Consider the following 112,122-nt stretch of genomic DNA (forward strand, 5'->3'; position numbering starts at 1 on the left):
ATAGGGCGAGCGAAAGGTGGAAATCCGTTCTGCGAACAGCCTGCCACGGCTTTGCAGGCGGTCGGCGGCATAGGGTTTGCGGTCGGTCATGGCGTTTGAGATCACGATACCCAAGGGACCACGCTTGTCGCGCGGCGTTCCCTTGCTTATATCTGTCTCAGCCGCCAAGGAAACCATTGAACCGCCATGAATTTACCCCCCCGTGTCACAAATCGCGCCTTTGAGCGCCTTGCCGAAATCGCCGAAAGCGCCGGTGAGCCGCAGATTCTGCGCGTCGCGGTGAATGGCGGCGGTTGTTCCGGGTTCCAATACGAGATCGCGCTCGATAAACGCGCCGAGGATGATCTGGTGCTTGAGGCCCAAGGTCAACAAGTGGTGATTGATCCGGTGTCCCTGCCGTTTCTGGCGAATGCGGTGATTGATTTCACCGAGGAATTGATCGGCGCGCGATTCACCATCGACAATCCGAACGCCTCGTCCAGTTGCGGCTGCGGTGTCAGCTTCTCGATGTAAGCCGGATCAATACCCACACTCATCGGCAATCTTTTCGACGGCGCGTTCGGCGGCATCTTCAAACGGCGCCAGAACAATCGTCGCCCCCAGCGCCAGAAACCGGTCGCCCTCATCGCGGCTATTGACGGTGACGGCAATTTCCCCCGTGAACCCCATCGCCCGCAACCCATGCAGGAATGCGGGATGCAGCTCGGCATCGCTCAACGCCCCTCGCCCCGGCGGCAGCGTCGAGATCACGGCGCGCACCCCGCGCAGCGGCAAATGCGCCACGAATTCCGGGTCTGACTTGTCGCCAAAATGCGCATCCATCCCCAGCGCCCGCCATCTGCGCAGAGCCTCCGGGTCAAAGTCGACGCCCAGCAGCGTAAAGCCGCGCGCCTTGAGCCCCTGCCCGATCCGCACGCCGTAGCGCCCCAGCCCCAGAATGACGAAATCATACCCCGCGCCGGGTTGATCCGGGCTGTCCTCCTGCCCCTCGCGCACCGGCTCGCTGCGTTCAAACCAGCCCAGCACCGGTTCAACCAGCACCAGCAAGCGATTCGAAAAGGCAATCGCATAGACCGACACCGCAATCGTGATCAGCGCCACCAAGGTCACCAACGCGGCCTCGTCTTCGCCGACATGGCCGAGGTTGACCCCCATCGCCATGAAAATCAGCGAAAACTCCGAGATTTGGCCCAGCGTGATCCCGGCCAGAAACCCGGTCCGCGCGCGGTAGCCCAAGAGCCCCATGATCGCCGTGACGATGATCGGCTTGCCCAGCAAAACAAAGGCCGACAACGCCAGCGCGGGGAACAATTGCGCGCTCAAACCGCCAAGATCCAGCCCGGCCCCCAAGCTGAGAAAGAAGAACAACAGCAGGAAATCCCGCAACGGTGCCAGACGCGCGCCAATCGCATCGCGAAACGGCGTCGATGCCAGCGAAACTCCCGCCGCCAACCCGCCCAGCTCCTGGCCCAGTCCGGCGGCATCGGCCAGCGCCGCAAAACCGGCGGCCCAACCCACCGCGAAAATGACCACGAGTTCCGGCGAACGCGCGATCACGCTCAGCAAGGGTTCGGCCAGCCAGCGCACGAAAACCCAGACCACCGCCACCAGCGACACAGCGCCCACCACAAGCGGCAAAAGCCCGTCGGCCCGCTCCGCCTCGGCGACCGCCTGCATACCTGTCTCGGCGACGGAACTTGCGCCAATCGCCGACACCACAACCATCGCCAGAACCACGGCGATATCCTGCACGATCAGAATGCCCAGCGTGATCTGGCCGTGTAGCGCGTCGATCTCATGTTTGTCGGACAGCAGTTTCACGATGATGATGGTCGATGAAATCGACAGCCCCAGCGCCACATAAAACGCGGCTTGCGGTGCCAGGCCCAACGCCAAGCCCAGCGCAACGCCCAGGGCCGTCGTGAAAACCATTTGCCCGACGCCCGCCATGACCGCCACCCCGCCAAGGTTGCGCATCAGCGAAACATCCAGCTTCAGCCCGACCAGGAACAACAATACCGCAATGGAAATCTGGCTGAGCAGCGCGATATAGGCCTCGGATTGGCCCAAGCCCAGGACATCCGGCCCGGCCAAGATCCCCGCGGCGATAAAGGCAACGACCAACGGCTGCCGCAACGTCAGCCCCGCCAAACCGAGCCCCGCCGCCATCAAGACGAGCACCGCTATTTCGAAAAAGACAGGCGCGAGGGAGACATCATGCATGAAGAATTCTTCTCGATATTCGAGCAACCAACAGTCGGGATTGCGGTATGCGCGATCTTTCTATTAATTTTTCTATGGGCTTAGCATGGCAGATGCGGGCACCAAACTGACGCCGCGCCGCCCGAAACCATCGGCAAACTGCGTCAACGCGGCAATCGTGTCGGGATTTGCGGCAGATCCGGCCACCAGAATGCCGCTGGATCGCTCTGCCTCGAATGCCGCACGATCCAGCAAGCGGCTGATGGTCACCGCGCCCTGCCCTCTGTCGTCGAGCATCCGAAAGATCGAGGCCGAGGCCACGCCCGATTGCCGCGCCGCCTGCACAAACCCATCGAGCCCATCGCGCAACGCAATCATCCCGTAGCCGTCAGCCGCAAGCATGGTCGCCAACTCGTCGGCCAAGGCCCGCTGACGCCCAATCGCGCCCTGCGGCACATCCATCAAGGCAACGATCCCGGGATAGGCCTGAAACCACACTTGCAAAATGGTTTCCAGGTCTTGCGACGTCGCGCGCGCCGGAACGCCCATCGCCAGCAGCGCGATATCATGCCCCGCCGCGCGATAGGCGACAGCGCGCCGGGGACCGTCCGGATCATAGGGATCCATCGCAATCGTCACTTGAAACGGCAGAGCCAGCAACGCTGCTTCGGCCGCGGGTGATTCGGTCAAGACGACCCCCATGGGCCAGGTTTCGGGCGCATGCTCAGGAAACGCCGCGTTTCTCCGATAGGCGGGTTGATCATCTTCCGGCGCTTGTGCGGCCTCGGGCGTTGCCTGCGGGTCCGCGCCGATGCTGGGCAGACGCCCCACGGTCACGCCCTCGACCGCGCGCGTGATCCCGGTGCTTTGCGGCGCGTCGGTCGACGCTCCACCCCGCCGGACGCTCACTCCGGGCGCGCCGGATGGCATGGCCTCGACTCGCGGCAAATCCTGCGGCGCGACCGCGTCTGGCGTCAGGTCCAGCAACGGCAGTTCCGGCGGATTGGTCGCGGGCACCGGTTGAATGGGTGCAGCGGGTGCGGCCTCGGCGGTGGTGGCCGCAAGGTCTGGACTGACCGCTTCGGGCGCCGGGGATTCCGGCACCTCAGCCAAAGTTTCGGGGATCAATGCCTCCAAGGCCGCATCCTGCGCCACAGCAGACGCCGCGCCATCCGCGGGCGCGCCGCTTGCCACGGCGCCAACAGGGTCTTCTGACGCCTCGGTCAGGTCATCCTGCACTGGCAAAGCAGGCGCTGTGGATGCGATTGCGGAATTGTCGACGACAGCGTCGGGCGCAGATTCTGTCGCAAGCGCCACTGGGTCAACGTCGCGCGGGTCCGCGTCGTGGCCGGATGTTGAAAAAGCGTCCTGCTCCTCGGATTGCGGCGCGTTTTCCTCAGCGATTTGCGTGTCTTGAGGTGCCACTTGATCGACACCGCTACCCTCTTGGCGCGCGACGCGATCCGGCATTGCGCGGGGCAGCAAGGTGGTTTCGGTCGGCTCCGAAGGGTCAGTTTGCGGGTTTTCCATCACCGCAGGTTCCGCGATCGCCAGAGGTTCGGTCGGCGGGGTATCCACGTCTGATGCGGCCTCGGTCGCCGCCGCGGGCCCGTTGGCGGGCACCACGCGCTGATCACGGATCACCGCGGATTCAGCCTCACTTTGGACTGACTCACCATGCTCCGCGTCGCGCGCCGAGGTCGTTTCCGGCACGACCGGGATCACCACGGACAGGACGGCAAACCCCAGCGCGAAGCTGACCAAACCCACGACAATACCTTTGATGAAACCGCCCATCTCGCCCCTCATGTCCCGATCCGGACTCTTCTGACCACTATAGCGCTTCGCAAAACCGGATGCACCCCTGCAGCATGTCACACGGGCTTGACCCTGCCCCTTGCGCGGTTGCATGAAGGGGCACCCGCCGCCAGCCCGGAAAACGCCATGCTGCTCCTGATCGATAACTACGACAGTTTCACCTATAACCTCGTTCATTATCTGGGCGAGCTGGGGGCCGAGGTCATCGTGAAGCGAAACGATGCGCTGGATGTGCACGCGGCGATGGCGATGACTCCCGCGGCCATCGTGCTGTCTCCCGGGCCGTGCACCCCCGATCAGGCGGGCATTTGCCTCGACCTCGTGGCCGCCGCTGCCGATACGCGCACGCCGCTGTTGGGGGTCTGCCTTGGGCATCAAACCATCGGCCAGGCGTTTGGCGGCAAGGTCGTGCGCGCGGGCGAGATCGTGCATGGCAAACTGGGCGATATTCAGCATTCAGGCGCCGGGGTTTTCTCGGGTCTGCCCTCGCCCCTGAAGGCCACGCGGTATCATTCGCTGATTGTCGAGCGCGACAGCCTGCCCGCAAGTCTGGAGGTTACGGCGTGGCTTGAGGGCGGCATGATCATGGGCCTGCGCCACAAGGAACTGCCGATCGAGGGCGTGCAATTCCACCCCGAAAGCATTGCCTCGCAACATGGCCACGCGATGCTCAAGAATTTCCTCGAGACCGTGGGGGTCGCGGCATGAAATCCATCAAATCCCTGATCGCCATTGCCGTGGATCGCCCGTTGACCCGCGCCGAGGCCGAGGTCGCGTTTGGCATCCTGTTCGCCGGTGACGCAACGCCAGCGCAGGTAGGTGGGTTCCTGATGACGCTCCGTACGCGCGGCGAGGTGGTCGATGAATACGCGGCGGCGGCGGCGGTGATGCGTGCGCGCTGCGTTGCGGTCAACGCCCCGGCGGGCGCGATGGATATCGTCGGCACCGGCGGCGACGGCAAAGGCACGCTGAACATCTCGACCGCCACTGCTTTTGTCGTGGCCGGGGCGGGTGTGCCGGTGGCCAAACACGGCAACCGCAACCTGTCGTCGAAATCGGGTGCGGCGGATGCACTGGGCGCGTTGGGCATCAATGTGATGGTCGGCGCATCCGAGGTGGAGCGCGCGATCCAGGAGGTCGGTATCGGCTTCATGATGGCACCCATGCACCACCCGGCGATGCGACATGTCGGCCCGGTTCGCGCGGAATTGGGCACCCGTACGATCTTCAATATCCTGGGGCCTCTGACCAATCCGGCGGGGGTAAAGCGGCAATTGACCGGGGCATTCTCGGCGGATCTGTTGCGCCCGATGGCCGAGGTCTTGATGACCTTGGGATCCGAGAAAGCCTGGCTGGTGCATGGCGGGGACGGAACGGATGAATTGTCCATTGCCGCCCCCTCGCAGGTGGTGGCGCTGGCCGAGGGACGCTTGTCCGAATTCACCATCCACCCGGAAGATGCCGGTTTGCCGGTCTATCCGTTCGAGGATTTGCTGGGCGGCGACCCGGCCGAGAACGCCAAGGCGCTTGAAGCTGTTCTGGCGGGGTCCGGCGGGGCGGCCTATCGTGATGCCGTGCTGCTGAATTCCGCCGCGGCTCTGCTGGTGGCAGGCCGCGTGAGCGGCCTCAAAACAGGTGTCGAGGTCGCACGAGACGCGATTGGCTCAGGGGCCGCCGCAGACAAACTCAGGGCACTCGTGCGCATGTTGCCAGCGGCCACATCGTGAAGATCACCAAACCACACTGTTTTTGAAATGTCACTTTCTCAACAATGCAGCCGTGATTTTCGGGGTAATTGGGCGCGTATTGTTCTTTTTCCATCATTCAAGTCAAAGAGCGGTGCCTGACTTCATGGCAGAAACCCGGACCTGACAGGAAATGTCAGACGTTAACAAACAAGACGCGCCTTTGCGTTTGGACAGCCCTTAGCCGATCATCTTGCCGGATTCTCCCAGATCGTCGTAATGCCGCTGTAGCCGCAGCAAGGCAATCCGCAGGACGATCTTGCCCGAGCGCGCCGACCAACCCAACCGACGCTCTGCGGTCTCCAACCCCTCAAGATGACAACAGCAGCGCAACGCCATGTCCGCCAGCCCCGGCCCCAATTCGCGCAGCGCGGCGCTGACCCGGTCGCGCGCCGCCCGAGACCCCTGCCCCGCGACGCCGCGCGCGGCGGGTGCACCCTGCACCGGCCCCGTCAGAAACCTGTCCCAATCTTGAGAGACGCGCGGCCCCATCTGCGCGATCTCGAAATCCTCGCGCAAACGTTCCGCCGCAACCACAAGATCGGCGGTCAGGAATGGGTTGCCATCCCGGTCGCGTCGCCGCGCCAGAGCCGTCACCGGAGACTCGATGGTCACCGGACGTGTGCCCCGCAGGTCATCGGGATCCTGCATGGCCCCCGCGACTGGGGCACCGGATTTGGCACCGCCAAACTGGCGCAACGCCGCACGGCCAGCCGGCGCGATCTCGTAGCGTGAGACACGGCCCGGCTGGATGCAGACGATCCAGTCCCGCAGCGCGAACGCCTCGGCCATCGGGCGATCCAGAACCGCCAATCGCACGGCCCCTTCGGGGCCGTCGCGCATGACCACGGCGCGCTCCATGTCCTGCGCCACCGCCATCACCGCGCCCGGTTCGGCGAGGCGCGGCAAGATGCGTTGGGCTTCTGCGTTCAGCGTCGCCTCGTCTACGGGCAGGCGTTTGGGGACGGGCGGCGGCGTATGGTGCATGTCGCGACTTTCTGTTTGGCCCTGCGCCTCGGGCGCAGGCTCCAACAGCCGGCCCAAAGCGCAATCAACGAGTGGATCATCGCGACGGTTTTCGAAACGGCGAACCTGGCGCAAGACCGTTGACGCATGCACCCCTTCGGCACGCGCGATTTCACGCAACGAGCAACCGTTCTCGGTATGGCTCAGATACAAACGCACCGCCGATGGCACCCAATCCGGGAGCTTGCCGATCGTCGTGAGATTGGCTGTCATATAGTCCTCGCTCGCCTTGCCACACCGTGTTTCCAACCTGCGGCACCGGCGTGGCAGCACCGGAATCACAGAAGAGACACTGGTTTCCAAATCGTTAACCATACAACCTAGACGTGCATTTGTTACGAGTTTGTTAACCACCGTCGCGTTCTCCAATTTCGTTACCAATTCGCAAACATTCGTTGAAGGGGGCGAACGGTGCCGCAAATGCAAAACGCAACACCCGCTTAGGTTGTGTCATGGTGCTCGGATATTGGACCCCTAGCCCGAGGAAAACCTGCATGAGCTGCCAAGACCGCGAATCGATTGTGACCGTTTTGCAAACCCTCGCCCGCATCAAGCGCCCGCAGTTGTTGTTGCGCACCGCCCGTCACGGCACGAGGGACTACAACCGCAACACCGATCTGCGCCGCATTTTGCGTGTGCCCGCAACCCCGCCCCCCGGCGTGGCGACGGTGCGCGCCTTGATTGAACTGGAAGCCTGGCAAAACGAGATGCGCACCCGCCCCCCACACGAAATCGGCACCCCCTGGCGCGCGGCGCGTCATGTGGAGGTGCTGATCGCCCTCATCGCCGAGGCGGGGATCATGGCCGAGGTTGTGCAACCCGTCGCCTGATCCCCCGTTCTCGGTCGCTTTCGGGCAGGGCCGCGTCGCAGGCCCCCCTTTCCCTTCCCGGCACGCACGGTATGGTGCGGCGCAGACTTAGGAATGGAACCAAAGCATGACCGCCGAGACACCAGACACCGCGTTGGTAATCTTCACGCCATCGGGCAAGCGCGGGCGCTTTGCCATGGGCACCCCCGTGCTGACGGCCGCGCGCCAGTTGGGTGTTGATCTCGACTCGGTCTGTGGCGGCCGTGGCATTTGCTCCAAATGTCAGGTCTCGCCCGGAATTGGCGAATTTCCCAAGCATGGCGTCACGGTCTCGGCGACGGCGCTGAGCGAGTGGAATTCCGTCGAACAGCGTTACAAGGACAAGCGCGGCATGCTCGACGGGCGGCGGTTGGGCTGTCAGGCCAAGGTCATGGGCGATGTGGTGATCGACGTGCCCCCCGAAAGCCAGTTGCATCGGCAGGTGGTGCGCAAGGCTGCGTCGGCGCGGGTCGTGGAAATGGACCCGGCGACGCGGCTGTATTACGTCGAGGTTGCGGAACCCGACATGCACGAACCTTCCGGCGATCTGGAGCGACTGTCGGACGCGCTCCGCGAGCAATGGCAGATCGAGGGCATCGTTGCCGGGTTGTCCGTGCTGCGCAAGCTGCAACCCGTTCTGCGCAAAGGGAAATGGGCGGTGACGGTCGCCTTGTTCAAGGACCATCAGAACGGCCCGGCGCGGGTTCTCGACATCTGGCCGGGGCTCTATGAGGGCGACCTGTGCGGGCTGGCGATCGACCTTGGATCGACCACCATCGCCGCCCATCTGTGCGATCTGCGCGATGGGCGCGTGCTGGCCTCGGGCGGGGTGATGAACCCGCAGATCCGGTTTGGCGAGGACCTGATGAGCCGCGTTTCGTACGCCATGATGAACCCCGGCGGCGACGTGGAAATGACCGAGGCCGTGCGTCTGGCGCTCAATGCCTTGGCGCAATCGGTTGCGGGCGAGGCCGGGATAGAGCCGGGCGCCATCATGGAAACCGTTTTGGTGTGCAATCCGGTCATGCATCACCTGTTCCTGGGGATTGACCCGGTTGAACTGGGTCAGGCGCCCTTTGCCCTGGCAACCTCGTCGTCGCTGTCGCTGGCGGCGTCCGAGGTGGGCCTCACCGCGCTGAACCCCGCGGCACGGTTCTATACCCTGCCCTGTATCGCCGGCCATGTTGGCGCGGATGCTGCGGCGGTGGCGCTGTCCGAGGCACCGCAAACTTCGGAGGATCTGGTGCTGATCGTCGATGTCGGCACCAATGCCGAGCTGCTGCTGGGCAACAAGACCCGCGTTCTGGCCTGCTCATCACCCACCGGCCCGGCCTTTGAGGGGGCGCAGATTTCCAGCGGACAGCGCGCCGCCCCCGGGGCCATCGAACATCTCGAAATCGACCCGATCACCAAAGAACCCCGGTTCCGGGTGATCGGCTCTGACCTGTGGTCGGATGACCCGGGCTTTGCCGCCGCCACCGAATCAACCGGCATCACCGGCATTTGCGGGTCGGGCATCATCGAGGCCATCGCCGAGATGCGGCTCAACGGCATTGTCGATGGGGCGGGGTTGATTGGCGGGCCGGACCAGACCGGCACCACGCGCTGCGAGCCCGAGGGGCGCACGCATGTTTACCTGATCCATGACGGCACCGCGCAAAACGGCCCCCGGATCACCGTCACACAGGGCGATATCCGCGCGATCCAACTGGCCAAGGCGGCGCTTTATGCCGGGGCGCGGCTGTTGATGGACGAATTCGGCACCGAAACCGTGGACCGCGTTGTTCTGGCCGGGGCGTTTGGCGCGCATATCAGCGCGAAACACGCGATGATTCTGGGAATGATCCCGGATTGCCCGTTGGACAAGGTCACCAGCGCGGGCAACGCGGCGGGAACGGGGGCGCGGTTGGCGCTGTGCAACATCGCCTCACGGGCCGGGATCGAGGCGCAGGTCAAACAGATACACAAGGTCGAGACGGCGATCGAGCCACGTTTTCAGGAGCATTTTGTCAATGCTTCCGCGATTCCGCACGCGACCGACGCCTTCCCCAACCTGTCGAAACTGGTCACAATTCCGGTTTTGGCGCACAATACCCAAGGCAGCGAGGGTGGTGGTCGTCGACGCGGGCGCGGCCGGTGACCTGAGCGCAAAACGCACACTTTGCGATCCCGGCAATCGGGATCGCGACGCGCGTTTACTTGCCCATCTTCGTCAGCTTGGCTTCCAGCGCAGCAAGCTGACGGCGGATTTCCGAAAGATCCTCGGCGTCGGGGTCGGCGGGTTGCTCTGCTGCGCTGTCGTCCTCTTTGCCCGCCCCGGGGATCTTGGGCCAGCCCGACATCATCGATTCCATGAACGCTTGTTGCTGACGGCGCATGGCGTCAAACCCCGGCATCGCCGACATTTGCTTCATCAGCGGGTTGATCGTGGTGATCTGCTCGGCAATTTTCGTCGGCCCCTGTCGCAGCATGTCAAAGGACATCGACAGAAACTCGGGCACGACGCTTTGCGCTTGGGCGGTATAGCTGCGCACCAGATCGGTCAGAACATCCAGTGGCAAAACGTTTTCGCCACGGCTTTCATGGTCCGCAACAATCTGAAGCAGATATTGACGCGTCAGATCATCCCCGCTTTTCAGGTCAATGATCTGCACTTCACGGCCCGCGCGGATAAACCCGGCGATATCCTCGAGCGTCACATAATCGCTGCTCTCGGTGTTATAGAGCCTGCGACTGGCGTAGCGTTTGATCAGGAGCGGTTTTGAGCTTTCCGACATTGCCGAGCCCCTTTTTTGGTTTTCCGTTGCATTGCGGCAAGAGTAGCCCTCTATCCGTCGCCGCGAAACAGATTTCTTCGCCGCACTGCACCCATATGCCACGCAAAAAGACAAATCTTGCGGTATTTTTACAATTCAATCCGCCGAATCCCGCGAAATCCGGCATAAAGTGAAATTTCAATGCTGCGTTTGCACGTCGTTCTGGCCTCGGAAACAGAAAACGGCGGACCGCCATGCGATCCGCCGTCAATCTGTCAGATCGGTTCAGAGCCAGGCTCTGATCCCGTCGCAAATCACTTCGTCGACGTTGCTTTTTTCGCAGCAGCGGTCACGTCGGCGGTTGCCTTTTGAACTGCCGCTTGTGCTTCGGCCGACATGTCCTTGCCAGCCGCCAGCATCAACTCGACGGTGTCCATCTGAACGCGCTTGGCGATCTCGGCGAAAGCCGCCATGTGCTCGGAGGCCATTTCAGCCGAGTTCGACGCGAAGTCGCTGATCGACTTCGAGTACGCTGCCGGGTCTTCCTTGACCGAAGCAACGTCACCGACCTTGCCCAGAGCCGCTTTGGTCCATTTGGTCGAAATGTCAGCCGACTTTTCAGCAGCTTCCAGAACAACCTTGCTCATTTTCTCGCCCAGAGCAGCCTGGTTCTTGAATGCGTCCTGCATTGCTTTGGTGTCGACCGGGAACGCGCCCATGAAGTCTTGCATCTGCTTTGCGAAATCGTTGGTAGCCATGATAATTCTCCTTGCTCGCCGCCCGATGATCCGGGTCATTGCGTATGAGAGATACCTACATGCTGCACCGCAGAAAATCAAGGGTTTTTTCTGCGGTGCAGCATAAAAGTTGCAAAGCCTTGATCACCCTTGTGGTTTTGCCACCACATAAGTGCCCGGCGCCGGTGCAAGCACCTCGTCTGGCAGGTCGCGCGCCGGAATCATCTTGCCAGACCGCTCACGCAGCCATGATTCCCACCGTGGCCACCACGAGCCTTCGGTGTAATCGGCATCGGCAAGCCAAGTCTCAGGGTCCGCGATGGGCGCGTCCGACGTATAGTGCCCGTACTTTTTCTTGGACGGCGGGTTCACGATCCCGGCGATATGGCCCGATTCCGACAAGATGAATGTCTTGTTGGTAGACCCCATTTGCGCCACGCCGCGGAAACAGGATGGCCAGGCGGCAATGTGATCGGTCTCGCAGGCAACCGAGCAAACCGGCACCTTGACGTCGCTGATCTTGACGGTCTCGCCAAGCAGCACATAGCCGTCTTCGCAAAACTTGTTGCTCTGACACAGATCGCGCAGGTACTCGACCACCATGCGGCCCGGCAGATTGGCACCGTCGCCGTTCCAGTACAAAAGATCGAACGCGGGTGGTGCTTCACCCAGCATATAACTGCGGATCGCGGGGCCATAGATCAAGTCGTTCGAGCGCAGGTAGCTGAAAGTCTTGGTCATATAATAGGCGCGCAGATACCCATGCTCGCGCGCTTCGGCCTCGATGCCGTCAACGAAGTCATTGTCAAGGAACACCCCGGTTTCCCCTTGGTCCGAGAAATCCGTTAGCGCCGTAAAGAAGGTCGCGGATTTGATCGACTTGTCCTTGCGCTTGTTCATCAAGGCCAGCGTCAGGCTCAAGGTGGTGCCGGCAATGCAATAGCCAATGGTGTTGATGGTCTTGACGTTGCAGATTTCCTTGACCTTGGCGATCGCCTCCAGGAACCCTTCTTCGACATAGGTGTCCATGCCGACATCGGCATAGCTGGCGTCCGGGTTGATCCAGCTGACGATGAACACGGTATAGCCTTGCTCCGTCGTCCATTTGATCAGGCTGTTCTGCGCCTTGAGGTCAAGAATGTAGAATTTGTTGATCCAGGGCGGGAAAATCAGCAACGGAGTCTCGTGAACCTGCTCGGTTTGTGCCTTGTACTGGATGAGTTCAAACATCCGGTTGCGATACACGACCGCCCCTTCCGAGGTGCCGATATTGCCGCCAACCTTGAAGGCTTCCCGGTCCGCCAGCGTCACCAGCAATTCGCCGTTGTTGGCTTCAATATCGCGCACGAGGTTTTCCAGACCCAGAACGAGGCTCTCGCCTTCGGTCTCAACCGCTTTCATCAGCGCATCGGGGTTGGTGCTCAGAAAGTTGGTTGGCGCCATCATGTCGAGGATCTGCTTGCCGAAGAACTCCAACCGGGTCTTTTCGCGCGGGTTCAGCGTCTCGATATCGGCAATCGCCTTTTCGATTGCCTGGCTCGACAAGGTGTATTGTTGCTTGATGTAGTTGAAATACGGGTGCGTTTTCCACAGCGGGTTCGCGAATCGCTTGTCATCGGGGGTGTGGTCTTCCGGCGCGGCCAGTGTGCCGCCCCGCAGCGCTTCTTGTGCTTCAACGAAATGTTTGAGGGTTTTGCCCCAATATTCGACCTGACTCTCCAAAACCTTGGAGGGATTCTTAATCATTTCGGTCCAATATGCAGTGGCCGCCGACATATAGAGCGCGGGATCCGGGCCTTGCAGGTCTTGACGCTGGGGTTGCTTCTTTGCAAACGCAGCAACCAATCGTTGCGTCAAAGCCTCAATCCTCGCCAGATTGGCACCCATCTTATCCAGATTTTCGGAATTCTCATATTCAGAAGTTGCCATACCCACTCTCTCCCCTTACTATCCTGCAGTGCAGCATAAACCGGCAGCCCCATTGGGGGAAGCACGGAGTTCATACGCTTCTAGCGTATTTGGAGACCAAAATGAAACAAATGGCCACCTATGACTTGATGGAAACGATGCGAAATACCAACGAATGGTTGGGCGCATCGGCACGAGCAATGGCCTCGTATCCGATTTTCGGCATGGTGCCGCATCCTATGTTCAAGGTTATGTCGGCCTGGGGTCGCGTCACCGAGCGCAGCTTTGCGCGCATGACCATCAAGCCGGCCTGGGGCATCCGCACCGTTGTCGGCGACGAAGGCCGCGATCATCTGGTGCAAACCAAGGTCGAGATCGAGCGTCCATTCGGCAATCTGGTGCGGTTCCATGTCCAGAACCGCCGCGAGAAAAAGCGCCGCATCCTGCTATGCGCGCCAATGTCTGGCCACTATGCGACACTGCTGCGCTCGACTGTCGCCAGCCTGTTGCCCGACGCAGAGCTTTGGGTCACCGATTGGCACAACGCCCGCGACATCCCGGTCTCCGAGGGCAAGTTCGATATCGAAGACTACACGCAGTATGTCGTTGATTTCATGAAACATCTTGGCCCCGACACCCATGTCATCGCGGTCTGTCAGCCGGTGCCTCTGGCGCTCGCCGCAACCGCCATGCTGGCCGAGCAAGAGCCCGAAGCACAGCCCTTGACCCTGACACTGATCGGCGGCCCGGTCGACCCAGACGCCAACGCGACCGAAGTCACCGACTTTGGCCGTCGTGTGACGATGGGCCAGCTGGAGCACCTTGCCATCCAGCGCGTCGGCTTCAAATTTGCCGGTGTCGGTCGTCAGGTCTATCCTGGACTGATGCAACTCTCGGGCTTTATTTCGATGAATGCCGAACGTCACGCCAAGGCCTTTTCGGACAAGATCATCGCCGCCGCACGCGGCCTCGACAGCGAGCGCGACGACCACAACCGCTTCTACGATGAGTATCTGTCCGTCATGGACATGACCGCTGAATTCTATCTGTCGACGGTCGAGCGCATCTTCAAAGGTCGTGAAATCGCGAAAAACGAGTTTGTCGTCAACGGCCACAAGATCGACATGGGCAAGATCACCAATGTCGCCGTGAAAATCGTGGAAGGGACCAACGATGACATCTCGGCTCCCGGGCAATGCCTGGCGGCCTTGGACCTTCTGACAGGTCTGGACGAGTCGAAAAAGGCGCAACATCTTGAGCCGGGCGCAGGCCATTACGGCATCTTTGCCGGGTCCAGCTGGCGCAACAATATCCGCCCCCTGGTCCTCAATTTCATGGATCGGCACAGCAAGCACGAGGCCAAAGCCAATGTCGACGCCACGCCAGTGGCGCAGCCCGAGGCAAAGCCTGTGGTCAAACTGGCCGCCTCCAAGGACTGATCTACAGGATCACACGACATCAAAGGGCCGGGGTTTCCCCGGCCCTTGTTGCATGTCTGACGCTGCCAAACGCACCGCCCACGCCGGATGCAGCGATACACCGCCAGCGCAAGGACCAGACCGTCCTCGATACGCCTCGCGGCAATCGGTCCGGCAAAAGCCTGTCATCGCTATCCGTAAATGCCAGCCGTAGGGTGTGTGCTTGCACGCACCATCGCGCAACGCTACCCGTTCAGATCTTTCAGCAACCGGCCATGTTTGCGCACCTCGGCAACGACCTGACCAAAGGTTTCCAGCCCCCGCGCCCGCAGCATCGGCACCAGTTTCAGAAAGGCATCGGCGGTGGCGATCGTATCACCGATCGCGGTGTGGCGGGCCTCTTCCGGAATGGTGATCCCCAATCGCGCGGTCAAGGCATCGAGCGAATGCTGTTCCAACTGGCCATAGACCACCGCCGACAACAGCACCGTGTCCAGAACCGGATGATCGAACGCTTTGCCGATCCCGGCCTCTTGTCGGCGCAAAAACTCCATATCAAACGGCGCGTTATGCGCAATCAACACCGAGCCCTCGGCGAATTTGTGAAACTTGCGACCGGCTTCGATGATATCGGGCGCGCCGACCACCATGCTGTCGTTGATCCCGTGGACATCCGTGGAGGACGCCGGAATGGGTCGCTTGGGGTCCACAAGCGTGTCGAACACTTCGTTGTCCAGCTTCTTGCCGTTCACCAACCGGACCGCGGCGATCTGCACGATGGAATCGGTTGACGGCGTCAGCCCGGTGGTCTCGGTGTCGAAAACCACAAAGGTCAGATCCTCAAGTCTCGTATCGGCGACCGCCGCGTTGCGGGCTTTCGACAACAGGTCAAAATCATAGGTCACTTTGCGCGCAATCGGCGGCGGACGGCGACCCGCGCGACGCGCCGCACGGATCGGCAAGGCCACGGCGTGACGGCCATCCGGCAAGCTCTCGGGCCAGGTTTCGGTGCCATGCGTTTGCAGGATCGTATGCGCCGTCAGCTCGCCGGTGTCACGCCCCATCGGGTCAAAGAGCCAGCGATCAAGACGCCCCACAGACAACGCCTCGCCCTGCCACGTCAGACGCATCATCGCGCCGGGGCCGTCCTCTTCCGCCAGGATCATCGCGAAAGAGCTCGCCAATCCGTCGGCAGCAATCCGGCCAGCCAACCACGACCAAAAGGCGATGATCTCGAACCCGTCGACCTGCAGGATCAGGTCCGGGCCTTCGCTGGATAGCGTCAGGGTCTGGGCCTGAAATCTGGCCTCCAGCCCGTCCAGAAGATCGGCCGAGCGGGTGTTGACCAGTGGCCGCCAATCCGCCTGAATGCTGTCATACCGCGCACCCAGATCGGTGACCGCGCGGGTCAGGACACTGATTTCATCGCGCATGGCAGCGGCCAGATCCGGCACGTCTTGCGCGCCGTCCAGCTCGGCCATCACGCCGATCACGGTTTGCAAATTCGCCGCCGGACGGCGCACCCGGTCAAAGATTTCGGTCAGCAGCGCATCGCGCCGCGTGTGGGCGGCAATGTCTGCGGTGACATCGCGCAGCGTCAGGACATAGCCCGGCGCGATGCCCTCCTCGCGCCGCCGCAGCACCCGCATCCGCCCGGCAAGCAAGCGCCCGCCACTGACCGTTGCACACAGAAGATCCGACGCCAAATCCGGATCACCGGCGACCGACAAGCGGTCATAGGCATGTTTGATCGGCCCTTCGCGCAGGTAGTCCAGCAGCCGTCGGTCAAGTCCAGGGGCGGAACCTTCTCCCAGGATATCAACGGCTTGCCCATTGTAAAAAACCAGTTGATGCTCGGCGGTGCACAACAAGACCGCCACGGGAACATCCGCCAGCAGCGTTTCCAGCCGCGTTTTCTCGGCGGCCAGCCGGGTTGTCTCGCGCGCGACGGATTCCGCCAAGGCGCTGCGGGTTTGCGCCAGCGAGCGTGTTACCGCCGCCGCCGCCGGGGCCAGGTCACCCAGATAGCGCGCGGCGCTCGCCTCGGCCGCCAGATCATGGTCGATCCCCGCATGAACCCGCGCCCGGATCGCCGAGGCCAGACTGTCGATGGCGCGCGCCACATTCGCGTCGAACAGGAACCAGACCCAGACCACCAAACCCGTGGTCAACAAGATCGCGATCAACCCCCCCTGGATGATTTCCGGCGTCGGCGCGTCCAGTCCGGCCCGCGCCATGCCAACCCACAGCCCTGCGATGATTGCGCCGATTGCCCCCGCCGCCAAGAGCGCGAAGAACAACAAGATGCGGATCCGCAGGCTGAGGCGATCAAGCATGGCGCGCCGCCCCGTCTGGCGTGGTCTGCTCGCCATCGGGCGACGGCTCGCCTGCCAGGATCCGCCGGACTTCGGCGCGCAGGGCCTTGAGCTCGAACGGCTTCGAAATGAAGCCATCCGCCCCCATCGCCAGCCCCTTTCGCCGCTCCATCGCCGAGCCGCGCGCCGTCATCATCAGGATTTTGACGTCGTTCAAACTGGCATCCATGCGCACATTCTGGCAGATTTCATAACCCGAGACCTCGGGCAGCATCACATCCAGCAGCACCAGATCGGGGCGCATCTCGCGGATCAGGTCAACAGCCCCCGCCCCGGTCGCGATACGCTTTTGCGAATATCCTTCGCGGGTCATCAAATAGTCGAGGGCGATGGCGATGTTGTCTTCGTCCTCGATGACCAGGATGGATTTAGGTGTTGTCGCCTCGCTCATGTCGTATCTCCTCACCCACCGCGCACGCCGTGTTCAAGACGGCATCGTCGGCCTCTAACGCGCGCCAGCTCGCCCCCTCCAGCGTTCCGTCCGCATTCAATTCAACGCCCTCCACCAGATCGACGCGCGCATTGTTGTCGCAATCAAACACCATGCCCGCGACGCGGATCGGCTCCCATCGCCCGATCAGCACCACCTGCGTCATGACCAACCCGGGCTGCGCCGGATGGATGTGGGTTTGCGATTGATCAATGGCAATCAAGCGCGTGATCTGGGGCCAGATATAGGTCCAGGGTCGATAAAGGACGCTTTGCTGATTGTGCGAGGCCAGGCGCATCTGTGGCGACCCCTCGACCGTCCGCGTGGGCCAAGTATATTCGGACCAAACGGTAAAGCCGACCATGCCCAGAGCGACTGTCGCCGGATAGACCCAGCGTCCCAGCCGTTGCCCGGTTAGCCGGTTCAACAGCATGACAACGCCCATCAATCCGAAGCCGGTTGCAAATGCGCCCACGAAATCAATGATCATTGTCTCTCCTTTTTGCACTCAGGCTGTGGGGCGTGGTCACCCCAACGCACCCGCGCGTTGCCCGAGGGCCGATTGCATGGTGCGCACGACAACGAAAGCGTCGCGCAAATGGCTACGCTCGAAATCGGACAAATCTGACGGCGCCAGGAAGTTGTCCGGTTTGCGACCCGATTTGACCAAGGCCGCCTGCCCTTCGAGGCGCAGCCGCGCGATCAGGTCATAGGCCTCGATCAAGTCTCGGGCACCCGACACCGACACCACACCCGCGTATTCAGCCGCAAGGATGCGGGCGCGGGTATTGACCTCGGTCAACCTGCCCTGCAACGCATAGATGCGGGCCAGATCCGCAATCGGCACCACACCGTTGAGCTTCATGTCGATGTGGTTCTTGTACTCGCCCGAGCGGATGGTGCTGAAGCCGCGCAACAAGCCCAGCGGTGGCTGATGCTTGAGCGAATTCGAGATCATATGCGCGACGAAAATCGAGTTTTTCGAGGCATTGGCCAGCGTTTCCGCCTGCAGGTCGCGAAACAGCCGGGTTTGTCCGCCGATCGGCCGCAGATCGAACATCACCGAGGCCAGCATTTGCGCCTCGTGACTGGGCGAGGCGACCCAGTTCTGAAAATAGCGCCGCCAAATGCTGACGGGCTGGCACCAGCGATCGGCCGTGGCCATCATGTCGCCGGGGCAATAGAAATAACCGGCCTTGTCCAACCCATCCGAGACGAATTTGGCGAGCGCCTTGAAATATGGCATGTCGTCGGGCGTGACGGAGTCGTCCAGGATCAGGCAATTGTCCTGATCCGAGACGCCGGTTTGCTCCTGGCGCCCCTGCGATCCACAGGCCAGCCACAGATAGGGCACCGGCGGTTCCCCCAATTTGGCCTCGGCCAGTTTCAGCAGGCGACGCGTCACCGTGTCGGCGACATCGGTGATCAGTCGTGTCACCACCTCATGCGCGTTGTTCGAGGTCACCAGTTGTTGCAGGAGTTTCGGAATGCGGGCGGTGACTTTGGCCATTTCCTCGGCCGAATTCGACACCGCCGCATCGCGTACCAATTGCGCCGAGCTGACGGCCTGAAACCGTGTGAGGTCAGTCTGGGTGACGATGCCTTTGAGCTTGCCGTCGAAAACCACCGGAATATGGCCGATCCGCCGCTCCAACATCGTGTGAAGAATGTCAGAGCCCAGAGAGTCCGGGCTTAGCGCAAGGGGATCAACCGTCATCACCGTGCTGACGGCGGTATCGCCGCTCAGACCCTCGGCCAGCACGCGGAACGCAAGGTCACGGGTGGTGAGGATCCCGAGCAAGGTGCCATCGACGGTCACCGCAAGGCTGGAAATGCGGTTGTCGCGCATCAGTTTCGCCGCATCGGTGATGCTGGCGTCGGGCGTCACCGTGATCGGCTTGCGTGCCATCAGGTCCGACACTTTCAGCGTGCTCAGGTCGTTGGTCCGCGTTTCAGACGGGCGGGATCGGTTGAACAGCCGCTCGAATGCCGCAAAGCGCGCCATCAGGCGGTGCAACTCATCCTCGGGCAGAAGCAACACGACAGAGGCCTCGGTGGTGCGCGCCGTGGTCACGGCCAGCCCGTCACGCAGCAAGCCCCGTTCGCCAAACGTGTTGCGCGGCCCGAGGATCGACACGACAACGCCGTTGATATCCGAAATCTCGACCGTGCCGCGCTCGATCAGATAGATGCCGTCCAACGGCTCGCCGGTGGCATAGATTTCCGTGTCGGCGGGATAGTCCCTGCGGCTGAAAAAACCGGCGACTTGCGCCAATTCATCCTGAGGCAGGCTGTCATACGGGTGTACCGTTTCCAGGAAAGCGATCAACGTTTCGATCTGCGGATCCATCATACACCTGCGTACTTGACTTGGGGTAGAGGGGCGCGGGCAGCGCCCCTCTTTGTGATAAAGCCGTGGCTCAGTGCGCCTGGGCGCCACCGGCACCGCGTGGCACGCGGATCGATTCCACCAGTTCCTGGATCTCTTTCGGAGCGGGCTTGGTCATCGCCAGAACGATGTAGGCCACCAGGAAGTTCAGGACCGCCGCAACCGAGCCAAACGAGGCCGGCGAGATGCCGAACAGCCAGTTTGCCGCGTTGTTCTCCAGCATGTTGGTGCCGGGGATGAAGAACCAGCCCACATAGGTGAAGATGTAGACCGCTTCGACGATCAAACCGACGAGCATACCCGCGACCGCACCGGTCGAGTTCATGGTCTTCGAGAAGATGCCCATCATGATGGTCGGGAACAGCGATGCTGCTGCCAGACCGAAGGCAATCGCCACGACCTGCGCCGCAAAGCCCGGAGGGTTGAGCCCGAGGATCGTCGCGACCAGGATCGCCACGGCCATCGACAGACGCGCCGCCAGCATTTCACCCTTTTCCGAGATGTTCGGATTGATCACCGACTTGATCAGGTCATGCGAGACCGCCGACGAGATGGCCAGCAACAGACCTGCCGCCGTCGACAGCGCCGCTGCCAGACCACCGGCCGCGATCAACGCGATCACCCAACCCGGCAGTTGCGCGATTTCAGGGTTCGCAAGAACCAGAATATCGCGGTTGAAGTTGACGACTTCGTTGCCGTTCCAGCCACGCTCTGCTGCCGTAGCGGCAAAAGCGTCGGAGGGGTTGTAGTACTGGATCAGGCCGTCGCCGTTCAGGTCCTCGAACCCAAGGAGACCGGTGTGCTCCCAGTTGTGCATCCAGTCAGGCCGCGCATCATAGGCAAGCGACGGCTGATCAATCCCGTTCGGGTAGATCGTGGTGATGATGTTCATGCGCGCCATCGCACCAACCGCCGGAGCAACCGTGTAGAGCAGTGCGATAAACACCAATGCCCAACCCGCCGACGCACGCGCATCCGACACTTTCGGCACGGTGAAGAAGCGGATGATGACGTGTGGCAGACCCGCCGTACCGATCATCAGCGACAGGGTAAACAGAACCATATCGAGGGTGTTCGAGTGATGCTCGGTGTAGGTGCGGAAGCCCAGATCGGTCAGCAGACCATCAAGATTTGCCAACAGCGGCATACCCGACGCGTCATTGCTGAACAGGCCGATTTGCGGCAGGAAGCTGCCGGTCAGGTTCAGCGAGATGAAGATCGCCGGGATGGTATAGGCCACGATCAGCACGCAATACTGCGCAACCTGCGTGTAGGTGATGCCCTTCATGCCGCCAAGAACCGCATAGACAAACACGATTCCCGAGGCGATCCACAGGCCGGTCGAGCTGCTGACTTCGAGGAAGCGCGAGAACGCAACGCCGGCACCCGCCATCTGGCCAATCACATAGGTGATCGAGATGGTCAGCAAGCAGACAACGGCCACAATGCGCGCGGTTTGGCTATAGAACCGGTCACCGATAAAGTCCGGAACCGTGAAACGGCCGAATTTGCGCAGGTATGGCGCCAACAGCAGTGCCAACAGCACATAGCCGCCGGTCCACCCCATCAGATAGGTCGAGTTGTCATAGCCAACGAAGGCGATGATACCGGCCATCGAGATGAACGACGCGGCCGACATCCAGTCCGCGGCGGTCGCCATCCCGTTCAGAACGGGGTGCACCCCACGGTTGGCGGCATAGAATTCTGATGTTGAGCCTGCACGGGCCCAAATCGCGATACCGATGTAGAGAGCGAACGACGCGCCCACCACGATCAGATTGAGTGTGAATTGATCCATCTGTCCCCTGATCCCTTATTGCTCGTCAACGCCGAATTCGCGGTCGATCTTGTTCATGCGCGCGGCATAAAAGAAGATCAGGACCAAGAACACCAGGATCGAGCCTTGCTGCGCGAACCAGAAGCCGAGGTCGGTGCCGCCGATTGCGATGCCCGAAAGCATCGGACGAAGAAGAATGCCGAAACCGAATGAAGCAAGGGCCCAGATCACCAGGCAAATGGTGATGAGCCGGATATTCGCGGACCAATAGGCGGTCGCTGATTTGTCAGACATGGTAGTCCTCCCGTTTTCCCCACTGCCGGCACCCCGCCCGGGATGCCCGCGTCTTGTTGTTCAATCACCTCGCCCCGCGGACAACGCAATTGATCAGGCTGATACCTGCGTCACAACCGCATCGAGATCGGCGGCGATGGTCTCAATGGCGGACATGCCATCGACCGTGCGCAGAACTCCGCGGGTCTCGTAATACGCAATCAGCGGTGCCGTTTGCGCGTGGTACGCCGTCAGTCTGGCCCCCACGGTTTCGGCGTTATCGTCAGCACGGCGCTTGAACTCCGTACTTCCGCATTTGTCGCAGGTTCCGGCGTTCACCGGCTGCTTGAAACTGTCGTGATACCCTTCGCCACAGGACCCGCAGGTGTAGCGCCCCGAGACCCGCTCGACCATGGCCGCATCATCCACCTCGATGGAGACCGCGGCGCTGATTTTCAGGTCTTGCTCGGCCAGCAAGGCATCCAGCGCCTCGGCCTGACCCGGCGTGCGCGGGAACCCGTCAAGGATCACGCCCTTGGCGGTGTCGGGCTCGGTCAAGCGATCCTTGAGGATCGCCAGAACGATCGCATCCGAGACCAGTTCACCCGCTTCCATAACCGCCTTTGCGGCTTTGCCCGCCTTGGTGCCAGCCGCCACGGCGGCGCGCAGCAGATCGCCGGTCGACAATTGCACCAGCCCGAACTTTTCTTCGAGCATCCGGGCCTGCGTGCCCTTGCCGGCCCCCGGAGGGCCCAGCAAGATCAGAACGGTCGGATGAGTCATGTGGTTGGTCATGCGGTCAGCCCTTGTTCATCCGGTTGGCAATCAGATCGTCAACCACCGACGGATCGGCCAAAGTCGAGGTATCGCCCAGCGCGCCAAAATCATTCTCGGCGATCTTGCGCAGGATCCGGCGCATGATCTTGCCCGAGCGGGTTTTCGGCAGGCCCGGCGCCCATTGCAGCAGATCGGGCGAGGCAATCGGGCCGATCTCGGTGCGGACCCAGTTCCGCAACTCCTTGCGCAATTCTTCCGAGGGTTCCTCGCCGTTCATCAGCGTGACATAGCAATAGATGCCCTGCCCCTTGATCGGATGCGGGTAGCCGACCACCGCGGCCTCAGCGACCTTGGAATGGGCGACCAACGCGCTTTCAACCTCGGCGGTGCCCATCCGGTGGCCCGAGACGTTGATCACGTCGTCCACGCGCCCGGTGATCCAGTAGTCGCCATCCGCGTCGCGGCGGCAACCGTCGCCGGTGAAGTAAAAGCCTTTGTAGTCGCCAAAATAGGTCTGCTGGAACCGCTCGTGGTCCTCCCAGATGGTGCGCATCTGGCCCGGCCAGCTGTCGGCGATGCACAGAACACCCTCGACACCATTGCCCTCGATGATCGTGCCCGCCGTCGGGTCCAGAACCACCGGCTTGATGCCAAAGAACGGCTTCATCGCCGCACCCGGCTTGGTCGCATGCGCGCCCGGCAGCGGCGTCATCAGATGCCCGCCGGTCTCGGTTTGCCACCAGGTGTCAACAATCGGGCATTTGCCCTTGCCGACCACGTCATTGTACCAGTTCCACGCCTCGGGGTTGATCGGCTCGCCGACCGTGCCCAGAACCTTGAGGCAGCTCAGGTCGTATTTCGTCACGAACTCAGGGCCTTGACCCATCAACGCGCGGATCGCGGTTGGCGCGGTATAGAACTGGTTGACCTTGTGCTTTTCGCAGACCGCCCAGAACCGGCCCGCATCGGGATAGGTCGGCACGCCCTCGAACATCAGCGTGGTCGCGCCATTCGCCAGCGGCCCATAGACGATATAGCTGTGACCGGTGACCCAGCCCACATCCGCGGTGCACCAGTAGACATCGCCGTCATGGTAATCAAAGGTCATCTCATGCGTCATCGACGCATAAACCAGATATCCGCCCGTCGTATGCACAACGCCCTTGGGCTGACCCGTCGAGCCGGAGGTATAAAGAATGAACAGCGGATCCTCGGCGTTGACCGCAACCGGCTCGCACACCGCATCCACGGTCTCGGCCTCTTCGTGCCACCAGAAATCAAGGCCCGAGCGCCACGCGATCTGATTGCCGGTGCGCTTGACCACCAGGCATTTCACATCGCGCGTCTCGTGCAGCAGCGCTTGGTTCACGTTGTCCTTCAGCTTGGTCGCCTTGCCACCGCGCGGGGCGTGGTCGGCCGTCACCACCAGTTTGGCGTCGCAGCCATTGACCCGCGCGCCCAGCGCATCGGGCGAGAACCCGGCAAACACGATCGAATGAATCGCGCCGATCCGCGCGCAGGCCAGCATCGCATAGGCCGCCTCGGGGATCATCGGCATGTACAGGACAACGCGGTCGCCTTTGCCCACACCCAGCTTCTTGTACACGTTGGCCATCTTGCTGACCTGAGTGTGCAGCTCCTTGTAGGTGATGTGCTGCGCGGGCTCATCGGGGCTGTCGGGCTCGAAGATGATCGCCGTCTGATCGCCGCGCGTCGCCAGATGACGGTCGATGCAATTGGCCGAGACGTTCAATTCGCCGTCTTCATACCATTTGATGTCAACCTTGCCGAACTCGAACGAGGTGTTCTTGACTTTGGTGAACGGCTTTATCCAGTCGATGCGCTGACCGTGCTTGGACCAGAACGACTCAGGGTTCGAAATCGAGTCTGCATACATCGTCTCATAGGTCGCAGCATCGACATGTGCCTGAGCGACGAAATCCGCAGATGCGGGATATGTCCGCGATTGAGCCTGATCTGACATGAAAGCTCCTCCAGCTTACCGCAGGCCGCGCGTTGGCACCTAAGCCACGCATCCGTCCTGCTCTCCTCCGTTGGAACCACTTTAGCGCATCGGTCAATTTTGTGGTAACTCTTTTTCAATCAACGAATTTCTTGTAAATTGCTTCACTGAATTCTTGATCTATCAGTCAATCGAGTAAACGTCAGACACAATTCCGCCATGTTTTTCAGCCAACTGCCGGTCACGGAAAAGTCAACGCTTCGGCAAAAGACCGCCAATCACCCGGAATTGTCAAGCCACGCCCTTGAAACCAACCACACCCCGCAGATCAAAGCCCGAGAGCGCGGGCGCCCCGCCGCGACGCGCGCAGCGCTGATTCGGGGCGAAAACCGAATCACTTTATGGGCCGCCACAAGAAAAAGGGCGGCGCGTTTCCGCACCGCCCCCAAGGGCACTGATTTCGGCAATCTGATTGGTTACAGCGGGTAATCCACCCGCACCGTGACCACCGCGCGGCCGCGCGTCGTGCTGGGCCATGTCAGGCGGATCTGGTCGTTGTTGTTGCCCTGCTGGACGTTCACATAGGGCATCGAGGTTCGAACCTCGTTGCTTGGCCCGTTCGCCTGACCTTCCATCACCAGACCGGTTACCGTGCGGGCCATGCCGTTGAACGGCAACCTGCCGCCCGTGCCGATGGTCCAATTGGTTGCCGCGGTCGTCTGGTTGTGGCGCAACACCAGCGGGCTTTCGCACTGCGTGTTGATCCCGTTGAACGTGTTGTGCTGCCACACCACATTTCGAAAGCTGCCATAGTTCAGATCGGCGTGGGTGGTATCGACGCCCTCGGCCCGGTTGACGCTGGCGTTCACCGTGCGGAATGTGTTGCCGGTCACCGTCATCCCCGACAGAAAGTGCCCTGGCCCATAGGGCTTGACCACAACGAAGCGGAAGCTGGAGATCACGTTCGACACCAGGAACACGTTGTTGGTGATGCTGATGCCGCCGAAACTGAATTCGTTGTTCCAGGCGGGCGTCGCGTCGTGTTCGTTGGTCAGTTCGATAAAACAGTTATCGACATAGTTGCCGCTGATCTGCGTCATCGCGTTTTGATACGTCAGCACGATGCCCGGCGTGCGGACCGCGTTTTGCTCGCTGTCGCCTTGGTAGAAGTGGTTGCCTTGAATCAGGTGATACCCCGACGCCATCACCGCGAAACTGGCAAAGCGCACCACCACGTTGTCACGCAGCTTCACGTCGTTGGCGTTCGAGTTGATCGCAATCGAGGTCCGGCTTTGCGATGACAAAGGCATCTCGGACGAGATGAACATGCAATTGTCGATCAACATCCCCTGACAGGCCCAGCCAATCGAGGTGATCGCCTTGTCCTTGGGTCGGTTGAACGTGCAGTCGCGCACCGTGAAAATCTGCCCGCCGGTCGCCATGTTCACCGCGCTGGCCCCGCCCTTGCACTGGAACTCGATCCCGTCCAGCTCGAAACGCTCGAAATAATCAAAGCCCGAGAAGTCCAGAACATACTGGAACCGCGAGAACGTGTAGACTTGCGCGCCCGCCGCCCCGTACAACGCCTGGCTCAAGGTCACGGTCTGCGCCGAGATATTGCGCGCCTTGACGTAGACTTCACGGCCAACGCCGGTGCCCGACACCCGCGCGCCAACCTGGATATTGGCCACGTTGCCGACACCGGTCAGCGTGGTCGCCTGAGCGCTGGAATAGGTCCCCCACGAGGTTACGGTGGTCGTATCCCACGGTGTACCCTCGTTGATCTCGATCAGACCATTGCGCAGGACGCGCCGAATGGCATACGAGGTCAACCCGGTCAGGCTGGCAACATCAATCGGTGCATCCAGAATGATACGGCGCCCGCACAGGTCGAACGTGTCGTGGTCGGTATAGTGGAACAGCGCCTGCAAACCTTTGCGCAGCGCCAAGCCCTCGCTTTTGAAGGCCGCATAATACGAGGTAAAGTCGTAATTCTGCGTCAGTTGCAGACGCGCGGCATCCGGCATCGCCAGACGCCCCTGAAACCGCACCGGGATCTCCAGGGTCAGGGTCTGTCCGATGTAAAACACCCCCTCGGGCACCAGCAACGCCCGGCCCGAAGACAAAGCCGCGCTGGCCGCATCGGCAAAGGCCGCATAGTCATCGGCAACCCCATTGCCGACCGCGCCATAGTCGCGCACATCGACCCAATCCATCATGTCGCGCAGCCAGAAACTGGTGACATCCTCGATGGCGATATCGTCAATCCGCACCACGCCGCCGTTCGGCCCGGTCAGGTCCAGCCCCAGGAATCCGTGATGGACCCCGGACCAGTTCAGATCGACGCCGCCCTTGTTGCTGGTGCCGATGATTGCACTGATCTCGACGGTCTCGCCGTATGTGGTCAGCGTAACCGCCGGGCCGGACACCGTTACGCCCGACACCGCCGCATTGCCGGCAGTGGCCGCGAAGCCCGCGATCTGAACAGTCGGCAACGCGCCGCTGACCGCCTTGACCTTGGCCGTGACCCGCAAATAGCAGCCCGGCAGAATCGGCGATTGCCCCATCCAGCGCAATTTTTGCGTGGTCGAGGTCTTGAGAAGCTCCAAACACCCCCCGAAATCGGGATCCGAGGGCACAAAGGCCGCGTTGGCCGCCCCGTCATAGGTGGCCGATCCTGGCGTTCCGTTGCCGCTTGACCAAACGTTCAAACCGTCGGCAAAGGGCGGCGGCATCAGGATTAGCCCTTCGGTCACTGCCTTGTTCATGTCAGACCCCTGTCTTGAAAACCCAAAAGAGACGCAAATCGCGCACTGCGACTGTCACGCCCTTGAGGTATCAAGCCGGGTTTAATTGCGGTTGAGGGCACCGTGCGTTGCGCCCGCCTCGGCAGGCGGCGTTTGGGTCCTGCAGGCACAAGACAGCGCTCTGCCGATGTGTCAGGATACCGCCATGTTCGCGCATTTCTCTTTGATGGTCGGCATGATTGCAGGCTTGGTGCTGATGCCCGCGTCGGCGCTGGCCTGCCGTCTGGCGCTGGCGATGGGCTTTGACGTGTCGCGCTCGGTCGATGCGGTGGATTACCGCTTTCAAAACGACGCCATCGTCGCGGCGCTCTTTGATCACGAGGTGCGCGCGCTGATCCTGAACAGCCCGGAACCCGTGGCCATAAGCCTGTTTGAATGGGCGGGGCAACACCAACAGACCCTGATTGTCGGTTGGACGATTCTTGACAGCGCGGCCGCCATTGACCGCGTCGCGCAGCAGGTCCTGACCCATCAACGACAACACTCGGGCCTGACGGCCGTCGGCAGCGCCCTGCTTTATGGCCGCAACTTGCTGGCCGACATGCCCGATTGCGACTGGCATACGCTGGACATGGCGGGCGACGGGCAGGTCAATGACGGCCCAGAGCCGCGCCGGGTGTACGATACCACCGATTTCGGCGACGTCGTGGTCAATGCGCTGGTGATTGGCGAGCACGAATCGCAGGTGCTGCACTGGTTCGAGGAGAATGTTCTGCATGGCTTCGGCGCCTTCGCCGAATTCACCCCGACGCATGACCGCTTTGCCGAAGCCTTTCGCCGCAAGCTGATCCGAGAACTGGCGCAGCCGTTGTTGGGCGCGCTGTCGCTGCCCGACGCGGGCTAGCGCAAGACCCAGCGAAACGCGCGGTTCAACTCGGCCATTGCGCCGGTTTCATACCAGCGGCCATGCGCCATGATCAGGCGCTCTGGCTCCCACGACAACATGGTTTCAATCGCCCCCCGCGCCGCCTCGCGCCCCTTGCGAAAGGTCTGGCGCATGTCGATCGGCGCTTTGCCGTCCGGGTCGAGGGTCCCCGCCGCCCACGCCAGCGGGATCAGCCAGACAGGCAGGTTCGCGGCCTCGAAATTCTCGATCAGGTCGGTCAGGATCAGGGTCTTGCTGGCCCGGTGAAAGAATACCGCCTCGCGGTGTACCGGGCTGCCGGGCACCACCAATTGATCCACCTGCCCGGCCCAGGCGTCTGGCGCATGGTCGGTGATCTGGTGATCAACGCGCAACGCCAAGCCACGCGATCCGGCGCGCTCTTGCACGCCCGGCGCGGCCCAGGTCTGCGCCTTTGGAAACGCGCGCTGCCAGTCGGGGACAAAGGCGTAATGAATCCAGTTCGGCGCCATCAGATGCTGCACCGGACCAAGAGCGGCCAACGCTTGCAGCAACCCATCATCCATCTGGATCGGGGAATGCAGCCACAGCCCCCCATCCGTCAGCCGCACCACCACCATGCGCGTCGGGAACGGGAGGCCGTAGAATTTGAGGATCGGCCCGTCGACGACCCAGATCTCGGGCGCGACGGGCTTGAGGGTGAACAGAGGCTCGTAACCGGTGGTTCGGGTCATCGCCGCCTCCGTTTTCGGCACTCAGGCGCCTTGAGTCACCAAGTCGCCGTTCAACCCTTTCTCGATCAGCGCCACCGATTCGGTCAAACCATAGAGCGCGATGAACCCGCCAAACCGGGGGCCCTCGGACGCACCCAACAAGACCTCGTAGAGCGCCTTGAACCAGTTGCGCAGGTTCTCGAAATCATGGTCCTTGCCGACCGAGAACACCATCGACTGCAACGCGTCACCGTCCAGCCCACCATCCCACGCCTTGAGACGCGCCACCAGATCCTCCATCGCCGCGCGCTCTTGCGCATCGGGCAGGCGGAACACCCGCTTGGGGGCCACAAAGTCGCGGAAATAGCGCACGGCGAATTCCGCCGCCTGATCCAGATCGGCATGGGTTTCGGGCGCGGCATCGGGCGCATAGCGTTTGATGAAGCCCCACAGGCCGGACTTGTCCTTGGCACCCGCCACCGACGCCAGGTTCAGCAACATCGCAAACGGCACCACCATTTTTGACTCGGGCGGATTGCCGCCGTGGATATGCCAGACCGGGTTCGCCAGTTGCTGCTCGGGCGTTTGATCCGGGAACGCGCGCAGCTGCTGGTGGTACTCATCCACCGCCTTGGGGATCACATCGAAATGCATCCGCTTGGCGGTTTTCGGCTTGAGATACATGAAATACGACAGGCTCTCGGTGCTGGCATAGGTCAGCCATTCGTCAATTGTCAGACCATTGCCCTTCGACTTCGAGATCTTCTCGCCGTTTTCATCGAGGAACAATTCGTAGGTGAAATGCTCGGGCTTGCGGCCCCCCAGAATTTCACAAATGCGATCATAGATCGGCGTATTCGTGCTGTGATCCTTGCCATACATCTCAAAATCAACATCCAGCGCAGCCCAGCGCGCGCCGAAGTCGGGCTTCCATTGCAGCTTCACCTGCCCGCCGGTGACCGGCAGCGTCCACTCCTTGCCGTCCTCATCGTCGAAGGTGATCGTGCCGTCCTTGGCGTTCACCTCCTTGATCGGCACATAGAGCACACGGCCCGTATCCGGGTGAATCGGCAGGAAGCACGAATAGCTTTGCTGGCGCTCCTCGCGCAGCGATTTCAACATCACCGCCATGATCTCGTCATAGCGTTCCGCCGCGCGCAGCAGCACGGTGTCGAATTGGCCGGACTTGTAATACTCGGTCGCGCTGATGAATTCATACTCAAAGCCGAACGTGTCCAGAAACCGCCGTAGCATCGCGTTGTTGTGGTCGCCGAAACTGTCGAATTCCCCGAACGGATCGGGCACCGAGGTCAGCGGGCGTTGCAGGTTCTCCAGCAGCATTTCGCGATTGGGCACGTTGTCGGGCACCTTGCGCATCCCGTCCATGTCATCCGAGAAACAGATCAGCCGCGTCGGGATGTCGCTGATTTCCTGAAACGCGCGGCGGATCATCGTGGTGCGCGCGACCTCGCCAAAGGTGCCGATATGCGGCAGACCCGAGGGGCCATAGCCGGTCTCGAACAAGACAAAGCCCTTCTCCGGCCCGCCCTTCTCGAAGCGTTTGAGCAAACGGCGGGCTTCTTCAAAGGGCCAGGCTTTGGAGGTCATCGCAGCGTCACGCAGAGAAGTCATGTCTCGTACTTTCTTAAAGGTGGGCAAACCGCGCCCACGCGGTATAACTCAGGCTTCCTATTGCCCGCTCCGCCCCTCGTCAATATTCTGCCCCTGCAACAAAGGACACAGACCCTCATGGATGACGCCACGCCCTCGCTTTCACCGCAAGATAGCCTCGTCGCACTGATGATCACAGTCTCGGTGGCGGATTCCGCGATCCGGACCGCGGAATTGGTGGCCATCGAGCAGATCGTCGATCATCTGCCGATATTCGCGGGTTTCGACCCGGACCGCATCAAGGTCATTTCGCAGACCGTGTTCGACCTGCTGGAAGACGAGGATGGCCTCGATGCGCTGTTCGGCCTGATCCGCGACGCACTGCCCGAACGGCTGGTCGAAACCGCCTATGTCCTGGCCTGCGATATCGCCGCGTCGGATGGCACGCTGACGCAAAGCGAGCTGCGCTTGCTGGAAGAGATACGGTTCGAGTTGAACATCGACCGTCTGCATGCCGCCGCGATCGAGCGCGGCGCGCGGGCGCGTTTCATGCACTGAAAACGGCAAAACGAGGCACCAGGACGCCCCGTTTGCGGTGCCGCCTTGAGTGCCGTCACTTGGCTTTTGCTGCCAGCACCTTGGCCTGTGCCACCCAGTCGTCACGCGTGACCCGCCCCTTGAACGACTCCAGATTGGCATCGACCCAGGCAATTTCCGCGTCGGTCCAAGCGGCGATCTGGTCAAAATGCCAAAACCCCAACCGATTGCACAGGGTTTCCAGCTTTGGCCCGATCCCCTTGATCCGCTTCAGATCATCCGGCTGACCGCCGCGCGCCGCGTCCAGCGTGCTCGGCTTGGTGCCGACCTCTGCCGGGTCAATTTCGGCAATCGGCGCGGCCTCTGGCGCGGGCGCAACCACCGGCTCGGGCACAACCACTGGCTCTGGCTCGACCGCCGCCACGGGTGCCGCCACGGGTGCCGCCACCGGTGCCGCCGCCACCGCCGCCAGCTCTGCCTCCAACCCCTTGACACGCTGTGCACAATCGCGCGCCTGGGTTCGACTGGCTTCCAACTCGCGGCGCAACCGGGCCGCCTCGCCAGTATCGCCGGATGCCGCCACCACGCCACCGCGCCGCCCCCAGAGCATCCAGCCGATGAACAGACCCAACAACGCTGCCAGCGCGATGAGCACCCAGATTTCGCCTAGAAGAAATCCCCAACCCCGGAACATACTGCGTCCTCCTACCTTTATGTTACTCGACCCAACGCACCGCCGTGCGTCGGTTGGCCGCGCGGCCGTCCTCTGTTTCATTGTCGGCAATCGGTTGCGTCGCACCATAACCCGCGGCACGCAACGCCGCCTCTGGCACGCCCCGCGCCACCAACGCCACCCGCACCGCCTCGGCACGCGCAAGGCTCAGCGCCAGATTGGCCTCGTCACTGCCGGTGCTGTCGGTGTGTCCGCCGATTTCCGCCTGCAAGTCTGCGTCGCGCAGACAGACGCCCAGCACCGACGCCAAGGCATTCACGGCGCTCCGGGCGCGCGCATCCAGCCGCGCCGAGCCGGTGACAAAGCCGATGTGGTTGCGGGCCAGAACGGCGTCCGTTTCCGCGACACAGGTCTCGGAACTCGGCGCAAACTCCGGCATGGGCAGCCAAAAGCCACCGCGCAAAACTTCGGTTTGCCCGGTTGCGGCATTCACCCGCTCTGCGCCGTCCCGCCGCTCCGAGGTCACGCTCAGAACCGTCAGCGTCGCCGCGCCCGCCAAATCCGCCTCGAGCGCAGACCGCAGCAGATCGAGATCAGCCCCCGCGCCGAACCCGGCTTGAATCTCCGTCCCGTCGGGCGAAACCGCGATATCAAGTGTCTCGAACTCGGCCATCCACGGTGCCAAGGCGCTCAACGCCGCCGGAACTTGCCCGGTGTCACCAAGAATCCCCTGCGTGGCGGTGTCTTCGATCTCGCGCAATCCCAGCGCCTCGGCGAGCGCGGCGGCCTCAAGCCCCGGAGGCAATTTGCCCTCGACCCAGCCGCCCTCGGCGGCGGAATAGCCCAGCGAATAGGACGCCGGCGTTCCGTCATCGAGATAGGACAACCCCAGATCGGCCTGATAGCCCGCCGGCAATCCATCCAGTGCGGCGCGGACGGCTTCACCCTCGTCCGGGGTGCGGGCGACGCCGCTCATCGACATGCGGCGGTTGGCGACGGCCAACTGGCCTTCTTGCAACTGGCGCAGCACGGTGATCGCCGTCGAGACCGCCGAAACCCATTGCCCATCCGGGGCACCCGCCGCCAGGGTCAGCCCCTCGGCGCCCAGTTCCGCCAGCGCGGCCTGCCCCGCACGGGTCGGGGCATACCCCTGCGTTTGCAACCGGCCATCCAACCAAATCGCTGTCATTTCAAAGGGATCAACCGAGGGAAGCACCTCGAGATCCTCGGTCACAACCCGTCGTCCGCGAATCTCGTTGAGCGCCGCGACAAGCGCATTGCGTTCCGCGGCACCGTTCGCCAGGCCCGTTATATGGATGTCGCGGCCCTCGACGCGGGCTTCGACACCATGCACCGATTCCGCCACGACCGCCTGCGCCGAAAGCTGAAGCGTCTCTTGCATATGCGTCGCGTATTCGACCCGCGCCCACCATCCCAGACCGATGACACCGACGCCCAGAACTGCCAAACCGACGCCAAAACGCATGGCGAACCCCCTTCTTGCAACATTGGGATATGATTAACAGAACAGGGTCGAAACGCAACGTTGCCCGCGGCTTCGGCCATCAGCCTTGCGCGTGGCCCCAGCGCTCGATCAGCTCTTGTTGCAGTCGCCGCGCACGCCCGTTCCAGGCCCGGGTTCCGGCAGGGCGTTCGCTGGTATCCTCGCGAATGGCCCGACGCCGAGGCAAGTCAGCGCTGATGATCGAGAACACGATCGTGCGCCCATCGCGCGGCGCGGCGTAGCCCGTCAGCGCCGAGACGAAATTCAGCGTGCCGGTTTTGGCCTGAACGGACATCGGATGGTTGCGGATTTGCTGCCCCTGCGCGTCGCGCATCGGGTGATCGCGCAACAGACCCGGCAGCGTGCCTTGCCGCCATGCGCTGCGCATATAGGTGGCCATCGCACGAGGCGACACGCGCGAACCGTCGCCCAGCCCGGAATGATCGACAAACCCCATGCCGCGCACCCCGTGTTCCGCCGCCGCCCAGTCATTCATCCGCGCGGCGGATGGCTCAAGCGCGCGCACCCGGTGGCCGTTGTGAACGGTCGCCGCAAGCCCAACGGTTTCGGCGGTCAGATTGGTCGAATACTGCAACATTTCCTGCAAGATGCGCGACAAAGAGGCCGAGTGATGCTCGGCCAGGATCGTGCCCCCCTGCGAGGGTTGCGCGACCACGGGCTCTGGCAACCGGCACCCGCGCGCCAACAGCAAGGCGCGCAGAACATCGCCGGCGTATTCCGCCGGGCGGCGCACCGGCAGCCAACGCGAGCCCGAGGACCGCAGCGCACTGCTGGCGACGGTCCAGCGTTCGGTCTGCGGGCGCAACTCATGCGTGTAGACCGGCATTTCCCGCGAGACCGCCCGGATTTCGATGGCCGACACGCTGGGGATTTCCTGATTGGACCGCGCATCCATCGAGACAGTCGCCCGTCCGCCCTCGACTTCCCATGCGAAATGCACGCGGTTGAAATTGAGGTTCAAGCCCGACACCGCCGGGTTATAGCCCGCCTGAACGGGTTGGGTCTGGTCAATCTGTTCGATGGTCGGCAGCGCCGAGGCATCAACCAGGAACCGCCCCTCGATGCGCCGCAACCCGGCTTCGATCAAGCGGTTGGCCAGCTGCGCCAGGTCAGAGGTTTGCAGCACCGGATCGCCCCCACCGCGCAAGATCAGATCGCCGCGCAAGGTGCCGCCCTCGATCGCGCCGCCCTGCGCCAGAACGCGGGTCACAAAACGATGCTCGGGCCCAAGCGTTTGCAGGGCATAGAGGGCCGTAACCGCTTTGGCCGTGCTGGCCGGGGGCAACATCAGATTGGCGCGGTGTTCTTCGATCACCTCGCCGGTTTCCGCGTCCATGGCGATCAGCGCCGTCTCGCCGCTCAGGCCGGATCGCGTCAGGACATCAGCCAGACCCACCAACGGGCGCTGAGGGGTCGCCGCTTGTACGGCCCGCCCGGTTGGCGTGGTCACGGGGCGCGGTGGGGGAACCAGCGATCGCGTCGGAGCGCGTGCAACCGTTGGGGTCGCCACTGTCGCGAGCAGACCCGCAAGCACACGTCGACGGCTCAAAACAGGACGGTCCGTCAGCATTCCAAAACCTTAATCTTACCAAAAGTGAGGGGCTGAATGAGTGCCCGCAGTCCATCTTACAACAAATATTAACCCTTAAAGGGGTAAAATGACGGCATCAATCGGGCAGTTGCGGGGCGGCGTGTTTGCCCTGTCGCCGGGCACGGATCGCGGTCGAGGACTCGGCGCGCATCGGTATGTCGATATAGGCCCATGCCGGCGCGTCGCGGGTGCCAAGACGGTGGGCTTGCTGCTGGCCAATCCGCGCCGCCGAAAACTGCCGTGCCGCGCGCGATGTCAGCGCCGGCAGACGTTGCCCCGGTCGCGCGAAAACCGCGACGGGAACCTGCGCCATGATGTCGGTCCACCGTTCCCACCGGTGAAATTCCGCCATATTGTCGGCGCCCATCACCCAGACAAACCGCACCAGCGGATAGGCCTTGCGCAAGGCGGTCAGCGTGTCAATCGTGGTGCGGGTGCCGAATTGCGCCTCAAGCCCGGTGATCCGCACGCGGGGGTGCTGCATCAGCGTGCGCGCCGCCGCCATGCGCTGCTCCAGCGGGGCCGGAGGGTTTGCTTTCAACGGGTTGCCCGGACTGACCAGCCACCAGAGTTGATCCAGCCCCAGCCGCTTCAGGGCCTCTTTGCTGACATGAACATGGCCGCGATGCGGGGGATCGAACGACCCTCCAAAGAGGCCGATCACCTGCCCCGGCACTGCCCATGGCTTGCCCATTCTGCCCCCCAAAATCATGGCGGGCAGACCATGCCCCGGAAATCGGCGCGGGCCAAGGGGCGATTATGCCCGCAGCAAAATCACCCGGATCGCACCGCCGCTCTCAATACCATTGATCGGCAACCGCCGCCTTGCGCTGTTCCATATATGCCAGCAACGCCTCATCAAGCCCCGGGTCCAGCGGCGGCGCTTGATACTCGGCAAGCCGTTTTTTCCACAGGCGATTCGCCCGCGACGCCGAATCCTCCTCCCCGGCCGCCTGCCATTTTTCATAAGGCTCGTTGTCCGACAGATCACTGTCCCAGAACGCAGTCTCGTAATTGGCCAAGGTGTGTTGGCAGCCAAAGAAATGATTGCCCGGCCCGACCTCGGCAAAGGCCTCGACGGCCAGCGCGTTGTCATCCACCTCGACGCCTTTCAAATAAGCGTGCATCGCGCCGCATAAATCCGTGTCCAGCACGAATTTTTCGTACGACATCGACAGCAAACCATCGAGAAACCCGGCCGAATGCAGGATATAATTAGCCCCGCATTGCACGGCCGCCAGCATCGACATGGTGCCTTCCATCATCGCCTGCGCGTCGGGCAGTTTCGAGTTGGTGAAATTGCCCGAGCACCGCAGCGGCAAGTTCAACCGCCGCGCCAACTGCCCGATCACCATCGACCCGATCGCCGGTTCCGGCGTGCCGAAGGTCGGCGACCCGGACCGCAGCGACATCGACGACAGGAAGTTCCCGAACACCACCGGCGCACCCGGCCGCTCCAGCTGGATCAGCGCACAGCCCGCCATGGTTTCCGCCAGCGATTGCGCAATGCCGCCCGCCGTGGTCACCGGCCCCATTGCGCCGCCCAGGATGAACGGCACCAACACCACGGCCTGCCCCGCCTTGGCATAGGCGCGCATCCCCTTGGTCATCGTGCCATCCCAGACCAGCGGCGAATTGACGTTGAAATTGCCCATGATCACGCAATTCTGGTCGGCAAACCCATGTCCGAACAAGATCCGCGCCATCTCGATGGATTCCTCGGCGCGTTCGGGGGATGTCACCGACCCCAGAAAACCGCGATCCGAGTATTTGATATGCGCGTAGACCATATCCAGATGTCGCTTGTTCACCGCGATATCCGTCGGCTCGCAAATCGTCCCGCCCGAGTGATGCAACCACGGGCTCGACTGCCCCAGCTTCACGAAATTGATGAAATCCGCAATCGTTCCGAACCGACGCCCCTTGTCCAGATCCATCACGAACGGCGAACCATAGGCCGGGGCAAAGATCACGTTCTTGCCGCCGACCCGCACCGAGTTGGCCGGGTTGCGGGCGTATTGCGTGAATTCAGCCGGTGCCGTTTTCAGGATCTCACGCAGCATCCCGGGCTCGAACCGCACGCGAATCCCGTCAACCTGCGCACCCGCCTTTTTCCACAGGGCAATCGCCTCGTCATCATCACGAAAATCAATGCCCGTCTCGGCGAGAATGCGGTCAGCGGCCTGTTCGATGCGCAACAGGCTTTCCTCGCCCAGCACATCATACGGCGGGATACCGCGCACAATATAGGGCGCCGCTCCAACACTGCGCGGTACGGCTCGCTCAGCCCGGCGCGCCGCACGGCCGGAGCGTGCGCGCGTGGTTTCAACTACGGTCATAAGGTCAGCCTTTGCAAAATTCGTGCACTCAAGGCCAACTCTAGGCGGCAATAGTCCCTTTGTAACGCACAGAAAATCAGCGCCTTTGAATGATCTGACCTTATGCTTGCTGTGCGGCGAACGCCTCCTCCAGCCACGCGGTCAGTTTGCGCGCACCGCGTCCTTGCGTGCGCGTCGTCGGCACCAAAAGGTTGTGCGATTCCTCGGGTGTGACCTGCTCGTTTCCCAGCCGCACCAACCGCCCGTCTTGCAAATGCGGCGCAATCAGCGAGCGCCAGCCCAGCGCCACACCTTCACCGCCGACCGCGGCATAAATCGCGTCGGTATATTGCGAGAATCGCAGGGAATTTGCCTTTTGCAGCGGCGGATGCCCGGCGAGCTGCGCCCAGCGCCGCCAACTCAGCCACGAGGGTTCAAGCCACTCGCAACCGATCAACGGCAACTGATCCAACGGACGATCCAACCCGGCCAGTCGGGGCGACGCGACCGGGAAAACCACGTCCGGCAAGCGCGCCAGACACCGTGTGCCATCAATGGGCACCTTGCCGTAATGGATCAACACATCAATGGGGTCGCGGCGCATATCAAAGCCCGAATCTTGCGACACCAGCCGCAATTGCACCTCGGGATGCGCGGCGCGGAACGCAGGCAGGCGCGGCAGCAGCCAAAAGTGCATGAACCCCAATGTCGCCCCGAAGGTAACGGTGTTCGCCGCGGCGGGGTGACGCAAAATATCGATCGCCTCGGCCACTTGATCGAACGCGCCGGTCAGCGCGCGTGCCAGCATCAGCCCGGCGGGCGTCAGTTCGACCTTGCGATGCCCGCGAATGAACAGGGGCGTGTTCAACTCTGTCTCCAACAGCTTGATCTGGCGCGACACCGCTGCCTGCGTGACCCCCAATTCTTCCGCGGCGCGCGTGAAGCCGACCAGCCGCGCGGCGGCCTCGAATGTCGCCAAGGCGCTCAATGACGATACCGCCCCCCGAAAGCCCGCCATGTTCGCTCCCCCCATAAACAGCACTCATGCCAATCTGGCCCAAAATTCGGCTTGTGAAAAGGCCCCTATCCGGTCCAGTCTGGCGGCAAAACAAACGGAAGTGCCATGTCGACTGATCCTCTGTTGCAACCTTTTCAACTCAAGCACCTGACGCTGAAAAATCGCATTTTCGTGTCGGCGCATGAACCGGCGTATCCAGAAGACGGGATGCCCAAGGGCCGGTATCGCGCCTATCATGTGGAGCGCGCCAAGGGCGGTGTGGCCCTGACCATGACCGCCGGGTCCGCCAGCGTCTCGCGCGACAGCCCGCCGGTGTTCAACAACATCCTTGCCTGGCAGGACGAGGTTGTGCCGTGGGTTCGCGAGATGACCGACGCCGTCCACGAGGCTGGCGCCGCGATCATGATCCAGATCACCCATCTGGGCCGCCGCACGCGCTGGGACAAAGGCGACTGGTTGCCCGTCTTGTCGCCAAGCCATGAACGCGAACCCGCGCACCGCGCCTTCACCAAGAAGATGGAGGAGTGGGACATCGAGCGCGTCATCAAGGACTTTGCCGATGCCGCCGAGCGGATGAAGGCGGGCGGCATGGATGGCGTGGAATTCGAGTGTTACGGCCATTTGATGGACCAATTCGTCTCGCCCCTCACCAACCATCTCGAGGCTCCCTGGGGCGGCACGCTTGACAACCGGATGGCCTTCCCGCTGGCGGTCCTCAAGGCCTGCCGCGAACGCGTCGGGGAGGAGTTCATCCTGGGAATGCGCTACGTCGCCGACGAACGTCTGCCCGGCGGTGTCGACGCCGCCGATGGGATCGAAATCGGGCGTCGCTTCAAGCAATCGGGCATGGTCGACTTCCTCAACATCATCCGCGGGCATATCGAAACCGATGCCGCCCTGACCGACGTCATTCCCATTCAAGGCATGCCCTCGGCCCCGCATCTGGATTGTGCGGGTGGCGTGCGCGACGCCGTCGACATTCCCATCTTTCACGCCGCACGGGTACCGGATGTGGCCACCGCGCGCCACGCGATTGCGGCTGGCAAAGTCGATATGATCGGCATGACCCGCGCGCATCTGACCGAGCCGCATCTGCTGCGCAAGATCATCAGCGGCACCGAGGATCGCATCCGGCCCTGTGTCGGCGCAAACTACTGCCTGGACCGGATTTATCAGGGCGGCTTGGCGTTTTGCATCCATAACGCGGCCTCGGGGCGCGAAGAAACCTTGCCGCACGACATCGAGCCCGCGGCGCAGAAAAAGCGCGTGGTGATCATCGGCACCGGCCCCGGCGGGCTCGAGGCCGCCCGCGTCGCCGCATCCCGTGGCCATGACGTGCTGGTGTTCGAGGCCGCCGACCAACCCGGCGGCCAGATCCGGCTGACGGCCCAGAGCCATCGCAAGAAGGAAATGATGGGTATCATTGACTGGCGCATGGCGGAATGTTCGCGCATGGGGGTTAATTTTCGGTTCAACACGCTCGCCGAGGCCCGTGATATCATCGCGGAAACGCCCGATATCGTCATCGTGGCCACTGGCGGCCTGCCCTATACCGACGTTCTCGATGCGGGCAACGATCTGGTCGTGTCGACCTGGGATATCCTGTCGGGCGACGTGAAACCCGGCACCCATGTGCTGGTCTATGATGACGCCGGGGACCACGCAGGGATGCAGGCCGCCGAACTGATCGCAAATACCGGGGCGACCGTCGAAATCATGACCCCCGATCGCAGCTTCGCGCCCGAGGTCATGGCCATGAACCTCACCCCCTACATGCGCGCGCTACAGGAGAAAGATGTCACCTTTACCGTGACTTGGCGTCTGAAATCCGCATACAGGGATGGCAACCTCCTGCGCGCGGTGATCGGCACGGATTACAGTGACCTGACCCGCGAACGACAGGTCGATCAGATCGTCGTCAACCACGGCACGCGGCCAATGGAGGATCTTTATTTCGACCTCAAGCCGATGTCGCGAAACCTCGGCGCGCTGGATCACGAGGCGCTCATCGCCCAGCGGCCGCAGACCCTGGCGACAAACCCGGACGGCGCATTCCAGCTCTGGCGGATCGGTGATGCGGTCGCGTCACGCAACACCCATGCGGCAATCCTCGACGCCTTGCGCCTCATGGCAATCCACTGATCACGCCGCCACAACGCGCGGTGTCGGGGTTTTCGAAGGGGTGGAAAACCCCTTCGACCGGGTGTGGGGCTGGCCCCACCGGCGCGTTGAGGGGTCACCCGACCCCGAAATGCGCCGCGCCCTTCAGGTTCCCTCGGTCGCCCGCGCCTGACCGATCAGCGCCTCGACCTGCGGACCAAGCCCCTCGACGACCAGACCAACACCCTGTGCATTGGGGTGGATCATATCGCTCTGAAACACCGTGCCCGGGGCCGCGCCCTCGGCAATCCGCGCCCCCAAAGGCGCCAGCATGTCAGGCACCAGCAACACGCCAAACCGCTGCGCCAAATCCGGATACAGCGCCGCAAATTCCGCCTGATACTCCGGTCCGTAATTCCCGGGTGCGGGCAGCCCCACCAACAAGGCCGGAATACCCTCCGCCGCCAATCGCTCCAGGATCCCCGCCAGATTGGCGCGGCTCAGCGCCGGATCGATGCCGCGCAGCAGATCATTCCCGCCCAGCGCCACGATCATCGCATCGGGGCTGTCGGCCAGCGTCCAGTCCAGCCGCGACAATCCGCCCGCCGTGGTGTCGCCGCTGACACCCGCGTTCAGGATCTCCACGTCATGCCCCCGCGCCGTCAACCACGCCTGCAATTGCGGCACCAATCCCTGTTCCGGCGACAGACCATAGCCTTGGGTCAGCGAATCGCCTAAGGCCGAGATGCGCAAAGTTTCGGCCTGCGCGACGGAAAACCCGGCCAACACCGTAAAAACCACTGCGGCAATCAGCCCCCTCAGCTTGCCGATCTGCCCAAAGACCCCATATCGGCTGGAACCATACCAAAGGATTGTTTGCATGAGTGAACCCGTTCTGTCGCTGCGTGACGCCCGCCTGACCTTGCAAGGCAACGCTGGCCCTGTCGATATCTTACGTGGCATCTCGCTGGATGTTGAACAAGGGCAGTCGGTCGGATTGGTCGGGCCGTCAGGGTCCGGCAAATCCTCGTTGCTGATGCTGATGGGCGGGTTGGAGCGTGCGACAGGCGGCGAGGTCAAGGCGCTTGGCCATGACCTGACAACGATGAACGAAGACGCCTTGGCCCGGTTCCGGCGCGGCAATATGGGGGTGGTGTTTCAGTCCTTTCACCTGATCCCGACGATGACGGCGCTTGAAAACGTGGCGACTCCGTTGGAACTGGCCGGGCGCGCCGATGCCTTTGAGCGCGCCGAGGCCGAGTTGACCGCGATGGGCCTTGGCCCGCGCCTCCACCACTACCCCGCGCAACTGTCGGGCGGCGAGCAACAGCGCGTCGCGCTGGCCCGCGCCGCCGCCCCCCGTCCGGCGATCCTGCTGGCCGATGAGCCCACCGGAAACCTCGACGGCGTCAACGGGCAGGCGATCATGGACCTGCTGTTTGATCTGCGCGACCGCCATGGGGCGACGCTGGTTCTGGTCACCCATGCGCCCGAGCTCGCGGCCCGCTGCGACCGCGTCGTGCAACTGCGCGACGGGCAGATCGAAGGCGAAACCCAGGCCACGCCTTCCAGAACGACCGAGGCCGCGCAATGAGCCTGAGCCTGGCCGCCCGTCTGGCCCGGCGCGAATTGCGCGGCGGCTTGGCGGGGTTTCGCATTTTCCTGCTGTGCCTGACCTTGGGCGTCGGGGCGATTGCCGCTGTCGGCACCGTGCGCGCCGCCATCGAGGGCGGGTTGGCCTCGGAGGGGCGCGTGCTGCTGGGCGGTGACGCCGAATTGCGCATGACCTATCGCTTTGCCGACGACGATGAACGCGAATGGATGGCCACCGAAGCCGCCGCCATCGCCGAAGTCGTCGTTTTCCGCTCGATGGCGGTCACCCTGGACGGCGACCGCGCCCTCACGCAGGTCAAAGCCATCGACACCCAGTGGCCGCTTGTTGGCGCGGCCGAGTTTGACCCACCCTTGTCGGTTCCCACCATTCTGGCAGGCGAGAGCGGCCTGCCCGGCGCCGCGATGGACCGCGTCCTGATCGACCGTCTTGGCCTTGAGATCGGCAGCACATTTCGCCTGGGCACGCAGGATTTCATCCTGATGGCCACGGTCATCCGCGAGCCTGATACCGTCGGCACCAGCTTCGGTTTCGGCCCGCGCACTCTGGTCGCGTCCGAGGCGCTTGAAGCGTCCGGCCTGATCGGGCCGGGAACCCTGTTTGACACCTCGTACCGGCTGACCCTGCGCGACGGCGATACCTTGGAACGCCTGCGGTCTGCACTCGATGACACGTTCCATGACGCGGGCATCCGCTGGCGCAATTCAACCCGCGCCGAACCCGGTCTCGCGCGCTTTGTCGACCGGATCGGCGCGTTCCTCGTGCTGGTCGGTTTGGCCGGTCTGGCGGTTGGCGGCATCGGTGTATCGGCGGCCGTGCGCGCGTTCCTTGATACCAAGACCCCGGTGATCGCGACCCTCAAGACGCTGGGCGCCGAGGGGCGGACGATCTTCACGATCTACTTTCTGCAAATCGGCGTCCTGACGCTGATCGGCGTCGCGGCGGGTCTTGCCTTGGGGGCTGGCGCGGTGATCCTTGTCGCCCCCCTTCTCGAGTCGCAAATCCCCGTGCCGCTGACCGTCGGCCTCTACCCGCGTCCGCTGATCGAGGCCGGGATTTACGGCGTCCTGACTGCCCTCGTGTTTACCCTCTGGCCGCTGGCCCGCGTCGAACAGGTCCGCGCCGCCGCCCTGTTTCGCGGCATCGGGGCCGAGGCGCGCGCCTGGCCGCGCCCGCTGCCGCTGGTGGCGCTGATGGCGTCGCTCGCCGGGCTGATCGGGGCCTCGGTCTGGTTCTCTGGCGTTTGGGTGCTGGCGCTGGGCACTGCCGGCGGCATCGCCGCCGCCCTCGGCCTGTTGATGCTGGCGGCCTTGGGTCTGCGCGCCCTCGCCCGCCGTCTGTCGCGCGCCCGGATGCTGCGCGGCCGCACTGCCCTGCGGCTGGCGCTCGGCGCGGTCGGCAACCCGCGCGAAGGGGCGGTCGCGGTCGTGCTGTCCCTGGGCCTCGGCCTGACCGTGCTTGCCACCGTCGGTCAGATCGACGCCAACCTGCGCAACGCGATCTCGGCGGAACTGCCCGACCGGGCGCCCAGTTTCTTCTTCCTCGACATCCAGCCCGACCAGATTGACCCCTTCACCGCGCAACTGCGCGCCACCGAGGGCGTGGGCGATATCGACGCCGCCCCCCAATTGCGCGGCGTGATCAGCCAGATCAACGGGCGACCGGCCAGCGAATACGGCAACCATTGGGTGCTGCGCGGCGACCGGGGCCTGACCTATGCCGCCGACCAGGGCGGCATGACCCTGACCCAAGGGAACTGGTGGCCCGAAAACTATGACGGACCGCCGCTGATTTCCTTTGGTGCCGAGGAGGGCGCGGAACTGGGCCTGAGCCTTGGCGATTCCGTCACCGTCAACGTGTTGGGCCGCGATATCACCGGCACCATCGCCAATTTCCGCGAACTGGACTTTCGCAACGGCGGCATCGGCTTTGTGATGACCTTCAGCCCCAATGCATTCCAGGGCGCACCGCATACCTTCATCGCCACGGTCCACACCACCGAGGCCGTCGAGGGCCACCTCTTGCGTGATCTGGGCGAGAGCTTCCCCAACATCACCGCCATCCCGATCCGCGAGGCGGCGCAGCGCATCAGCGAGGCGTTCGGTGCCTTGGCCGCCGCCACCTCGATGGCCGCGCTGGCGACACTGGCCACCGGCTTCGTCGTCTTGATCGGCGCCGCCGCTGCCGGCGAGCGCGCACGGATTTTCGAGGCCGCCGTGCTGAAAACCCTTGGCGCGACGCGTGGGCGCATTCTGGCCAGCTTTGCCTTGCGCTCGGCCCTGATGGGCGCTGCGGCGGGCTTGGTGGCCATCGGCGCGGGGGCGCTTGCGGCTTGGGCGATCCTGACGCAAGTGATGGATCTGCGCTACACGTTCGAGCCCGTCTCAGCGCTGCTGATCGTGCTCGGCGGGGTTGTTGCCGTGCTGATCGCCGGGCTGATTTTTGCCCTTCGCCCCCTGTCGGCGCGGCCAGCGGGCATCTTGCGCGCCCAAGAGTAATGCGGGACATTTCGGCGCAAGGGGGCTTACCCTTGCGCCCGCCAACCAGTATTGCCAACCCATGCAACGCATAACCCTGACCTCTCTGGCCGCTCTTGACGCCTTGCCCTTTGACGAGGTGATCGACGCGCGCTCGCCGTCCGAATATGCCGAAGATCACCTGCCCGGCGCGATCAACCTGCCGGTTCTTGATGATCTGGAGCGCGCCGAAGTGGGCACGATCTATGTGCAGGAAAGCCGGTTGCGGGCGCGCAAACTTGGTGCGGCGCGCGTGTCTCGAAATGTGGCGCAGCATCTGGAAACCGCGCTGGCTGACAAGCCCGCCGATTACAAACCCTTGATTTATTGCTGGCGCGGCGGGCAGCGCTCGGGGTCGTTTGCGATGATCCTCGGGCAGATCGGCTGGCAAGTGGGCGTGTTGGAGGGCGGCTGGAAGACATGGCGCAAGTTGGTGCAGCACGCGCTCTACGAGGTTCCGTTTCCGAATCCGGTTCTGATTCTGGACGGCAACACCGGCACCGCCAAGACCGAGATCCTGCTCCGTGTGGCCGCGCGTGGCGGGCAGGTGATCGACCTTGAAGGGCTGGCGCGGCATCGCGGTTCGCTGTTCGGCCTTGCCCCCGGCGATACCCAGCCATCGCAAAAAGCCTTTAAATCCGCGCTTGCCCTTGCCGTGTCCCGGCTTGACCCGACGCGGCCCGTGCTGCTTGAAGCCGAGTCAAACCGGATCGGCCAGCTGCGCCTGCCGCCTTCCATTTGGCGCGCCATGCAAGACGCGCCCCGGATCAAGATCGACGCGCCGATTGACGCGCGTGCCACCTGGCTGACGCAGGCCTATTCCGACATCATCGCCGACCCCGATGAGCTGCGGCTCAGGATCGACGCGCTCGCACCATTCCATGCGCAGGCAACCCGCGCCGAGTGGCACCAACTTGCCGAGATTCAGGATTTTGAGACCCTCGCCGCGCGGCTGATGGTCGAGCATTACGACCCCAGATACGAGCGCACGGCGCTAAGACGCGAACTTGCGAACGAAGTGTTAAAGACTGAACGGCTGGACGACCCGGCGCTGGAGGCACTCGCCGCGACGCTTGCCGCACGACTGGGATAAATGTTCATTTCTCAACATTGGAAGGCGCAGATGTCCGCCTGAACAAGGTGGAATCGCACTTTTCCGACAAAACGTCCGACTGCCTATGCTTTGGCAGCGCTCCCCATCCGGGCAATGTCAGACCTTCAATCGCGCCAATCGAAGAACCCCGCAGGGGCCCGTGCCAGCAAACGCCGCGCGAGTTCATCGCCCAGCTCGGCCGCATCCTCGATCAAGGCGCGCCCTTCCTCGGCAAGGCATTCCGACCCATCCGGCCTGAGGATCTCGCCGCGCAGCCAGATCTCATCACCCTCCAACAGGGCCAGCCCCGCAATCGGGGTTTCGCATGATCCATCCAGCGCCGTCAGAAACGCGCGCTCTGCGCGCAACCGTTGCCCGGTCGGCACGTCGTGGATCGCGCTCAGCATCATCTCTGCGCGCGGATCATGGGCCCGGCGCTCAATGCCAATCGCGCCTTGCGCCACGGCGGGCAGCATGTCCTCGGGTGCAATCGCGGATTTCGCGACATGCGCCATATCCAGCCGATTGAGCCCGGCCATCGCCAGGAACGTGCAATCCGCAACACCCTCGTCCAGCTTGCGCAGCCGGGTCTGAACATTGCCGCGAAACTCCACGACCTGCAAATCAGGCCGACGAAACAGCAATTGCGCACGACGGCGCAGGCTGGACGTGCCGACCACCTGCCCCGGCGCCAGGTCTGCCAACCGTGCCACCCCCTTGGACACGAAGGCATCGCGCACGTCCTCGCGCGGCAAATAGCAATCCAGCAGCAATCCATCGGGCTGCTCGACCGGCATGTCCTTCATGGAATGCACCGCGATATCCAGCCCACCCTCCAGCATCAGGTCCTCGATTTCGCGGGTGAACAGACCCTTGCCGCCGACCTCTTTCAACGGACGGTCCTGAATCCGGTCGCCCGAGGTCTGCACCACGACGATCTCGAACGCTTTTTCCGGCAGATCAAACGCCGCCATCAGGCGCGCTCGGGTTTCACGGGCCTGCGCCAGCGCCAGCGGCGAACCGCGCGTGCCAATCTTCAGGGGTTGGGCGGGTGTGGGAAGGGTGTTGCTCATAAAGGCGTGCTTACCCAAGCCTTGCGTCGCTGGCAACGGGGGCAAAGAATTGAACCCTGCGGCGGGTTGGCACGACCCACCAGAACACCCCAGCAGGAGCACCGCCATGCCAACAAAATTCAAGGCCGCCCGCCTCTGGTCCCTCGTCTGCGCCGCGCTTTTTGCGGCCTCCATCATGGGTATCCTGAGCGCAAAAACCTCCATGCCCACCGCGCCAAATCCCCTGACGAGCAGCAGCGTTTTCTAACAATCTCACGAAATCGGCGAATTCTTGACACATTGGCCGCGCAAAAGGGAGGCCAGGAAACGCAAAAAGCCAGGCTCACCAATGATCAACAGTTCTCCTCTACCATGCGCAAATGGCAACATGGTCTTGGAACCCGCCTGCCCATTGTCGGGGGACAGGATGCGCCAATATCTGACGGTTCCCCTCGATTGGCGACGCCCGGATGACCGCCGAAGCTGGAGCATCTGGTGGGATGATACCGCGAAATTCGGCCAGATTTTCCCGCGCCCAAAGCCGCAAGACGTCGCCGGTTTCTACGATATCGATGCGTATTATACCCATGCAGAGCGCTTTGAATTTGACCCAAAGGAAGAAAAGCGGCAAGCCGGGTTCGTGGGGCGCGTGCTCTTGTCGCTGGCCCATCGACTGGAAAACGGGGCAGAGCCGACGCCCGCATGGTGGCGTTCGGTCATCCCCGAGGATGCCAGTCAGGCGTTGGAAATCGGCTGCGGCGACGGCGACCGGATGCAGACCTATGGCCCATTCCTGGATCTGGTGCGGGGCATAGAGCCCGATCCGCGCGCCGTCGCGGTGGCCCGCAACCGGGGGTTGGATGTCTACCCCGGCACCGCCGAGGATTTGCCCAAGACCGTTCAAGACCGCCAATACGACCTGATCGTCTTCTCGCATGTCCTTGAACACACGCTCGATCCCCTTTTGTCCCTGCGCAACGCGGCGGCCATGTTGTCAGACACCGGCGTCATGACGGTCGAGGTGCCCAACAACGCCTCGGCGGGGGCACGCAGCATGGGCCAGGCCTGGCGTTGGCTCGACGCACCGCGGCATTTGAATTTCTTTACCCCGGAAAGCCTGCAGGCCTGTGCCGAAGCCGCGGGCCTCAAGGTTCATGGCGTGTTGTATCGCGGCTATGTGCGCCAATTCGCCTCTGACTGGATCCTCGACGAGGCGCGCATTTCGGCCGCGATGGAGAACCGTCCGATGACCAAAGCCGACGTCAGGCGGCAATTGTGGCACTCGATCAAACTGCTGGCGAGGACGATGTTCGCAGAGCCCGCCAGCAAGTATGATTCGGTTCGGATCCTGTGTACGCGCGCCTGACCTGCCTCACGGCTCGACCACGTCACACGCATGGTTCCGGGCCGTCAACCGGGCACAGGCCAAAGCGGCATCGTCTTGGGACAGGCTGTGAACCTCGGCCGTAAAGCGCCCGGCGCGGGGTGTCACCCGCCGAACCCCTGTGCCCAAGGTTCCGGCCTCGGACAAGGCCAGGCGCAACAGAACCCGCTCGGCATCGAAGCGTGACGGATACTGCCCCAGCGACACGGCATAAACGCGGCCTCCGGATGTGGACACTCGGGTCACGATTTCGGGCATCGGTGGCGGTGGGGCCTCGTCGCTGGACCCGCTGCTGGTCAGCACGATGGCCGGCGCCAGAACCGGATCGGCCGGTTCTTCGTGCTCCAACGCCGTCAACAATTCCTCGTCACGCCACAAGATGCGCCCGTCATCGCCGACCGCCAGCGCCCCTTCGGCCGGCGCAAGCATCGGTGCGGGCGGCAGAGAGGCAATCATTTCAACTGGTTGCGAATCCGTCACAGGCTCGACGCCTGGGGTCGGGGTCGCGTCGGACGCACCGGTCAAATCAAACGCGATTGGCGGCAAACCTGGAATGGCGATCTCCCCCTCTTGAACCGCAACCTCGGCGACGGCCTCGGCGCTATGCTCGAATTGAAGCGGGGAGTTTGGCGTCTCCAGGCGTGCGACAGGCTCGGGACCATCCTCAAGCGAGACCTCGGCCAGTTCGGTCAACTCGGCGGCAGCATCAGCAGCGCTTGCCTGCTCGGTTTCCGGTCGTGGCGCGGGCACAGGCGAGCGGTCAGGGGCTGCGGCCGCAATCTCGACCGGGCCTTCCGCGACGTCCGCCACGTCTGTCTCGTCCATCTCCTCGGGCTCTTCGGTGGTGTCCTGAATCTGCGCGATCGCCACGTCTGGTTCCGGGGCGCGGATATCCTCGATGACCTCGTCAATCTCATCGCGCAACGCGGCGATCAACTCAGCCGAGGGTGCCTCGCCGGGCCGCAACGGGCGTGGCGCGGGAAAGCGGCTTTGCGTTGGGGCCGTCTGCAACCGGATCACCCGGCCCGCCGACACGCCTGTCCCTGAATCCTCTGGCGCGCGCACATAATTCGGGCGGGATGGCCGACGAATGGCCGCGCGGCTTGGTGCTTGTCGAAAGCCGGTATCCATCAGCGCCACGACCTGCTCATAGCGGTGGTTGGATGACCGACCGCCCATGACCGTGACCAATATCCGCACACCGCCGCGCTCCGCCATGGCCGTCAGATTGTAGCCCGCCGCGTTGGTGAACCCGGTCTTGATACCGTCCGCCCCGGCATAACCACTCAGGAAACGGCGGTTGGTGTTGCGCACCGTGGCGATCCCCGCATCCTCGCTCATCCGCGAGAAGATGTTGTAATACTGAGGAAAATCAAAATAGAGCTGGCGGCCCAGAATGCTCATGTCGGTGGCCGTGGACAAATGCCCGTCCTCGGTCAGGCCATGCGGATTGCGAAAACTCGTCCGCGTCATGCCCATCGCGCGCGCGGTGCGGTTCATGCGGGTGGCAAAATTGGGGACCGACCCCTCCAGCGCTTCGGCAATGGCAACCGCGGCATCGTTGGCCGATCGCAGGGCGGCGGCGCGGATCAAATAGCGAAAGGCAATGGTCTGCCCAGCGCGCAGCCCCAACCGCGACGGCGGCTGCGATGCGGCGGTTTGCGAAATGCGCACGCGGGTATCAAGGCTGACCTCGCCATTTTCGACCGCCTCGAAGGCGATGTACAAGGTCATCATCTTGGTCAAGGAGGCCGGATGCAAACGCGCCGTCGCGTTCGAAGACCGCAGGATTTCCCCGGTTCGGACATCCATGATGACCGATGCAAATGGTGTTGCAAATGACCGCGATCCACTGGCCATGACGACCAGCAAAGCACAGATCAACACTGCGCCTATCGCGTTTCCTTTGCAACGCCAACGCCGTTTGCGCGTTGTCACGTGCTTGCCCTCTGCCTCTGCATCGGTGTTTAGCCACCGACGTCATGTTCTGCTCTGGTCCACGCTAGCACGGTCGTTCAATCAAGAAAACCCCCCGCATTTCAACAGGTTTTCGCGGCCTCTTAAGGTGGCCTAGATGTGGCGCTTTCTCAACAGGCGACCACCAGATGTTAGTGCGCCTCGATCCACGCCAACAACTCTGGCAGCGACGACAGTGTTGAAATCTGCCGATAGCGCGGGTGATCAACCGGCGGTTCGGCCTTTTCCAGCGCCCATTCCTGTCCATGCGGCACGAACACGCCCCAGCCACCGGCGTGAATCGCCGGCAAGACGTCGGAGGCCATCGAATTCCCTGCCATCAGAGCCGTGGCCGGCCCCTCTCCGTGTTTGTCAAAAATCCGCGCGTAGGAAGTCGGCGTCTTTTCGCTGACAATTTCGACCGCATCGAACATTTCCCCCAGCCCCGATTGCGCCAGCTTACGCTCCTGGTCCAGCAAATCGCCCTTGGTGATGACAATCAGCCGATGTCGCCCGCGCAGGGCCTCCAACGTATCCTCGACGCCGGGCAGCAGATCAATCGGATGGGCCAGCATCTCCTGACCGGCGGCGATGATCTGCCCGATCACATGGCCCGGCACGCGGCTCTCGGTGATTTCGACGGCGGTTTCGATCATCGACAGCACAAAACCCTTGATGCCATAGCCATATTGCCTGATGTTGCGGCGCTCGGCCGCCAAAAGCCGTTCGGCCAGATGGTCACGCTCGGCAAAATCCGCCAGCAATTCGGTGAAACGCTCCTGCGTCAGATGGAAAAATCGTTCGTTGTGCCAAAGCGTATCGTCGGCATCCAGACCCAGTGTTTTGATCCGCATGGTCATCCTTTGCATCATGCCGCGCGTCGCAGGGTTTTCTTGCGCGCACAGGACACTATATACTGAGGGCGAACCGAATCTGTCATCCAAGGCACGCTAGACATATGGAACTCACCCCACACCTGTCCGATCGCGACGATGTTGACGGTGGCCCCGGCACCGGGGATCCCAGTGTCGCCCTGAAAACGCGACCCAAAACCCAGCGCCCCCCGATGTACAAGGTCCTGCTTCTGAACGACGACTATACGCCGATGGAGTTTGTCGTCCATGTGCTCGAGCGGTTTTTTGGTCTCAGCCACGCGCAAGCTTTCGAGATCATGCTGGTCGTGCACAAGAAAGGGCTGGCCGTTGTCGGTGTTTTCAGTCACGAAATCGCCGAGACAAAAGTGGCGCAGGTGATGGATTTCTCCCGCCGCCATCAACACCCGCTACAATGCACCCTGGAAAAGGAGTAGGCGCCCGCGCGCCTATCGGTGAGTATGTCAAACTCTGACCCGGCCCCGCGCGCCCTGCGGCTGGAGCTTGCGCTGTCTGCCGGCTTGGCGCTGCCCGAAACGGGCACCATCGCCGTGTTTCACCCGCAGGCCGGCGAATTCTTCACGCCGCTGCCGCGTGAGCGTGTGCACATCATCACCCCCCATGCACCCGATCACGCCAATTTTGCCGCCCAGGGCTATGCCTGCCACACGGCACCTGACGGCCGCTATGGCGCCGCCATGATCTGCATGCCGCGCAGCCGTGCCGAGGCGCGCGACCTGATCGCCACCGCCAGCACAATCACCGACGGGCCGATCATCCTTGACGGTCAGAAATATGACGGGATCGACGCCATGCTGCGCGAGCTGCGTGGCCGCACCCACCTCAGCGAGGCAATTGCCAAGGGCCATGGCAAGATCGCCTGGTTCGACGCCAGCCCCGATTTCGACGATTGGCACGCCCTGCCCGGCCACTGCACCGACGCCGAGGGCCGCGCTTACGCCACGCGTGCCGGCACGTTTTCCGCCGACGGCATCGACCCGGCCTCGGTGCTTTTGGCGCAATCCCTGCCCTCGGGCCTCAAAGGCATCGCGGCCGATCTTGGCGCGGGTTGGGGCTATCTGTCGGCGCAGCTCCTGGCCAAGGCCCCCGGCCTGAGCGCCGTGCACCTGATCGATTCCGACGCGCGCGCGCTGGCCTGCGCCCGCCAGAACATCACCGACCCACGCGCGGTTTTCCATTGGGCCGACGCGACCAGCCCCCTGCCGCGGCTCTTGTTCGACGTTGTGATCATGAACCCGCCGTTCCATTCCAGCCGCGAGGCACGCCCGCAATTGGGCACGGCCTTCATCCGGACCGCCGCCGCCATGCTGAAACCATCGGGCCAATTGTTCCTCGTCGCGAACCGCCATTTGCCCTATGAAACCACCCTGGCCGCAGTGTTCCGCAAACACACCGAGCTTCCCGGCGCACCGGGTTTCAAGTTATACCACGCCGAAGGGCCGCTGAAGCAAGCCGCCTCCAGCAGCAATCGGCCAAGTTCCAACCACCGATCAGGGCGACGCGCATGACCTTTTCTATCGCCGGAAAAACCGCCATCATCACCGGTGCCGCCTCGGGCATCGGTCACGCGATTGCCCGTCATTTTCTGGATGAGGGCGCGAATGTCGTGTTTGCCGATCTGTCGGACAAACGGTTGAAATCCGGCTGCGAAGATCTGGCAGACCACCCGAATGCACGGCTCGTCGTGGGGGATCTGCGCGAAAAACTGAATGTGGCCAACCTGTTGTCTGCCACGATCAACTCGTTTGAACGGGTGGACATCCTGATCAATGCGGCGCGCATGTTCTGTACAACGGACCCGCTGGACCCCGCCGATACCAGTGTCGAGAAAGCCCTGGATCAAAACCTGCACGTCGCGTTGCGCCTGAGCCGCGCCGTAGCCCGCCGCATGATCCTGCAAGCCGAAACCGATGAGTCGGAAAGCGCCGATGCCGGAACAATCGTCAACCTCAGCTCGTTGGCCGCGCATCGCACGCAGCCTGATTTGCTGGGCTTTTCCATCAGCAACGCCGCGTTGGAGCAGATGACCCGCTCGCTGGCCGTCTCGCTGGCGCCGCATCACATCCGCGTGAATGCGATTGCCGCGGGTTCGGTGATGTCCGGCAGTTTGCGCGACGCGATTGCCGAAAACAGTGATTACCGCGACGCGATCATCGAGGGCACGCCCCTGCACCGGATCGGCACCGCCAAGGAAGTCGCCGAAGCGGCGCAATTCCTGGCCTCGCCCGCGTCGAGCTTCATCACCGGGCAAATCATCGGCCTGGATGGCGGACGCTCGCTGTTGGACTCGGTGCAACGCCCCGCGCACTGACCCTTCGCCAACCTGCGCGCCTCAGAAACGTTCGATCAACCGGTTGAGATAGTCGCGCTCATCCTCGGGCCGCTCCAATTCTGACGAGCGACGGCGGATTTCGTCCAGCAATTCCCGGGCCCGTTCGCGCGCATCCGCGCCGGGAACCATCGACCCCAAATCCTGAGAATCGCGCGGATCGCCGCGCTCACGCCCCAACGGGTCGCGCCCTGCCCCTTGGGCCTGACCTTGCTGCCCGTCACCCTCGGCCTCGGCGCGTTCGCGCAGATCGGCGGTTTGCGCCTCGCGGAAATGGCGCAAACCCTCGCGCATCGCGTCCAAAGCCTCGGCCTGCCGCTCCAAGGCGCCGCGTGCGTCGCCCTCCTCCAGAGCTTCGGCCGCGCGGTCCATCGCGCGCCCGGCCTCCTCCAGCGCATCAAGCCCGGCATCGGCCTCGGGTGTGCCTTCGCCCGGCACTTCGTCCAACTGCTGTTCGCGCAATTGCTCGCTCAGGCGTTGCTGGCGCTCGGCCAGATCGTCCATTGCCGCTTCGCCGTCCTTGCCCGTCTCGCCATTTTCGCCAAATTGGTCCTGCAACTCCTGAAAGGTCTCGTCGGCCAGGCTCTGCTGGTCGTTCAACGTCTCGCCCAACCCCTCCATCGTCTGATCGCCGGGCATCGGCTCTCCGCCTTCGCCCGGCGTCATTTGCAGGTTTTCCAGCAGCGCATTGAGTTGCGCCATCAAGTCGGCGGCCTCATCCATGCGGCCTTCTTCCATCAGCGCCTGAATGCGATCCATCAACTCCTGAATCTGACCCTGCGTGACCTCCATTTGCTCACGCTCACCCTGATCGCGCTGGTCGCCGCCGTTCTCATCGCCCGGTTCCATCTGCTCGGCCAGCATCTCCATGTAATCGCGCGTCGCGTCGCGCAATTCATCCATCAATTCCGCGATTTCATCGGGCGAGGCCCCGTTGCGCATCGCCTCATCCAGCCGCTCTTGCGCGCGATGCAGGCGTTCGCGGGCATTGGCCAACTCGCCCTCTTCGATCAGCAAGGCAAGGTCCCACAGGTTCTGCGCCAGCTCGTCGCGCGCCTCGGCGGTCCATGTCTCATCGTCCAGCCGCGTCTCGATGAAATCCACCGCACCGCGGATCATCACCGGCGCACCCTCGAACCGAAACGCCCCCTCGGAGCGGTCCAGCATTGCGCGCATCAACTGCGCCGAGCGCCGCGCATTCTCGCGGTTCCACAACAGATCGCTGCGGATTTCCGCCAGCGCCATCGCCGCGGGTTCAAAGAAACGCCGCCCCGGCAGCACCGCCGTTTCGGGTTGGCTGACACCGACTTGACCCGCCGCATCCGACACGCTCAACACCACCTGAACCGGCCGATGCGCCCAGGGGTGCAGCGACAGGTCTTCGCGCAGGGTATCAGTGATATTCGCGCGGTCGCCACTGATCGGCATCGGCAATTGCAGCCGCAGGGGCGCGCGCGCTTCCGGCGGCAACACCCGCCCGTGACGGCGATCCACCGCCGCCAGATCCAGCGTGATCTCGGCCTCGCCCAGCGTCACGCCATAATCATCCGCGGCGGAAAACGGCTGCTCCAGCACACCGCCACGCGCGCGGGTCATCGGCCCCGCCACGCTGACCAGCGGCACCGCATCCGGCGCCACCATGACCTGCCATTCGCGCCCGGCCGGCCCGTCAATGCTCACGCGGCCCGAATGCCGCGCGGTGAAGTCCAGCGCCTGCCCGGTTTCATCGCTCTGCACGCCCTCATCCAGCGATTGCTGCAAGGTCAACGCGCCGGGCGCGCCATAAAACCGCACAATCACGCGGCTGCCCTGCGGCACGACAAACCCGTCGCGGGTGATTTCATTCAGATAAAGCCCCGGTCGCCCGGTATAGGCAGGCGGCGTGATCCACCCCTCCCACGAGGGGCCAATCGCAGCGCCAGCACTGCCCGGCAACCCGGACAAGCCGCCATTTTGCCCCGGCACCGCAAACAACAGCGCGACAGCGGCGGCGCTCAGGGCGACAAGCCGAAATCCGAACGGGTCTTGCCGCGCCAAGGCCGGTTTGGGGCCGACCGGGCGCGCCTCGGCCGCGCGCGCGGCCATGCGTCTGCGGTGCGCCTCCCACAGCGCCGCCGACGCCGGATCATCGGCATTGATCGCTTGCGCATCGCTCAACGCGGCCAAGGGGCGCCCGGTCAGTGTGCGGTCAAGGCGGGCCACCGCTTCGGCGCGCGACGGCCAGCGAAAGCGCCACAGGCCCAGCGCCAGACTTGCCAGAACGATCACGACAATCGCGCCCGCAACCCACAGCGACAGATCGCCCGGCAAGCGCGCGTGCAGATCGAACGCCCAGGCCACCGCCGCCAAAAGCGCCAGCGACACCGGCAACCACAGCGCCCGCGCGGCACGCTCCACCACCATCCCGGCGCGCGTCAGAAACAGCGCGCGCGAAACAGTCTGGAGCGGATCGGTGGACGCCATCAGGAACCTCGTTGCCTTGCGCTGACCTTACAGCCAGTCCGGTATTTTATCGCGCGCAATCATCTCATCATAGCTCGGACGGGCACGAATGACCGCAAAGTGATCGCCTGAGACCAGAACCTCGGGCACCAGCGGCCGCGAATTGTATTCCGACGCCATCACCGCGCCATACGCCCCCGCCGACCGAAAGGCGATCCGCTCGCCCGCCGCAATCATCGGCATGGCGCGCTGCTTGGCAAAGGTATCGCCGGATTCGCAGATCGGCCCGACAATATCGACCGGCATCATCGGCTCTCCGGGCGTGGCCTCGATCAGCGGCTCGATGTCATGGTGTGCGCCATACATGGCCGGGCGGATCAGGTCATTCATCGCCGCATCGACGATCAGGAATTCGCGCTCCTCGGCCTGCTTGCGATAGATCACCTCGGTGACCAGCACCCCGGCATTGCCCGAAATCAGGCGTCCCGGCTCGATCTCGATCTCGCAACCCAGATCGCCCAGCACCCGCTTGACCATCGCACCGTATTCCAGCGGCAACGGCGGCGCCTCGTTCGAGCGCGTATAGGGGATGCCCAGCCCGCCGCCCAGATCGAGCCGTTCGATCGCGTGTCCATCGGCGCGCAACTCATGCACCAGATCCGCCATTTTCGTATACGCCGCGTCGAACGGCTCCAGCGAGACCAACTGGCTGCCGATGTGCATATCGACGCCAATCACCTTCAGCCCCGGCAGTTTGGCGGCGCGCGCATAAATCTCGCGGGCGTGGCTGATCGGCACGCCGAACTTGTCCTCTTTGCGCCCGGTGCTGATTTTCTCATGCGTTTTGGCGTCCACATCCGGGTTCACGCGCAGGGTGATCGGCGCGATCAGGCCCAGCGCGGTGGCGACCTGTGACAGCGCCTCCAACTCGGGCTCGGATTCCACGTTGAACTGCCGCACGCCCCCTTGCAACGCTTGGCGCATCTCGTCGCGGGTCTTGCCGACCCCCGAAAACACGATCCGCTCGCCGGGCACACCCGCGGCCTTGGCGCGCAGGTATTCGCCGATTGACACCACATCCATCCCCGCGCCCAGATCGCCCAACAGCTTGAGCACCGCGACATTGGAGTTCGACTTGACCGCAAAGCAGATCAGGTGCGGCAGCGGGTCCAGCGCCTCTTTGAACAGCAGGAAATGCCGTGTCAGCGTGGCGGCAGAATAACAATAAAACGGTGTACCCACCGTTTCCGCAATCTCGGAAAGCGCGACATCTTCGGCAAACAACTGCCCGTTTTTATAGAGAAAATGATCCAACGGACCCTCCGGATAGGCGTATCAAGATTTCAGAAAACCAACATTTGTGGCATTTAGCCATCTGATTTCCGCAAGAACAGATAGAGCGGCAGGCCGCAGCTGACACCGATGCAAAACGTGGCCGGGATCGCCAGCAAGCCCCAGCGGTTCGACGTGCGCGCGGTCTCGACCAGCACCCAGATCGTCAGCGCAATCGCCGCGATGGTCAGGTCCCAGACCAGACCCGAGGTGGCGGCATTCGCGTGCCAGGCCTCGACCATGCCCATCAGGGAGAACCCGTGCTCGGTGAACCAGCGCACGAAGTAAGTCATCGGGTGCACCGCGCCCCAGACCGCCAGCGCCAGCCAGAGCCATCTCACAACTCGGCGTCCCACAACTCCGTCAGATCCATGCCGCCCGCGACGCGCGGCGGTTCACCCGCACCGCATCCGACCAGCACCGAAAGCCCGGCGAGCGCGACCCAAATCGACCATTTCATCCCAGCACCTCCTGCCAGCGCGCAACATGCACCCGCACCTGATCCGGCGCGGTGCCCCCATAAGAGACCCGCGAACGCACCGAGTTGTCCACTCCCAACACGCCAAACACGTCAGAGGTGATACCTTTATGGACCGATTGCATCTGCGCCAATGTCAGATCCGGCAAATCAATCCCCGCATCCTCGGCCATTTTCACCAGCGCGCCGGTGACGTGATGCGCCTCGCGGAACGGCAGGTTCAGCGCCCGCACCAGCCAGTCGGCAAGGTCCGTCGCGGTCGAAAACCCCGAGGCCGCGGCCAGCGCCAGCGCCTCGGTATTCGCGGTCATATCGCGCACCATCCCCTCCATCGCGGCGAGGCCCAGCATGAGGTTGTCGGCGGCGTCGAACACCTGCTCCTTGTCCTCTTGCATGTCCTTGGAATAGGTCAGCGCCAGTCCCTTCATCACCGTGAACAAGGCCACCGTCGCCCCCAGTATCCGGCCCAGCTTGGCGCGCAGCAATTCGGCGGCGTCCGGGTTCTTTTTCTGCGGCATGATGCTGGACCCGGTGGTGAAGCTGTCCGACAGCCGTACAAAGCGGAACTGCGCCGAGGACCAGATCACCAGTTCTTCGGCAAAACGGCTCAGGTGCATCGCGCAGATCGACGAAGCGCACAGGAACTCCAGCGCGAAATCCCGGTCAGAGACGCTATCCAGGCTGTTGGCTGTCGGGCGGTCAAACCCCAGCGCCGCGGCCGTTGCGTGGCGATCAATCGGAAAGGACGTGCCCGCCAGAGCCGCCGCGCCCAAGGGGCATTCGTTCATCCGGCGGCGTGCATCCTGAAACCGGCTTTTGTCACGCGCCAGCATCTCGACATAAGCCAGCATGTGATGACCCCAGGTCACCGGCTGCGCGGTCTGCAAATGCGTGAACCCGGGCATGACCCAGTCGGCGCCTGCCTCGGCCTGTCCCAGAAACGCCCGCATCAACGCGTCGATCCCCTCGATCGCCGCGTCGCATTGCGCGCGCACCCACAGCCGGAAATCCAGCGCCACCTGATCATTGCGGGACCGCGCCGTGTGCAAGCGACCCGCCGGTTCGCCGATGATTTCTTTCAACCGCGCCTCGATATTCATGTGAATATCTTCCAGCGCCGGCTTGAACTGGAATTTTCCGGCCTCGATCTCGGCCTTGACCTGCAACAGCCCGGCGTCGATGGCCTGCTGATCCGCCTGTGTCACGATGCATTGCGCCGCCAGCATCGCGGCATGGGCGCGGCTGCCCTCGATATCCTGGGCAAACAGGCGTTTGTCGAACCCGATCGAGGCGTTGATTGCCTCCATGATTGCATTGACGCCCCCCGCAAAGCGGCCGCCCCACATGGTGTTTGCGCCGTCACTCATGGATGTTCCCCAAATAGAAATGTTGCTGTGCCCGTATACGCCGCCGGGCGCGCCCGCGCAATTGCCGCCAATCCGGGCGGCAGCGCGCGAGACGTCGGAATTCTGTTGCGCCTTCACCGCCTATTAACTGGCGTGGTGCATCGTGGTGCAAATCGCGTGAGGACTGGCATGACCCAATTGCACAATCTACCCCCCCCACTGCCAGAGGACGGGTTCGACTCGCCTCTCTCGGTTGCGGACCGGATGCGCCGTCAACAAACCATCGAGATGGTGCGCAGCGCGCTGCGCGACAAACGCGCCATGCTGGCCTATCAGCCGGTGGTTCAGGCGCGCATGACCAACCGCGCCGCCTTTTATGAAGCGTTCATCCGTATCCTCGATGATCAGGGCCGGGTCATTCCGGCGCGTGACTTCATGGGGGCGGTCGAAACCAGTGAAATCGGCCGGCAGATCGACTGTCTGGCACTGGAGCTGGGAATGACGGCGCTTGCGCGCGAACCGTCGATCAGGCTTGCGGTGAATATGTCCGCACGATCAATCGGTTATCCAACTTGGCTGGCAACGCTCGAACGGGGGCTGCGCGCCGACCCCACGATTGCCGAGCGCCTGATCCTCGAGATTACCGAAAGCTCGGCGATGCTGATGCCGGAACTCGTGACGGTTTTCATGGCTGACATGCAGGCGCGCGGCATCTGTTTTGCGCTTGATGACTTCGGCGCGGGCTATACCGCATTTCGTTACCTCAAGGATTTCTATTTCGACATCATCAAGATCGACGGCCAGTTCATCCGCGGCATTCACGCCGACCCGGACAATCAGGTCCTGGCTCAGGCCCTGATCGCCATCGCCCGCCAATTCGATATGTTCACGGTCGCCGAATCAGTCGAAACCGCCGAGGATGCCCGCTACCTGATCGACATCGGTGTCGATTGCCTGCAGGGCTACTATTACGGCATCCCCTCGACAGAGGCGCCCTGGCGAACCTCGAAACTGGCAAAGCTTGGGTAGTATCCCGTTGACAACATCGGTTCTGTCGCAATCGGTCGGGAAAACGGCAATTCGCCCGGCTTTTCTGCTTTGCAACATTGATTTGACTTGGGGGCGCGCGTAAACCTTTGACATCTGCGCGGTCACAGCGATCGCGCCTTACGCCAAGAGGACCCCGAATGACAAACGTCGTGATCGTATCTGCTGCACGCACCGCCGTGGGCTCGTTCAATGGCAGCTTTGCCAACACCCCCGCGCATCAACTGGGTGCCGCCGTGATCGAAGCTGTCGTCGCGCGCGCCGGAATCGACAAGGCCGAAGTCGCCGAGACCATTTTGGGTCAGGTCCTGACCGCCGGTCAGGGGCAAAACCCCGCACGTCAGGCCGCTATTCTCGCCGGCCTCCCGGTGGAGGCATCGGCTTGGGGCCTCAATCAGGTCTGCGGCTCCGGCCTTCGCGCGGTCGCCTTGGGGGCACAGCATGTACAATTGGGAGACGCCGCGATCGTCGTCGCGGGCGGTCAGGAAAACATGTCCCTGTCGCCCCACGTTTCGCATTTGCGCGCCGGTCACAAAATGGGCGACGTCTCGTTCATCAACTCGATGATCAAGGACGGTCTTTGGGACGCCTTCAACGGCTATCACATGGGTCAGACCGCCGAGAACGTTGCGAACCAGTGGCAAATCAGCCGTGAGATGCAGGACGCGTTCGCATTGGCCAGCCAGAACAAGGCCGAAGCTGCGCAAAAGGCCGGCAAATTCGCGGATGAAATCGTCGCCTTCACCATCAAGACCCGCAAGGGCGAAACGGTCGTGGATCAAGACGAATACATCCGTCACGGTGCCACGCTGGAAAGCATGCAGAAACTGCGCCCGGCCTTCACCAAGGACGGCAGCGTGACCGCCGCCAACGCATCGGGCCTGAACGATGGCGCCGCCGGCGTCCTGCTGATGACCGAGGCCGAGGCCCAGCGCCGCGGTCTGACACCCTTGGCCCGCATCGCCTCCTATGCCACCGCTGGCCTTGATCCGTCGATCATGGGTGTCGGCCCGATCCATGCCTCGCGCAAGGCGCTGGCCAAAGCCGGTTGGAAAGCCGAGGATCTTGATCTTGTCGAGGCCAACGAAGCCTTCGCGGCTCAGGCGTGCGCGGTGAACAAGGACATGGGCTGGAACCCGGAACGCGTCAACGTCAACGGCGGCGCCATTGCCATCGGCCATCCGATTGGCGCCTCGGGTGCGCGCATTCTGAACACGCTGTTGTTCGAAATGGGCCGCCGGGACGCGAAAAAAGGCTTGGCAACGTTGTGCATCGGCGGCGGCATGGGCGTTGCGATGTGCCTTGAGCGCTGATGCTCACGCATTTTTCGGAATAATCGGAAAAGGTGGGCGCAACAATGTTGCGCCCACCTTCTGCATTGGCTAACACAATTATAACGGAACTTTTCCCAGGAGGACACTATGGCTCGGGTTGCATTGGTTACAGGCGGAACGCGCGGCATTGGCGCTGCGATCGCGGTCGCCCTGAAAGAGGCAGGTTGCAACGTTGCGGCCAGTTACGCCGGCAATGAAGAGGCCGCAGCGGCCTTTACCGCCGAAACCGGCATCAAGACCTACAAGTGGAACGTTGCCAATTACGAAGAGTCCAAAGCCGGAATCGCCAAGGTCGAGGCTGATCTTGGCCCGATCGACATCGTCGTGGCAAACGCCGGCATCACCAAAGACGCCCCCTTCCACAAGATGACTCCCGATCAATGGAACGCCGTCATCGACACCAATTTGACCGGTGTTTTCAACACGGTACACCCGATCTGGCCCGGCATGCGCGAGCGCAAGTTCGGCCGCGTCGTGGTGATCAGCTCGATCAATGGCCAAAAGGGCCAATTCGCGCAGGTCAATTATGCCGCCACCAAAGCGGGTGACCTGGGGATCATCAAATCGCTGGCGCAGGAAGGTGCGCGCTTCAACATCACCGCCAACGCCGTTTGCCCGGGCTATATCGCCACGGAAATGGTCATGGCCGTGCCCGAAAAAGTTCGCGAATCGATCATCGCCGGCATTCCGGCCGGTCGTTTGGGTGAGCCCGAGGAAATCGCGCGTTGCGTGACTTTCCTGGTCTCGGATGATGCAGGCTTCGTGAACGGCTCGACGATCAGCGCCAACGGCGCGCAGTTCTTCGTCTGATCCGCTGACACCCCGAACTCTTGGCCCGGATCGCCCCGTGTGGTCCGGGCATTTTCACATCCCGCAACAGGACAGACCAGCATGACCCGAACCAACGCCAGCCTGATCGGCTTTTCCGCGGTCGCGCTCTGGTCATTGCTGGCCCTGTTCACCGTTGCCAGCGCCCCGGTGCCGCCGCTGCAGCTCTCGGCGCTGACCTTTGCGATTGGCGGCGTGTTGGGGTTGGTCTGGCTGTGGGTCCGGGGTGACCTGAAGGCGCTTCGAGCCGTGCCGCTAAAAGCCTATGTCTTTGGAACCCTTGGCCTTTTTGGCTACCACTTCCTCTATTTCACCGCGCTCAGGCTGGCCCCTCCCGCCGAGGCCGGGTTGATCTGCTACATGTGGCCCCTGCTGATTGTCGTGTTTTCGGGGCTTTTGCCGGGCGAAACCCTGCGCAAGGGCCATATCCTGGGGGCGATGCTGGCGTTTCTTGGCGCCGGCCTGATTGTCGCGGGCGGCCTGAGCGGCGTGTCGGGCGCAATCACCGGCTATGCCATCGCCTTTGTTGCCGCCCTGACATGGGCTGGATATTCGCTGGGTTCACGGCGCATGAAGGCCGTTCCGACCGCCGCCGTCGCGGTCTACTGCCTCGCCACCGCGATCCTGTCGGGGGTAGCGCATCTGGCGACTGAAATCACCGTCTGGCCGGGGTCATCACTGGGTTGGCTTGCCATCCTCGGGCTGGGCCTCGGCCCGGTGGGATTGGCGTTTTACACATGGGATATCGGCGTCAAGGGCGGCGATATCCAGCTTTTGGGAACGGCATCCTATGCCGCGCCTTTGCTGTCAACTCTGGTGTTGGTTGTCGCGGGTCTTGCCAGCGCCAGCCTGTCACTGGCGCTGGCCGCTGCGTTGATCACCGGCGGGGCCGTCCTGGCCGCGCGCGCTGGAAGACAGGCGTAAGCTTCGTTAGCCTGCTGCGAGCTTTGTGATCTCTTCTTTCAGCTTCAATTTCTGCTTCTTCATCTCTGCAATGGCCAGATCATCGGATCCGGGGGCACGTTGCGCCATTTCCACCTTTTGGGTCAGCACGTCGTGACGGCGGCGCAACTCTTCGAGACGAGAGGTAAGGGACATTGAGATCCTCCTGTTTTACGGGTGTCCGTAGGAGCCAGTGCATCACAGATTGACTCACTTGTCACATGAAACCGTCGTCAACTTTTTGCGAAATTGGCAAGGGTCGGAGAAGGCTTGCAAAAATGCGGGTGAATTGCAGCTATTCAAGCCGTTATCGGCACGCCATTATCGCGCAAAATGGCCCGCGCCATGAACTCTTGGCGGTCGCCAACCATCAAACGTTGTGGCACAATCGCGAGCGCACTCATATGGACGTCCAAGGCAAACGTCTCTATACCTTCCGCCGCAAGAAGGGCTGTTGCGAAGGGGATGATCGTGGGATCCGTTGTGCGTAACAGTTCTTTCATGCGATCACTAAACGACAAGCCTTGGCGCTTGTCAAAGCAGGGTTTCCTCAACTGATGACGTCAACGCGCGCCACACCCCTTGAACGCCTCGCAGACGTCCTTGCCGACGATATGGCGCAGGTCAATGCCCTGATCCGCGCGCGCATGATGTCCGAAAATGCGCCCCGAATCCCCGAGGTTACGGCGCATTTGATCGAGGCTGGTGGCAAGCGCATCCGCCCGATGATGACCTTGGCCGCCGCGCGGATGTGCGGCTACGAGGGTGATGCGCATATCAAACTGGCCGCGACGGTGGAGTTCATTCACACCGCGACCTTGCTGCATGACGATGTGGTTGACGAAAGCGCGAAACGGCGCGGGCGGCCCACCGCGAACCTGCTGTGGGACAACAAATCCAGCGTGCTGGTCGGCGACTATCTGTTCGCACGCGCCTTTCAATTGATGGTCGAGCCGGGCAATCTGCGCGCACTGTCGATCCTGTCGAATGCCGCTGCGGTGATTGCCGAGGGCGAAGTGCTGCAACTCACCGCCGCCCAGAACCTCGCCACGACCGAGGCGACCTATATGCAGGTCATTCGCGGCAAGACAGCCGCACTGTTTTCGGCCGCAACCCAGGTCGGCCCGGTGATCGCCGGATCGCCCGAGGCGCAGGTGCAGGCCCTCTATGACTACGGCGACGCCTTGGGCATCTGCTTTCAGATCGTCGATGATTATCTCGATTACGGCGGCGCGGGCGACGGGCTGGGCAAGAACCTTGGCGATGATTTCCGTGAGCGGAAACTGACCCTGCCGGTCATTCGCGCGATTGCCGCCGCCGACGCCACAGAGCGCACCTTTTGGGAGCGCACAATTGGCCGCGGCCAGCAGCAGGACGGCGATCTGGATCACGCCATGACGCTTCTGACACGACACGGCGCCTTGGCCAGCACGCGCGACACGGCGCGGCATTGGGCAGCGCAGGCACGCAAGTCGGTCGCGGCGCTTCCAGATCACCCGCTGCGCGACATGTTGGCCGATCTGGCGGATTTCGTGGTCGCGCGGGTTAACTGACGGAGCCCTCGCTGCGGGTCACGGCCACAAACCAGCCGGGCCGCGCCAAGGCCTGCTCGGCGGCCCGCGCGCGGCGCGGATCGGTGAACACCCCGAAACACGTCGCGCCCGAGCCGGTCATCCGCGCCAGCAAACACCCCGGTTGCGTGGCCAGTTGCGCCAGAACATCAGAGACGGCGGGCATCAACCTTTGCGCCGGGGCCTCCAGGTCATTGCGTTGCGCGGTCAGCCAGTCACAAAGCGACGCCGCATCAGCCCAGCGCGGCAATGGATCGGGCATTGATGGATTGCTACGATTTTCCAAGGCTTTGAAAACCGCCGGCGTTGACAGCCCCTGACCCGGATTGACCAGCAACAGCCACAGCGGCGGCACCATGGGCACCGGATCGACCACCTCGCCCAAGCCACGCATGCGGCTGGGCTGTGGCGCGGCCAGGCAGACCGGCAGATCCGCGCCCAGGTCCATTGCCTGTGCGGTGCCGGGCATGGCCGCGCCGCGCGCCACCAGCAATTTCACCGTTGCCGCCGCATCCGACGACCCGCCCCCCATGCCCGAGGCGACGGGCAGCCGTTTGTCCAGCGTCAGCGCCACATCGCGCGCGCCCATCATCCGCGCCGCCCGCAGCACAAGGTTGTCGGCCTCGGGCACCAGGACCGGCGCCTGCGGCCCGGTCAAGCTCAGCGACAGGCCCGGCGCATCGTGCACGCTGACAAGATCACCCAGCTCGGCAAAGACCACCAGCGAATCCAGCAGATGATAGCCATCCGCCCGCCGCCCGGTCACATGCAAGGTCAGGTTGATCTTGGCCGGAGCCAATCGCGACGCGACGGGGCCGGGCATCAGTTCACCGGGTGCAGCGGCTCTTGCCCATCCTCGGCGCGCACCGCATCGAGACCGATCTCCAGCTTGCGCCGCACCAACTCGCTGTCCAGGTCGTCCGACGGGCCAAACGACAGCGCGCGCCGCCACTGGAACCGCGCCTCGCGTTGACGGCCGACCGCCCAGTACACATCGCCCAGATGGTCATTCAGGATCGCATCCGCCGGCGCCAATTCGACCGCGCGCTCCATATGCGGCACCGCCTCGTCATAGCGCCCCAGCTTGAACAAGGCCCAGGCCAGACTGTCGACAATATAGCCGCTGCTGGGTTCGATCTCGACGGCACGCTCGATCATTTCCAGCGCCTCGTCGTAGGATTCGCCGCGTTCGACCAGCGAATACCCCAGATAATTCAAAGTCGTCGATTGGTTTGGCTCAATCGCCAACGCGGCGCGGAAATCGGCTTCGGCCTCGGGCCATTGGTCCGAGCGCTCATAGGCGACCGCGCGCGAGAACCACGTCTGCCAACCCGGCGTTATGCCGCGCTCGGTCATCATGGCGATGGCGCTGGTATAGGCCTCGATCGCGGCCGCATATTGCCCGTCTTGACGCAGGAAATCGCCCAGCACCTGCCGCGCCACGAACGACCGCGGGTTCTGCTCGGACAGCGCCGTCAGCGACTGGATCGCCTCGTCCATCTGGCCCAGGGTCTGCATGACCTGCGCTTGCCCCATACCCGCGGCCATGTGGAACACGTCGCCCTCGGGAATGCGCCCATAAGCCTCGATCGCCAGGGCCGGTTGCTCCAGATCCTCGAAAATCTGGCCGATCATCAACTGCGCATCCGTCAGGGACGGGTTGATCGCAACGGCGGCTTGCGCATAGATCAGCGCCTCATGGAGGTTTTGCACCGACCGCATCGCATTGGCCATCACCGCAAAAACCTCGGCCATGCCCTGCGCCGGGGTGGTGATCAGATCAAACGGCAGCGCGGTTTGGGCGCGGTACGCCTCATCCATCGCGAAAATGCGCGGATCATTGGCCCCGGTAAAGACCGCCTCCATAAGCGCCAGCGCGTCGTCAAATCGTTCCGACAGGCCCAAAAGCTGCGCATAAGCCACATAGCCGCGGCGGTTCAGCGTGCTGGTCACGCCGCCGTTCACGTCTTCCATGACCGCCAGCGCGCCTTCGACATCGCCCACCAACGAGAGCGCCAAGGCGCGACAATATTGCGCAAACGCGGTCATGCCCTCTTGCGCCGCGGATTGATCCAAGAACGCCAAGGCCTCGGACATCCGGCCCTGGCCCAATTCGGCCCAGGCCTGCGCCAAGCCGACAATCAAGGGGTGAACCTCGGCCTCACTCGACGCCAGATCAAGCGCGCGTGCATAATCCTGTTGCGCAAAGGCATCCGTCAACAGGATCAACGTCGACGCCCGGTTCGCCGGGTCAAGCGCCGCCAGCGTGGTGGCGTGGCGTGTTGCGGTCGCGAAATCCCCGGCTGAAAAGGCCGATACCGCCGCCCCTTCCAATGTCGCTGCATTCTCCGGATCGTCGTGCAACAGGCGTTCCAGATACGGCGTCGCATGGGCGAAATCGTTGCGAATGCCCGCTTCTCGGGCGGCAAGAAACGCACCCGCAATTCCTTGTGCCGTCACGGGCACCGGCGCAACCGTCAGACCAGCAACAACCATCAAACCAAAGGCGAAAGGGCGGATTTTCATGGTGCGCGGCAAAGCAGTCTCCCGGTGCGAGCTGCTCCAAGCAGCAGTCTTACCCCACAGATGTAGCGACCCGGTCCGGCGAGGGCAATCCGCCCCGCCGTCCCGAACGCCCGGATTTGATCACGCACGCGCGAGCCGATCACATATTTGGATAATTCGGCCCGTCTCCGCCCTGTGGCGTGGTCCAGTTGATGTTCTGGCTGGGGTCCTTGATGTCGCAGGTCTTGCAATGCACGCAGTTCTGGAAATTGATCACGAACTCGGGCTTGCCGTCCTTTTCCACGACCTCATAGACCCCCGCCGGGCAATAGCGTTGCGCGGGTTCGGCGTATTTCGGCAGGTTGACCTTGATCGGAATCGTCGGGTCGATCAGCTTGAGATGCGCGGGTTGCGATTCCTCATGGTTGGTAAAGCTGAAGGCCACGTTGGTCAGCCGGTCGAACGACAGTTTGCCATCCGGGCGCGGATATTCCAGCACCTTGTATTTCGACGCCTCGCCAGTTGCTTGAGCATCGGTCTTGCCGTGTTTCAGCGTGCCAAACACCGAGAAGCCCAGCGTGTTGGTCCACATGTCCATCCCGCCCAGCGCCAGCGACGGCAGCAGCCCCCATTTCGTCCACATCGGCTTGACGTTGCGCACTTTCTTCAGGTCCTTGCCGACCGGACCCGCGCGCAGCGTGTCCTCATAGGCGGTCAGTTCATCGCCCTCGCGGCCCGCTTGCAGCGCGGCATAGGCGGCGTCGGCGGCCTCGATGCCCGAATGCATCGCGTTGTGGTTGCCCTTGATGCGCGGCACGTTGACCAGCCCCGCCGAACAGCCCAGCAGCACGCCACCCGGGAAGGTCACCTTGGGCACCGACTGCCAGCCGCCCTCAGAGATCGCCCGCGCGCCGTAAGCCACGCGTTTGCCGCCCTCCAGCAACTCGGCAACCATCGGGTGATGTTTGAACCGCTGGAATTCCATATAGGGGTACAGATGCGGGTTCTGATAGTTCAAGTGAACCACAAAGCCGATCATAATCTGATTGTTTTCAGCATGATAGATGAACGACCCACCGCCCGCGTTGCCGCCCAAAGGCCAACCCATCGTATGCGTGACCGTGCCCTCGCGGTGCTTGTCGGGGTCAATCTCCCAGATTTCCTTCATGCCCAAGCCGAATTTCTGCGGGCATTTGCCTTTGGACAGCTCGTATTTGGCCATGATTTCCTTGGCCAGCGAGCCGCGCACACCCTCGGCGATGAACACATATTTGCCGTGCAACTCCATGCCCGGCTCATAATTGGCGCCCATCGAGCCATCGGCCTCTTTGCCGAACTCGCCCGCCACGACACCCTTCACGCGGGTGCCGTCATAGACAACTTCTGACGCCGCCATGCCGGGGAAAATCTCGACGCCCATAGCCTCGGCCTGCTCGGCCATCCAGCGGGTCACGTTGCCCATGCTGACAATGTAATTGCCGTGGTTCGACATCAGCGGCGGCATCGGCCAGTTCGGCACGCGAATCCGGCCGCCCTCGCCCAGCATGTAGAAGTTATCATGTTTGACCGGCACGTTCAGCGGCGCGCCTTTTTCCTTCCAGTCGGGCATCAGCCGCGTCAGGCCCGACGGATCCAGCACCGCGCCCGACAGGATATGCGCGCCCACTTCCGAACCTTTTTCCAGCACCACCACCGTCAAATCGGCATCCAACTGCTTGAGCCGGATCGCGGCTGACAGGCCGGCAGGTCCTGCACCAACGATGACGACATCGTACTCCATCGCTTCGCGTTCGATCTCGGGCATCTTGGGACTCCTCGGTTCGGAATGGCGGCCGGTAGGCGCAATAATCTTTCAAGGTGGATACCCTTAGCGGGGCTTGTCGGTCAATCCGGACTGAACGTCAGAACGGCGCATCACCGGATCATTCTCGTTTTACGGGCAACACACCGCGCAGAACCGTTTGCAGGGCTTGCAATCCGACTGGCCTTCCTGTCTTCTGTTCTCGACGAAACACAAATTGCCCCGGCTTATGGCCGTGGGCCTTTTCATTTGCGTGTGAGGCCTGATGGAAAAGTTCCCCCTGACCCGCCGTGGCTTCGAAGCCCTGGAAGCGGAATTACGGCAACTCAAAAGCGTGGAACGCCCGGCGGTCATCAAGGCGATCGCCGATGCCCGCGAACATGGTGACCTGTCGGAAAACGCCGAGTATCACGCCGCGCGCGAAAAGCAGTCTTTCATCGAGGGCCGCGTCAAGGAACTGGAATCCCTGATCAGCCGCGCCGAGGTCATCGACCCGCGCAAATTCACCGGCTCGATCAAATTCGGCGCGACGGTCACCATTATCGACGAAGACACCGAGGAAGAGCGCACCTATCAGATCGTCGGCGAGGCCGAGGCCAATATCGAACTGGGCTTGCTGAACATCAAATCCCCCATCGCCCGCGCCCTGATCGGCAAGGACGAAGGCGATTCGGTCGATGTGCGCACACCGGGCGGCGAGCGCAGCTACGAAGTGATCTCGATCGTCTATCGTTGATCGGCTCGGCCATGCCCGATCCCCACATCGCCCCGGAAACAACCGCCACCCCGAAACCCGCTCGCCCGCGGATTTCGGGCGAAGTGCTGGCCTTCGTGCTCTCGCTGGTTTGGCTGGGGATGCTGGCGCTGGCGTTTCGGGTCATGGGGCTGCAAGGGCGTCAGATTTCCGACACGTTGGGCCTTGTGGTCGTTGCGCTGGCGGTGTTCCTGCCGGTCGCCTTGATCTGGCTGGCGGTGCTGGTGCTGCGGGCCGCGCGCGACATGCGGGACGAAATCCATCCGTCTGCATGCCACCGTCGAAGGGATGCGGCGCGGCTGGATTCGCGAGCAACAGGCGGCCGGCCTGGCGCTGAAACCCAGCGTCGAGGAAAAGCTCGACGAGATCGCCGCCGCGCAGCGCAAGGCCGAAACCCAGATCGCCATGTTCACCAGCAGCCGCGACCCGGCGCGCCGCGCGCCGAAACCGGCGCAACCGACCTCGGCCCCGGATGGATCGCAACCGGTACTGGCGCTGGAAAACCCCCTGCCCGCGACTGAACCCATCGCGCCGCTCGACTTCATCCGCGCCCTGCATTTCCCCGAACACGAGACCGACGATGCCGGATTCGAGGCCCTGCGCCGGGCGATGCAGGACCACGCCACCGCCGACCTGATCCGCGCCGCGCAAGACGTCCTGACCACCCTCTCCGAGGAAGGGATCTACATGGACGATTTGCGCCCGGACCGCGCCCGCCCCGAGGTCTGGCGCGCGTTTGCCACCGGCGCACGCGGCCATGAAATCGCCCCGCTGGGCGGCATTCGCGACCGCTCCTGCCTTGCCTTGACCAGCGCCCGGATGCGCTCGGACCCGGTGTTCCGCAACGCCGCGCACCGGTTCCTGCGCGCCTTCGACCGCCAGTTCACCGTGTTCGAGGCCCACGCCAACGACGGCGAAATTGCACGTTTCGCGGAAACCCGTTCAGCCCGGGCGTTCATGCTTTTGGGCCGTGTCACCGGCATTTTCGGATAACCCATGACCACACCCTCCCCCTCGGCGCGCAGCGCATTCTGGCGTGGTTTCCGCGAGGCCATGCCCTTTATCCTGATCGTCGCGCCGTTCGGCGTCGTGTTTGGCGTCGTCGCCATCGAGGCCGGGTTCACCGTGACCCAGGCCATCGCATTCTCCATGTCGACCTATGCCGGCGCCGCCCAATTGACCGCCATACAACTGCTGTCCGAAGGCGCGCCGGTTGCCATCGTTGTGCTGACCGCGCTGGCGGTCAACGCCCGCATGGCGATGTATTCCGCCTCGCTGGCACCGCATCTGGGCAAGGCGCCCATCGCCCATCGGGCCTTGTTGGGCTATCTGATGGTCGATCAGACCTTCGCGCTGTCGGCAATGGAATACGAGCGCATCCCGCAGATGAGCCTTGCCGCCAAGACCGCCTATTACCTTGGCATCGCAGCGTTTATCTGGCCGATCTGGATGTTGGGTTCAGTGGCGGGCGCGATCTTGGGCAACCTGATCCCCGATTGGGTGCCCTTGGGCTTTGCGGTGCCGATTGCCTTCATGGCGATGATCGGCCCGATGCTGCGCACGCTTGCCCATGTCGCGGCGGCGCTGGTGTCGGTGATCGGCGCGTTGATCTTCAGCCCGGTGCCCTATTCCCTGGGGCTGCTGATCGCGGCCATCCTTGCCATGATCACCGGCGCCCTGATTGAGACCTGGACGCTGAACCGGAGGGCGCGCCAATGATCTGGACCGTGATCATCGCCACCGGCATCGGCACCTTCCTGCTGCGGTTCTCGTTTCTGGCGCTGCTGGGCAAGCGCGCGCTGCCCGAAGGCCTGTTGCGGCTGCTGCGCTATACGCCCGTTGCCGTGATCCCCGGCCTGATGGCACCGCAGATCTTCCTGCCCGCCCTTGGCAGCACCGGGCCTGACCCGGTGAAACTGGTGGCCGCGCTGGTGACGGTCGCGGTGGGGGTCTGGTTCAGGAATGTCATCGGCGCGATGGTCGCCGGCATCGCGACCCTGTCGGTGCTGCTGTGGCTTTTGCCCTGACAGAAAAACGGGGCCCGAAGGCCCCGCGTGTCGATCATTGCGTGTATTGCTGGCGTTCCGTGGGTTCGGCGTCGGAATAGATCACTTCCTCCCAAACGCCGGGAATCAGGGCGAATTGCTCGGAAAGGCGATTGGGATAAAAGGACGTTTCCAGCCCCTCAAACCCCGGAACCTGCCGCAGGATATCGAAAATCGAGCGCGCACAATAGGCGTCGGGCACCGGGCCATATTGTTCGGCCAGCCGCAGGATGTATTCGGCCGTCGCGGGCGGAACCTCCAGGTGCTGGATGCGCACCCGATGCGTGCGACGCGCGTGATAATAGGTGTAGCGATACAGTTGCGCGGGCGTGATCCCGTAATGCACGTCATGGCGCTCGGGCGAATCCGGATGTGTCCAGGTCCCGGCCGGATCGAACAGCACGCGCTGACTGGCGTTGATCAGCATGGCCGCATGCTCTCCGCGGTCGCCATCATTGGTGATGACGTTGAAGATGACAATCTCGGTCGGACCATCATGCTGATAGCGCGCCGCGATCACATCTGCTTCGGGGGCATAGACAACCGGTTTGGTGGTACAGGCCGCCAAGATCACCAGCGAAACCAGAGCCAGTAGCCGCGTTATCTGCGTCATGAAGGGGAATCCTTTGTATTTGCCGGGGTTTGGACTGTGCCGCGATACAGGGCCGCACAACAGCGTCAGCCCCCCGCAAGACGACGTGCCGGCCCGGTTCTCAGGCGTTCACAAGCGCGATAAAGATCAGCGTGCCGATCGCGATTGCCGCGACAGTCGCGGCAAAGCGCAGGAAACCGTGAAAGGTTGCTTGCTGGGCGCTGGTGTCCATCGAGCCGTGTTCGTGCTGAGCCATGCTGGCCTCCCGTTCGCATTGAGTTTGAAAATCCTTAGCCGATGAAAACGCGCCTGTCACCCGCCTTTGATGCGCGCTAGTGGATTGCCCGGCGCGTGTAGCGAAATTCCGGGTGCTCGCGCAGCGTACGATACAGAACCGCCGGCACCACATCGGGATCGACAAACTCGAACCCGGGGAGTTGCGCCAAAAGGGTGCTGACCTCTTTCGCACACTGCAACGGCAGGTTGGGATCACTGGCCCCGGCCAATGCGATGGCTTGCGCCGCGACGTCGGCAGGAACGGCGATTTCAAAGATATGCACGGCGCGCGACAGGGCCTGTGTCGTCAAGCCCTCGCGCCGCAGATACGCCGCTTCAATTTCGGGCGATGGGTCGCGAAACACCTGTCCGTCGCGCTGGATCTGCGCGCTTTCCCAAGTGCTGAGCGGGTCGAAGATAATCCGCGTTTGCGGGGTGTGCACAATCATCCCGGTGTGAAACGGCAACCCCTGAGAGCCAAGCTCGAAGATCACCACTTTCAGGACATTGGGCGCGACCAGCGGCGGCGATGTCACATCCTGCTCGGGCAGGTCGGGCACCAATATCCGCGAGCACCCCGCCACGACAAATCCCAGCAGCAACGCGCGCCGCGTCAGCACGGGACGCCTCAGTCCGCTGTGTCGAGCGATTGCCACACCCAGGCTCCGTGTTCGTCACGCCAACGGCGCACGCGGTTTTGCTGCAACAGATGGTTCAAATGCGCAACCGCCTCGACCAGCGCCATGCCATAGGCCGAGCCGTCGATCTCGCGCTTGAACAGCGGCATGAAACACTCGGCCGCGCGTTTCGGCGTTGCCAGATGGACCTGCAACCGGTCCAGCGCGCCAATGTGGTTCTCCACCATCTGCCGCAGCCGCAGCGGCAACCCGGTAAACGGCGTCTTGTGCCCCGGCAACACCAGATGGCGTTCTTCGGCAAAGGCCTCGAACGCCCGGCAGCTTTCCAGCCACTCCGCAACCGGATCGGCCTCGGGTTCGGTGGCATAGACGCCCAGATTGGCGGAAATTCCCGGCAAGAGCTGATCGCCGCCGATCACCAGATCATCGTCGAGGCTCCAGAACGTCGCGTGTTCGGGCGCGTGGCCATTGCCGGTGCGCACCAGCCAGTTGCGGCCGCCCATCATTATCGTGTCGCCCTCGGCGATGCGGGTGAAGCCCAGCGGCATCGGTGCCACGACATCGGCAAAATTGAACGGCTTTTCGCGCATGAGCTTGGCGATGCGTTCGGCGCTCATCCCCGAGGCGCGCCAATAGGCCACCGTTTCGGGCACAGGCGACGTGTGTCGATCCAGCACCAACATGCGCGCGAACAGCCACGCGGTGCGCGTTGTCACCAGTTCCGCGCCGTGCTCGGTTTGCAGCCAGCCCGCCAACCCGATGTGATCGGGGTGATGATGCGTGGCAACCACCCGTTTGATCGGGCGCCCCCCCAGCGGCCCGGCCATCAACCCCTGCCATAGGGCGCGGGCCTTGCTGGTGTTGAACCCGGTGTCGATGACCGTCCAGCCGTCGCCATCATCCAGCGCATAAACGTTGACGTGATCCAGTTGCATCGGCAGCGGCAGCCGCGCCCACAGGATGCCCGGGGCGACGGTGATCACCTCCCCCGCCGCAGGGGGCTCTTCGAACGGATAGCGAATGCCCGCCGTCATGGCCCGCTCTGGCGCGGTCATGCGCTTTCCAGATCGTCGATCGACAGCGCGTAAAGCTGCGCCGCGCCCGCACGCGCCTGCACCAACAACGACTGATGCTCGGGCAGGATGCGGTCGATGAACACCCGCGCCAGACGCGCGCGCGGGCCTTGCGGATCCACCAGCGCGGCCTTCAGGTGATAATGCCCGCCGAGGATACGGGCAAAGGCACGCAAATAGGCCACGGCGCCGGCGTTGCGGTCGTTCGGCTCTTGCGCTACCAGCAATTCGGTGGCCTCGCGCAGCGTTTCGGCGGCGTCCCAGACGGGTTCGGCCAGGTCGGGCAACTTTGCACGCGCGGCCTCGGCGAAATCCTCGATTTCCTGCAACAGGCGATAGGCCGCGTCACCGCCGTCCATCATCTTGCGCCCGACAAGATCCATCGCCTGAATGCCGTTGGTGCCTTCATAAATCGGCGTGATGCGCGCATCGCGGAAGTATTGCGCCGCGCCGGTTTCCTCGATGAACCCCATGCCGCCGTGAATCTGCACGCCCACGCTGGACACTTCGCAGCCGATATCGGTGCCATGCGCCTTGGCGATTGGCGTCAGCAAGGCGGCGCGCGCCTTGTAATGCGCATCCGACCCGGCGCGGGCCAGATCCATCGACAAGCCGCAATCCAGCGCAATCGCGCGGGCGGCAAAGATTTCCGCCTTCATCATCGCCAACATGCGGCGCACGTCGGCATGGTCCACAATCGTCCCCTCGCCCAGCGGAGTTTGCCCCTGTTTGCGCTCCTTGGCATAGGCCAGCGCGTGCTGATAGGCAGCCTCGGCCACGCCGATCCCCTGCGCGCCAACCCCCAGACGGGCGTTGTTCATCATCGTGAACATCGCCGCCATGCCACCGTTCGGCTTGCCGACCATCCAGCCTTTTGCGCCCTCAAAGCTCATCACGCAGGTCGGCGAGCCGTGAATGCCCAGCTTGTGCTCCAGCGAAACCACGCGCAGATCGTTGCGCTCGCCGGGGTTGCCCTCGGCGTCGGGCAAGAATTTCGGCACCATGAACAGGCTGATCCCCCGCGTGCCCGGCGCCCCGTCCGGCAAGCGCGCCAGCACCAGATGACAGACGTTCTCGGCAACGTCATGGTCACCCCAAGTGATGAAGATTTTCTGACCGGTGACGGCAAAACTGCCGTCGTCCAGCGGCTCGGCCTTGGAACTCAGCGCGCCCACATCGGTCCCCGCCTGCGGCTCGGTCAGGTTCATCGTGCCGGTCCACTGCCCCGAGGTCAGCTTTGGCAGATACAACGCCTTGATCTCGTCGCTGGCGTGATGCTCCAGCGCCTCGATCTGGCCCTGGCTCAACAAGGGGCACAGTTGCAGCGCCAAACACGCGCCCGACATCATCTCGTTCATTGCCGTGTTCAGCGTCAGCGGCAGACCCATGCCGCCATTCTCGGGGCTGGCACCGATTCCCAGCCAACCGCCCTCGGCAATCGCCTTGTAGCCGTCCTTGAACCCCGGCGAGGTGCGCACGACACCGTTTTCCAGCTTGGCCGGCGTCAGGTCGCCGCCCCGGTTCAAGGGGGCCAGCACGCCATCGCACAGTCGGCCGATCTCGGTCAGAATGGCTTCGGTCACGTCGGCATCGGCCTCGGCGAAGGTCTCGGTCTTGGCCAGTTCGCCGTAGTCCAGGACATGATCCAGCAAGAACCGAAAGTCAGCGACGGGGGATATGTAAGGCATGTGTTGTCTCCGGACGGGCGCGCATTCATCGTGTCCGGGTGCGCTTGGCAAGCCCGGCAGAGGGTTGTATCCCGCAATTTACCGACATTCTCCACCCACACAAATCAAAACGCCACGTCACGGAGGCCCATGCTTGAAACTACGCGCCTTGCTGCCGATCCACCGGGCCTGAGGGCCGCCGCCGAGATTCTGCGCGCCGGCGGTCTGGTGGCGCTGCCGACCGAGACGGTTTACGGCCTCGCCGCCGACGCCTGCAACGATCGGGCCGTCGCGGGGATTTTCGACGCCAAGCAGCGCCCGCGCTTCAACCCGTTGATCGTGCACCTGCCCGACCTTGCCCAAGTGGCGCGATTCGCCACCGTCACGCCCCTTGCCCAGCGCCTCGCCGCCGCCTTCTGGCCCGGCCCGCTGACGCTGGTCCTGCCCCTGCGCGATGGCGGCGGGCTGTCGCCGCTGGTCACGGCTGGCTTGGATACGGTGGCGATCCGCATACCCGCCAATCCCGTGGCCCAAGCGCTTCTGACCGAGTTTGGCGGCCCCGTCGCCGCGCCTTCGGCCAATCCCTCGGGCCGAATCAGCCCGGTGACCGCCGCGCATGTGCTGGCCGGGCTGTCGGGCCGCATCCACGCGGTGATCGACGCCGGGCCCTGCGCCGTAGGCCTCGAATCCACCATCCTCGACGCCACCGGAGACACCCCGCAGCTGCTGCGCGCGGGGGGCCTTGCGGTCGAGGACATCGCCGCCGCCCTGGGCCAAACCGTCGCCAGCCCGCAAACCGACACCATCACCGCGCCGGGTCAGATGGCCTCGCATTACGCGCCGCGCGGACGCGTGCGCCTGAACGTCACGGCACCCGACCCGGGCGAGGTCTGGGTCGGCTTTGGCCCCTGCCCCGGTGCCGCCCTGACGCTGTCCCCCACCGCCAACCTGACCGAGGCCGCCGCCCGCCTGTTCCACGCCCTCCACGAGGCCGATGCCCTGGCCGGGCCCGGCGGTGCCATCGCCTTTGCACCGGTCCCCGGATCCGGCCTTGGCCGTGCCATCAACGACCGCCTGCGCCGCGCCGCCGCGCCCCGTTAGCGCGCGCCACCGCTTTCCTTTGCAGCCCCCGGGCAAAACCGTTAAGGCAAGCCTCATGGAATTGCGCGTCTCTGATCTGGCCGTTGCCCGTGGCGGGCTGCCCTTGCTCGAAGGGCTGTCTTTTGCCGTTCACCCCGGCGAGGCGCTGGTCATTCGCGGCCCCAACGGCAGCGGCAAAACCACCCTGTTGCGCACCTTGGCGGGCCTGCAATCACCCCTGAGCGGCACGATCTCCTGCCCGCCCGAGCAAATGGCCTATGCCGCCCATGCCGACGGGTTGAAATCCACGCTGACCGTCACCGAAAACCTCGCCTTCTGGGCGGCGATCCATGCGCAAACCGGCGTGGCGCAGGCAATGGCGGCGATGAACCTTGCCGACCTTGCCGACCGCCACGCGCATAACCTCTCGGCCGGGCAAAAGCGCCGCCTCGGCCTTGCCCGGCTGATGGTCACCGGGCGCTGGCTGTGGGTGCTCGATGAGCCGACCGTCTCGCTCGATGTCGCCTCGGTGGCGCTGTTTGGCCGTGTGGTGCGCGCGCATCTGGCGGCGGGTGGCGCGGCCTTGCTCGCCACGCATATCGACCTCGGGCTGGAGGAAGCCAGGATCCTCGACCTCACCCCCTACAAGGCGAAAATGCCCGCCGACCTCGGTTTTGACGAGGCCTTCCTGTGATCGCCCTGCTGATCCGCGACCTGAAACTTGCGTTCCGCGCGGGCGGCGGCTTTGGCCTCGGCCTCGGGTTTTTCCTGATCCTTGCCGTGCTGGTGCCGCTGGGCGTCGGCCCCGACCCCACCACGCTGGGCATCATCGCGCCGGGCATCCTGTGGGTCGGCGCGCTTCTGGCCTGCCTCTTGTCCCTCGACCGCCTGTTCGCGCTCGATTTCGAGGATGGCTCGCTGGACCTGCTGGCCACCTCGCCCATCCCGCTCGAAGGCGTCGTCACCGTCAAGGCCCTCGCGCATTGGCTGACCACCTGCCTGCCGCTGGCCTTTGTCGCCCCGATTCTGGGCATCCTGCTCAACCTGCCCGGCCCGGCCTACGGCGCGCTGATCGTCTCGCTGATCCTCGGCACCCCGGCACTCAGCATGATCGGAGCCTTCGGCGCGGCCCTCACCGTCGGCCTCAAACGCGGCGGCTTGCTGCTGTCGCTGCTGGTGCTGCCGATGTATGTGCCAAGCTTGGTGTTCGGCGCGCAAACCGTCACCCGCGCGGCGCAGGGGCTGGACATCTCGACGCCGTTGCTGTTGCTCAGCGGGATCACCGCCGGCTCCGTCGCCCTTCTGCCCTTCGCTGCGGCCTTCGCGCTGCGCATCAATTTACGCTAATCTAGGACGGGCCTTCACACCTCTGTGTTTTGAGCCTGCGCGAGACAAAGACTAGGAAACCCGCATGACATCGCTCTGGGAATACGCCAATCCGGTGAAATTCATGAAAACCTCGGGCTGGCTGTTGCCCGTGACCGCCGTCCTGGCGGTGTCAGCCGTGGTGACCGGGCTGATCTGGGGCTTTTTCTTCACACCCGACGACTTTCGCCAAGGCTCGACGGTCAAGATCATCTTCCTGCATGTCCCCTCGGCGCTGATGGCGATCAACGCCTGGGTGATGATGCTGGTCGCCTCGTTGATCTGGCTGATCCGCCGTCACCATGTCAGCGCACTGGCCGCCAAGGCCGCGGGCCCTATCGGCGCGACGATGACGATGATCGCCCTGCTGACCGGTGCCATCTGGGGGCAACCGATGTGGGGCACCTGGTGGGTCTGGGATCCGCGCCTGACCTCGTTCCTGATCCTGTTCCTGTTCTACATCGGCTATATCGCGCTGTGGTCGGCTATCGACGACCCCGACACCGCCGCCGACCTGACCGCCGTGCTGTGCCTCGTCGGCTCGGTGTTCGCCGTGCTCTCGCGCTATGCCGCCGTTTTCTGGAATCAAGGCCTGCATCAGGGCGCGTCGCTCAGCATGGCCCCCGGCACACGGATGGATTGGTCGTATAAAGCACCGCTCTACCTGTGCATGGTCGGATTTGGGCTTATGTTTGTGGCACTGGTGCTGGCTGGCACCCGAACCGAAATTCGCAGCCGCCGGATCAAGGCGCTGCTGACCCGCGAAAGGGCCAAAGGATGATGCCTGACCTCGGCGCTTATGCCACCGAAATAACCCTGGCCTATGTCACCTCGCTGGCGATGCTGGCGGGCCTGATCCTGTGGGTCTGGTCGCGCGGACACCGCGTGAAACAAAGCCTGATCGCCCTTGAAACCCGTTTGAACCGGACGACACAATAATGCCAAAGATCAACCCCCTCCTGATCCTCCCGCCGTTGCTTCTGGCCGGCTTTGTCGCCTTTGTCGCGGTTGGCAACATGCGCGAGGACCGCGACACCCTGCCCTCGGCCCGCGCCGGGCATCAGGCCCCCGCCGTCGTGTTGGACGAGATGGAAGGCCGCACCCTGTTCACCGATGACATGCTGCGCACCGGCGAGGTGACGCTGGTGAATTTCTTTGCCTCCTGGTGCCCGCCCTGCCGCGCCGAGCACCCGTTGTTCGAGGATCTCACACAAGACGGCGTGACCGTGTTGGGCGTCAATTACCGCGACGAGCCTGACCGCGCCGCCGCGTTCCTGGAGGAACTCGGCGATCCCTATGCCGCCATCGGGGCTGACCCGCGCGCGCGCATGGGGCTGGATTGGGGCGTCGTCGGCCTGCCCGAAACCTTTGTCGTTGATGGCGCGGGCAATATCCTGCTGCGTCATGCAGGACCGCTGACCGAGGAAATCATTCAAAGCCGCATTTTGCCCGCGATGCAACGCGCGGCGGGCGACAGCTGACATGGCCCGCCCGGATGACGCCCAACTGACCACCAAGGGGCTGGAGGCACGCGGCACCGGCCGGGTTCTGGCGCTGGCCTGTGGGGCGTTGGCGCATGAAATCCTGGCGATCAAATCGCTGAATGGCTGGGCGCATATGGACCTGCATTGCCTGCCCGCGAACCTGCATCTGTGGCCGCACAAGATCCCCGACGCCGTCGAGGCCGCCGTGGTCCGGTTCCGCCCCGAGTATGAACGCATCTACGTCGTCTATGCCGATTGCGGCACCGGCGGGCTGCTGCAAACACGCTGCGCAGAGCTGGGCGTCGAGATGATCGAAGGGCCGCATTGCTATTCGTTCTTCACCGGCAACGACACGTTCGCCGCGCGCGCCGAGGATGAGATCACCGCCTTTTACGTCACCGATTTCCTCGTGCGCCAATTCGAGGCCTTTGTCTGGAAACCGATGGGCTTTGACCGGCACCCCGAGTTGATCGAGATGATGTTCGGCAATTACGAGCACCTGATCTATCTGGCGCAAACCGACAACCCCGACCTCGATGCCCGCGCGCAGGTCTGGGCCGACCGGCTCTCGCTGAAGTATCAGCGCCGGTTCACCGGCTACGGCGATCTGGTCCCGGCGTTGCGCAAAGCCGTGACGCTGTGATACCAGTGCCGCAAATGACGCCGCAACTTGTCACCTGTGCCGGCAAACCCTAGTGTACCCGTGACAACAGCCAAAGGCGCCCATGACTCCGCATGACATCGAACATTCAGCGCCCGACGAGACCGGCTCCGACAAGCTGTCTCTGGTCGAGCGCTATCGGCTGCAAACCTGGTTTCTGGGCATCATCGCGTTCTCGATGATCCTGTTCTTGCTGGTGCAGGCCCGGTTCATCCTGATTTCGCTGGTGATCGCGATCATCCTCTTTGCGCTCACCGCCGACGCGATAACCGCCTTCTCGAAGCTCCGGATCGGCTCGTGGAAGATCACCAACTGGCTGGCCTCGATGGCTGCGTTCACGTTGATCGCCGTGGTCCTGCTGACCCTGTCGGCGATCGTGATCTCTCAGGTCAACACCGTGGTGACCACCACCTTGACCTACACCGACCAGGCGATTGCCGCCGTCGCGCGACTGGCGGCGCTCTATTCGCCCGAGGCCGAGGCCGCCGTCGAGGCCTCGATCCGTTCGATCCAGGTGTCGAGCTATGTCACCGCCGCCGCGGGCCAGGCCGGCAACCTGTTGTCGGCGACGACGCTGGTGATCCTGTTTGTCGGGTTTCTGTTCGCCGAACGGCTGTGGTTCAACACCAAGCTGGAGAACCTGTTGCACGACCGCGCCAAGGCGCAGCGGGTCGGCAGGATCATCCATTCCATCGTGCGCCGGGTGAACCATTATCTGCTGGTCAAGACCGGCGTGAGCCTCGCCACCGGCGCGGCGATCTATGTGCTGATGGAGGCCTTCGGGCTGGATTTCGCCGCGCCGATGGCGATCCTGACTTTTGTGCTGAACTATATTCCCTCCGTCGGTTCCATCATTGCCACGATCCTGTTGTCTCTGGTCGCGTTGATTCAGGTGCCGGAGCCCGCAACCGCGCTGCTGATTTTCGTGATCGCCGGCATGGTGCAATTCATGTTGGGGTCGGTGATCGACCCGATGCTGATGGGCCGCGCGCTGCGGGTGTCGTCGTTTGGCATCATCGTGTCGCTGTCATTCTGGGGCGCCGTCTGGGGCATTCCGGGCATGTTTTTGGCGGTGCCGATCATGGTGGCGATCATGATCGTCTGCTCGCATATCCCCTCGGCGCGCCCGGTCGCGGTGCTGCTCTCGCGCGAGGGGTTGCCGGATTTCGAGGATGACGATATCCCCGCGGCCCAGGGCTTCGGCCGACCCGCAGAGTAATCACACCTCTGGTCCGGTGCGTGCAAGCACACACCCTACGCGCAGCGTCATCTTTTGTTAACGATGATATGGTGCAGTGCGGTCATGTCAGAGTATCGCCGCCCCAGAATCCCCGGCGCCACCGTGTTCTTTACCGTGGCGCTTGCGCAGCAAGGCTCCTCGCTGCTGCTCGATGAGATCGACCGATTGCGCGACGCGGTTGCCGCGACGCGCCGCGCGCGCCCCTTTGCCATCGACGCCTTTGTGGTCTTGCCGGATCATCTGCATTGCATCTGGACACTGCCGGATGGCGATACCGATTATTCGCAACGCTGGCGGTTGATCAAGACGCGGTTCTCACAGGGATTGCCGATTGGCCATCGGCGGGCAAGCCAACGCGCGCGGCAGGAACGCGGCATCTGGCAACGCCGGTTCTGGGAGCATCACATCCGCAATGACGCCGATTATCGCGAACATCTGGCCTATTGCTGGAACGATCCGGTCAAACACGCGCTGGTCGGCACGCCGCAAGAGTGGCCGTTTTCGTCGATCCACCGGGATATTGCCGTTTATGCAGGCCCGTAGGGTGTGTGCTTGCACGCACCGTCAGCGGGAAGGTGCGTGCAAGCACGCACCCTACCCTCAACTGTCCATTTTCAGCGCGGCGATGAAGGCCGTCTGCGGGATCTCGACCTTGCCGAACTGGCGCATCTTCTTCTTGCCGGCTTTCTGCTTGTCCAGCAGCTTGCGTTTGCGGGTGGCGTCACCGCCATAGCATTTCGCGGTCACATCCTTGCGCAGCGCCGACAGGGTTTCCCGCGCGATCACGCGCCCGCCGATCGCCGCCTGGATCGGGATCTTGAACATGTGCCGCGGGATCAGGTCCTTCAGCTTTTCGCACATCATCCGCCCGCGCGCCTCGGCGCGGTCGCGGTGGACCATCATCGACAGCGCGTCAACCGGCTCGTCGTTCACCAGGATCGACATTTTCACCAGATGATCCTCGCGATATCCGGTGATCTGATAGTCGAAGCTGGCATAGCCCTTGGTGACCGATTTCAGCCGGTCATAAAAGTCGAACACCACCTCGTTGAGCGGCAGATCATAGACCACCATCGCCCGCGTGCCGGCATAGGTCAGTTCGATCTGGATGCCGCGCCGATCCTGGCAAAGTTTCAGCACATCGCCCAGATACTCATCCGGGACCATGATCGTGGCCTTGATTCGCGGCTCCTCGATATGATCGACAAAGGTCAGATCGGGCATGTCGGCGGGGTTGTGCAATTCCTGCATCGTGCCGTCGCGCATGTGGATCTTGTAGACCACGCTGGGGGCCGTGGTGATCAGATCGAGATCATATTCGCGTTCCAGCCGGTCGCGGATCACCTCGAGGTGCAAAAGCCCCAGGAAGCCGCAGCGAAAGCCGAAGCCCAGCGCGGCCGAGGTTTCCATTTCCGAGCTGAAACTGGCGTCATTCAGTTGCAGCTTTTCAATGGCGTCGCGCAGCGCCTCGAAATCATTGGCATCGACCGGGAACAGCCCGCAGAACACCACCGGCTGCGCCGGTTTGAAGCCCGGCAACGGTGTCTCGCAGCCCTTTTTCTCGTTGGTGATCGTGTCCCCCACGCGGGTGTCGCGCACCTGTTTGATGCTGCCCGACCAGATGCCAATCTCGCCGGGGCCCAGTTCGGCGATATCGACCATCTGCGGCTTGAGGACCGCCAGCTTGTCGACGCCATACACCGCGCCGGTCTGCATCATCTTGATCCGGTCGCCCTTGCGGACCACGCCGTCGATGACGCGGATCAACACCACAACGCCGAGATAGCTGTCATACCAGCTATCAACCAGCATTGCCTTCAGCGGTGCGTTGCGGTTGCCCTTGGGGGCGGGCAGACGGGTGACGATGGCTTCCAGAACATCAGGAATGCCGAGGCCGGATTTGGCTGAAATCTGGATCGCCTGCGAGGCGTCGATACCGATCACATCCTCGATCTGCTGCTTGACCCGTTCGGGCTCGGCGGCGGGCAGATCGACCTTGTTGAGAACCGGCACGATTTCATGGTCGGCATCCAGCGCCTGATAGACGTTGGCCAGGGTCTGCGCCTCGACACCCTGCGAGGCATCGACGACCAGCAGCGAGCCCTCGACCGCGCGCATCGAGCGCGAGACTTCATAGGCGAAATCGACGTGGCCGGGCGTGTCGATCAGGTTCAGGATATAGGTCTTGCCATCCTTCGCCGGATACTCGATCCGCACGGTGTTGGCCTTGATGGTGATCCCGCGCTCTCGCTCGATATCCATCGAGTCGAGCATCTGCGCTTTCATATCGCGCGCGGCCACCGTCCCAGTCAGCTGGATCAAGCGATCCGCCAGCGTGGATTTACCGTGGTCAATATGCGCCACGATGGAGAAATTGCGGATTCTATCGAGATCGGTCATAGGCGGCATATGAGCAGGTTTCTGCGGGTCGTCAATGGTCTCGTGACAGGCAAGGGGGCTTTGCCCCCCTCTGGCCTTCGGCCATTCACCCCCCAGAGTATTTCGGGCAAGATGAGGGGCGCAGACTTGAGGAGGGGGGCGTCATGGTGATGGCATCGGTGCTGGAGGCAATCGGCCAAACGCCGTTGGTGGCGCTGGATCGTCTGGTGGCGCGCGAGGGCGTTACCGGGCGGATCCTGTGCAAGCTGGACTATCTGTTGCCGGGGTTCTCGAAAAAGGATCGGGCGGCCAAGGCGATTGTCGAGGCGGCGCGGGCGGATGGGTCGCTGGCACCGGGTCAGGTGGTGGTCGAACTGACCTCGGGCAACATGGGCACCGGGTTGGCGATCGTGTGTGGGGTGCTGGGGCATCCGTTTGTCGCGGTGATGAGTGCGGGCAATTCGCCGGAGCGCGCGCGCATGATGGCCGCGTTGGGCGCCGAGGTGGTGCTGGTGCCGCAGGGGACGGGCGGCGTTCCGGGCCAGGTCTCGGGGGCAGATCTGGCGCGGGTCGAGGAGGAGGCGCAGCGACTCACCCGGCAACGTGGGGCGTTTCGCGCCGATCAATTCCACCATCCGGGCAACCCGGCAGCGCATGAACAGGGCACCGCGGCCGAGCTTTGGGCGCAATCGGGCGGCGCGATCACCGCATTTTGCGATTTTGCCGGGTCCGGCGGCACGCTTGCCGGGGTTGCGCGGGCGTTTGCGGGGCAGGTGCGCTGTTATGGTGTGGAGCCTGAGGGGGCCGCGGTTCTGGCCGGCCACGCGGCCACACAGCCCGCCCACCCGATTCAGGGCGGCGGGTATGCGATGGCCGCGCTCGCGCATCTTGCCGGGGTTCCGCTGGCCGGGTTTGTGTCGGTCAGCGGCGATCAGGCGCGGCAGGCGGCCCGGCTTCTGGCGCGCCGCGAGGGGATTTTCGCGGGCTATTCCACCGGGGCCAATCTGGCGGCGGGGCTGGCGTTGCTCAGAGGCCCGGAGCGGGGTGGCACGGTGGCGATCATCGCCTGCGATTCGGGGTTGAAATACCTGTCGACCGATCTTTGGGAGTCCTCATAGCCCGCGCGTCATGGGCGCCCCCCTGCCCGGCCCCCTGCCCGGCGCGCTGCCGCCACCCGTTATTGCGCCCACCCGTTACGGCATTAATCCATCTGCCACCGTACCGCCCGGCTCAAGCGCGCAACCTGCAATCGTGGCGCGGCCATGGCGAAGTCACCGCGTGGGGCGTCCTGCCGCGCCGACGAAAGGATCGCACCCGCAAACACCCGGACTCAAACGCCAGCATCAAACTCCCCGGCCGGTGCGCCCATCAGCGCGTCGCAACTCGCCTCGGCCAAGGACAGGCACGCGGTCAGGCCGGGGCTTTCGATGCCGTGCAACACGACCAGCGCCTCGGCCCCGCTGCCGCCGGCCCGCGCGCCCGGCCCGGCGATGACGAAATCCGCATCCTGCCCCTTGGGCGCGTGCAATTTGGGGCGGATCCCGGCGTATCCGGCCTCCAGAGCCCCCTCGGGCAGGCCCGGCCAGTAGCGGCGGATCGCGTGTTCGAACGCGGGCGCCAGATCCGGCGACACCGTGTAATCCAGCGTATTCGTTGGCACGGTATCCGGCCCGAATCGCGTGCCACCGCCGATATCGAGCGTGACATGCACGCCCAAACCGCCCGCCGCTGGCACCGGATAGATCAGGTGCTGGAACGGGCCGCGCCCGGTCAGGGTGAAATAGCGCCCCTTGAGCCAATAATCGGGCGGCACGAAATCGCCCAGCCCCGCGTCGCGCATCAGCCCCGCCGTGTGCAACCCGCCCGCGACGATCACGCGGGCGGCGGCCAGCGTCCAGGGCTCGCCTTGGCTGGTGCCGGACAGCAGATGCGGCGGGCCGGGGCGAAACCCGGTGACCCGCGAGCCAAAGCTGAACATCGCGCCCGCGCGCTCGGCATCGCCTTGCAAGGACAGCATGAAGGCATGACTGTCGAGGATCCCGGTCGAGGGTGACAGCAGCGCCGAGGTACAGGCCAGCGCGGGTTCCAGCGCGCGGGCCTCGGCCGCCGTCAACCGGACCAACGCCTCATCGCCGGTCAGCCCATTCGCCACCGCCCGCGCGGCAATCGCGGCCAGCTTGGCGTCTTCCTCGGGCGTTGTCGCGACAATCAGCTTGCCGGTCTGGCGATACGGCAGATCGCGCGCCGCCAGATAGCGATAGAGCATCCGCCGCCCGGCCACGCAATGCTGCGCTTTCAGGCTGCCGGGGGCGTAATACATGCCCGCGTGAATCACTTCGCTGTTGCGTGATGAGGTCTCCATGCCCGGCGCGTCATGGGCTTCGAGCACCAGCACCTCGGCCCCGCGCCGGGCGGCGGCGCGGGCAATCGCCAGCCCCACAACGCCCGCGCCAATGACAACCAGATCCACCTCATCCATGCGCGGCCCTCGTTCTGGCGACCGTCAGAGCCGCGCGGCTGACAGCTGCGCCATCCAATGCACCATGCGCTCCTTGAGGATCCGCGGGCGCGAGATGCTGCTGATATTGTCGTCCAGTTGTTCGAGGATTTCAACGCTGAACGCGTCCTCGCCGTGGCTGTTCCACGCGGCTTGCAAGGTCGCATTCGGGTGCGTGCCCTGCCGCAGCGTGAACCAGTGCCGGTTCTCGAAATTGTCCAGATCAGAGGCTTGACCAATCCACGCCAACCCGTCCGGCTGGCAATGGATCGCAAAGATCCCGGCAGCGACCTTTCGCTCTTTGTATTCTTCCAAAGCCGCGCGGCGATTCTCGGTTTTCATGGGGTTCTCCGTTCTTTCAGCGACGCATAACAGACCCGCAGACCGGGCACAATATTATCCGGGTATTATTGACTCACACCGCGAATCAGGATTCAAGTTGCGCAAAAGGAGCACACCATGACCCACAATCCCGCAACCCCCTGTACCGCCTTTGCGCAGGGCCGCAAGGTCGCAAAGGGGCCATTGGCCGCGGTTGCGAAAATGATTGCGGAAAACGACGCTGTTCTGGTGTTCGACGACGCCACTGGTCGCGTGATCGACATTGATCCGCGCGGCTATCGCGACGCGGACTTGCCCAAACGCGGGCCGGGGCGGCCGAAACTGGGCGTCATCGCGCGCGAAGTGACCTTGCTGCAACGGCATTGGGACTGGCTGGCGCAACAGCCCGGCGGCGCGTCGGCGGCGCTGCGGCGGTTGGTCGATGATGCCCGACGCCGCGACGATGGCGCCACCGATGCCCGCGCCGCGCGCGAGGCCGCCTATCGCTTTGTCCATGCGCTCGGCGGCGATTTGCCGGGCTACGAGGACGCGACGCGCGCGCTCTTTGCCGGGGATCTCGATGCATTCGCCGCGCGCTTGGCCGGTTGGCCCGCCGATACCCGCGACTACGCGCTGGCTCTGGCGCGGGGTCATGATCCGGCACCCTGACCTTGTGGCGCGGCGAACACCCCCCGGCGTTTGCCGCACGCCGCGTCTGCACCAGGGCCTCCTTTGGCGGAAAACATGGTTGGCAAAAGGTTACGCCAGCATCGCAAGCCCTTGATATCCTGACATTCAAATCATGTCCCACGGGGGGACACCTTGACCTTGTCGAAAAATCGCCTCCCGACCCTTTGAGCCGCCTGAAATCTTGCTATACAAGGCCCGAACCCAGTCCGGAGCCCAGACATGTCCCTCTCCCTGACCCCCATCGACCGCGCCAAATACGCCGCCGCCCGGCGCGCCGTTGATCTTGTCGAGGACGGGATGAAGCTGGGCCTCGGAACCGGCTCGACCGCCGCCTGGATGGTGCGCGCGCTGGCCGAGCGGGTGAAATCCGAAGGCCTGCGCCTGACCTGCGTGCCGACCAGCGTGAGAACCGCCGAGTTGGGCCGCGAACTGGGCCTGAAGATCGTCGCACTCGAGGACGCCGGCTGGCTCGACATGACGATCGACGGCACCGATGAATTCGACGCCAATCTGACGCTGATCAAGGGCGGCGGCGGGGCGCATCTGATGGAAAAGATCGTCGCCACCGCCAGCGACAAGATGGTGGTGATCACCGACGCCTCGAAGGAAGTGAAAACCCTGGGCGCCTTCCCGCTGCCGGTCGAGGTCGTGCCCTTCGGCTGGCAAGCCAGCCGCATGCTGATCGAGGAACTGCTGGGCGCGATGGATGTGATGGGCACGCAAGCCAGCCTGCGCATGAACGGCGCGCGCCCCTATATCACCGACGAGGGGAACCATATCCTCGACCTCTCGCTGGGTCGGATCGGCAACCCGCGGCAACTGTCGCTGGCGCTCAATCAGGTGCCGGGTGTGGTGGAAAACGGGCTGTTCATCGACATTTGCGACATCGTGGTGATCGGCTTTGCGGATGGGCTGGTTGAGTTGCGCGATATTGGTGAGGGCACGATCGAGCGTGAACGCATCATCTTCGAAGACACCAACAATATCTTTCGCGACGTGTGAGGTCTTCTGGTCCGGTGCGTGCAAGCACACACCCTACGACCCGCCGCGCCATTTCACCGGCGCACGGTGCGCTGATCGAACCGCAGACGGAAACCCCGCGCGGGCTTGCCGCGGCGGCCGGCATATGTCGCCTCGGAAACCGTCATCGCCAGGATCGCGACATCTATGGGGCGCATGGTCTGGCCCCGGCCGGTCAAGTATGGAATAACGCGCCGCACGCAGAGGCCGCACGGAGAGACGGGCATGAGCACCTTTGACTATGACCTATTTGTAATCGGCGGTGGATCCGGCGGCGTGCGTGCCGCGCGGATCGCCAGCAGCGATCACGGCGCCAAGGTCGCCATGGCCGAAGAATTCCGCATGGGCGGCACTTGTGTCATTCGCGGCTGCGTGCCCAAGAAGCTGATGGTGTTCGCCGCGGGTCACGGTGCCGCGATTGACGAGGCCGCGGCTTACGGCTGGCAAGTCGAGAAGGGCCGCTTTGACTGGCGCGCGTTTCGCACCCGTCTGGACGGCGAATTGCGCCGGCTCGAAAGCATCTATACCCGCAACGCCGAGGCCGCCGGTGTGACCATTTTCCATCAGCGCGCCACCGTGGCCGACCCGCACACCGTGCGGCTGGCCGATGGCCGCCTGATCACGACACGGCACATTCTGGTCGCCACCGGTGGCACGCCGTTTGTGCCCGAACCCTATGCCGACTTGGGGGCCATGACCTCAAACGAGATTTTCCTGATGGACCGCCTGCCCGGCTCCATGCTGGTGCTCGGCGGCGGCTTTATCGCCTGTGAAATGGCCGGGATCCTGCAAGGGCTGGGCGTGGCGGTGACGCTGATGTATCGCGGCACACAGATCCTGCGGGGCTTTGACAGCGACCTTCAGGGCCATGTCGCGGCTGCCCTGATGCAGCAAGGCCTGAACCTCGAGGTCAACACCGACCTGACCGCGCTGGAGCGTCTGCCCGATGGCCGGTTCCGGGCCAGCGACACCCAAGGCCGGGTGCGCGAGTTTGATACGGTGCTGTTTGCCACAGGCCGACGCCCCAATGTGGACGGGCTCGGACTGGCCGAGGCGGGTGTCAACTTGGGCGACGGCGGCGCCGTGATCGTCGATGACTACTCGCAAACCAACATTCCGTCGATTTTCGCGGTGGGCGATGTCACCGACCGCATTCAACTGACGCCGGTGGCGATCCGCGAGGGTCATGCCTTTGCCGATACCGTGTTCGGCGGCACACCGATCAAGCCCGATCACACGATGGTCGCCAGCGCCGTGTTCACCCGCCCCGAGGCCGGCACCGTCGGCCTGACCGAAGAGCAGGCCCGCGCCGAAGGCCCGGTCGAGATCTACATGGCCAGCTTCAACCCGATGCAAACCAGCTTCATCAAGGCCGAGACCAAGGCGCTGATGAAACTGGTGGTCTGCGCCAAAACCCGCAAGGTTCTGGGCTGTCACATCGTCGCACCCGGTGCGGGCGAATTGATCCAGCTTGCGGGCGTGATCCTGAAAATGGGCGCGACCAAGGACGATTTCGACCGGACAATGGCGGTTCATCCGACCATGACCGAAGAATTGGTGCTGCTGCGCAAACCGACGCGCACGGCATAAAGAAGGCCGGATCGGACGCTATCTGTTCGATATGGCTTGAATCCTCGTGTTTTGTGCCCAATTCAAGCACAGGACTATGACCAGATGACAGACCCGAACACAGGAGTGGCCATGTCAGGTAATTCAGGAGGCCCTTGGGGCGGCGGCGGTGGAAACCGTGGCGGCTCTGGTGGTGACAACCGTCCAACAGGCGGCGGCGGCGGACCCGAGCGTCCGCAGATACCCGAAATCGACGAACTCGTCCGCAAGGGTCAGCAACAGCTGAAGGTCTTGATGGGCGGGCGCGGTGGTCAGGGTGGCTCTGGCGGTGGCGGTGGCAATGGCCCCGGCATCAGCGGGCGCGGCATCCTGTTCGGCATCGCGGCACTGGCGGCTCTGTGGGCCTATGCGTCGTTCTACACGGTCAAGCCCGAGGAACGCTCGGTCGAACTGTTGTTCGGTCAGGAATACCGCGTCGGCAATCCGGGTCTGAACTTTGCACCCTGGCCGGTTGTCTCGGCCGAAATCGTGCAGGTCACCACCGAGCGCGTGACCGAGGTTGGCACCGGACGCGCGGGCCTTGATACCGGTCTGATGCTGACCCGCGACGAAGCGATCGTGGATATCGAATTCCAGGTCGTCTGGAACATCACCGACCCGAACAACTATCTGTTCAACCTTGCCGACCCGGCCAATACGGTCCGCGCCGTGGCCGAATCCGCGATGCGCGACATTATCGCCCGCTCGGAACTGTCGCCGATTCTGAACCGGGATCGTGCGACGATTGCCGCCGAATTGCGCACGGCGGTGCAAAGCACGCTGGACAGCTATCAGTCGGGCATCAACGTTATTCGTGTCAACTTCGACAAGGCCGACCCACCCGCCGAGGTGATCGACAGCTTCCGCGAAGTGCAGGCCGCCCGTCAGGAACGCGACCGGCTTGAGCGTCAGGCCGATGCCTATGCCAACCGCGTTCTGGCTGGCGCACGGGGTGAAGCCGCCCAGGTCCAGGAACAGGCCGAGGCCTACCGCGCCGAGGTGATCAACCTCGCCGAAGGTGAGGCCAGCCGCTTTGTGGCGGTCTGGGATGAGTACCGCAACGCGCCCGAAGTGACGCGCCAGCGGATGTATATCGAAACCATGGAGCGTGTCTTGGGCAGCATGGAGCTGACGATCCTCGACAATGTCACCGGCGCGGGTGGATCGGGCGTCGTGCCTTATCTGCCGCTGGATAGCCTGCGCTCGCAGTCTCGCACCGACCAAGGGAGCAACTGATGAAACGCTTGACGCTTTTGATTCCCGTCGTCGTGATCGCCGCCGCCTTGGCGCTGTCCTCGGTGTTCATCGTCGATGAACGCGAGAACGTGCTGGTGCTGCAATTCGGTCAGGTCAAACAGGTGCGCGAGGAACCCGGCCTCTATTTCCGGATTCCCTTCATCCAGGAAGTGGTGCGCTATGACGCCCGCATCCTTGGCCTGCAAACCCAACCGCTCGAGGTCACGCCCGCCGATGACCGCCGCCTTGTGGTGGACGCTTTTGCCCGCTGGCGCATCGAAGATGTACAGCGCTTCCGGCAAGCGGTCGGTGTCGAGGGGATTCGCGCCGCTCAGGTCCGCATCGAGAGCATCCTGAACGCCGCGATTCGTCAGGTGCTGGGCTCTGTGCCGTCGGGGGCTGTGCTCTCCGAGGGCCGTACCGGCCTGATGAACCAGACCCGTGACGTCGCCCGCCGCGAGGCCCGTGCCTTGGGTGTCGATGTGATCGACGTGCGTCTGACCCGCACCGACCTGCCCGAGCAGAACCTCGCCGCGACTTTTGCGCGGATGCGCTCCGAGCGCGAACGCGAAGCCGCCGACGAGATCGCCCGCGGTAACGAGGCCGCGCAGCGGGTTCGCGCGCTGGCGGATCGGACCGTGGTCGAGTTGGTGTCCTCGGCGACCCGCGACAGCGAGATCATTCGCGGTGAAGCCGACGCAGAACGCAACCGCGTCTATGCCGAAGCCTTTGGCCGCGACCCTGAGTTCTTTGCCTTCTCGCGCTCGATGACCTCCTATGAGCGCGCGTTGCGGGGCAACACCTCGATGGTTCTGAGCCCGGACAGCGACTACTTCCGCTTCCTGCGCACCATTGACCCAACCGGGGCCGGGGCCAGCGCCGAGCAAGAGGATCAGGCCGCCGGGCGCGCGCAACAAGCCGTCGCTGCGACGCCAACCGCGCCCGCAGAAACCGCCCCTGCGGACAACAACTAAGACCTTCAGCGCCCCCGGTTTCGGGGGCGTTGTCATTTTATGCCGGACCACGCCATGACCACGCCTGCCCCTGTCATTCTGACCCGTGACGAAACCCAGATCGCCGAATTCCACCCCGACAAGACCCGCTATTGGCGCGACAATGGCATCATGGCTGTGGGTCTCATGGCGCTGGCCGGGGTTTTCCTGTGGGCGATTGGTTCGCCCTACCCGGCCATCGGTTCACTCGGGGCAATTCTGGCGGTGGGCGTGCGCGCCTTCTATCTGGCCTCTGAAACCTTGAACATGCGCTGGGTGCTGACCAACCGCCGCCTGATCCTGCCCAGCGGCGTGCACTCGATCAATCTGATGGAAATCGAGAAAGTTCGCCGCCTGCTGGGGGATGTGCAGGTGATTTCCACAACCGGCGACAAGCATCTCCTGAAACACATGGCCGACGCCGACGCGGTGATCGCCACCCTCCTCGCCGCCCGCGAGAAACGCGCGAAACGGCGCGGCTGAAACCGGCGCTTAGGCAGTGGCATCACGCCCCGTCAGCCGCTATAAGCCCCGCAGTCCGACAGCACATCCAGCACAGGCAGGGCGGCGCGCATGACCCTTTTCTTCACCAACGCACGGCTTATCGACCCCGAATCCGGGACAGACAGCCCCGGTACGCTCAGTGTCGTGGACGGCGTAATCTCGGCGGTCAATCCGGCCAGCCCCCCGCAAAATGCCACCGTAATCGACTGTCGTGGCAAATGTCTGGCCCCCGGTCTGGTCGATTGGGGCGTGCATGTCGGCGAGCCCGGCGCGCGCCACAAGGAAAGTTTTCGCACGGCGGGTGCGGCGGCGGCGGCGGGCGGGGTGACCACCTTCATCACCCGCGCCGATACCAACCCGGCCGTCGATACCCCCGAAACGCTCGATTTCCTGCGCCGCCGCGCCAGCACCGAGGCCGTGGTCAACATCCATCACATGGCCGCCCTGACCCGCAACCGCGCGGGCCGCGAAATGGCCGAGATCGGCTTTTTGCTGGATGCCGGCGCGGTGGCCTTTTCAGACGGCGACCTTGTGACCCGCGACGCCAAGATTCTGGGCCGTTGCATGACCTACGCCCGCAGCCTCGGCGCGCTGATCGTCGGCCATCCGCAGGAACCGGGCCTGAGTGCGGGCGCGGCGGTCACCACCGGCAAATTCGCCAGCCTGCGCGGCCTGCCCGGCGTCTCGCCGATGGCCGAGCGCATGGGTTTTGACCGCGACATGGCGCTGGTCGAGATGACCGGCGCGCGCTATCACGCCGACCAGATCACCTGCGCGCGCACCCTGCCCGCGCTGGCCCGCGCCAAGCGCAACGGCCTCGATGTGACGGCGGGTGTGTCGATCCACCACCTGACGCTGAACGAATTCGACGTCGGCGATTACCGAACCTTCTTCAAAGTTACGCCGCCCCTGCGCGCCGAGGATGACCGCATCGCCGTCATTCAGGCCGTCGCCGAGGGGTTGATCGACGTGATCGGCTCGATGCACACGCCGCAGGACGAGGAATCCAAACGCCTGCCTTTTGAAGAGGCCGCGCCCGGTGCCGTGGGTCTGGAAACCCTGCTGCCCGCCGCCATGCGTCTGTTCCACGCCGGGCACCTGACCCTGCCGCAACTGTGGCGCGCGATGGCGCTGAACCCGGCGAAACGGCTGGGCCTGCCTTGTGGACGGCTCAGCGCGCAGGCCCCCGCCGATCTGGTGCTGTTCGATCCCGACGCGCCCTTCGTGCTGGACCGGTTCGGGCTGCGCTCCAAATCCAAGAACACCCCCTTTGACGGCACGCGCATGGAGGGTAAGGTTCTGGCAACCTATGTCGCCGGGCAGCCGGTTTATCAACGCGAGGCCGCATGAGCATCTTTCCCCCCATCGACACCGCCCCTGCCCTGTTGGCCGCGATCGGCATCGCCGCCTATCTGCTGGGCTCGATCCCGTTTGGCGTGCTGATCACCCGCGCCATGGGTCTGGGCGACGTGCGCAAGATCGGCTCGGGCAATATCGGCGCAACCAACGTCTTGCGCACCGGCAACAAGGGGGCCGCCGCCGCAACCTTGTTGCTGGACGCGGGCAAAGGAGCCGTCGCCGTGCTGATCGCCCGCGCCATCGCCGGCGAGGACGCCGCGCAACTCGCCGGTTTCGCCTCGTTTCTGGGGCATATCTACCCGGTCTGGCTGCGGTTCAAAGGCGGCAAAGGGGTCGCCACCTTCCTTGGCAACATGCTGGCACTGGCCTGGCCCATCGGCCTCGCCTGTTGCTCGGTCTGGGTGATCATGGTGCTGCTGACGCGCATTTCCTCGGCCTCGGCCTTGGTGGCGTCGCTGTCGGCGGCGCTTTGGTGCTATCTCTATGGCCCCAGCACGATGATCGGCCTGGCGCTGGCGCTGGCGCTGCTGGTCTGGGTGCGCCACGCCGCCAATATCGGTCGCTTGCTGACCGGCAAAGAGCCGCAAATCGGCGTTTAACCGCAGATTTAACCGCAGATTCCGCCAATCTGCGCATCCTGCCACGGGATGCGCACCGGCCAATCCGGCAGATCACCGACCGGCATCACCTGCGAGATCAGCGCCAACAACCGCTGCGTGCGCGCGCCCTCGGGGTCAAGCGAGGCGCAGCAGACATATTCCTCCACCAGACTGGCCTGTTGTTCATAGCCGAAATCGGTGAACAAAGCGTTTGCGTCGGTCTCGAACAGATAGGGGTCCGCGCCCGGCTGATGCTCCAACCCCACGCGCAGCGGCGAATAGCCGGTCACATCGCGGTTTTGCCACTGCCAGACATGGGTGATCTCATGCGCGAAGAACATCGCCACGCCCAAAGGCATCGACCCATCCGGCAACCGCGCGAAATCCTCGCGCATCAGGTTTTCGCGCACCGTGACATGGTTCCACAACGTCACCCCCGCCGTGCGCCCGGTCAGCCATGCATCCTCGGGCGGCGGCACGATGCGTTCGCGGCAGGTGGTTTGCGGGCGCGCCCGGAACCGATGCTCGCGCAGCCCGATGAGACCACTGGACCCCAGCCGCACCTGCTCGATCTGCAAACTGTCGCCAAACAGCCGCGCGGCCAGATCGGCCTCGTGCTCGGTCAAGGGTCGCCCGCAGGCGGCCAGCGTCAGACAAGCAAGGATCAGGAATGGCGTGCGCATGGCCCCATCAGGTGACCTCCGGCGCGAATGGTCAAGCCGATTCGCCCGCAATCGACTTCAACATTTGGCGTTCATAAAGCTTTGGCGCCAAACGGTTAACCCACCACGCCAGCCCCGCCACCCGCCCGACCGGGATGAAATCGCGGCCCTTGTCGAGCCCCGCCAGAATGGTTTTCGCCGCCGTCTCGGGCGTCATTTCATCCACCCCGTCACCCGCCGCCCCCGGTGGCCCGAGGCCCTGCGCATCAAACCGAGCACCCGGATTCGTCGCCACGAATGACGGCGCGGCCAGCACGGTGCGCACTCCGAACGCCGCCTCCTCGCCGCGCAGCGAGCCAAAGAATCCACTCAGCGCGTGTTTCGAGGCGGCATAGGCCGTGCGGTGCTTCAACGGCGCGAACCCCGCGACCGAGGTGATCGCCAGATGCGTGCCCCCTGCGGCGCGAATATCGGGCAGCAGCGCCGCAGCAAGGTTGACCGCGCCCCAATAGTTGATCTCGAACACCCGGCGATGGGCCGCCGCCTCGACCCGCGCAAACGGTGCAATCAGCGTGACGCCCGCGTTATAGATCGCCAGATCAATCGACGGGCGCGCGGCGCGGATGTCGGCACAGACCCGCGCCACCGCCGCCGGGTCGGTCACGTCGCAGGCATGAAGGCTTTGCGCAGGCCCCGCATTCAACGCGCCAAGCGCATGCGGCAGGTCCAGCAGCGCACAAAACCAGCCGCGCGCCTGCAAGTGTACGGTCAACGCCCGCCCCAATCCGCCCGCCCCGCCCGTGATCACCGCCGTTTTCATGGCTTGGCCCACAGCCGCCACAGATCGAACACCTGCGCCGAGGACAGCTCTGGCGTATAGCCGAACACCGCCTTCAGCGCGGTGTTGTCCAGCACCGGGCGATACTGCAAGAACCCGACCTGTTCAGGCCCATAGCGGCTCAGGCCCAAAGGCCGCGCCAGCGCCAGCGCCGCGCGCAAGACCCCCGGCGGCAGCGTCACCACCGGCTTGCCCATCGCCCGCGCCAGATCGCGCAGCGTCATCACGCCATCGCCCGCGACATTGAACACCCCCGCCGGGCCATCCGTCGCCGCCCGCAGCAGGATACGCGCCAGATCTTGCGTCCAGATGAACACGAACGGGCTGTCGGACCCCGCCACCGCCAGCAAGCGCCGTTTGCGAAACAGGGCGGTGATCTGGTTCTCGACCCCCACGCCCAGAACCGTGCCGATCCGCAGCACCACTTGCTCCAGCGCCGGGTGATCCCGCCGCGCAGCCGCCAACATCTCCTCGACCTGCCGCTTGTGATCGGCATAGGGAAATTCCACATTGCCGCGCAGCCGATCCCCCTCACGCAGCGGCACGGGGTTATCCGCGTGATAGCCATAGGCCGCGCCCGAGGACGTCACCACCAGCCGCCGCACCCCATGCGCCACACAGGCCTCCAGCACGTTGCGGCTGCCCTGCACATCCACGCACCACTCCTGATCACGGGTTGATCCCTTGCCCGGCGTGACAATCGACGCCAGATGCACCACGACCTCGGGCTTGAACACCCCGATCACCCGCATCGGATCGCCGCCGGTCACATCCATGCGCGCAAACGCGAAATTCTCGATGGGGCGCAGGTCGGTGGCCAGAACCTCGTGTCCTGACAGGCCCGCCAACAAGGCGCGCCCCACATTGCCCCGCGCGCCGGTGATCAGGATGCGCGTCATACGGGTTTACGACCCCAGATCAACGCCAGCGCGAGGCCCGAGATCGCGTGCCACATGCCCCAGAACGCGGCCACCACCGCCATGCCGCCGAGGCCGCCGAAAAAGGCAAAGATCAAGATCAGCCCCAGCCCCGAATTCTGGATCCCCGTCTCGATGGTGATGGACCGGCGGTCGCGCGCCGAAACCCCGACCAACGTGGCGACCAGGAATCCCAACGCCAGGGCCAGCGCATTATGTGCCACCACCAACCCCGCGACCAGCCCCGCCAGATCGAGGAAATACCCCCAGTTCGCCGCCAGGGCGGCGATGATGAACCCCACGAAAATCACCATCGACAAGGTCTGCATCGGCCGTCGGATACGCGCCGCCAGCGCCGGTTTGCGGCTGTTCACCACCATGCCCAGCGCCAGCGGCACGATCAGCAGGAACACCACCGTGATCGCCACCTGCACCGGGTCGATCGCCGTCTGCACCAGAATCGCCCGCGTCGGCGCATAAAGCCCGCCCCACAGCGCAATGTTCAGCGGCGTCAGCACAATCGCCCCCACCGTCGCCAACGCGGTCAGACTGACCGACAACGCCGTGTTCCCCCCGGCCCGATGCGTCAGGAAATTCGAGATATTCCCCCCCGGACACGCCGCCACCAGAATCAACCCCAGCGCAACCGAGGCGCGCGGTTGAACCGCCAGCACCAGCAGAAAGGTCGCCGCCGGCAGCGCCACGAATTGCGCCAGAAACCCGGCGATCAGCGGCTTTGGCGCACGCAGCAAGGCGCGAAACTGCGCGGGCGTCAGGTCCAGCGCAATGGCAAACATCACCACCGCCAGAACGGCGTTCAGCAGCATCAGCGACGCCGGGCTGAAATTCAGCATCACCTCGTCAAGGCCGTCCATATCACCCTCCCAAGGCTTTGAGGCGCTGCGTCACCGCCCGGCGATAGGCGCTGCGCTCGACATAATAAGCCATGCGCGGCAGATCGACATAGTCCATGCCGCCGGTGATGCGCGAAAAGCCGCGCGCCTTCTCGGCCTTGATCGCCGCCGCCGCCGGATGCCCGTGGCGCAGCCCCTTGATGTAGCGCGCCACCAACTCGGCCTGCTCATGGCGACCCTGCCACCCCAGCCCCGTCGCCTCGATCATGCCCATCACAAACAGATCATCGCGCGCCGGGTGCATGCAGTTCAGGAACAGATGCGGCGCGGCGCCTTGCCAATTCAGCAATGCCCGGTCGACAAACGGATAATGCAGCACATAGCCAGTGGCCGCGATCACCAGATCATAGGCCGCGCGCGTGCCATCCTTGAACATCGCGCTGTCCCCGTCAAACCGCGCGATATCCGGACGCACCCGAAGATCGCCATGCCCCGCATGAAAGATCGCCATCGAATTGACGACCGGATGCGAGGCATAAAGCGCGTGATCCGGTGCCGGAAACCCCATCCGCTGCGGGTCGCCGACAAACCAGCCCAGAATCGTGCTGTCCACCCGCCGCTTGAGCCACATCGGCAACCGGATCGCCCCGCCCACCGTATCGGCCGGTTTGCCAAAAATGTACTTTGGCACAAAATGATAGCCGCGCCGCATCGACAACTCGGCACACACCGCATGATGTACCGCGTCCACCACGATATCACAGGCTGAATTGCCGCCACCCACCACCAGCACCCGCTTGCCGCGCAGCTGATCGGGGTGCCGATACTGCGCCGAATGGATCATCTCGCCGCTGAACGCGCCCGGAAAATGCGGCATATTCGGTTCGGACAAGGTGCCATTGGCAATGAGAACCCCCGCATAACGCCCCTCCTGCTCCACACCGCCCGCGCGCCACGTCACCCGCCAACCCGCGGCCAAAGGCTCACACCGCACCACCTCCGCGCCAAAGCGAAAATGCCGCCGCAGATCGAAATGATCGGCAAAATCGCGGAAATACCCCCGCATGACCCGATGCGACGGATAATCCGCCACCTCCCCCGCCATCGGGAACTCGGCAAACTCGGTCTTGGTCTTCGACGATATCAAATGCGCCGTCTCATACATCGTCGAGCGCGGCCCCTCGATATCCCACAACCCGCCGACATCCGTATGGATCTCGAACCCCTCAAAGACGATCCCCTGCTCCGCCAACACCTTGGCACAGGCCAATCCCATCGGCCCCGCTCCAATCACCGCATAGGGCAACTCAGTCATAAAACCCCATTTCATCTTGCCAAAAATACTCTGGTGGGAGGCGCGCCAGCGCCGTGGGAGGGGAACCCTCCCGGCGGGCCGAGGGGGCTCGATGCCCCCGAGGCACGCGCCCCCTCACAACCGCCCGCCGTCGATCAGGCGCTGCAAGAATTGCTGTGTGCGCGGGTGCTCGGGCGCGCCAAACAGTTGCGCGGGTGGCGCATCCTCGGCAATCCGCCCACCATCCAGAAAGCACACCCGATCCGCCAGATCGCGCGCGAACCCCATCTCATGCGTGACGATCACCATCGTCAAGCCGCGCGCCTTCAACCCGCGAATGACCTCCATCACCTCGCCCACCAACTCCGGGTCCAGCGCCGCCGTGATCTCGTCCAGCAACAACACATCCGGGTTTCCCGCCAGCGCCCGCACCACCGCCACGCGCTGTTGCTGCCCGCCGGACAGTTGCTCGGGGTAGGCGCGCGCGAACCGCTCCATGCCGAACAAAGCCAGCGTTTCCAGCGCGCGGGCCTCGGCCTCGGCGCGGCTTTGGCGATGCACCTTGCGCGGGGCCAGCGTGATGTTGTCGAGCACCGTCATATGCGGGAACAGGTTATAGGCCTGAAACACAATCCCCACCCGTCGCTGCAAGCCGGTCTTGCCGAAACGCGGGTCATCCACCGGCACACCCTCCAGCAGGATCTCGCCCCAATCGGGCTCGACCAGCCGGTTGATGCAGCGCAGCAAGGTGGATTTCCCGCTGCCCGACGCGCCGATCAGGCAGACCACCTCGTGCTTGGCAACCGCCAGCGAGATCCGGTCCAGCACGAGGGTTTCGCCGAAATACTTGGTCAGGTTCCGAATCTCGATCATGCTCACCCCGCAACCTGCAAGCGCCGTGCCCGGTCGCGTTTGGTGATCCAGTCGGCCAGCCGCGCCATGGGGATTGTCGCCAGCAAGAACAGCAAGGCCGCCACCACCAGCGAGGAATAATTGAACGTGCCCGCGGTATAGATCTGCGCCTCGCGCACCGCGTCGCGCACCCCGATCACCGACAGCAGCGCCACGTCCTTTTGCAGCGCCACGACGATATTCATCAATGATGGCAGCACGTTGCGCAGTGCTTGCGGCAGAATGGCATAGATCATCACCTGCCATTCCGTCAGCCCCAGCGCGTGGGCGGCGGCGCGTTGGCCCTCATGGACCGCGTCAATGCCCGAGCGGTAAATCTCGCAGACATAGGCCGAATAGCACAGCACCATCGCCACCCCGCCCCAGAACAGCCCCGAATTGGGCAGGCCGGGAATGCGCAGCGCGGGAATGCCGAACCCGAACAGGATCACCAGCAACAGCGCCGGAAGCCCGCGAAACGTGTCGATATACAAGACAACCATCAACCGGAACGGCGCGAACCACGGCCCGCGCAGCGACCGGATCACCGCCAGCAGCAGCGCCCAGACAGCAATCGCCGCCAGAGCGATCAGCCAGACCTGCAAGTTGATCAAGAACCCCTTGGCAACGCGCGGCGCGGCGTTGATCATGTGGTCGAGGTTGAAAAACTGCGCCTGAATGCGCGGCCAGTTCTCATTGGTGGCAATCAGCCAGCCCAACAGGCCGAACACCACGACAATGCTGCCCGCGCCGATCAGGCCGGGCACCAGCGCCGTACGCCAGTCAAACCCCCGCCGCCGGGGGGGCGGCGGGGGGCTGTCATCGCGGTCAGGGATCATTCGGCGATGATCGGCAGTGTCGGGTCGGCCACCAGCCAGGTGTTGACCAGCTCCTGCACCGTGCCCGCCTCGATCAAGTGCGTCAGCGCGGCATCAACCCAGGGGATCAGCGCACTGCCCTGCGGGAACAACAACCCGTGGCCCTCGTCATTCGCATCCGGCGGTAGGATCGCAACAATCGAGGCCTCGGGCAGTTGCACGGCGGTGGCGAACAGCGCGGTCGGCACCGCCGCCACCGTGGCGTCAATCTGCCCGGCCTGCATGGCCTGGAACACGCCGACCTGATCGTCATAGACGGCCACATCCGTGGCCCCCATCACATTCTCGAGATAGGCCAGATCGGTGGTGCCGATTGCGGCGCCCCAGCGCGCCGCACGCAGGTCGGCAAAGCTGCTGGCACCGATCACCGGCGATCCCGGCAGCGCGATCACCGCCTTGTCGGACTGGTAATAGACCTGGCTGAAGCCCACCACCTCGGCCCGCGCGGGCGTCACCGAGACCTGGTTGATGGCGAAATCGAACGGCTTGTCGCCCGGCGCGATGATTTGCTCGAAGGTCAGGCGCACCCATTGCACCTGATCATGCGCAAAGCCCATCTGATCGGCCAGCGCATAGATCAACGCGCTTTCAAACCCCTCGCCGCTTTCGGGCGAATCATTCATCATCCACGGCGGATACACCGGATCCGAGGTGCCGACGGTCAACATGCCGGGATGCAACAGGCGCGCATCGTCGGGAGTGCCGGTCTCTTGGGCCTGGGCGGCAAAGGCCAGCGTCGCCGCCATCATCGCCCCCGTGGCAAGCGCGCGGATCATTGGGAATCGGTCGGACATAGGTCAGTCAGCCTCCGTATAGCGGGTGGAATTGATCACGAGGCCAAACCTTGCGTTCTTGTCGCGATCTGGCAAGCCCTGGCGTGACGAATCCGCGCCGTTCCGGCAAATGACCGGGGAAACCCGACGCCTGGACGCGAAAAGCCCGCCGTTTTTGGCGGGCCTCGGGTCAGGGCTATGGGGTGCGGCGGTCAGTCCTCGACGGGTTGGCCGCAGAACATGTCGTACATCAGGCCAATCGTGCGGGCCGCGCGCGGGTCGCCCAGCGCGTAGTAAATCGCCTTGCCCTCGCGCCGGCACGTCACCAGCCCCTCCAGCCGCAAGCGCGCCAGTTGCTGGCTGACCGCGGCCTGCCGCGAGCCCAAAAGTTGCTCCAACTCGGTCACGGATTTCTCGCCCGAGGACAGGTAGCACAGGATCAGCAACCGCCCCTCATGCGCCAGAGCCTTGAGAAAGGCAGCCGCGGCCGTCGCCTGCTGGACCATGTCATCCAGCGGCTGCAAGGCGCAGTCCGTCGCCATGGCCTCGCTGCCCGGCGTGCCTGTTCCTGATTGAAAACCGAGTTCTGGAGCTTCAGCCACCACGCCCATCGAACCTCTCCGACAATTTATGCACAGATACGAATGTCTAGGCCCTCAAGATAAGGCAGCATTCGCGTCCGGGCAAGAGTCGCGCATGAAAATGGGGCGCGCACCCGGCAGGATGCGCGCCCCGAATCGGTCTTGCGTCGCGATCACGCGTCGCGGTCGTCTTCGTCAACGGCACCGCCGATGTCTTCGAACAACTCGGAGATTTCGAACTCGGCCTCGGCCTCGGCTTCCGCCGCCAGATCCTGGATCGATTTGCCCGACGCCTGCAATTCGGCTTCTTCAACCGAGCGGGCCACGTTGATCGAGATCGTCACCGACACTTCAGGGTGCAGGACGACGGTCGTTTCATGCACGCCCAACAGCTTGATCGGGGCCGCCAGAACGATTTGACCACGATCGACGCTGAACCCTTCGGCGGTCACAACCTCGGAGATGTCGCGCGGCGACACCGAACCGTACAGCGCGCCGGTGTCCGATGCCGAGCGGATCACGACATAGCTCGTGCCGTCCAGCTTGTCGGCCAGAGCCTGCGCTTCGTTGCGGGTTTCAAGGTTGCGGGCTTCAAGCTGCGCCTTCTGGGCCTCAAAGGCCAGACGGTTGGCTTCATTGGCACGCAGGGCCTTGCCCTGGGGCAGCAAAAAGTTGCGCGCAAAGCCCGGGCGGACGTTCACGACGTCTCCCATCTGGCCAAGCTTGGCAACGCGTTCGAGAAGAATCACTTGCATGGTCTGCTCCTCACTTCACAGCGTATGGCAGCAAGGCGAGGAAGCGGGCGCGCTTGATCGCGCGGGCCAGCTCACGCTGCTTCTTCGCCGAGACGGCGGTGATACGGGCAGGCACGATCTTGCCACGCTCAGAGATGTAGCGTTGCAGAAGGCGCGTGTCTTTATAGTCGATTTTTGGCGCGTTATCACCCGAGAACGGGCAGACTTTGCGACGGCGGAAAAATGGTTTCGTTGCCATGGTGGCGTGTCTCCTTGGGGACCTTGATCACAGATGCATTCGGCGGTGTCAGTGTGCTGACGGGGCCGGATTAACGACGTGGACGGTCGCCGCGATCACCACGATCGCCACGGTCACCACGCTCGCTGCGCTCATCACGCTTTTGCATCTGCACCGACGGACCTTCGTCATGGGCATCGACCTTGATCGACAGAACGCGCATGACGTCGTCATGCAGGCGCGCCAGGCGTTCCATTTCCAGAACAGCCGCCGACGGGGTGTCGGTGCGGATGTACAGGTAATGGCCCTTGCGGTTCTTGTTGATCTTGTAGGCCATGGTCTTGACGCCCCAATACTCGGTCATGACGACAGTGCCGCCGTTGTCCGAGAGAATTGCGGTGAAGTGGTCCATGAGGCCTTCGGCCTGCGCGCTGGACAGGTCCTGGCGCGCGATCATGACATGCTCATACAGAGGCATGTTGTCTCCAATCAATGTCTGGGCGCATTTCATAAGGCGGGCATGTCACCCTGCTGTTCCCGCCCACGAGAGTCTGCGCCGGATTCGTGGAATACAGCAGGATGGGGCCTTATAACGGGAAACCCGCGCGGCGCAAGACCTGTCCTTGGGCGATCGACCGCCGCAAGGCAACTCTGGCCCGGCAACGATACAGTTGCCCAGGGAAACATCGCTTGCTAGGCTGAAATCTCTCGAACATTGCCCTTCAAGGTCTGGAGGTTTGCCATGTGGGATCGGTTGCTCGATCAGTATCTGACGCATCTGGTGCGTATGGGGTCGCTGACGGTGACGCTGCCGGACGGAACGCAGCGCCAATATGGATCGGGTGCCGATGATGTCCCGTCGGTTCATCTTCGGCTGACCGGTGCGAATACCGTCCGACGCCTCGTCCTCAACCCGCATCTCGCCGCGGGCGAGGCTTATATGGATCAGTCCCTGACCATCGACGGCGACGATCTGCACGGGTTTCTCGAAGTGATTCTGCGCAACATCGCGGCGGGCCATGACGGCACGCAAAGCCGCCTGCTGTCGGGGTGGCGCGACCTGACGCGCGGCATCCGGCAACGCAATCACGAGCGCCGCGCCCGGCGCAATGTCGCGCATCACTATGATCTGTCGGCGGGGCTCTATGATCTGTTTCTGGACGAGGACCGCCAGTATTCCTGCGCCTATTTCAAAACCCCTGACGATTCACTGGGCACCGCACAGGCGCAGAAAAAGGCGCATATCGCCCGCAAACTGTGCCTGACGCCGGGGATGCGGGTGCTGGATATCGGCTGCGGCTGGGGCGGGATGGGTTTGACGCTGGCGCGCGATCATGGCGCGCAGGTGCTGGGCGTCACCCTGTCCGAAGAACAACTGAAGATCGCCCGCCAGCGCGCCGAGGCCGAAGGCCTGTCGGACCGCGTGACCTTCGAGTTGATCGACTACCGCGCGGTTGCCGGGCGGTTTGACCGCATCGTGTCGGTCGGCATGTTCGAGCATGTCGGCGCGCCGCAATACCGCACCTATTTTCGCAAACTGCGCGAGTTGCTGACCGACAATGGCGTCGCCCTAGTCCACAGCATCGGCCGCATGACGCCGCCGGGGTCCACCAACCCCTGGATCGCGAAATACATCTTTCCGGGCGGCTATATCCCGGCCCTGTCGGAAACCGTCGCGGCGATCGAACGTGAAAACCTGTGGGTCACCGATGTCGAGAGCTGGCGGCTGCATTACGCCTATACGCTGCGCCACTGGCACGACCGCTTCATGGCCCGGCGCGAGGAGGCGGTGCAACTCTATGATGAACGGTTCGTGCGGATGTGGAAATTCTACCTGGCGGCCTCGGAACAGGTGTTCCGCTTCTCGGGGCAATGCGTGTTTCAACTGCAAATCACCCGCCAACAAGACGCCGTGCCGCTGACCCGCGATTACCTCTATGCCGACTGACGCGGGCGCGCACAGGCCCGTCGGCGCGGTTTTCCGGTTCCCTGACACCGCAAAGCACAGTAGGAACACGGGCTGAAAGGCCCGACGCCTGATACGTTGCAACAACCGGAGACTGACATGAGCCGCGCATTCGTTTTCCCGGGCCAGGGGGCCCAAACCATCGGCATGGGCCGCGATCTGGCCGAGGCGTATCCGGCCGCGCGCGCCGTGTTCGACGAAGTGAACGACGCGCTGGGCGAAAACCTGTCGGCGCTGATCTGGGAGGGCGATATCGCCGCGCTGACCCTGACCGCCAATGCCCAACCCGCGCTGATGGCGACGTCCCTCGCCGCGATGCGCGCGCTCGAGGCCGAGGGGTTCGCGGTCACCGATGCGGCGTTTGTCGCCGGGCACTCGCTGGGCGAATACGCGGCGCTGGCGGCGGTTGGCGCGCTGAGCATCGCCGACACCGCCCGCCTGCTGCGCATCCGGGGCCGCGCCATGCAAGAGGCCGTGCCGGTCGGCGTCGGCGCGATGGCAGCACTGCTGGGCCTCGATTTCGCCACCGCCGCCGAGGTCGCCGCCGAAGCCGCACAGGGTGAAGTCTGCCAGGCCGCAAACGATAACGACCCGGCGCAGGTTGTCGTCTCGGGCCACAAGGCCGCCGTCGAACGCGCGTGCGAGATCGCCAAGGCGCGTGGCGCAAAACGCGCGCTGCTGCTGCCGGTCTCGGCCCCGTTCCACTGCGCGCTGATGCAACCCGCCGCCGACGCGATGGCCGAGGCGCTGGCCGGAGTCACCATCAACACGCCCGCCGTGCCCGTCGTCGCCAATGTGCGTGCCGAAGCGGTCAGCGACCCGGATCTGATCCGCGCGCTGCTGGTCGAGCAGGTCACCGGGTCGGTGCGCTGGCGCGAATCGGTGCTGTGGATGGCCGCGCAGGGCGTGACCGAAGCGTGGGAGATCGGCGCGGGCAAGGCCTTGTCCGGGATGATCAAGCGGATCAGCAAGGACATCACCTGCAACGCGGTCGGCACCTCGGCGGATATCGCCGCGCTCAAGGGCTGAGGCCGCAGGGGGACGCTGTCCCCCTCTGCCCGTGCCGGGCATTCACCCCCTGGGATATTTGAAGAACAAAGAGGACCGGGGTGCGGGGCGCAGACGCGACCCAGCGCCGCAAGTGTTTCTCGTGTGAATGATTCTTCTTTTCTTTGCGCAAACGTCGCGCTAGGCCGTGTCCATGAGCACAGCATCCCTTTCTGACCACCGCCGCGCGAAGCGCAACGTCTGGGTCCTCGTCGCCGCGCAGGCCATCCTGGGCGCGCAAATGCCGATGATCTTCACCGTCGCCGGCCTGGCCGGGCAAACCCTGGCCAGCAACATCTGCTGGGCGACGCTGCCGATCAGCATGGCGGTGCTGGGCTCGATGCTGTCGGCAACGCCATTGTCCTCGTTCATGCAACGTTACGGGCGGCGCGCCGGGTTTGTGCTGGGCACCCTGTTCGGCGCGGCCGGGGCCGCGGTGGGGGCGCTGGGGTTGCTTTATGCCTCGTTTGAATTGTTCCTGCTGGGCTCGTTGCTGACCGGCACCTATATGTCGGCGCAGGGTTTCTACCGCTTTGCCGCGACGGACACCGCCAGCGACGCGTTCAAACCCAAGGCGATCAGCTATGTCATGGCGGGCGGCCTGATCTCGGCGATCATCGGGCCGCAATTGGTCAAAGTGACCACCGAATCCATGTATGTGCCGTTTCTGGGCACCTATCTGGGCGTCATTGCGCTGAACCTCGTCGGCATGTTCCTGTTCACCTTGCTCGACATTCCGCGCGCCCCGGTGGCCGAGCGCAACGCGCCGATCGCCGGTCGCAGCCGTGGTGAGTTGCTGCGCGATCCGGTGATCGTGGTGGCGATCATCTGTGCGACGGTTTCCTACGCGCTGATGAATCTGGTGATGACCTCGACGCCGCTGGCGGTGGTCGGCTGCGGGTTTGAAACCGCGCATGCCGCCGATATCGTCTCGGCGCATGTGCTGGCGATGTATGCCCCGTCCTTCTTTACCGGGCACCTGATCGCACGGTTCGGCGTCGAGAAAATCGTCGCGGCCGGACTGGTCATTCTGGCCGGTGCGGGGGCCGTGGCGATGATGGGGGTTGAGCTCGAGCACTTCTTTGTCGCGCTGGTCTTGCTGGGAATCGGCTGGAACTTCGGCTTTATCGGCGGCACCACGATGCTGGCGAAATCGCACAATGCCGCCGAGCGCGGCCGCATTCAGGGCATCAACGACGCCGTGGTCTTTGGCGGGGTCACGATTGCCTCGCTGGGATCCGGGCAGTTGATGAATTGCTCGGGCTCGGATGTGCAGACCGGGTGGCAACTGGTCAATCTGGCGATGATGCCATTCCTGGTCCTGGCAGGCGGCGCGTTGATCTGGCTTGCGCTGCGCGCGAAGGAGGCCTGAGCGGTCGCGGACCCTGCCGAATTCAGCCGAAAAACAGGAAAATCGCCTGTTTTCAGCCGGTTGATCGGAACAATTCCCCAAAGCCCGGGGCCGAAAGATTTTCTATTGACGGGTCCGGAAATTCCGCTATCGTCCCCCTCAATAAGTCGGCCAGTCCGACAGGGAGATAAAAAACAGAGAAAAGGGTCCAGCTTTCGGGCCCTTTTCGCAATTTTGGCAGGCGCATTTCCACGGCACCGCCGGCTGCGGCGTTTGGGCCTGACACGGTTTTCTGACCTGACTTCGTGTCCAGTCCGTGCTAGGCCCTGCGCCGACACCTCAACCTATCCAAGGACGTCTGTCATGACCCTTCGCACTGCTCTTCGCCCCCTCGCGCTTACGGCTGTCTTTTGCGCAGCTTTGCCAGGTTTCGCCGCTTTCGCACAGGATACCGCAGCGACTGAACCCGCCGCCACCGAACCTGCCGCCACCGAACCTGCCGAGCGCCAGATCGGCGAGCCCTATGTCGCCGCGACGCATAATGACTGGGAAGTCCTGTGCAGCGTGATTGATGCCAATGGCACGACCAACTGCGAAATGTACCAACTGTTGCGGGACCCGACCGATCAACCCGTTGCCGAAATCAGCATTGCGGCGCTGCCTCTGGGCGCTGAATTCGCGGCGGGTGCCACGATCACCACGCCGCTGGAAACCTTCCTGCCCACGGGCTTGGGCTGGGCGATCGACGACGCCGAAGAGATGCGGGTCGAGCAGTTCCGCGTCTGCACCGTGGTGGGCTGTATCGTCCGCATGGGAATCAGCGCCGAGGAAGTCGACACCTTGCGTGCGGGGACCAACGCCAAGATCATCATCGCGCCTTTCGTCGCCATTGATCAACCGGTCGAGATCACGGTTTCACTGTCGGGCTTCACCGCCGCGTATGCGGATCTGCAAACGCGCCTGTCCGAAGCCGCAGCCGCCAGCCGCTAAGGCCGCCTACACCCGGCGGAACGCCAGACAGGCATTCATGCCGCCAAAGGCAAAGGCATTCGACAGCGCCGCATCCACCCGGGTGCGGCGCGCTTCGTTTGGCACGCAGTCCACCGGGCATGCGGCGTCAAAGGTGTGGTGCCCCGCGGTCGGGGCAATCACCCCGTCGCGCAGCGCCAAGAGGCAGGCCAAGGCCTCGACCGCGCCGGTTGCCCCCAAGAGATGCCCGTGCATGGATTTGGTCGCGGATACCAAAGGCGTCGCATCGCCGAACAGGGCGCGGATCGCCTGGGCTTCGGTGCGATCATTGACCGTCGTGGCGGTGCCATGTGCGTTGATATAGCCGATTTCATCGGTGTTCAGCCCGGCATCGGCCATTGCGCCTTGCATCGCGCGCGTTGCACCATCCGGGTCGGGGACGACAATATCCGCCGCGTCCGAGGTCATCGAGAACCCGGCCACCTCGGCCAGGATTTCGGCACCGCGACGGGTGGCGCGGTCCCAGTCCTCGAACACGAAAACCGCCGCCCCCTCGCCCTGCACCAGACCGTTGCGGGTGGCGCAGAACGGGCGGCAGCCGTCGGGTGACAAGACGCGCAGCCCCTCCCAGGCCTTGATACCGCCGAAACACAGCGTCGCCTCGGCGCCCCCGGTCAGCATCACGTCGCTGGCCCCCGATCGCACCATCTGGAACGCCAGCCCCATCGCATGATTGGACGAGGCGCAGGCCGTGGACACGGTGAAAGACGGCCCGCGCAACCCGTGCTGCATCGCCAGATGCGCGGCGGCGGCGTTGTGCATGAGGCGCGGGATGGTGAAGGGATGCACCCGGTTCTTGCCCTGCGCATAGACCGCGCGGTAACTGTCATCAATGGTGGTATAGCCGCCGCCGCCGGTGCCCATGATGACCCCGGCGCGCAAGGCGTCGGCCTCGGACAGCGCCAGCCCGGATTGCGCCACCGCCTGCGCGGCCGCGACGATCGCGAATTGCGTGGCGCGGTCATACAGGGCGATTTCCTGACGCGAGAACCGCGCCTCGGGGCTCCAGTCGCGGATCTGCGCGCCAATGCGGATTGACAGGCGCTCGACATCGGGGAAGTCCAGCGGACCAATCGCCACGCGCCCCGCCGCCAGCGCCGCCAGCGTCCCCGGCACATCCGCTGCCAAGGCATTGACCGTACCCGCGCCGGTGATCGCGACACGCCGCACCCGGGCTAGGCCTTTTGCTCGAGGATCAGGCGTTGCACGGCGGCGATCACCGCGCCAACACTGTGCAAATCCAACCCGGCCGCATCGGGGGTATTGGCGTTGAACGGCACTTCAACGTCAAAGGTTTCCTCGATGGCAAACAGGATTTCGGCCATGCCCAGACTGTCGATGCCCAAGGCTTCCAGCGAGGTCTGCGGCGTCAGACTGGCCGGATCGCACAGCGCCTGCGTCGCCAGAATGCCGATGACCTGCGCGGCGGTGTCCGATGTCGTATGCAGGGCGCCGTGACCTGTCATGATCCCGCACCGCGATCTTTGTCGATCAAGACTTTGACAGCGCTTTCAAGGGCTGCAAATTTCTCAATCAATCTGGGCAAACGGCGACTCGCTTTATACATCTCAATACTGGTGGTCATCTGAACCGCCGGATAACCCAGCATCACCCGTCCCGCCGGAACATTCGAGGTGATCACGCTGCCGCCCCCGGCCACCACATCGTCCCCCACAAACAGATTATCCGCAACGCCAACCTTGCCGCCCAGCACAACCCGGTTTCCAACCCGCGTCGAGCCGGCCACACCGGCTTGCGCGCATAGCAGGCAATCCTCGCCGACGATCACGTTGTGCCCCACCTGCACGAGGTTGTCGATCTTGGTGCCGCGCCCGATCCGCGTGTCGCGCACCGTGCCTTTGTCAACCGTCGAATTGGCGCCGATTTCCACGTCGTCGCCAATCGTCACGCTGGCAAGGGAATGAATGCGCAGCCACGCTTGTGGTGGCGCATCCCCCGCGTCACCCAGCGTCTCGCGGACGTTTTCGACATGCGATTTCTCGGCGGTGACAAACGAGAACCCGTCGCCGCCGATCACCACATTGGGCATGGCGACAAACCGGTCGCCGATGGTCACCTCGGTGCAGATCCGCACCCCGGCCAACAGCAGTGCATCCTCGCCAATCCGGGCGTTGCGGGCAATCGACACATGGCTGTCAATTCGCGCCCGCGCGCCGATCCGCACACCCGGCCCGATCACCACGAACGCGCCAATCGACGCACCCGCGCCGATCTGCGCCGTAGCGTCGATCACCGCACTCGGGTGGATCCCCGCCGCAAGCCCCGGACCGGGATCGAACAGGCGCGTCAGCCCCGACATCGCCAGACGCGGGCGCGGCGCGAAAATCGCCGCCTCAAGGCCCAGCGCCTGCCAATCCGCACCCTCCCATAAAACAGCAACGCGGGCCTGCCCCTCGGCCAGCCCGCGTGCATATTTGGGGTCCATCGCCATCGCCAGATGATCCGAGGTCGCCAGCGCAGGCTCTGCCGCGCCGATCACCATGACCTCACCCTGCCCCGCGAAACGGGCGCCTAGGGCAGCGGCGATGTCTGACACGCGGTGAGCCATGGAAAATCCCTCCGATTGGGCGCAAGGTCGCCCAATCGGTGTATCCTGCTCAGGCGCCCACTTCTACCCCGGCGCGGAGCAAGGCGTCGTAAAGACGGGCGTCACGCCCATAGACATCGGCCCGGTAATTCATCCGCCCGGTGACCGAGGTAAACGCCGTGCGATACACGATATGCACCGGGATCGGCGTCACCAGATAAACCGATGTTTCGCGCCGCGAATCGCGGATCCGCTGATAATAGCCAACCGGGTCCGATTCCTGCGCGGCGAGCAGCGCATAGGCGAAATCGCGCGGGTCTTGCAGGCGGATGCAGCCGTGCGAATACGCGCGCACCGCGTTGCCGAACAGCGACCGCGACGGCGTATCATGCAGATAAATCGCATAGGGATTCGGGAACAGGAATTTCACCTCGCCCAGCGGGTTGCCCGGTCCGGGGGGTTGGCGCACCTCGAACGGCAAGGTGGTCGGCGAATAGGCCCCGATATTGACGTATTCGCGCGGCACGACATTGCCCTGACCATCAATCAGATTCAGGTGACTCGCGCCGCCGCTGACCAACGCTCCCCAGTATTCCGCCACAATCGACCGTGGCAAGGTCCAGTCGGGGTTGATCTCCATATGGTCCATGAAGTCCGAGAATTCCGGCGTCTGGTTGGCGCGCGAGCCGACCACTGACCGGGTCTCGAAGGTGACCTGATCGAAATCGACGATGCGGGCCGTGAAATCGGTCAGGTTCACCCAGATATGGCGGTCGCCGCGCGGGATGTTCAGCCAACGCT

The 112,122-nt window shown here is 63.6% G+C and carries 110 protein-coding genes (2 of these 110 cut by a window edge); 47 read left to right on the plus strand and 63 right to left on the minus strand.

The features are described from left to right. On the minus strand, window positions 1–90 hold the 5' portion of the coding sequence (locus VDQ28_RS19265) for a deoxyguanosinetriphosphate triphosphohydrolase (protein WP_323037469.1). The gene continues 1,113 nt to the left of window position 1, outside the view; the window shows 90 of its 1,203 coding nt (coding positions 1–90); the start codon lies at window positions 88–90; the stop codon falls past the left edge of the window. 96 nt (window positions 91–186) lie between these two features. Between VDQ28_RS19265 and VDQ28_RS19270 the strand changes: the two genes are divergently transcribed. Continuing rightward, window positions 187–513 (plus strand): iron-sulfur cluster assembly accessory protein, encoded by a 327-nt coding sequence (locus VDQ28_RS19270; RefSeq protein WP_323037470.1) that lies wholly within the window; start codon window positions 187–189, stop codon window positions 511–513. A 6-nt stretch (window positions 514–519) separates the two neighbouring features. On the opposite strand, the gene VDQ28_RS19275 is transcribed toward VDQ28_RS19270, so the two are convergent. Next, window positions 520–2,223, minus strand: a complete 1,704-nt coding sequence (locus VDQ28_RS19275) for a cation:proton antiporter (protein WP_323037471.1) — start codon at window positions 2,221–2,223, stop codon at window positions 520–522. A gap of 72 nt (window positions 2,224–2,295) precedes the next feature. Beyond that, window positions 2,296–4,011, minus strand: a complete 1,716-nt coding sequence (locus tag VDQ28_RS19280) for a divergent polysaccharide deacetylase family protein (RefSeq protein WP_323037472.1) — start codon at window positions 4,009–4,011, stop codon at window positions 2,296–2,298. Window positions 4,012–4,146: 135 nt separating this feature from the next. Between VDQ28_RS19280 and VDQ28_RS19285 the strand changes: the two genes are divergently transcribed. Both VDQ28_RS19285 and trpD read left to right on the plus strand, forming a co-directional pair. Continuing rightward, window positions 4,147–4,728, plus strand: a complete 582-nt coding sequence (locus VDQ28_RS19285) for an aminodeoxychorismate/anthranilate synthase component II (RefSeq protein ID WP_323037473.1) — start codon at window positions 4,147–4,149, stop codon at window positions 4,726–4,728. Beyond that, a complete protein-coding gene (trpD, locus tag VDQ28_RS19290) occupies window positions 4,725–5,747 on the plus strand; it encodes an anthranilate phosphoribosyltransferase (protein WP_323037474.1) in 1,023 nt (340 codons plus the stop codon). Before VDQ28_RS19285 ends, trpD begins: the two co-directional genes overlap by 4 nt. A 198-nt stretch (window positions 5,748–5,945) precedes the next feature. On the opposite strand, the gene VDQ28_RS19295 is transcribed toward trpD, so the two are convergent. Beyond that, complete coding sequence (locus tag VDQ28_RS19295; protein WP_323037475.1) at window positions 5,946–7,004, minus strand: DUF6456 domain-containing protein; 1,059 nt, start codon at window positions 7,002–7,004, stop codon at window positions 5,946–5,948. A 281-nt stretch (window positions 7,005–7,285) separates the two neighbouring features. Between VDQ28_RS19295 and VDQ28_RS19300 the strand changes: the two genes are divergently transcribed. Beyond that, complete coding sequence (locus VDQ28_RS19300) at window positions 7,286–7,621, plus strand: DUF6477 family protein (RefSeq protein ID WP_323037476.1); 336 nt, start codon at window positions 7,286–7,288, stop codon at window positions 7,619–7,621. A 106-nt stretch (window positions 7,622–7,727) separates the two neighbouring features. Further along, complete coding sequence (locus tag VDQ28_RS19305) at window positions 7,728–9,779, plus strand: ASKHA domain-containing protein (RefSeq protein ID WP_323037477.1); 2,052 nt, start codon at window positions 7,728–7,730, stop codon at window positions 9,777–9,779. Window positions 9,780–9,834: 55 nt separating this feature from the next. Here VDQ28_RS19305 and phaR read toward each other — a convergent pair whose 3' ends face one another. The 3 genes from phaR to VDQ28_RS19320 all read right to left on the minus strand — a co-directional run bounded on the left by phaR (window position 9,835) and on the right by VDQ28_RS19320 (window position 13,061). Continuing rightward, the gene (gene phaR / locus VDQ28_RS19310) at window positions 9,835–10,416 is read right to left on the minus strand and encodes a polyhydroxyalkanoate synthesis repressor PhaR (protein ID WP_323037478.1); all 582 of its coding nucleotides are present in this window, start codon (window positions 10,414–10,416) and stop codon (window positions 9,835–9,837) included. A gap of 293 nt (window positions 10,417–10,709) precedes the next feature. Next, a complete protein-coding gene (locus tag VDQ28_RS19315) occupies window positions 10,710–11,156 on the minus strand; it encodes a phasin family protein (protein ID WP_416349435.1) in 447 nt (148 codons plus the stop codon). Between the two features lie 120 nt (window positions 11,157–11,276). Next, window positions 11,277–13,061 carry a class I poly(R)-hydroxyalkanoic acid synthase gene (locus VDQ28_RS19320; protein WP_323037480.1) on the minus strand — a complete coding sequence of 595 codons (1,785 nt, stop codon included), beginning with the start codon at window positions 13,059–13,061 and terminating at the stop codon, window positions 11,277–11,279. Window positions 13,062–13,162: 101 nt separating this feature from the next. Between VDQ28_RS19320 and phaZ the strand changes: the two genes are divergently transcribed. After that, complete coding sequence (gene phaZ, locus VDQ28_RS19325; RefSeq protein ID WP_323037481.1) at window positions 13,163–14,479, plus strand: polyhydroxyalkanoate depolymerase; 1,317 nt, start codon at window positions 13,163–13,165, stop codon at window positions 14,477–14,479. 224 nt (window positions 14,480–14,703) lie between these two features. Here phaZ and VDQ28_RS19330 read toward each other — a convergent pair whose 3' ends face one another. From VDQ28_RS19330 to VDQ28_RS19370, 9 genes are all read right to left on the minus strand, one after another. Further along, complete coding sequence (locus VDQ28_RS19330) at window positions 14,704–16,794, minus strand: exonuclease domain-containing protein (RefSeq protein ID WP_323037482.1); 2,091 nt, start codon at window positions 16,792–16,794, stop codon at window positions 14,704–14,706. Next, entirely contained in the window at window positions 16,787–17,224 is a 438-nt protein-coding gene (locus VDQ28_RS19335; RefSeq protein WP_323037483.1) for a response regulator, read from the minus strand. Before VDQ28_RS19335 ends, VDQ28_RS19330 begins: the two co-directional genes overlap by 8 nt. Continuing rightward, entirely contained in the window at window positions 17,202–17,753 is a 552-nt protein-coding gene (locus tag VDQ28_RS19340) for a hypothetical protein (RefSeq protein WP_323037484.1), read from the minus strand. Before VDQ28_RS19340 ends, VDQ28_RS19335 begins: the two co-directional genes overlap by 23 nt. 36 nt (window positions 17,754–17,789) lie before the next feature. Next, window positions 17,790–19,613, minus strand: a complete 1,824-nt coding sequence (locus VDQ28_RS19345; RefSeq protein ID WP_416349406.1) for a DUF294 nucleotidyltransferase-like domain-containing protein — start codon at window positions 19,611–19,613, stop codon at window positions 17,790–17,792. 70 nt (window positions 19,614–19,683) lie between these two features. Next, complete coding sequence (locus VDQ28_RS19350) at window positions 19,684–21,450, minus strand: sodium:solute symporter family protein (protein WP_323037486.1); 1,767 nt, start codon at window positions 21,448–21,450, stop codon at window positions 19,684–19,686. Between the two features lie 15 nt (window positions 21,451–21,465). Continuing rightward, a complete protein-coding gene (locus tag VDQ28_RS19355) occupies window positions 21,466–21,723 on the minus strand; it encodes a DUF4212 domain-containing protein (RefSeq protein ID WP_323037487.1) in 258 nt (85 codons plus the stop codon). 93 nt (window positions 21,724–21,816) lie between these two features. Beyond that, a complete protein-coding gene (locus VDQ28_RS19360) occupies window positions 21,817–22,485 on the minus strand; it encodes an adenylate kinase (RefSeq protein ID WP_323037488.1) in 669 nt (222 codons plus the stop codon). Window positions 22,486–22,501: 16 nt separating this feature from the next. Next, a complete protein-coding gene (acs, locus tag VDQ28_RS19365) occupies window positions 22,502–24,463 on the minus strand; it encodes an acetate--CoA ligase (RefSeq protein WP_323037489.1) in 1,962 nt (653 codons plus the stop codon). Window positions 24,464–24,918: 455 nt separating this feature from the next. Then, on the minus strand, window positions 24,919–27,210 hold the full coding sequence (locus VDQ28_RS19370; RefSeq protein ID WP_323037490.1) for a glycosyl hydrolase family 28-related protein: 2,292 nt from the start codon (window positions 27,208–27,210) through the stop codon (window positions 24,919–24,921). A gap of 184 nt (window positions 27,211–27,394) precedes the next feature. Between VDQ28_RS19370 and VDQ28_RS19375 the strand changes: the two genes are divergently transcribed. Continuing rightward, on the plus strand, window positions 27,395–28,093 hold the full coding sequence (locus tag VDQ28_RS19375; RefSeq protein WP_323037491.1) for a DUF1194 domain-containing protein: 699 nt from the start codon (window positions 27,395–27,397) through the stop codon (window positions 28,091–28,093). Here the strand turns inward: VDQ28_RS19375 and VDQ28_RS19380 are convergent. Together VDQ28_RS19380 and VDQ28_RS19385 are read right to left on the minus strand one after the other, a co-directional pair. Then, window positions 28,090–28,827, minus strand: coding sequence for a DUF4336 domain-containing protein (locus VDQ28_RS19380; protein ID WP_323037492.1), 738 nt, complete (start codon window positions 28,825–28,827; stop codon window positions 28,090–28,092). The genes VDQ28_RS19375 and VDQ28_RS19380 overlap by 4 nt on opposite strands. 21 nt (window positions 28,828–28,848) lie before the next feature. After that, entirely contained in the window at window positions 28,849–30,438 is a 1,590-nt protein-coding gene (locus tag VDQ28_RS19385) for a lysine--tRNA ligase (protein WP_323037493.1), read from the minus strand. 117 nt (window positions 30,439–30,555) lie between these two features. Between VDQ28_RS19385 and VDQ28_RS19390 the strand changes: the two genes are divergently transcribed. Continuing rightward, window positions 30,556–30,975: a tellurite resistance TerB family protein gene (locus VDQ28_RS19390; RefSeq protein ID WP_323037494.1), complete on the plus strand. Its 420-nt coding sequence runs from the start codon at window positions 30,556–30,558 to the stop codon at window positions 30,973–30,975. A 55-nt stretch (window positions 30,976–31,030) separates the two neighbouring features. Here VDQ28_RS19390 and VDQ28_RS19395 read toward each other — a convergent pair whose 3' ends face one another. The 6 genes from VDQ28_RS19395 to VDQ28_RS19420 form a co-directional block, all read right to left on the minus strand. After that, window positions 31,031–31,648, minus strand: coding sequence for an NADH-quinone oxidoreductase subunit E (locus tag VDQ28_RS19395; RefSeq protein WP_323037495.1), 618 nt, complete (start codon window positions 31,646–31,648; stop codon window positions 31,031–31,033). 22 nt (window positions 31,649–31,670) lie between these two features. Next, window positions 31,671–33,113, minus strand: coding sequence for an OmpA family protein (locus VDQ28_RS19400; RefSeq protein WP_323037496.1), 1,443 nt, complete (start codon window positions 33,111–33,113; stop codon window positions 31,671–31,673). 79 nt (window positions 33,114–33,192) lie between these two features. After that, on the minus strand, window positions 33,193–34,602 hold the full coding sequence (dacB, locus tag VDQ28_RS19405; RefSeq protein ID WP_323037497.1) for a D-alanyl-D-alanine carboxypeptidase/D-alanyl-D-alanine-endopeptidase: 1,410 nt from the start codon (window positions 34,600–34,602) through the stop codon (window positions 33,193–33,195). Between the two features lie 217 nt (window positions 34,603–34,819). Beyond that, window positions 34,820–35,437, minus strand: coding sequence for a nicotinate-nucleotide adenylyltransferase (locus VDQ28_RS19410; RefSeq protein ID WP_323037498.1), 618 nt, complete (start codon window positions 35,435–35,437; stop codon window positions 34,820–34,822). A gap of 103 nt (window positions 35,438–35,540) precedes the next feature. Then, complete coding sequence (locus tag VDQ28_RS19415; protein WP_323037499.1) at window positions 35,541–37,082, minus strand: trimethylamine methyltransferase family protein; 1,542 nt, start codon at window positions 37,080–37,082, stop codon at window positions 35,541–35,543. 100 nt (window positions 37,083–37,182) lie between these two features. Further along, window positions 37,183–38,079 (minus strand): LysR substrate-binding domain-containing protein, encoded by an 897-nt coding sequence (locus tag VDQ28_RS19420; protein ID WP_323037500.1) that lies wholly within the window; start codon window positions 38,077–38,079, stop codon window positions 37,183–37,185. A gap of 105 nt (window positions 38,080–38,184) precedes the next feature. Here VDQ28_RS19420 and VDQ28_RS19425 point away from each other — a divergent pair, with 105 nt between their 5' ends. Next, window positions 38,185–40,221 (plus strand): NADH:flavin oxidoreductase, encoded by a 2,037-nt coding sequence (locus tag VDQ28_RS19425; protein ID WP_323037501.1) that lies wholly within the window; start codon window positions 38,185–38,187, stop codon window positions 40,219–40,221. A 123-nt stretch (window positions 40,222–40,344) separates the two neighbouring features. Here the strand turns inward: VDQ28_RS19425 and VDQ28_RS19430 are convergent, their stop codons facing one another. Further along, window positions 40,345–41,061, minus strand: a complete 717-nt coding sequence (locus VDQ28_RS19430) for an arylesterase (protein WP_323037502.1) — start codon at window positions 41,059–41,061, stop codon at window positions 40,345–40,347. On the opposite strand from VDQ28_RS19430, the gene VDQ28_RS19435 reads away from it, so the two are divergent. The 3 genes from VDQ28_RS19435 to mnmH all read left to right on the plus strand — a co-directional run bounded on the left by VDQ28_RS19435 (window position 41,060) and on the right by mnmH (window position 45,400). Next, entirely contained in the window at window positions 41,060–41,773 is a 714-nt protein-coding gene (locus tag VDQ28_RS19435) for an ABC transporter ATP-binding protein (protein ID WP_323037503.1), read from the plus strand. The two genes, VDQ28_RS19430 and VDQ28_RS19435, sit on opposite strands and share 2 nt — an antisense overlap. After that, complete coding sequence (locus VDQ28_RS19440) at window positions 41,770–44,289, plus strand: ABC transporter permease (RefSeq protein WP_323037504.1); 2,520 nt, start codon at window positions 41,770–41,772, stop codon at window positions 44,287–44,289. The genes VDQ28_RS19435 and VDQ28_RS19440 overlap by 4 nt, the downstream gene beginning before the upstream one ends. Before the next feature lie 61 nt (window positions 44,290–44,350). Then, window positions 44,351–45,400, plus strand: a complete 1,050-nt coding sequence (mnmH, locus tag VDQ28_RS19445; RefSeq protein ID WP_323037505.1) for a tRNA 2-selenouridine(34) synthase MnmH — start codon at window positions 44,351–44,353, stop codon at window positions 45,398–45,400. Window positions 45,401–45,525: 125 nt separating this feature from the next. On the opposite strand, the gene hemC is transcribed toward mnmH, so the two are convergent. Beyond that, on the minus strand, window positions 45,526–46,473 hold the full coding sequence (gene hemC, locus VDQ28_RS19450; RefSeq protein WP_323037506.1) for a hydroxymethylbilane synthase: 948 nt from the start codon (window positions 46,471–46,473) through the stop codon (window positions 45,526–45,528). 406 nt (window positions 46,474–46,879) lie between these two features. Here hemC and VDQ28_RS19455 point away from each other — a divergent pair, with 406 nt between their 5' ends. Further along, window positions 46,880–47,818: a class I SAM-dependent methyltransferase gene (locus VDQ28_RS19455; protein ID WP_323037507.1), complete on the plus strand. Its 939-nt coding sequence runs from the start codon at window positions 46,880–46,882 to the stop codon at window positions 47,816–47,818. 6 nt (window positions 47,819–47,824) lie between these two features. On the opposite strand, the gene VDQ28_RS19460 is transcribed toward VDQ28_RS19455, so the two are convergent. Together VDQ28_RS19460 and VDQ28_RS19465 are read right to left on the minus strand one after the other, a co-directional pair. Next, the gene (locus VDQ28_RS19460; protein WP_323037508.1) at window positions 47,825–49,648 is read right to left on the minus strand and encodes a serine hydrolase; all 1,824 of its coding nucleotides are present in this window, start codon (window positions 49,646–49,648) and stop codon (window positions 47,825–47,827) included. 296 nt (window positions 49,649–49,944) lie between these two features. Beyond that, a complete protein-coding gene (locus tag VDQ28_RS19465) occupies window positions 49,945–50,652 on the minus strand; it encodes an HAD family hydrolase (RefSeq protein WP_323037509.1) in 708 nt (235 codons plus the stop codon). Between the two features lie 98 nt (window positions 50,653–50,750). Between VDQ28_RS19465 and clpS the strand changes: the two genes are divergently transcribed. Genes clpS through VDQ28_RS19480 form a run of 3 tightly spaced genes read left to right on the plus strand, consistent with a single transcriptional unit; the run spans window position 50,751 to window position 52,996 of the window. After that, window positions 50,751–51,101 (plus strand): ATP-dependent Clp protease adapter ClpS, encoded by a 351-nt coding sequence (clpS, locus tag VDQ28_RS19470; protein WP_323037510.1) that lies wholly within the window; start codon window positions 50,751–50,753, stop codon window positions 51,099–51,101. Window positions 51,102–51,125: 24 nt separating this feature from the next. Further along, a complete protein-coding gene (locus tag VDQ28_RS19475; protein ID WP_323037511.1) occupies window positions 51,126–52,193 on the plus strand; it encodes a class I SAM-dependent methyltransferase in 1,068 nt (355 codons plus the stop codon). After that, a complete protein-coding gene (locus VDQ28_RS19480; protein WP_323037512.1) occupies window positions 52,190–52,996 on the plus strand; it encodes an SDR family oxidoreductase in 807 nt (268 codons plus the stop codon). Before VDQ28_RS19475 ends, VDQ28_RS19480 begins: the two co-directional genes overlap by 4 nt. A 21-nt stretch (window positions 52,997–53,017) precedes the next feature. On the opposite strand, the gene VDQ28_RS19485 is transcribed toward VDQ28_RS19480, so the two are convergent. From VDQ28_RS19485 to argH, 5 genes are read right to left on the minus strand one after another with little or no spacing between them, the layout of a single operon-like run. Beyond that, window positions 53,018–55,477, minus strand: a complete 2,460-nt coding sequence (locus VDQ28_RS19485; protein ID WP_323037513.1) for a DUF4175 domain-containing protein — start codon at window positions 55,475–55,477, stop codon at window positions 53,018–53,020. A 27-nt stretch (window positions 55,478–55,504) separates the two neighbouring features. Then, the gene (gene lysA, locus VDQ28_RS19490; RefSeq protein ID WP_323037514.1) at window positions 55,505–56,770 is read right to left on the minus strand and encodes a diaminopimelate decarboxylase; all 1,266 of its coding nucleotides are present in this window, start codon (window positions 56,768–56,770) and stop codon (window positions 55,505–55,507) included. 53 nt (window positions 56,771–56,823) lie between these two features. After that, window positions 56,824–57,129 carry a DUF2834 domain-containing protein gene (locus tag VDQ28_RS19495; RefSeq protein WP_323037515.1) on the minus strand — a complete coding sequence of 102 codons (306 nt, stop codon included), beginning with the start codon at window positions 57,127–57,129 and terminating at the stop codon, window positions 56,824–56,826. Then, complete coding sequence (locus VDQ28_RS19500) at window positions 57,126–57,248, minus strand: hypothetical protein (RefSeq protein ID WP_323037516.1); 123 nt, start codon at window positions 57,246–57,248, stop codon at window positions 57,126–57,128. Before VDQ28_RS19500 ends, VDQ28_RS19495 begins: the two co-directional genes overlap by 4 nt. Beyond that, the gene (gene argH / locus VDQ28_RS19505; protein ID WP_323037517.1) at window positions 57,245–58,633 is read right to left on the minus strand and encodes an argininosuccinate lyase; all 1,389 of its coding nucleotides are present in this window, start codon (window positions 58,631–58,633) and stop codon (window positions 57,245–57,247) included. Before argH ends, VDQ28_RS19500 begins: the two co-directional genes overlap by 4 nt. A gap of 168 nt (window positions 58,634–58,801) precedes the next feature. On the opposite strand from argH, the gene VDQ28_RS19510 reads away from it, so the two are divergent. The 4 genes from VDQ28_RS19510 to VDQ28_RS19525 all read left to right on the plus strand — a co-directional run bounded on the left by VDQ28_RS19510 (window position 58,802) and on the right by VDQ28_RS19525 (window position 62,745). Next, a complete protein-coding gene (locus VDQ28_RS19510) occupies window positions 58,802–59,641 on the plus strand; it encodes an EAL domain-containing protein (protein WP_323037518.1) in 840 nt (279 codons plus the stop codon). A 158-nt stretch (window positions 59,642–59,799) separates the two neighbouring features. Beyond that, complete coding sequence (locus VDQ28_RS19515) at window positions 59,800–60,972, plus strand: acetyl-CoA C-acetyltransferase (RefSeq protein WP_323037519.1); 1,173 nt, start codon at window positions 59,800–59,802, stop codon at window positions 60,970–60,972. Window positions 60,973–61,080: 108 nt separating this feature from the next. Further along, window positions 61,081–61,803, plus strand: a complete 723-nt coding sequence (gene phbB, locus VDQ28_RS19520; RefSeq protein ID WP_323037520.1) for an acetoacetyl-CoA reductase — start codon at window positions 61,081–61,083, stop codon at window positions 61,801–61,803. Between the two features lie 81 nt (window positions 61,804–61,884). Then, window positions 61,885–62,745 (plus strand): DMT family transporter, encoded by an 861-nt coding sequence (locus VDQ28_RS19525; RefSeq protein ID WP_323037521.1) that lies wholly within the window; start codon window positions 61,885–61,887, stop codon window positions 62,743–62,745. A gap of 6 nt (window positions 62,746–62,751) precedes the next feature. Here the strand turns inward: VDQ28_RS19525 and VDQ28_RS19530 are convergent, their stop codons facing one another. Together VDQ28_RS19530 and VDQ28_RS19535 are read right to left on the minus strand one after the other, a co-directional pair. After that, a complete protein-coding gene (locus VDQ28_RS19530) occupies window positions 62,752–62,919 on the minus strand; it encodes a YdcH family protein (RefSeq protein ID WP_323037522.1) in 168 nt (55 codons plus the stop codon). A 143-nt stretch (window positions 62,920–63,062) separates the two neighbouring features. Then, a complete protein-coding gene (locus VDQ28_RS19535; RefSeq protein WP_323037523.1) occupies window positions 63,063–63,266 on the minus strand; it encodes a DUF2007 domain-containing protein in 204 nt (67 codons plus the stop codon). 54 nt (window positions 63,267–63,320) lie between these two features. On the opposite strand from VDQ28_RS19535, the gene VDQ28_RS19540 reads away from it, so the two are divergent. Beyond that, a complete protein-coding gene (locus VDQ28_RS19540) occupies window positions 63,321–64,316 on the plus strand; it encodes a polyprenyl synthetase family protein (protein WP_323037524.1) in 996 nt (331 codons plus the stop codon). Here VDQ28_RS19540 and VDQ28_RS19545 read toward each other — a convergent pair. From VDQ28_RS19545 to VDQ28_RS19555, 3 genes are all read right to left on the minus strand, one after another. Beyond that, a complete protein-coding gene (locus VDQ28_RS19545; protein WP_323037525.1) occupies window positions 64,309–65,157 on the minus strand; it encodes a 4-(cytidine 5'-diphospho)-2-C-methyl-D-erythritol kinase in 849 nt (282 codons plus the stop codon). The genes VDQ28_RS19540 and VDQ28_RS19545 overlap by 8 nt on opposite strands. Continuing rightward, a complete protein-coding gene (locus tag VDQ28_RS19550; protein ID WP_323037526.1) occupies window positions 65,157–66,860 on the minus strand; it encodes a tetratricopeptide repeat protein in 1,704 nt (567 codons plus the stop codon). Before VDQ28_RS19550 ends, VDQ28_RS19545 begins: the two co-directional genes overlap by 1 nt. A 139-nt stretch (window positions 66,861–66,999) precedes the next feature. Continuing rightward, entirely contained in the window at window positions 67,000–68,643 is a 1,644-nt protein-coding gene (locus VDQ28_RS19555) for an electron transfer flavoprotein-ubiquinone oxidoreductase (protein ID WP_323037527.1), read from the minus strand. 262 nt (window positions 68,644–68,905) lie between these two features. On the opposite strand from VDQ28_RS19555, the gene greA reads away from it, so the two are divergent. The 4 genes from greA (at window position 68,906) to VDQ28_RS19575 (ending at window position 71,421) form a co-directional block, all read left to right on the plus strand. Further along, complete coding sequence (gene greA / locus VDQ28_RS19560; protein WP_323037528.1) at window positions 68,906–69,376, plus strand: transcription elongation factor GreA; 471 nt, start codon at window positions 68,906–68,908, stop codon at window positions 69,374–69,376. A gap of 306 nt (window positions 69,377–69,682) precedes the next feature. Beyond that, the gene (locus VDQ28_RS19565; RefSeq protein ID WP_323037529.1) at window positions 69,683–70,387 is read left to right on the plus strand and encodes a hypothetical protein; all 705 of its coding nucleotides are present in this window, start codon (window positions 69,683–69,685) and stop codon (window positions 70,385–70,387) included. 3 nt (window positions 70,388–70,390) lie between these two features. Beyond that, complete coding sequence (locus VDQ28_RS19570) at window positions 70,391–71,113, plus strand: AzlC family ABC transporter permease (protein WP_323037530.1); 723 nt, start codon at window positions 70,391–70,393, stop codon at window positions 71,111–71,113. Continuing rightward, complete coding sequence (locus VDQ28_RS19575) at window positions 71,110–71,421, plus strand: AzlD domain-containing protein (RefSeq protein WP_323037531.1); 312 nt, start codon at window positions 71,110–71,112, stop codon at window positions 71,419–71,421. Before VDQ28_RS19570 ends, VDQ28_RS19575 begins: the two co-directional genes overlap by 4 nt. Before the next feature lie 34 nt (window positions 71,422–71,455). Here VDQ28_RS19575 and VDQ28_RS19580 read toward each other — a convergent pair whose 3' ends face one another. The 5 genes from VDQ28_RS19580 to VDQ28_RS19600 form a co-directional block, all read right to left on the minus strand. After that, window positions 71,456–72,052, minus strand: coding sequence for a hypothetical protein (locus VDQ28_RS19580; RefSeq protein ID WP_323037532.1), 597 nt, complete (start codon window positions 72,050–72,052; stop codon window positions 71,456–71,458). 100 nt (window positions 72,053–72,152) lie between these two features. After that, complete coding sequence (locus tag VDQ28_RS19585) at window positions 72,153–72,287, minus strand: aa3-type cytochrome c oxidase subunit IV (protein WP_323037533.1); 135 nt, start codon at window positions 72,285–72,287, stop codon at window positions 72,153–72,155. Between the two features lie 76 nt (window positions 72,288–72,363). Beyond that, a complete protein-coding gene (locus VDQ28_RS19590; protein WP_323037534.1) occupies window positions 72,364–72,927 on the minus strand; it encodes a hypothetical protein in 564 nt (187 codons plus the stop codon). Between the two features lie 8 nt (window positions 72,928–72,935). Continuing rightward, window positions 72,936–73,979: an MBL fold metallo-hydrolase gene (locus tag VDQ28_RS19595; protein WP_323038163.1), complete on the minus strand. Its 1,044-nt coding sequence runs from the start codon at window positions 73,977–73,979 to the stop codon at window positions 72,936–72,938. Between the two features lie 17 nt (window positions 73,980–73,996). Continuing rightward, window positions 73,997–75,706: an acyl-CoA dehydrogenase gene (locus VDQ28_RS19600; protein ID WP_323037535.1), complete on the minus strand. Its 1,710-nt coding sequence runs from the start codon at window positions 75,704–75,706 to the stop codon at window positions 73,997–73,999. Between the two features lie 129 nt (window positions 75,707–75,835). Here VDQ28_RS19600 and VDQ28_RS19605 point away from each other — a divergent pair, with 129 nt between their 5' ends. From VDQ28_RS19605 to VDQ28_RS19645, 9 genes are all read left to right on the plus strand, one after another. Next, window positions 75,836–76,786: an L-threonylcarbamoyladenylate synthase gene (locus VDQ28_RS19605; RefSeq protein ID WP_323037536.1), complete on the plus strand. Its 951-nt coding sequence runs from the start codon at window positions 75,836–75,838 to the stop codon at window positions 76,784–76,786. Window positions 76,787–76,841: 55 nt separating this feature from the next. Continuing rightward, complete coding sequence (gene ccmA, locus VDQ28_RS19610) at window positions 76,842–77,459, plus strand: heme ABC exporter ATP-binding protein CcmA (RefSeq protein ID WP_323037537.1); 618 nt, start codon at window positions 76,842–76,844, stop codon at window positions 77,457–77,459. Beyond that, complete coding sequence (ccmB, locus tag VDQ28_RS19615) at window positions 77,456–78,112, plus strand: heme exporter protein CcmB (protein WP_323037538.1); 657 nt, start codon at window positions 77,456–77,458, stop codon at window positions 78,110–78,112. The genes ccmA and ccmB overlap by 4 nt, the downstream gene beginning before the upstream one ends. 64 nt (window positions 78,113–78,176) lie before the next feature. After that, window positions 78,177–78,911, plus strand: a complete 735-nt coding sequence (locus VDQ28_RS19620; protein WP_323037539.1) for a heme ABC transporter permease — start codon at window positions 78,177–78,179, stop codon at window positions 78,909–78,911. Further along, window positions 78,908–79,069: a heme exporter protein CcmD gene (gene ccmD, locus VDQ28_RS19625; RefSeq protein ID WP_323037540.1), complete on the plus strand. Its 162-nt coding sequence runs from the start codon at window positions 78,908–78,910 to the stop codon at window positions 79,067–79,069. The genes VDQ28_RS19620 and ccmD overlap by 4 nt, the downstream gene beginning before the upstream one ends. Continuing rightward, entirely contained in the window at window positions 79,069–79,611 is a 543-nt protein-coding gene (locus VDQ28_RS19630) for a DsbE family thiol:disulfide interchange protein (protein WP_323037541.1), read from the plus strand. Before ccmD ends, VDQ28_RS19630 begins: the two co-directional genes overlap by 1 nt. Before the next feature lies 1 nt (window position 79,612). Beyond that, window positions 79,613–80,257: a DUF1638 domain-containing protein gene (locus tag VDQ28_RS19635; RefSeq protein WP_323037542.1), complete on the plus strand. Its 645-nt coding sequence runs from the start codon at window positions 79,613–79,615 to the stop codon at window positions 80,255–80,257. Between the two features lie 82 nt (window positions 80,258–80,339). Then, a complete protein-coding gene (locus VDQ28_RS19640; RefSeq protein WP_323037543.1) occupies window positions 80,340–81,494 on the plus strand; it encodes an AI-2E family transporter in 1,155 nt (384 codons plus the stop codon). A gap of 84 nt (window positions 81,495–81,578) precedes the next feature. Beyond that, complete coding sequence (locus VDQ28_RS19645; RefSeq protein WP_323037544.1) at window positions 81,579–82,058, plus strand: REP-associated tyrosine transposase; 480 nt, start codon at window positions 81,579–81,581, stop codon at window positions 82,056–82,058. Window positions 82,059–82,115: 57 nt separating this feature from the next. On the opposite strand, the gene lepA is transcribed toward VDQ28_RS19645, so the two are convergent. Further along, entirely contained in the window at window positions 82,116–83,915 is a 1,800-nt protein-coding gene (gene lepA, locus VDQ28_RS19650; protein WP_323037545.1) for a translation elongation factor 4, read from the minus strand. Between the two features lie 143 nt (window positions 83,916–84,058). Here lepA and VDQ28_RS19655 point away from each other — a divergent pair, with 143 nt between their 5' ends. Next, window positions 84,059–85,012 carry a cysteine synthase family protein gene (locus VDQ28_RS19655; protein WP_323037546.1) on the plus strand — a complete coding sequence of 318 codons (954 nt, stop codon included), beginning with the start codon at window positions 84,059–84,061 and terminating at the stop codon, window positions 85,010–85,012. A gap of 212 nt (window positions 85,013–85,224) precedes the next feature. Here VDQ28_RS19655 and VDQ28_RS19660 read toward each other — a convergent pair whose 3' ends face one another. Together VDQ28_RS19660 and VDQ28_RS19665 are read right to left on the minus strand one after the other, a co-directional pair. Then, window positions 85,225–86,373, minus strand: coding sequence for an NAD(P)/FAD-dependent oxidoreductase (locus tag VDQ28_RS19660; RefSeq protein WP_323037547.1), 1,149 nt, complete (start codon window positions 86,371–86,373; stop codon window positions 85,225–85,227). Between the two features lie 24 nt (window positions 86,374–86,397). After that, a complete protein-coding gene (locus VDQ28_RS19665; RefSeq protein ID WP_323037548.1) occupies window positions 86,398–86,733 on the minus strand; it encodes a GIY-YIG nuclease family protein in 336 nt (111 codons plus the stop codon). A gap of 117 nt (window positions 86,734–86,850) precedes the next feature. On the opposite strand from VDQ28_RS19665, the gene VDQ28_RS19670 reads away from it, so the two are divergent. Then, window positions 86,851–87,381, plus strand: a complete 531-nt coding sequence (locus VDQ28_RS19670) for a DUF2239 family protein (protein ID WP_323037549.1) — start codon at window positions 86,851–86,853, stop codon at window positions 87,379–87,381. A gap of 240 nt (window positions 87,382–87,621) precedes the next feature. Beyond that, a complete protein-coding gene (rpiA, locus tag VDQ28_RS19675; protein ID WP_323037550.1) occupies window positions 87,622–88,404 on the plus strand; it encodes a ribose-5-phosphate isomerase RpiA in 783 nt (260 codons plus the stop codon). Between the two features lie 53 nt (window positions 88,405–88,457). Here the strand turns inward: rpiA and VDQ28_RS19680 are convergent, their stop codons facing one another. Next, complete coding sequence (locus VDQ28_RS19680; protein WP_323037551.1) at window positions 88,458–88,580, minus strand: hypothetical protein; 123 nt, start codon at window positions 88,578–88,580, stop codon at window positions 88,458–88,460. Between the two features lie 67 nt (window positions 88,581–88,647). Between VDQ28_RS19680 and gorA the strand changes: the two genes are divergently transcribed. The 6 genes from gorA (at window position 88,648) to plsY (ending at window position 94,720) form a co-directional block, all read left to right on the plus strand. Beyond that, window positions 88,648–90,012 (plus strand): glutathione-disulfide reductase, encoded by a 1,365-nt coding sequence (gorA, locus tag VDQ28_RS19685; RefSeq protein WP_323037552.1) that lies wholly within the window; start codon window positions 88,648–88,650, stop codon window positions 90,010–90,012. 111 nt (window positions 90,013–90,123) lie between these two features. Further along, window positions 90,124–91,266, plus strand: coding sequence for an FtsH protease activity modulator HflK (hflK, locus tag VDQ28_RS19690; RefSeq protein ID WP_323037553.1), 1,143 nt, complete (start codon window positions 90,124–90,126; stop codon window positions 91,264–91,266). Continuing rightward, a complete protein-coding gene (locus VDQ28_RS19695) occupies window positions 91,266–92,240 on the plus strand; it encodes a protease modulator HflC (RefSeq protein WP_323037554.1) in 975 nt (324 codons plus the stop codon). Before hflK ends, VDQ28_RS19695 begins: the two co-directional genes overlap by 1 nt. Window positions 92,241–92,294: 54 nt before the next feature. Beyond that, window positions 92,295–92,741, plus strand: coding sequence for a hypothetical protein (locus VDQ28_RS19700; RefSeq protein WP_323037555.1), 447 nt, complete (start codon window positions 92,295–92,297; stop codon window positions 92,739–92,741). A 90-nt stretch (window positions 92,742–92,831) separates the two neighbouring features. Then, window positions 92,832–94,112, plus strand: coding sequence for a dihydroorotase (pyrC, locus tag VDQ28_RS19705; protein WP_323037556.1), 1,281 nt, complete (start codon window positions 92,832–92,834; stop codon window positions 94,110–94,112). Beyond that, window positions 94,109–94,720, plus strand: a complete 612-nt coding sequence (gene plsY / locus VDQ28_RS19710) for a glycerol-3-phosphate 1-O-acyltransferase PlsY (RefSeq protein WP_323037557.1) — start codon at window positions 94,109–94,111, stop codon at window positions 94,718–94,720. The genes pyrC and plsY overlap by 4 nt, the downstream gene beginning before the upstream one ends. Window positions 94,721–94,728: 8 nt before the next feature. Here plsY and VDQ28_RS19715 read toward each other — a convergent pair whose 3' ends face one another. The 12 genes from VDQ28_RS19715 to rpsF all read right to left on the minus strand — a co-directional run bounded on the left by VDQ28_RS19715 (window position 94,729) and on the right by rpsF (window position 103,858). Continuing rightward, a complete protein-coding gene (locus tag VDQ28_RS19715) occupies window positions 94,729–95,403 on the minus strand; it encodes a hypothetical protein (protein WP_323037558.1) in 675 nt (224 codons plus the stop codon). Between the two features lie 31 nt (window positions 95,404–95,434). Next, window positions 95,435–96,202 (minus strand): SDR family NAD(P)-dependent oxidoreductase, encoded by a 768-nt coding sequence (locus VDQ28_RS19720; RefSeq protein ID WP_323037559.1) that lies wholly within the window; start codon window positions 96,200–96,202, stop codon window positions 95,435–95,437. After that, window positions 96,199–97,119, minus strand: coding sequence for an SDR family oxidoreductase (locus VDQ28_RS19725; protein WP_323037560.1), 921 nt, complete (start codon window positions 97,117–97,119; stop codon window positions 96,199–96,201). Before VDQ28_RS19725 ends, VDQ28_RS19720 begins: the two co-directional genes overlap by 4 nt. After that, the gene (locus VDQ28_RS19730) at window positions 97,116–98,012 is read right to left on the minus strand and encodes a bile acid:sodium symporter family protein (protein ID WP_323037561.1); all 897 of its coding nucleotides are present in this window, start codon (window positions 98,010–98,012) and stop codon (window positions 97,116–97,118) included. Before VDQ28_RS19730 ends, VDQ28_RS19725 begins: the two co-directional genes overlap by 4 nt. Window position 98,013: 1 nt before the next feature. Then, window positions 98,014–99,306, minus strand: coding sequence for a flavin-containing monooxygenase (locus VDQ28_RS19735; protein ID WP_323037562.1), 1,293 nt, complete (start codon window positions 99,304–99,306; stop codon window positions 98,014–98,016). 114 nt (window positions 99,307–99,420) lie between these two features. Further along, complete coding sequence (locus VDQ28_RS19740) at window positions 99,421–100,158, minus strand: amino acid ABC transporter ATP-binding protein (protein WP_323037563.1); 738 nt, start codon at window positions 100,156–100,158, stop codon at window positions 99,421–99,423. Window positions 100,159–100,160: 2 nt separating this feature from the next. Next, window positions 100,161–101,015 (minus strand): amino acid ABC transporter permease, encoded by an 855-nt coding sequence (locus tag VDQ28_RS19745; protein ID WP_323037564.1) that lies wholly within the window; start codon window positions 101,013–101,015, stop codon window positions 100,161–100,163. Then, entirely contained in the window at window positions 101,012–101,848 is an 837-nt protein-coding gene (locus VDQ28_RS19750) for an ABC transporter substrate-binding protein (protein ID WP_323037565.1), read from the minus strand. Before VDQ28_RS19750 ends, VDQ28_RS19745 begins: the two co-directional genes overlap by 4 nt. A gap of 191 nt (window positions 101,849–102,039) precedes the next feature. Beyond that, a complete protein-coding gene (locus VDQ28_RS19755) occupies window positions 102,040–102,369 on the minus strand; it encodes a metalloregulator ArsR/SmtB family transcription factor (protein WP_323038164.1) in 330 nt (109 codons plus the stop codon). A gap of 212 nt (window positions 102,370–102,581) precedes the next feature. Beyond that, on the minus strand, window positions 102,582–103,163 hold the full coding sequence (gene rplI, locus VDQ28_RS19760) for a 50S ribosomal protein L9 (protein WP_323037566.1): 582 nt from the start codon (window positions 103,161–103,163) through the stop codon (window positions 102,582–102,584). Between the two features lie 10 nt (window positions 103,164–103,173). Beyond that, window positions 103,174–103,401: a 30S ribosomal protein S18 gene (gene rpsR, locus VDQ28_RS19765; protein ID WP_323037567.1), complete on the minus strand. Its 228-nt coding sequence runs from the start codon at window positions 103,399–103,401 to the stop codon at window positions 103,174–103,176. 70 nt (window positions 103,402–103,471) lie between these two features. Next, window positions 103,472–103,858 carry a 30S ribosomal protein S6 gene (gene rpsF, locus VDQ28_RS19770; RefSeq protein WP_323037568.1) on the minus strand — a complete coding sequence of 129 codons (387 nt, stop codon included), beginning with the start codon at window positions 103,856–103,858 and terminating at the stop codon, window positions 103,472–103,474. Between the two features lie 264 nt (window positions 103,859–104,122). Between rpsF and VDQ28_RS19775 the strand changes: the two genes are divergently transcribed. From VDQ28_RS19775 to VDQ28_RS19790, 4 genes are all read left to right on the plus strand, one after another. Further along, entirely contained in the window at window positions 104,123–105,328 is a 1,206-nt protein-coding gene (locus VDQ28_RS19775; protein WP_323037569.1) for a cyclopropane-fatty-acyl-phospholipid synthase family protein, read from the plus strand. A gap of 117 nt (window positions 105,329–105,445) precedes the next feature. Continuing rightward, entirely contained in the window at window positions 105,446–106,375 is a 930-nt protein-coding gene (fabD, locus tag VDQ28_RS19780) for an ACP S-malonyltransferase (protein WP_323037570.1), read from the plus strand. Between the two features lie 172 nt (window positions 106,376–106,547). Then, window positions 106,548–107,765: an MFS transporter gene (locus tag VDQ28_RS19785; RefSeq protein WP_416349407.1), complete on the plus strand. Its 1,218-nt coding sequence runs from the start codon at window positions 106,548–106,550 to the stop codon at window positions 107,763–107,765. A gap of 342 nt (window positions 107,766–108,107) precedes the next feature. Further along, entirely contained in the window at window positions 108,108–108,734 is a 627-nt protein-coding gene (locus tag VDQ28_RS19790; protein WP_323037572.1) for an invasion associated locus B family protein, read from the plus strand. A gap of 6 nt (window positions 108,735–108,740) precedes the next feature. Here the strand turns inward: VDQ28_RS19790 and VDQ28_RS19795 are convergent, their stop codons facing one another. The 4 genes in view from VDQ28_RS19795 to VDQ28_RS19810 are tightly spaced (at most 49 nt apart) and all read right to left on the minus strand, a layout consistent with a single transcriptional unit that may run on beyond the window. Beyond that, complete coding sequence (locus VDQ28_RS19795) at window positions 108,741–109,943, minus strand: beta-ketoacyl-[acyl-carrier-protein] synthase family protein (RefSeq protein ID WP_323037573.1); 1,203 nt, start codon at window positions 109,941–109,943, stop codon at window positions 108,741–108,743. A gap of 5 nt (window positions 109,944–109,948) precedes the next feature. Further along, the gene (locus VDQ28_RS19800; RefSeq protein ID WP_323037574.1) at window positions 109,949–110,239 is read right to left on the minus strand and encodes an acyl carrier protein; all 291 of its coding nucleotides are present in this window, start codon (window positions 110,237–110,239) and stop codon (window positions 109,949–109,951) included. After that, entirely contained in the window at window positions 110,236–111,342 is a 1,107-nt protein-coding gene (gene lpxD, locus VDQ28_RS19805) for a UDP-3-O-(3-hydroxymyristoyl)glucosamine N-acyltransferase (RefSeq protein ID WP_323037575.1), read from the minus strand. The genes VDQ28_RS19800 and lpxD overlap by 4 nt, the downstream gene beginning before the upstream one ends. A 49-nt stretch (window positions 111,343–111,391) precedes the next feature. Continuing rightward, on the minus strand, window positions 111,392–112,122 hold the end of the coding sequence (locus VDQ28_RS19810; RefSeq protein ID WP_323037576.1) for a L,D-transpeptidase family protein. 880 nt of this gene lie beyond the right edge of the window; the window shows 731 of its 1,611 coding nt (coding positions 881–1,611); its start codon lies off the right edge, out of view; its stop codon occupies window positions 111,392–111,394.

This window comes from Pararhodobacter sp. (assembly GCF_034676545.1).
In the GTDB taxonomy this organism is placed as follows: Bacteria; Pseudomonadota; Alphaproteobacteria; order Rhodobacterales; family Rhodobacteraceae; genus Pararhodobacter.

Coding starts and splice junctions, on each gene's coding strand:
- VDQ28_RS19390 (WP_323037494.1), top strand. CDS start 30,556: ATGGATGACGCCACGCCCTCGCTTTCACCGCAAGATAGCCTCGTCGCA.
- VDQ28_RS19305 (WP_323037477.1), top strand. CDS start 7,728: ATGACCGCCGAGACACCAGACACCGCGTTGGTAATCTTCACGCCATCG.
- rplI (WP_323037566.1), bottom strand. CDS start 103,163: ATGCAAGTGATTCTTCTCGAACGCGTTGCCAAGCTTGGCCAGATGGGA.
- VDQ28_RS19660 (WP_323037547.1), bottom strand. CDS start 86,373: ATGGATGAGGTGGATCTGGTTGTCATTGGCGCGGGCGTTGTGGGGCTG.
- VDQ28_RS19550 (WP_323037526.1), bottom strand. CDS start 66,860: ATGAAAATCCGCCCTTTCGCCTTTGGTTTGATGGTTGTTGCTGGTCTG.
- phaZ (WP_323037481.1), top strand. CDS start 13,163: ATGAAACAAATGGCCACCTATGACTTGATGGAAACGATGCGAAATACC.
- VDQ28_RS19565 (WP_323037529.1), top strand. CDS start 69,683: ATGCGGCGCGGCTGGATTCGCGAGCAACAGGCGGCCGGCCTGGCGCTG.
- phaR (WP_323037478.1), bottom strand. CDS start 10,416: ATGTCGGAAAGCTCAAAACCGCTCCTGATCAAACGCTACGCCAGTCGC.
- VDQ28_RS19425 (WP_323037501.1), top strand. CDS start 38,185: ATGTCGACTGATCCTCTGTTGCAACCTTTTCAACTCAAGCACCTGACG.
- VDQ28_RS19630 (WP_323037541.1), top strand. CDS start 79,069: ATGCCAAAGATCAACCCCCTCCTGATCCTCCCGCCGTTGCTTCTGGCC.
- VDQ28_RS19395 (WP_323037495.1), bottom strand. CDS start 31,648: ATGTTCCGGGGTTGGGGATTTCTTCTAGGCGAAATCTGGGTGCTCATC.
- clpS (WP_323037510.1), top strand. CDS start 50,751: ATGGAACTCACCCCACACCTGTCCGATCGCGACGATGTTGACGGTGGC.
- VDQ28_RS19275 (WP_323037471.1), bottom strand. CDS start 2,223: ATGCATGATGTCTCCCTCGCGCCTGTCTTTTTCGAAATAGCGGTGCTC.
- ccmD (WP_323037540.1), top strand. CDS start 78,908: ATGATGCCTGACCTCGGCGCTTATGCCACCGAAATAACCCTGGCCTAT.
- plsY (WP_323037557.1), top strand. CDS start 94,109: ATGAGCATCTTTCCCCCCATCGACACCGCCCCTGCCCTGTTGGCCGCG.
- greA (WP_323037528.1), top strand. CDS start 68,906: ATGGAAAAGTTCCCCCTGACCCGCCGTGGCTTCGAAGCCCTGGAAGCG.
- VDQ28_RS19785 (WP_416349407.1), top strand. CDS start 106,548: ATGAGCACAGCATCCCTTTCTGACCACCGCCGCGCGAAGCGCAACGTC.
- ccmA (WP_323037537.1), top strand. CDS start 76,842: ATGGAATTGCGCGTCTCTGATCTGGCCGTTGCCCGTGGCGGGCTGCCC.
- VDQ28_RS19320 (WP_323037480.1), bottom strand. CDS start 13,061: ATGGCAACTTCTGAATATGAGAATTCCGAAAATCTGGATAAGATGGGT.
- VDQ28_RS19570 (WP_323037530.1), top strand. CDS start 70,391: ATGACCACACCCTCCCCCTCGGCGCGCAGCGCATTCTGGCGTGGTTTC.
- VDQ28_RS19580 (WP_323037532.1), bottom strand. CDS start 72,052: ATGACGCAGATAACGCGGCTACTGGCTCTGGTTTCGCTGGTGATCTTG.
- VDQ28_RS19700 (WP_323037555.1), top strand. CDS start 92,295: ATGACCACGCCTGCCCCTGTCATTCTGACCCGTGACGAAACCCAGATC.
- VDQ28_RS19670 (WP_323037549.1), top strand. CDS start 86,851: ATGACCCACAATCCCGCAACCCCCTGTACCGCCTTTGCGCAGGGCCGC.
- lepA (WP_323037545.1), bottom strand. CDS start 83,915: ATGACCGATCTCGATAGAATCCGCAATTTCTCCATCGTGGCGCATATT.
- VDQ28_RS19510 (WP_323037518.1), top strand. CDS start 58,802: ATGACCCAATTGCACAATCTACCCCCCCCACTGCCAGAGGACGGGTTC.
- VDQ28_RS19750 (WP_323037565.1), bottom strand. CDS start 101,848: ATGTCCGACCGATTCCCAATGATCCGCGCGCTTGCCACGGGGGCGATG.
- VDQ28_RS19605 (WP_323037536.1), top strand. CDS start 75,836: ATGCTTGAAACTACGCGCCTTGCTGCCGATCCACCGGGCCTGAGGGCC.
- VDQ28_RS19695 (WP_323037554.1), top strand. CDS start 91,266: ATGAAACGCTTGACGCTTTTGATTCCCGTCGTCGTGATCGCCGCCGCC.
- VDQ28_RS19800 (WP_323037574.1), bottom strand. CDS start 110,239: ATGACAGGTCACGGCGCCCTGCATACGACATCGGACACCGCCGCGCAG.
- VDQ28_RS19720 (WP_323037559.1), bottom strand. CDS start 96,202: ATGAAAACGGCGGTGATCACGGGCGGGGCGGGCGGATTGGGGCGGGCG.
- VDQ28_RS19410 (WP_323037498.1), bottom strand. CDS start 35,437: ATGGGCAAGCCATGGGCAGTGCCGGGGCAGGTGATCGGCCTCTTTGGA.
- VDQ28_RS19645 (WP_323037544.1), top strand. CDS start 81,579: ATGTCAGAGTATCGCCGCCCCAGAATCCCCGGCGCCACCGTGTTCTTT.
- VDQ28_RS19680 (WP_323037551.1), bottom strand. CDS start 88,580: ATGCGCCCCATAGATGTCGCGATCCTGGCGATGACGGTTTCCGAGGCG.
- VDQ28_RS19330 (WP_323037482.1), bottom strand. CDS start 16,794: ATGCTTGATCGCCTCAGCCTGCGGATCCGCATCTTGTTGTTCTTCGCG.
- VDQ28_RS19585 (WP_323037533.1), bottom strand. CDS start 72,287: ATGGCTCAGCACGAACACGGCTCGATGGACACCAGCGCCCAGCAAGCA.
- VDQ28_RS19460 (WP_323037508.1), bottom strand. CDS start 49,648: ATGGATGTCCGAACCGGGGAAATCCTGCGGTCTTCGAACGCGACGGCG.
- VDQ28_RS19775 (WP_323037569.1), top strand. CDS start 104,123: ATGTGGGATCGGTTGCTCGATCAGTATCTGACGCATCTGGTGCGTATG.
- VDQ28_RS19595 (WP_323038163.1), bottom strand. CDS start 73,979: ATGACGGCGGGCATTCGCTATCCGTTCGAAGAGCCCCCTGCGGCGGGG.
- VDQ28_RS19640 (WP_323037543.1), top strand. CDS start 80,340: ATGACTCCGCATGACATCGAACATTCAGCGCCCGACGAGACCGGCTCC.
- VDQ28_RS19475 (WP_323037511.1), top strand. CDS start 51,126: ATGTCAAACTCTGACCCGGCCCCGCGCGCCCTGCGGCTGGAGCTTGCG.
- VDQ28_RS19370 (WP_323037490.1), bottom strand. CDS start 27,210: ATGAACAAGGCAGTGACCGAAGGGCTAATCCTGATGCCGCCGCCCTTT.
- fabD (WP_323037570.1), top strand. CDS start 105,446: ATGAGCCGCGCATTCGTTTTCCCGGGCCAGGGGGCCCAAACCATCGGC.
- VDQ28_RS19440 (WP_323037504.1), top strand. CDS start 41,770: ATGAGCCTGAGCCTGGCCGCCCGTCTGGCCCGGCGCGAATTGCGCGGC.
- VDQ28_RS19525 (WP_323037521.1), top strand. CDS start 61,885: ATGACCCGAACCAACGCCAGCCTGATCGGCTTTTCCGCGGTCGCGCTC.
- VDQ28_RS19555 (WP_323037527.1), bottom strand. CDS start 68,643: ATGCCCGAGATCGAACGCGAAGCGATGGAGTACGATGTCGTCATCGTT.
- argH (WP_323037517.1), bottom strand. CDS start 58,633: ATGAGTGACGGCGCAAACACCATGTGGGGCGGCCGCTTTGCGGGGGGC.
- VDQ28_RS19540 (WP_323037524.1), top strand. CDS start 63,321: ATGACGTCAACGCGCGCCACACCCCTTGAACGCCTCGCAGACGTCCTT.
- VDQ28_RS19745 (WP_323037564.1), bottom strand. CDS start 101,015: ATGATCCCTGACCGCGATGACAGCCCCCCGCCGCCCCCCCGGCGGCGG.
- VDQ28_RS19575 (WP_323037531.1), top strand. CDS start 71,110: ATGATCTGGACCGTGATCATCGCCACCGGCATCGGCACCTTCCTGCTG.
- trpD (WP_323037474.1), top strand. CDS start 4,725: ATGAAATCCATCAAATCCCTGATCGCCATTGCCGTGGATCGCCCGTTG.
- hemC (WP_323037506.1), bottom strand. CDS start 46,473: ATGAGCAACACCCTTCCCACACCCGCCCAACCCCTGAAGATTGGCACG.
- VDQ28_RS19455 (WP_323037507.1), top strand. CDS start 46,880: ATGCGCCAATATCTGACGGTTCCCCTCGATTGGCGACGCCCGGATGAC.
- VDQ28_RS19790 (WP_323037572.1), top strand. CDS start 108,108: ATGACCCTTCGCACTGCTCTTCGCCCCCTCGCGCTTACGGCTGTCTTT.
- VDQ28_RS19740 (WP_323037563.1), bottom strand. CDS start 100,158: ATGATCGAGATTCGGAACCTGACCAAGTATTTCGGCGAAACCCTCGTG.
- VDQ28_RS19600 (WP_323037535.1), bottom strand. CDS start 75,706: ATGCCTTACATATCCCCCGTCGCTGACTTTCGGTTCTTGCTGGATCAT.
- VDQ28_RS19430 (WP_323037502.1), bottom strand. CDS start 41,061: ATGCAAACAATCCTTTGGTATGGTTCCAGCCGATATGGGGTCTTTGGG.
- lpxD (WP_323037575.1), bottom strand. CDS start 111,342: ATGGCTCACCGCGTGTCAGACATCGCCGCTGCCCTAGGCGCCCGTTTC.
- hflK (WP_323037553.1), top strand. CDS start 90,124: ATGTCAGGTAATTCAGGAGGCCCTTGGGGCGGCGGCGGTGGAAACCGT.
- VDQ28_RS19715 (WP_323037558.1), bottom strand. CDS start 95,403: ATGCGCACGCCATTCCTGATCCTTGCTTGTCTGACGCTGGCCGCCTGC.
- VDQ28_RS19635 (WP_323037542.1), top strand. CDS start 79,613: ATGGCCCGCCCGGATGACGCCCAACTGACCACCAAGGGGCTGGAGGCA.
- VDQ28_RS19355 (WP_323037487.1), bottom strand. CDS start 21,723: ATGTCTGACAAATCAGCGACCGCCTATTGGTCCGCGAATATCCGGCTC.
- VDQ28_RS19465 (WP_323037509.1), bottom strand. CDS start 50,652: ATGACCATGCGGATCAAAACACTGGGTCTGGATGCCGACGATACGCTT.
- mnmH (WP_323037505.1), top strand. CDS start 44,351: ATGCAACGCATAACCCTGACCTCTCTGGCCGCTCTTGACGCCTTGCCC.
- VDQ28_RS19515 (WP_323037519.1), top strand. CDS start 59,800: ATGACAAACGTCGTGATCGTATCTGCTGCACGCACCGCCGTGGGCTCG.
- VDQ28_RS19665 (WP_323037548.1), bottom strand. CDS start 86,733: ATGAAAACCGAGAATCGCCGCGCGGCTTTGGAAGAATACAAAGAGCGA.
- VDQ28_RS19545 (WP_323037525.1), bottom strand. CDS start 65,157: ATGCCCGGCCCCGTCGCGTCGCGATTGGCTCCGGCCAAGATCAACCTG.
- VDQ28_RS19420 (WP_323037500.1), bottom strand. CDS start 38,079: ATGGCGGGCTTTCGGGGGGCGGTATCGTCATTGAGCGCCTTGGCGACA.
- VDQ28_RS19500 (WP_323037516.1), bottom strand. CDS start 57,248: ATGAAATGGTCGATTTGGGTCGCGCTCGCCGGGCTTTCGGTGCTGGTC.
- VDQ28_RS19730 (WP_323037561.1), bottom strand. CDS start 98,012: ATGGACGGCCTTGACGAGGTGATGCTGAATTTCAGCCCGGCGTCGCTG.
- VDQ28_RS19350 (WP_323037486.1), bottom strand. CDS start 21,450: ATGGATCAATTCACACTCAATCTGATCGTGGTGGGCGCGTCGTTCGCT.
- VDQ28_RS19340 (WP_323037484.1), bottom strand. CDS start 17,753: ATGATCATTGATTTCGTGGGCGCATTTGCAACCGGCTTCGGATTGATG.
- VDQ28_RS19535 (WP_323037523.1), bottom strand. CDS start 63,266: ATGAAAGAACTGTTACGCACAACGGATCCCACGATCATCCCCTTCGCA.
- acs (WP_323037489.1), bottom strand. CDS start 24,463: ATGTCAGATCAGGCTCAATCGCGGACATATCCCGCATCTGCGGATTTC.
- VDQ28_RS19285 (WP_323037473.1), top strand. CDS start 4,147: ATGCTGCTCCTGATCGATAACTACGACAGTTTCACCTATAACCTCGTT.
- VDQ28_RS19620 (WP_323037539.1), top strand. CDS start 78,177: ATGACATCGCTCTGGGAATACGCCAATCCGGTGAAATTCATGAAAACC.
- VDQ28_RS19280 (WP_323037472.1), bottom strand. CDS start 4,011: ATGAGGGGCGAGATGGGCGGTTTCATCAAAGGTATTGTCGTGGGTTTG.
- VDQ28_RS19300 (WP_323037476.1), top strand. CDS start 7,286: ATGAGCTGCCAAGACCGCGAATCGATTGTGACCGTTTTGCAAACCCTC.
- VDQ28_RS19375 (WP_323037491.1), top strand. CDS start 27,395: ATGTTCGCGCATTTCTCTTTGATGGTCGGCATGATTGCAGGCTTGGTG.
- VDQ28_RS19295 (WP_323037475.1), bottom strand. CDS start 7,004: ATGACAGCCAATCTCACGACGATCGGCAAGCTCCCGGATTGGGTGCCA.
- VDQ28_RS19725 (WP_323037560.1), bottom strand. CDS start 97,119: ATGACGCGCATCCTGATCACCGGCGCGCGGGGCAATGTGGGGCGCGCC.
- VDQ28_RS19485 (WP_323037513.1), bottom strand. CDS start 55,477: ATGGCGTCCACCGATCCGCTCCAGACTGTTTCGCGCGCGCTGTTTCTG.
- VDQ28_RS19435 (WP_323037503.1), top strand. CDS start 41,060: ATGAGTGAACCCGTTCTGTCGCTGCGTGACGCCCGCCTGACCTTGCAA.
- phbB (WP_323037520.1), top strand. CDS start 61,081: ATGGCTCGGGTTGCATTGGTTACAGGCGGAACGCGCGGCATTGGCGCT.
- VDQ28_RS19415 (WP_323037499.1), bottom strand. CDS start 37,082: ATGACCGTAGTTGAAACCACGCGCGCACGCTCCGGCCGTGCGGCGCGC.
- VDQ28_RS19400 (WP_323037496.1), bottom strand. CDS start 33,113: ATGCGTTTTGGCGTCGGTTTGGCAGTTCTGGGCGTCGGTGTCATCGGT.
- rpsF (WP_323037568.1), bottom strand. CDS start 103,858: ATGCCTCTGTATGAGCATGTCATGATCGCGCGCCAGGACCTGTCCAGC.
- gorA (WP_323037552.1), top strand. CDS start 88,648: ATGAGCACCTTTGACTATGACCTATTTGTAATCGGCGGTGGATCCGGC.
- pyrC (WP_323037556.1), top strand. CDS start 92,832: ATGACCCTTTTCTTCACCAACGCACGGCTTATCGACCCCGAATCCGGG.
- rpsR (WP_323037567.1), bottom strand. CDS start 103,401: ATGGCAACGAAACCATTTTTCCGCCGTCGCAAAGTCTGCCCGTTCTCG.
- VDQ28_RS19755 (WP_323038164.1), bottom strand. CDS start 102,369: ATGGCGACGGACTGCGCCTTGCAGCCGCTGGATGACATGGTCCAGCAG.
- VDQ28_RS19480 (WP_323037512.1), top strand. CDS start 52,190: ATGACCTTTTCTATCGCCGGAAAAACCGCCATCATCACCGGTGCCGCC.
- VDQ28_RS19385 (WP_323037493.1), bottom strand. CDS start 30,438: ATGACTTCTCTGCGTGACGCTGCGATGACCTCCAAAGCCTGGCCCTTT.
- VDQ28_RS19655 (WP_323037546.1), top strand. CDS start 84,059: ATGGTGATGGCATCGGTGCTGGAGGCAATCGGCCAAACGCCGTTGGTG.
- VDQ28_RS19530 (WP_323037522.1), bottom strand. CDS start 62,919: ATGTCCCTTACCTCTCGTCTCGAAGAGTTGCGCCGCCGTCACGACGTG.
- VDQ28_RS19270 (WP_323037470.1), top strand. CDS start 187: ATGAATTTACCCCCCCGTGTCACAAATCGCGCCTTTGAGCGCCTTGCC.
- VDQ28_RS19380 (WP_323037492.1), bottom strand. CDS start 28,827: ATGACCCGAACCACCGGTTACGAGCCTCTGTTCACCCTCAAGCCCGTC.
- VDQ28_RS19735 (WP_323037562.1), bottom strand. CDS start 99,306: ATGACTGAGTTGCCCTATGCGGTGATTGGAGCGGGGCCGATGGGATTG.
- VDQ28_RS19335 (WP_323037483.1), bottom strand. CDS start 17,224: ATGAGCGAGGCGACAACACCTAAATCCATCCTGGTCATCGAGGACGAA.
- VDQ28_RS19345 (WP_416349406.1), bottom strand. CDS start 19,613: ATGGATCCGCAGATCGAAACGTTGATCGCTTTCCTGGAAACGGTACAC.
- VDQ28_RS19360 (WP_323037488.1), bottom strand. CDS start 22,485: ATGACTCATCCGACCGTTCTGATCTTGCTGGGCCCTCCGGGGGCCGGC.
- rpiA (WP_323037550.1), top strand. CDS start 87,622: ATGTCCCTCTCCCTGACCCCCATCGACCGCGCCAAATACGCCGCCGCC.